General features: G+C 45.1%; 112 protein-coding genes (2 of these 112 cut by a window edge). 55 read left to right on the top strand and 57 right to left on the bottom strand.

The window, feature by feature from the left end; all coding sequences use genetic code 11:
• The 6 genes from OA79_RS07280 to OA79_RS07255 form a co-directional block, all read right to left on the bottom strand.
• On the bottom strand, window positions 1-1164 hold the 5' portion of the coding sequence (locus tag OA79_RS07280) for an aldehyde dehydrogenase (NADP(+)) (protein ID WP_063332565.1). It extends 417 nt beyond the left edge of the window; the window shows 1164 of its 1581 coding nt (coding positions 1-1164); it begins with the start codon at window positions 1162-1164; its stop codon lies beyond the left edge, outside the window.
• A 60-nt stretch (window positions 1165-1224) separates the two neighbouring features.
• Window positions 1225-2136, bottom strand: coding sequence for a 5-dehydro-4-deoxyglucarate dehydratase (locus OA79_RS07275; RefSeq protein ID WP_063332564.1), 912 nt, complete (start codon window positions 2134-2136; stop codon window positions 1225-1227).
• A 124-nt stretch (window positions 2137-2260) separates the two neighbouring features.
• A complete protein-coding gene (locus OA79_RS07270) occupies window positions 2261-3061 on the bottom strand; it encodes an NAD-dependent epimerase/dehydratase family protein (RefSeq protein WP_063332563.1) in 801 nt (266 codons plus the stop codon).
• A gap of 10 nt (window positions 3062-3071) precedes the next feature.
• Window positions 3072-4355 carry a TRAP transporter large permease gene (locus tag OA79_RS07265; RefSeq protein WP_063332562.1) on the bottom strand — a complete coding sequence of 428 codons (1284 nt, stop codon included), beginning with the start codon at window positions 4353-4355 and terminating at the stop codon, window positions 3072-3074.
• 1 nt (window position 4356) lies between these two features.
• A complete protein-coding gene (locus tag OA79_RS07260; protein WP_063332561.1) occupies window positions 4357-4929 on the bottom strand; it encodes a TRAP transporter small permease in 573 nt (190 codons plus the stop codon).
• A gap of 72 nt (window positions 4930-5001) precedes the next feature.
• Window positions 5002-6000, bottom strand: a complete 999-nt coding sequence (locus OA79_RS07255) for a TRAP transporter substrate-binding protein (RefSeq protein WP_063332560.1) — start codon at window positions 5998-6000, stop codon at window positions 5002-5004.
• 260 nt (window positions 6001-6260) lie between these two features.
• Here OA79_RS07255 and OA79_RS07250 point away from each other — a divergent pair, with 260 nt between their 5' ends.
• The 3 genes from OA79_RS07250 to OA79_RS07240 all read left to right on the top strand — a co-directional run bounded on the left by OA79_RS07250 (window position 6261) and on the right by OA79_RS07240 (window position 9074).
• A complete protein-coding gene (locus OA79_RS07250; RefSeq protein ID WP_063332559.1) occupies window positions 6261-6986 on the top strand; it encodes a FadR/GntR family transcriptional regulator in 726 nt (241 codons plus the stop codon).
• An 84-nt stretch (window positions 6987-7070) separates the two neighbouring features.
• Window positions 7071-8210 carry a mandelate racemase/muconate lactonizing enzyme family protein gene (locus tag OA79_RS07245; protein WP_063332558.1) on the top strand — a complete coding sequence of 380 codons (1140 nt, stop codon included), beginning with the start codon at window positions 7071-7073 and terminating at the stop codon, window positions 8208-8210.
• 12 nt (window positions 8211-8222) lie between these two features.
• Entirely contained in the window at window positions 8223-9074 is an 852-nt protein-coding gene (locus tag OA79_RS07240) for an amidohydrolase family protein (protein ID WP_063332557.1), read from the top strand.
• 10 nt (window positions 9075-9084) lie between these two features.
• On the opposite strand, the gene OA79_RS07235 is transcribed toward OA79_RS07240, so the two are convergent.
• From OA79_RS07235 to OA79_RS07215, 5 genes are all read right to left on the bottom strand, one after another.
• The gene (locus tag OA79_RS07235; protein WP_063332556.1) at window positions 9085-9849 is read right to left on the bottom strand and encodes a GGDEF domain-containing protein; all 765 of its coding nucleotides are present in this window, start codon (window positions 9847-9849) and stop codon (window positions 9085-9087) included.
• A 262-nt stretch (window positions 9850-10111) separates the two neighbouring features.
• Window positions 10112-11470, bottom strand: coding sequence for a sigma-54-dependent transcriptional regulator (locus tag OA79_RS07230; RefSeq protein WP_063332555.1), 1359 nt, complete (start codon window positions 11468-11470; stop codon window positions 10112-10114).
• Window positions 11460-13748 (bottom strand): ATP-binding protein, encoded by a 2289-nt coding sequence (locus OA79_RS07225; protein WP_063332554.1) that lies wholly within the window; start codon window positions 13746-13748, stop codon window positions 11460-11462. The genes OA79_RS07230 and OA79_RS07225 overlap by 11 nt, the downstream gene beginning before the upstream one ends.
• Before the next feature lie 25 nt (window positions 13749-13773).
• Entirely contained in the window at window positions 13774-14748 is a 975-nt protein-coding gene (gene epmA / locus OA79_RS07220; RefSeq protein ID WP_063332553.1) for an EF-P lysine aminoacylase EpmA, read from the bottom strand.
• 114 nt (window positions 14749-14862) lie between these two features.
• Entirely contained in the window at window positions 14863-15078 is a 216-nt protein-coding gene (locus OA79_RS07215; RefSeq protein ID WP_063332552.1) for a hypothetical protein, read from the bottom strand.
• A 132-nt stretch (window positions 15079-15210) separates the two neighbouring features.
• On the opposite strand from OA79_RS07215, the gene OA79_RS07210 reads away from it, so the two are divergent.
• Window positions 15211-16026, top strand: coding sequence for a LysR family transcriptional regulator (locus tag OA79_RS07210; RefSeq protein ID WP_063332551.1), 816 nt, complete (start codon window positions 15211-15213; stop codon window positions 16024-16026).
• A 15-nt stretch (window positions 16027-16041) separates the two neighbouring features.
• Here the strand turns inward: OA79_RS07210 and OA79_RS07205 are convergent, their stop codons facing one another.
• Together OA79_RS07205 and OA79_RS07200 are read right to left on the bottom strand one after the other, a co-directional pair.
• On the bottom strand, window positions 16042-16668 hold the full coding sequence (locus OA79_RS07205) for a LysE family translocator (protein WP_063332550.1): 627 nt from the start codon (window positions 16666-16668) through the stop codon (window positions 16042-16044).
• Window positions 16669-16726: 58 nt separating this feature from the next.
• Window positions 16727-17608, bottom strand: a complete 882-nt coding sequence (locus OA79_RS07200) for an EamA family transporter (protein ID WP_063332549.1) — start codon at window positions 17606-17608, stop codon at window positions 16727-16729.
• 155 nt (window positions 17609-17763) lie between these two features.
• Between OA79_RS07200 and OA79_RS07195 the strand changes: the two genes are divergently transcribed.
• From OA79_RS07195 to OA79_RS07180, 4 genes are all read left to right on the top strand, one after another.
• Window positions 17764-19179: an aminotransferase-like domain-containing protein gene (locus tag OA79_RS07195; RefSeq protein WP_063332548.1), complete on the top strand. Its 1416-nt coding sequence runs from the start codon at window positions 17764-17766 to the stop codon at window positions 19177-19179.
• A gap of 141 nt (window positions 19180-19320) precedes the next feature.
• On the top strand, window positions 19321-19755 hold the full coding sequence (locus tag OA79_RS07190) for a DoxX family protein (RefSeq protein ID WP_063332547.1): 435 nt from the start codon (window positions 19321-19323) through the stop codon (window positions 19753-19755).
• Window positions 19756-19913: 158 nt separating this feature from the next.
• Window positions 19914-20906, top strand: coding sequence for an NADP-dependent oxidoreductase (locus tag OA79_RS07185; RefSeq protein ID WP_063332546.1), 993 nt, complete (start codon window positions 19914-19916; stop codon window positions 20904-20906).
• Window positions 20907-21032: 126 nt separating this feature from the next.
• Window positions 21033-22637, top strand: coding sequence for a GMC family oxidoreductase (locus OA79_RS07180; protein WP_063332545.1), 1605 nt, complete (start codon window positions 21033-21035; stop codon window positions 22635-22637).
• A gap of 66 nt (window positions 22638-22703) precedes the next feature.
• On the opposite strand, the gene efp is transcribed toward OA79_RS07180, so the two are convergent.
• Window positions 22704-23279, bottom strand: coding sequence for an elongation factor P (gene efp, locus OA79_RS07175; RefSeq protein ID WP_063332544.1), 576 nt, complete (start codon window positions 23277-23279; stop codon window positions 22704-22706).
• Between the two features lie 194 nt (window positions 23280-23473).
• Here efp and epmB point away from each other — a divergent pair, with 194 nt between their 5' ends.
• Window positions 23474-24493 (top strand): EF-P beta-lysylation protein EpmB, encoded by a 1020-nt coding sequence (epmB, locus tag OA79_RS07170; RefSeq protein ID WP_063332610.1) that lies wholly within the window; start codon window positions 23474-23476, stop codon window positions 24491-24493.
• Here the strand turns inward: epmB and OA79_RS07165 are convergent.
• A complete protein-coding gene (locus OA79_RS07165) occupies window positions 24490-25773 on the bottom strand; it encodes a ribonuclease J (protein WP_231908825.1) in 1284 nt (427 codons plus the stop codon). The two genes, epmB and OA79_RS07165, sit on opposite strands and share 4 nt — an antisense overlap.
• Before the next feature lie 215 nt (window positions 25774-25988).
• Between OA79_RS07165 and OA79_RS07160 the strand changes: the two genes are divergently transcribed.
• The 3 genes from OA79_RS07160 (at window position 25989) to OA79_RS07150 (ending at window position 28553) form a co-directional block, all read left to right on the top strand.
• On the top strand, window positions 25989-26909 hold the full coding sequence (locus OA79_RS07160) for a hypothetical protein (RefSeq protein WP_156486227.1): 921 nt from the start codon (window positions 25989-25991) through the stop codon (window positions 26907-26909).
• Between the two features lie 41 nt (window positions 26910-26950).
• The gene (locus OA79_RS07155; protein ID WP_063332542.1) at window positions 26951-27427 is read left to right on the top strand and encodes a LabA-like NYN domain-containing protein; all 477 of its coding nucleotides are present in this window, start codon (window positions 26951-26953) and stop codon (window positions 27425-27427) included.
• A gap of 79 nt (window positions 27428-27506) precedes the next feature.
• On the top strand, window positions 27507-28553 hold the full coding sequence (locus OA79_RS07150; protein ID WP_063332541.1) for a GGDEF domain-containing protein: 1047 nt from the start codon (window positions 27507-27509) through the stop codon (window positions 28551-28553).
• A gap of 4 nt (window positions 28554-28557) precedes the next feature.
• Here OA79_RS07150 and OA79_RS07145 read toward each other — a convergent pair whose 3' ends face one another.
• On the bottom strand, window positions 28558-28782 hold the full coding sequence (locus OA79_RS07145; protein WP_063332540.1) for a VF530 family DNA-binding protein: 225 nt from the start codon (window positions 28780-28782) through the stop codon (window positions 28558-28560).
• Between the two features lie 397 nt (window positions 28783-29179).
• On the opposite strand from OA79_RS07145, the gene OA79_RS07140 reads away from it, so the two are divergent.
• Together OA79_RS07140 and OA79_RS07135 are read left to right on the top strand one after the other, a co-directional pair.
• The gene (locus OA79_RS07140) at window positions 29180-29467 is read left to right on the top strand and encodes an HlyU family transcriptional regulator (RefSeq protein ID WP_063332539.1); all 288 of its coding nucleotides are present in this window, start codon (window positions 29180-29182) and stop codon (window positions 29465-29467) included.
• Between the two features lie 42 nt (window positions 29468-29509).
• Window positions 29510-30523 carry an alpha/beta hydrolase gene (locus OA79_RS07135; protein WP_063332538.1) on the top strand — a complete coding sequence of 338 codons (1014 nt, stop codon included), beginning with the start codon at window positions 29510-29512 and terminating at the stop codon, window positions 30521-30523.
• A 16-nt stretch (window positions 30524-30539) separates the two neighbouring features.
• Here OA79_RS07135 and OA79_RS07130 read toward each other — a convergent pair whose 3' ends face one another.
• The 3 genes from OA79_RS07130 to OA79_RS07120 form a co-directional block, all read right to left on the bottom strand.
• Window positions 30540-31373 carry an SDR family oxidoreductase gene (locus OA79_RS07130; RefSeq protein WP_063332608.1) on the bottom strand — a complete coding sequence of 278 codons (834 nt, stop codon included), beginning with the start codon at window positions 31371-31373 and terminating at the stop codon, window positions 30540-30542.
• A gap of 150 nt (window positions 31374-31523) precedes the next feature.
• Window positions 31524-32357: an S-formylglutathione hydrolase gene (gene fghA / locus OA79_RS07125; RefSeq protein ID WP_063332537.1), complete on the bottom strand. Its 834-nt coding sequence runs from the start codon at window positions 32355-32357 to the stop codon at window positions 31524-31526.
• Between the two features lie 72 nt (window positions 32358-32429).
• Window positions 32430-33545, bottom strand: coding sequence for an S-(hydroxymethyl)glutathione dehydrogenase/class III alcohol dehydrogenase (locus tag OA79_RS07120; RefSeq protein WP_063332536.1), 1116 nt, complete (start codon window positions 33543-33545; stop codon window positions 32430-32432).
• A gap of 187 nt (window positions 33546-33732) precedes the next feature.
• Here OA79_RS07120 and OA79_RS07115 point away from each other — a divergent pair, with 187 nt between their 5' ends.
• Complete coding sequence (locus OA79_RS07115; RefSeq protein WP_063332535.1) at window positions 33733-34638, top strand: LysR family transcriptional regulator; 906 nt, start codon at window positions 33733-33735, stop codon at window positions 34636-34638.
• Between the two features lie 30 nt (window positions 34639-34668).
• Entirely contained in the window at window positions 34669-34932 is a 264-nt protein-coding gene (locus OA79_RS07110) for a DUF3820 family protein (protein WP_063332534.1), read from the top strand.
• Here OA79_RS07110 and OA79_RS07105 read toward each other — a convergent pair whose 3' ends face one another.
• Window positions 34933-35376, bottom strand: a complete 444-nt coding sequence (locus OA79_RS07105) for a GNAT family N-acetyltransferase (protein WP_063332607.1) — start codon at window positions 35374-35376, stop codon at window positions 34933-34935.
• 110 nt (window positions 35377-35486) lie between these two features.
• Between OA79_RS07105 and OA79_RS07100 the strand changes: the two genes are divergently transcribed.
• Window positions 35487-35942, top strand: a complete 456-nt coding sequence (locus tag OA79_RS07100) for a GNAT family N-acetyltransferase (RefSeq protein ID WP_063332533.1) — start codon at window positions 35487-35489, stop codon at window positions 35940-35942.
• Window positions 35943-36057: 115 nt separating this feature from the next.
• Here OA79_RS07100 and OA79_RS07095 read toward each other — a convergent pair whose 3' ends face one another.
• From OA79_RS07095 to OA79_RS07075, 5 genes are all read right to left on the bottom strand, one after another.
• Window positions 36058-37434, bottom strand: a complete 1377-nt coding sequence (locus tag OA79_RS07095) for a class II fumarate hydratase (protein ID WP_063332532.1) — start codon at window positions 37432-37434, stop codon at window positions 36058-36060.
• A gap of 20 nt (window positions 37435-37454) precedes the next feature.
• Window positions 37455-37811: a hypothetical protein gene (locus OA79_RS07090; RefSeq protein WP_063332531.1), complete on the bottom strand. Its 357-nt coding sequence runs from the start codon at window positions 37809-37811 to the stop codon at window positions 37455-37457.
• Window positions 37812-38003: 192 nt separating this feature from the next.
• Window positions 38004-38483: an FKBP-type peptidyl-prolyl cis-trans isomerase gene (locus tag OA79_RS07085; RefSeq protein ID WP_063332530.1), complete on the bottom strand. Its 480-nt coding sequence runs from the start codon at window positions 38481-38483 to the stop codon at window positions 38004-38006.
• A 64-nt stretch (window positions 38484-38547) separates the two neighbouring features.
• Complete coding sequence (locus OA79_RS07080; RefSeq protein WP_063332529.1) at window positions 38548-39138, bottom strand: DUF1439 domain-containing protein; 591 nt, start codon at window positions 39136-39138, stop codon at window positions 38548-38550.
• On the bottom strand, window positions 39135-40016 hold the full coding sequence (locus tag OA79_RS07075) for a mechanosensitive ion channel family protein (RefSeq protein ID WP_063332528.1): 882 nt from the start codon (window positions 40014-40016) through the stop codon (window positions 39135-39137). The genes OA79_RS07080 and OA79_RS07075 overlap by 4 nt, the downstream gene beginning before the upstream one ends.
• Before the next feature lie 124 nt (window positions 40017-40140).
• Between OA79_RS07075 and OA79_RS18600 the strand changes: the two genes are divergently transcribed.
• Window positions 40141-40557 (top strand): YebG family protein, encoded by a 417-nt coding sequence (locus tag OA79_RS18600; protein ID WP_063332527.1) that lies wholly within the window; start codon window positions 40141-40143, stop codon window positions 40555-40557.
• Window positions 40558-40928: 371 nt separating this feature from the next.
• Window positions 40929-41900, top strand: coding sequence for an aspartyl/asparaginyl beta-hydroxylase domain-containing protein (locus tag OA79_RS07065; protein ID WP_063332526.1), 972 nt, complete (start codon window positions 40929-40931; stop codon window positions 41898-41900).
• Window positions 41901-41922: 22 nt separating this feature from the next.
• Here OA79_RS07065 and OA79_RS07060 read toward each other — a convergent pair whose 3' ends face one another.
• The 5 genes from OA79_RS07060 to OA79_RS07040 form a co-directional block, all read right to left on the bottom strand.
• The gene (locus OA79_RS07060; protein WP_063332525.1) at window positions 41923-42819 is read right to left on the bottom strand and encodes a LysR substrate-binding domain-containing protein; all 897 of its coding nucleotides are present in this window, start codon (window positions 42817-42819) and stop codon (window positions 41923-41925) included.
• Window positions 42820-42901: 82 nt separating this feature from the next.
• Window positions 42902-43648 carry an amino acid ABC transporter ATP-binding protein gene (locus OA79_RS07055; protein WP_063332524.1) on the bottom strand — a complete coding sequence of 249 codons (747 nt, stop codon included), beginning with the start codon at window positions 43646-43648 and terminating at the stop codon, window positions 42902-42904.
• On the bottom strand, window positions 43641-44591 hold the full coding sequence (locus tag OA79_RS07050; protein WP_063332523.1) for an amino acid ABC transporter permease: 951 nt from the start codon (window positions 44589-44591) through the stop codon (window positions 43641-43643). Before OA79_RS07050 ends, OA79_RS07055 begins: the two co-directional genes overlap by 8 nt.
• Window positions 44592-44745: 154 nt before the next feature.
• Window positions 44746-45552: a transporter substrate-binding domain-containing protein gene (locus OA79_RS07045; RefSeq protein WP_063332522.1), complete on the bottom strand. Its 807-nt coding sequence runs from the start codon at window positions 45550-45552 to the stop codon at window positions 44746-44748.
• A 184-nt stretch (window positions 45553-45736) separates the two neighbouring features.
• Complete coding sequence (locus OA79_RS07040; RefSeq protein ID WP_063332521.1) at window positions 45737-46939, bottom strand: cystathionine gamma-synthase family protein; 1203 nt, start codon at window positions 46937-46939, stop codon at window positions 45737-45739.
• 284 nt (window positions 46940-47223) lie between these two features.
• Between OA79_RS07040 and OA79_RS07035 the strand changes: the two genes are divergently transcribed.
• From OA79_RS07035 to OA79_RS07005, 7 genes are all read left to right on the top strand, one after another.
• A complete protein-coding gene (locus tag OA79_RS07035; protein ID WP_063332520.1) occupies window positions 47224-49455 on the top strand; it encodes a TonB-dependent siderophore receptor in 2232 nt (743 codons plus the stop codon).
• Between the two features lie 136 nt (window positions 49456-49591).
• A complete protein-coding gene (locus tag OA79_RS07030; RefSeq protein WP_063332519.1) occupies window positions 49592-50602 on the top strand; it encodes a LacI family DNA-binding transcriptional regulator in 1011 nt (336 codons plus the stop codon).
• Window positions 50603-50707: 105 nt separating this feature from the next.
• Window positions 50708-51688, top strand: a complete 981-nt coding sequence (locus OA79_RS07025; protein ID WP_063332518.1) for a sugar kinase — start codon at window positions 50708-50710, stop codon at window positions 51686-51688.
• On the top strand, window positions 51663-52649 hold the full coding sequence (locus OA79_RS07020) for a 2-hydroxyacid dehydrogenase (protein ID WP_063332517.1): 987 nt from the start codon (window positions 51663-51665) through the stop codon (window positions 52647-52649). The genes OA79_RS07025 and OA79_RS07020 overlap by 26 nt, the downstream gene beginning before the upstream one ends.
• 157 nt (window positions 52650-52806) lie before the next feature.
• Window positions 52807-54399 carry a glutamate--cysteine ligase gene (gene gshA / locus OA79_RS07015; protein WP_082825406.1) on the top strand — a complete coding sequence of 531 codons (1593 nt, stop codon included), beginning with the start codon at window positions 52807-52809 and terminating at the stop codon, window positions 54397-54399.
• Window positions 54400-54836: 437 nt separating this feature from the next.
• Window positions 54837-56228 (top strand): bifunctional metallophosphatase/5'-nucleotidase, encoded by a 1392-nt coding sequence (locus tag OA79_RS07010; RefSeq protein ID WP_063332605.1) that lies wholly within the window; start codon window positions 54837-54839, stop codon window positions 56226-56228.
• 18 nt (window positions 56229-56246) lie between these two features.
• The gene (locus OA79_RS07005; protein ID WP_063332516.1) at window positions 56247-57869 is read left to right on the top strand and encodes a GGDEF domain-containing protein; all 1623 of its coding nucleotides are present in this window, start codon (window positions 56247-56249) and stop codon (window positions 57867-57869) included.
• Here the strand turns inward: OA79_RS07005 and OA79_RS07000 are convergent.
• Both OA79_RS07000 and ilvY read right to left on the bottom strand, forming a co-directional pair.
• Entirely contained in the window at window positions 57866-59065 is a 1200-nt protein-coding gene (locus OA79_RS07000; RefSeq protein ID WP_063332515.1) for a sugar transporter, read from the bottom strand. The genes OA79_RS07005 and OA79_RS07000 overlap by 4 nt on opposite strands.
• A 165-nt stretch (window positions 59066-59230) precedes the next feature.
• Entirely contained in the window at window positions 59231-60127 is an 897-nt protein-coding gene (ilvY, locus tag OA79_RS06995; protein ID WP_063332514.1) for an HTH-type transcriptional activator IlvY, read from the bottom strand.
• Between the two features lie 215 nt (window positions 60128-60342).
• Here ilvY and ilvC point away from each other — a divergent pair, with 215 nt between their 5' ends.
• Complete coding sequence (gene ilvC, locus OA79_RS06990) at window positions 60343-61815, top strand: ketol-acid reductoisomerase (protein WP_063332513.1); 1473 nt, start codon at window positions 60343-60345, stop codon at window positions 61813-61815.
• Window positions 61816-61936: 121 nt separating this feature from the next.
• Entirely contained in the window at window positions 61937-63376 is a 1440-nt protein-coding gene (gene modF, locus OA79_RS06985) for a molybdate ABC transporter ATP-binding protein ModF (RefSeq protein WP_063332512.1), read from the top strand.
• Window positions 63377-63441: 65 nt separating this feature from the next.
• On the opposite strand, the gene thiI is transcribed toward modF, so the two are convergent.
• Complete coding sequence (gene thiI / locus OA79_RS06980) at window positions 63442-64893, bottom strand: tRNA uracil 4-sulfurtransferase ThiI (RefSeq protein ID WP_063332511.1); 1452 nt, start codon at window positions 64891-64893, stop codon at window positions 63442-63444.
• Between the two features lie 332 nt (window positions 64894-65225).
• On the opposite strand from thiI, the gene glnA reads away from it, so the two are divergent.
• The 5 genes from glnA to OA79_RS06955 all read left to right on the top strand — a co-directional run bounded on the left by glnA (window position 65226) and on the right by OA79_RS06955 (window position 70558).
• Complete coding sequence (gene glnA, locus OA79_RS06975) at window positions 65226-66632, top strand: glutamate--ammonia ligase (protein WP_063332510.1); 1407 nt, start codon at window positions 65226-65228, stop codon at window positions 66630-66632.
• 206 nt (window positions 66633-66838) lie between these two features.
• A complete protein-coding gene (gene glnL / locus OA79_RS06970) occupies window positions 66839-67924 on the top strand; it encodes a nitrogen regulation protein NR(II) (protein ID WP_156486226.1) in 1086 nt (361 codons plus the stop codon).
• Entirely contained in the window at window positions 67921-69354 is a 1434-nt protein-coding gene (gene ntrC / locus OA79_RS06965; RefSeq protein ID WP_063332508.1) for a nitrogen regulation protein NR(I), read from the top strand. Before glnL ends, ntrC begins: the two co-directional genes overlap by 4 nt.
• A 145-nt stretch (window positions 69355-69499) precedes the next feature.
• Entirely contained in the window at window positions 69500-69880 is a 381-nt protein-coding gene (locus OA79_RS06960; RefSeq protein ID WP_063332507.1) for a DUF3461 family protein, read from the top strand.
• Window positions 69881-70000: 120 nt separating this feature from the next.
• Window positions 70001-70558 carry an L-threonylcarbamoyladenylate synthase gene (locus OA79_RS06955; protein ID WP_063332506.1) on the top strand — a complete coding sequence of 186 codons (558 nt, stop codon included), beginning with the start codon at window positions 70001-70003 and terminating at the stop codon, window positions 70556-70558.
• 107 nt (window positions 70559-70665) lie between these two features.
• Here the strand turns inward: OA79_RS06955 and OA79_RS06950 are convergent, their stop codons facing one another.
• The 12 genes from OA79_RS06950 to amaB form a co-directional block, all read right to left on the bottom strand.
• Window positions 70666-71379, bottom strand: a complete 714-nt coding sequence (locus tag OA79_RS06950) for an ABC transporter ATP-binding protein (RefSeq protein WP_063332505.1) — start codon at window positions 71377-71379, stop codon at window positions 70666-70668.
• Entirely contained in the window at window positions 71376-72257 is an 882-nt protein-coding gene (locus OA79_RS06945; RefSeq protein ID WP_063332504.1) for an ABC transporter ATP-binding protein, read from the bottom strand. Before OA79_RS06945 ends, OA79_RS06950 begins: the two co-directional genes overlap by 4 nt.
• The gene (gene livM, locus OA79_RS06940) at window positions 72254-73534 is read right to left on the bottom strand and encodes a high-affinity branched-chain amino acid ABC transporter permease LivM (protein ID WP_063332503.1); all 1281 of its coding nucleotides are present in this window, start codon (window positions 73532-73534) and stop codon (window positions 72254-72256) included. The genes OA79_RS06945 and livM overlap by 4 nt, the downstream gene beginning before the upstream one ends.
• The gene (locus OA79_RS06935) at window positions 73534-74445 is read right to left on the bottom strand and encodes an ABC transporter permease subunit (RefSeq protein ID WP_063332502.1); all 912 of its coding nucleotides are present in this window, start codon (window positions 74443-74445) and stop codon (window positions 73534-73536) included. Before OA79_RS06935 ends, livM begins: the two co-directional genes overlap by 1 nt.
• Before the next feature lie 82 nt (window positions 74446-74527).
• Window positions 74528-75643: a branched-chain amino acid ABC transporter substrate-binding protein gene (locus OA79_RS06930; protein WP_063332501.1), complete on the bottom strand. Its 1116-nt coding sequence runs from the start codon at window positions 75641-75643 to the stop codon at window positions 74528-74530.
• A 446-nt stretch (window positions 75644-76089) separates the two neighbouring features.
• Window positions 76090-77214 (bottom strand): divergent polysaccharide deacetylase family protein, encoded by a 1125-nt coding sequence (locus OA79_RS06925; protein ID WP_063332500.1) that lies wholly within the window; start codon window positions 77212-77214, stop codon window positions 76090-76092.
• Window positions 77215-77219: 5 nt separating this feature from the next.
• Entirely contained in the window at window positions 77220-78491 is a 1272-nt protein-coding gene (locus tag OA79_RS06920) for a S41 family peptidase (protein ID WP_063332499.1), read from the bottom strand.
• Between the two features lie 22 nt (window positions 78492-78513).
• Complete coding sequence (locus tag OA79_RS06915; RefSeq protein WP_231908828.1) at window positions 78514-79599, bottom strand: murein hydrolase activator EnvC family protein; 1086 nt, start codon at window positions 79597-79599, stop codon at window positions 78514-78516.
• Between the two features lie 58 nt (window positions 79600-79657).
• Window positions 79658-81187: a 2,3-bisphosphoglycerate-independent phosphoglycerate mutase gene (gene gpmI / locus OA79_RS06910; RefSeq protein ID WP_063332497.1), complete on the bottom strand. Its 1530-nt coding sequence runs from the start codon at window positions 81185-81187 to the stop codon at window positions 79658-79660.
• A gap of 91 nt (window positions 81188-81278) precedes the next feature.
• Window positions 81279-82187 (bottom strand): LysR substrate-binding domain-containing protein, encoded by a 909-nt coding sequence (locus OA79_RS06905; RefSeq protein WP_063332496.1) that lies wholly within the window; start codon window positions 82185-82187, stop codon window positions 81279-81281.
• 128 nt (window positions 82188-82315) lie between these two features.
• Window positions 82316-83587 carry an NAD(P)/FAD-dependent oxidoreductase gene (locus tag OA79_RS06900; RefSeq protein ID WP_063332495.1) on the bottom strand — a complete coding sequence of 424 codons (1272 nt, stop codon included), beginning with the start codon at window positions 83585-83587 and terminating at the stop codon, window positions 82316-82318.
• Window positions 83588-83616: 29 nt separating this feature from the next.
• The gene (amaB, locus tag OA79_RS06895; RefSeq protein WP_063332494.1) at window positions 83617-85161 is read right to left on the bottom strand and encodes an L-piperidine-6-carboxylate dehydrogenase; all 1545 of its coding nucleotides are present in this window, start codon (window positions 85159-85161) and stop codon (window positions 83617-83619) included.
• 162 nt (window positions 85162-85323) lie between these two features.
• Between amaB and OA79_RS06890 the strand changes: the two genes are divergently transcribed.
• The 8 genes from OA79_RS06890 to OA79_RS06855 all read left to right on the top strand — a co-directional run bounded on the left by OA79_RS06890 (window position 85324) and on the right by OA79_RS06855 (window position 92160).
• Complete coding sequence (locus tag OA79_RS06890; protein WP_063332493.1) at window positions 85324-86199, top strand: LysR family transcriptional regulator; 876 nt, start codon at window positions 85324-85326, stop codon at window positions 86197-86199.
• A 122-nt stretch (window positions 86200-86321) separates the two neighbouring features.
• A complete protein-coding gene (locus OA79_RS06885; protein WP_063332492.1) occupies window positions 86322-87125 on the top strand; it encodes a DUF1338 domain-containing protein in 804 nt (267 codons plus the stop codon).
• Window positions 87126-87300: 175 nt separating this feature from the next.
• Window positions 87301-87720 carry a rhodanese-like domain-containing protein gene (locus OA79_RS06880; RefSeq protein WP_231908824.1) on the top strand — a complete coding sequence of 140 codons (420 nt, stop codon included), beginning with the start codon at window positions 87301-87303 and terminating at the stop codon, window positions 87718-87720.
• Between the two features lie 9 nt (window positions 87721-87729).
• On the top strand, window positions 87730-87984 hold the full coding sequence (gene grxC, locus OA79_RS06875) for a glutaredoxin 3 (protein ID WP_063332491.1): 255 nt from the start codon (window positions 87730-87732) through the stop codon (window positions 87982-87984).
• Between the two features lie 70 nt (window positions 87985-88054).
• Window positions 88055-88528, top strand: coding sequence for a protein-export chaperone SecB (gene secB / locus OA79_RS06870; RefSeq protein WP_063332490.1), 474 nt, complete (start codon window positions 88055-88057; stop codon window positions 88526-88528).
• 246 nt (window positions 88529-88774) lie between these two features.
• Window positions 88775-90448, top strand: a complete 1674-nt coding sequence (locus tag OA79_RS06865; RefSeq protein ID WP_063332489.1) for a hypothetical protein — start codon at window positions 88775-88777, stop codon at window positions 90446-90448.
• A gap of 63 nt (window positions 90449-90511) precedes the next feature.
• The gene (locus tag OA79_RS06860) at window positions 90512-91141 is read left to right on the top strand and encodes a penicillin-binding protein activator LpoB (RefSeq protein ID WP_063332488.1); all 630 of its coding nucleotides are present in this window, start codon (window positions 90512-90514) and stop codon (window positions 91139-91141) included.
• The gene (locus OA79_RS06855; protein WP_063332487.1) at window positions 91141-92160 is read left to right on the top strand and encodes an LPP20 family lipoprotein; all 1020 of its coding nucleotides are present in this window, start codon (window positions 91141-91143) and stop codon (window positions 92158-92160) included. Before OA79_RS06860 ends, OA79_RS06855 begins: the two co-directional genes overlap by 1 nt.
• Window positions 92161-92251: 91 nt before the next feature.
• Here OA79_RS06855 and pobA read toward each other — a convergent pair whose 3' ends face one another.
• On the bottom strand, window positions 92252-93448 hold the full coding sequence (gene pobA / locus OA79_RS06850) for a 4-hydroxybenzoate 3-monooxygenase (protein WP_063332486.1): 1197 nt from the start codon (window positions 93446-93448) through the stop codon (window positions 92252-92254).
• 264 nt (window positions 93449-93712) lie between these two features.
• Here pobA and OA79_RS06845 point away from each other — a divergent pair, with 264 nt between their 5' ends.
• From OA79_RS06845 to OA79_RS06830, 4 genes are all read left to right on the top strand, one after another.
• Window positions 93713-94606, top strand: coding sequence for a helix-turn-helix domain-containing protein (locus tag OA79_RS06845; protein WP_063332485.1), 894 nt, complete (start codon window positions 93713-93715; stop codon window positions 94604-94606).
• Between the two features lie 107 nt (window positions 94607-94713).
• A complete protein-coding gene (locus OA79_RS06840; protein WP_063332484.1) occupies window positions 94714-94896 on the top strand; it encodes a hypothetical protein in 183 nt (60 codons plus the stop codon).
• A 217-nt stretch (window positions 94897-95113) separates the two neighbouring features.
• Entirely contained in the window at window positions 95114-96883 is a 1770-nt protein-coding gene (locus tag OA79_RS06835) for a GGDEF domain-containing protein (RefSeq protein ID WP_063332483.1), read from the top strand.
• Between the two features lie 88 nt (window positions 96884-96971).
• On the top strand, window positions 96972-97781 hold the full coding sequence (locus tag OA79_RS06830; RefSeq protein ID WP_063332482.1) for a UDP-2,3-diacylglucosamine diphosphatase: 810 nt from the start codon (window positions 96972-96974) through the stop codon (window positions 97779-97781).
• A gap of 46 nt (window positions 97782-97827) precedes the next feature.
• Here OA79_RS06830 and OA79_RS06825 read toward each other — a convergent pair whose 3' ends face one another.
• Both OA79_RS06825 and OA79_RS06820 read right to left on the bottom strand, forming a co-directional pair.
• Window positions 97828-98490 carry a 3'-5' exonuclease gene (locus OA79_RS06825; RefSeq protein ID WP_063332481.1) on the bottom strand — a complete coding sequence of 221 codons (663 nt, stop codon included), beginning with the start codon at window positions 98488-98490 and terminating at the stop codon, window positions 97828-97830.
• A complete protein-coding gene (locus OA79_RS06820) occupies window positions 98490-100355 on the bottom strand; it encodes a DUF294 nucleotidyltransferase-like domain-containing protein (protein WP_063332480.1) in 1866 nt (621 codons plus the stop codon). The genes OA79_RS06825 and OA79_RS06820 overlap by 1 nt, the downstream gene beginning before the upstream one ends.
• 284 nt (window positions 100356-100639) lie before the next feature.
• Between OA79_RS06820 and OA79_RS06815 the strand changes: the two genes are divergently transcribed.
• From OA79_RS06815 to fecE, 9 genes are all read left to right on the top strand, one after another.
• A complete protein-coding gene (locus OA79_RS06815) occupies window positions 100640-101656 on the top strand; it encodes a TRAP transporter substrate-binding protein (RefSeq protein WP_063332479.1) in 1017 nt (338 codons plus the stop codon).
• 82 nt (window positions 101657-101738) lie between these two features.
• Window positions 101739-102296, top strand: coding sequence for a TRAP transporter small permease subunit (locus tag OA79_RS06810; RefSeq protein ID WP_063332478.1), 558 nt, complete (start codon window positions 101739-101741; stop codon window positions 102294-102296).
• Window positions 102289-103605: a TRAP transporter large permease gene (locus OA79_RS06805; RefSeq protein ID WP_063332477.1), complete on the top strand. Its 1317-nt coding sequence runs from the start codon at window positions 102289-102291 to the stop codon at window positions 103603-103605. The genes OA79_RS06810 and OA79_RS06805 overlap by 8 nt, the downstream gene beginning before the upstream one ends.
• A 78-nt stretch (window positions 103606-103683) precedes the next feature.
• Window positions 103684-104187 carry a gluconokinase gene (locus OA79_RS06800; protein ID WP_063332476.1) on the top strand — a complete coding sequence of 168 codons (504 nt, stop codon included), beginning with the start codon at window positions 103684-103686 and terminating at the stop codon, window positions 104185-104187.
• Between the two features lie 78 nt (window positions 104188-104265).
• Window positions 104266-105261, top strand: a complete 996-nt coding sequence (gene gntR / locus OA79_RS06795; protein WP_063332603.1) for a gluconate operon transcriptional repressor GntR — start codon at window positions 104266-104268, stop codon at window positions 105259-105261.
• 118 nt (window positions 105262-105379) lie between these two features.
• On the top strand, window positions 105380-106267 hold the full coding sequence (locus tag OA79_RS06790; RefSeq protein WP_063332475.1) for a Fe(3+) dicitrate ABC transporter substrate-binding protein: 888 nt from the start codon (window positions 105380-105382) through the stop codon (window positions 106265-106267).
• Window positions 106268-107269: an iron chelate uptake ABC transporter family permease subunit gene (locus OA79_RS06785; RefSeq protein ID WP_063332474.1), complete on the top strand. Its 1002-nt coding sequence runs from the start codon at window positions 106268-106270 to the stop codon at window positions 107267-107269.
• The gene (gene fecD / locus OA79_RS06780; RefSeq protein WP_063332473.1) at window positions 107266-108228 is read left to right on the top strand and encodes a Fe(3+) dicitrate ABC transporter permease subunit FecD; all 963 of its coding nucleotides are present in this window, start codon (window positions 107266-107268) and stop codon (window positions 108226-108228) included. The genes OA79_RS06785 and fecD overlap by 4 nt, the downstream gene beginning before the upstream one ends.
• 3 nt (window positions 108229-108231) lie before the next feature.
• Window positions 108232-108999: a Fe(3+) dicitrate ABC transporter ATP-binding protein FecE gene (gene fecE / locus OA79_RS06775; RefSeq protein ID WP_063332472.1), complete on the top strand. Its 768-nt coding sequence runs from the start codon at window positions 108232-108234 to the stop codon at window positions 108997-108999.
• A gap of 6 nt (window positions 109000-109005) precedes the next feature.
• Here fecE and OA79_RS06770 read toward each other — a convergent pair whose 3' ends face one another.
• Window positions 109006-109581: a cysteine hydrolase family protein gene (locus OA79_RS06770; protein ID WP_063332471.1), complete on the bottom strand. Its 576-nt coding sequence runs from the start codon at window positions 109579-109581 to the stop codon at window positions 109006-109008.
• A 5-nt stretch (window positions 109582-109586) separates the two neighbouring features.
• Window positions 109587-109925: a hypothetical protein gene (locus tag OA79_RS06765; RefSeq protein ID WP_063332470.1), complete on the bottom strand. Its 339-nt coding sequence runs from the start codon at window positions 109923-109925 to the stop codon at window positions 109587-109589.
• 177 nt (window positions 109926-110102) lie between these two features.
• On the opposite strand from OA79_RS06765, the gene OA79_RS06760 reads away from it, so the two are divergent.
• Window positions 110103-110693: a LysE family translocator gene (locus tag OA79_RS06760; RefSeq protein ID WP_063332469.1), complete on the top strand. Its 591-nt coding sequence runs from the start codon at window positions 110103-110105 to the stop codon at window positions 110691-110693.
• A 21-nt stretch (window positions 110694-110714) separates the two neighbouring features.
• Here OA79_RS06760 and OA79_RS06755 read toward each other — a convergent pair whose 3' ends face one another.
• The 7 genes from OA79_RS06755 to OA79_RS06725 all read right to left on the bottom strand — a co-directional run.
• Complete coding sequence (locus tag OA79_RS06755; RefSeq protein WP_063332468.1) at window positions 110715-111539, bottom strand: AraC family transcriptional regulator; 825 nt, start codon at window positions 111537-111539, stop codon at window positions 110715-110717.
• A 24-nt stretch (window positions 111540-111563) separates the two neighbouring features.
• Window positions 111564-112412 carry a diaminopimelate epimerase gene (gene dapF, locus OA79_RS06750; RefSeq protein ID WP_063332467.1) on the bottom strand — a complete coding sequence of 283 codons (849 nt, stop codon included), beginning with the start codon at window positions 112410-112412 and terminating at the stop codon, window positions 111564-111566.
• Between the two features lie 21 nt (window positions 112413-112433).
• Window positions 112434-113084, bottom strand: coding sequence for a GDSL-type esterase/lipase family protein (locus OA79_RS06745; RefSeq protein ID WP_231908823.1), 651 nt, complete (start codon window positions 113082-113084; stop codon window positions 112434-112436).
• A 59-nt stretch (window positions 113085-113143) separates the two neighbouring features.
• On the bottom strand, window positions 113144-113674 hold the full coding sequence (gene dhiA, locus OA79_RS06740) for a type II toxin-antitoxin system antitoxin DhiA (protein ID WP_063332465.1): 531 nt from the start codon (window positions 113672-113674) through the stop codon (window positions 113144-113146).
• Window positions 113668-113937: a type II toxin-antitoxin system toxin DhiT gene (gene dhiT / locus OA79_RS06735; RefSeq protein WP_063332464.1), complete on the bottom strand. Its 270-nt coding sequence runs from the start codon at window positions 113935-113937 to the stop codon at window positions 113668-113670. Before dhiT ends, dhiA begins: the two co-directional genes overlap by 7 nt.
• A gap of 143 nt (window positions 113938-114080) precedes the next feature.
• A complete protein-coding gene (locus OA79_RS06730) occupies window positions 114081-114743 on the bottom strand; it encodes an anthranilate synthase component II (RefSeq protein WP_063332463.1) in 663 nt (220 codons plus the stop codon).
• Window positions 114740-115343, bottom strand: partial view of an anthranilate synthase component I family protein gene (locus OA79_RS06725; protein ID WP_063332462.1) — the 3' portion only. 800 nt of this gene lie beyond the right edge of the window; only the last 604 of its 1404 coding nucleotides appear in the window; the start codon falls outside the window, past its right edge; it ends in the stop codon at window positions 114740-114742. Before OA79_RS06725 ends, OA79_RS06730 begins: the two co-directional genes overlap by 4 nt.

The raw sequence follows: 115343 nt of genomic DNA, 5'->3' as shown, positions 1-115343 counted from the left end.
CTTATCCGCTAAAAAAGTCGCCGCTTGCGTAACAAAGACGTGTGCCCGACATTGATTTGGCAAATCCAAGCTGGCCGATTGTGCCAACAAACTCACGCCATCATGCTCCACCAAGCTGTTCACACCATCACAATAAGCTTGATAAATACCCGGACTAAGCATGGTTTGCGTCCCCAATGCTTGAGTCTCTTCCGCCACCTGCTGCAAAAAATCCTCACCATCAGGCCCATCCATCACCACCACCAAGCCTGGATTGGTACAAAATTGTCCAGCCCCCATGGCCAACGAAGCCACAAAACCCGACGCCACCGTTTTGGCTGAGTGAGCCAGTTTGTTTGGCATCATAAAAACAGGGTTAATACTGCTCATTTCCGCATAAACCGGAATCGGTTCAGGGCGATTCGCTGCAATATTCATCAAGGCTACGCCCCCTGAACGGGAACCAGTAAACCCCACTGCTTTAATGTGAGGATGCGCCACAAGCGCCCCACCAACATCTGCGCCCGCACCAAACAGCAAAGAAAACACACCGTCTGGCATTTGACACTTTTTCACCGCTTGCTGAATCGCACGACCAACCAACTCAGATGTCCCAGGGTGAGCTGAATGCGCCTTTACCACCACAGGACAACCGGCTGCCAAAGCAGAAGCTGTGTCACCGCCAGCCACAGAGAAGGCTAACGGAAAATTACTGGCCCCGAATACCGCCACCGGCCCCAATGGAATTTTTTGAAAACGTAGATCCGCTCGTGGCAGTGGCGCCCTATCAGGAAGCGCGGGGTCAATACGCGCATCGAGAAATTTCCCCATACGTACCACCGAAGCAAATAGGCGCAATTGCCCCATAGTCCGACCACGCTCACCTTCAATACGAGCTTGTGGCAGACCGGTTTCCGCCACCGCTCGCGTCACAAGCAGATCGCCCAACGCCAATATTTCGTCCGCAATGGTTTCCAAAAACACGGCTCGGCGTTCGTTATCCATCGCACGATACTCATCAAATGCTTGCCAAGCCAATGCCACCGCCTGATCAACATGCTGTTGGTCCCCTCCTAAAAACTCAGGTTGCAGAAGCTCATTGGTGGCTGGATTCAATGCTCGAATGGCTTTTTTGTGGCCTTGTACTGAGCGTTGTCCGATCAGCATATGTCCCGTAATCTGCATTATCTTCTCCACAAATTCAGTCATTTAAAACGCCCCAGACCCGACGGTCTGAAAGGGTGGTTATTTATTCGCTTCGATGAGCGCTTGCAGGCGAGCTTCTTGCTCTTGAGTCGGCATGGTCAGTGGTGCACGCACCCCACCCGCCGGACGGCCAATTAATTTAGCGCCAGATTTAATCAAGCTCACTGCGTAGCCTTTTTTCTCATCACGCAGACGACAAAAAGGAATAAAGAAGTCCCTCACAATGGCTTCTACTGTTGCTTTTTCACCCGCTCGTAGCGCTTTGTAGAAACGATTCGCCATGTCTGGCATAAAATTAAATACCGCAGAAGAATAAGTATTCACACCAATGGCCAAATACGCCTCAGCAAAAATTTCCGCCGTTGGCACACCGCCAATGTAGACCAAACGATCGCCCACCGTTTTGATGATGTCATTCAACGTCGCCACATTGCCCACACCGTCTTTTAAGGCAATCAAGTTAGGGTTCTGTGCCGCCAGTTGCTTCACATTTTCTGCACTCAAAATGCCATTAGCGCGATTGTAATAAATAAATTGAATGGCGCTGCTTTGCATGATTTGTGTTGCGTATTCCACCACACCGTCTTCTGGGCATTCGGTCAAAAACGGCGGCATCAATAAAATGCCATCACAGCCCGCTTCTTCTGCGACCTTAACAAAAGCTTGCGCCTCGACGACGCTCCGCCCAGCGCTGGCAATCACCGGCACTCGGCCAGCGACCGTTTCCACCGCAATGCGACAAATCTCTTGATACTCTTCCAGCCCAAGGGAGAAGAACTCCCCGGTTCCACCGGCAATAAATACCGACGACACACCGTGCTCAATAAACCACTCAATGCGCTGTTTGTAAGTGTCAGCTTGAAACTGTCCTTGCGCATCAAAATCCGTGATTGGGAATGACAGTAAACCGTCGCTTAAAGATGAACGAATTTGCTCAATTGAAAGTGCCATAAAAGGGTCCTCTTATTATTCAAATACCCAAATTTTGGGCAAACGAAACCCTTACCCATGTTGCAGGGCAAAAATTTCATTATTAGGAAATAAATTTAAAAAAGTGCGTTAGCTAACATTACGGTTAATCATCGTCTTCGAAGTGGCCTGCAGTGGCAAAGAACCCTCCTTGGAATAACAATGCGGGATGGTCACGATCCATTAACGGGTCTTGCGACAATACCTCGGTCTCAAAATGTGCCGACGAATCTTTCGGCTGCCACCCTAGGAAGTTGGACTTACGGTTATCCCACCAAGACCAAGGGTTATTAGATGCACCATACACCACGGTACAAGCTAAGCGATTAACACTGAACACTCGCTTCACTAAATCCGCCATGTCCTCTTCACTTAACCAGGTCGACAACATGCGTCGATCAATCGGCTTAGGCAAACAACTACCGATGCGCACCAGAGCCGATTCAATACCAAATTTTTCGAAGTAATAACGCGCCAATAACTCGCCAAAGCCTTTTGACACACCATACAAGCTGTCTGGACGCATAGGGCTGTCCGCATCCAATCGTGTTTCACGGGAATGAAAGCCGACTACGTGATTGGAGCTGGCAAAGAAAATACGCGTTACCTGATGCTGACGAGCCGCTTCATAAATGTGATAAGTCCCTTTCAAGTTGCCATTCAAAATGCTCTCAAATGTCCCCTCAATGGACTGTCCACCTAAGTGGATAATGCCATCACACCCCTTCACTAAGTTATTTACTGAATCAAAATCGGCCAGATCACAGGCTTGAAAAGACTCGTCCGGCTTTAAGTCGGTGATCTCGACCAAGTCAGACAACACCAACTCCTCCGCCCAACCAGCCAGAGTTCGACGCATGGCTTTGCCCAAAGTGCCCGCGGCACCTGTCAGTAATACTCGTTTCATCTCTTTCCCCTTAACCACTGATCCAATTAGGTAATGTCATAGAAATAGCCGGTACAAATGTCACCAAGATTAAAGCGGACAAGATGGCTAAATAAAATGGCCAAATGCTTTTCACGGCACGCTGAATCGGTACTTCACCGATGGCACAGCCGACAAATAAACACCCACCGACTGGCGGCGTACACAAACCTAAACCTAAGTTCATCATCAACATGATACCAAACTGGATAGGGTCCATGCCTAAGCTCACCGCCACAGGCAAAAAGATCGGCGTACAGATCAAAATCAGGGCCGCCATGTCCATAATCATGCCCAATAACAATAAGATCAAATTCATCATCAAAAAGATGATGATGGGGTTATCGGATATGGCCGTTAACCCTGCGGCTAAGACTTTCGGCACTTCATACAACGCCAGCATGTAACCAAAAGCAGATGCGCAGCCAACCAAAATCATCACCATACCTGTGGTACGAACCGAGCGGATAACCGCGACCCAGAAATCACGTAGAGTCAATGAACGGTAGACCAGAGCGGTAATCAATACAGCGTAAATCGCACCAATGGCACCGGATTCGGTCACAGTAAACACACCAGACAAAGCGCCACCCACCACAATAATGGCGGTAATTAGACCTGGGAATGACGCTAAGAACGCGATGAAAATGACTTTCAAACCGGCAAACGGTTCGGTTGGGTAGTTGTTACGAATCGCCATCCAACGAGCCACACACCCCAGTAAGACACACATCAAAATCCCCGGCACAATGCCAGCCATGAAAAGACTCGCAACAGACATACCACCGCCTGCGGCCACCACATACAAAATCATATTGTGGCTCGGCGGAATCATGATGCCAGCAATAGAGGATGTCACTGTCACATTGACCGCATACGCATCGTCATAACCTTTCTCTTTCATCACCGGTATCAACAGAGAGCCAAGCGCCGACACATCCGCCACGGCCGAACCTGAAATGCCACCAAACAACATGCTGGAAAAGACATTAACTTGCCCCAAACCACCACGCATCCAACCCACAGCCGAAGAAGCCAAGCGAATTAGTCGAGCGGCTATGCCGCCGTGCAGCATTAACTCACCCGCAAAAATGAAGAACGGAATCGCCAACAGTGAAAAAGTAGACGTGCCCGCAACGATACGCTGGAAGCCAATCATTAACGGCAGGCCTTCGTAGAAAAACGCTGAAATCGCTGCCATACCCAATGCAAACGCCACAGGTACACCGACAAAGGTCAGCAGAGCAAATAAGCCCAGTAAAATGGCTAAGCCCATATTATTGATCCCCCGCTACATCAGAAGAATGAGAATCTGCTGACACAAATTGTTTTGAACATAAACTGAATGTATTGATAATCACTCGATACCCAGCAAACAAGCACATCAACACACCGCTGGCGACCACTGGGAAGTAACGAATGCCATCCGGAATCCTCCAGTCAAAGATAGGGATACTTAATAATGGAATGCTTCTGAACCAAGCAAAGTCCACCAGTTCTTTGCCATACAGCGCCATGACATAACCAAAGACGGCAATACACACATCAATCAAGATATTAAAAACCTGACCAATACGCTCAGGCACGATCATGGAAAGCATATCAACACTTAAATGTGTGCGTTCATGAATGCCAACGGCCGCAGCCAAAAACGTAATATTAGTGACCAACAGCATGGCCATTTGCTCCACCCAAGTTGGCGTGTCGTTTAACACATAACGACCGAATACTAACCAACCAAATGAAGCCACCAACAAAACTAAAAACACTCCAGATAACGCGGTCACTAAAAAAGCAATACCATCCAGAATGGATTTAATTTTGGGTTGTATAGAAGAAGAGAAAGCCATAGTCACACTCTTTCAAGCAATGTCATCAAAAGGCTAATCTGCCAACAGCAGATTAGCCTGAACCGTTCTTTATTACTGGGTATTTTGAATTTGCTCAATAAATGGCTTCAAGGATGGATTGTCTTTCACCGCTTTCGCGTAAACCGGTTTCATCGCATCGCTAAAGGCTTTTTTATCTTTGATTTCATTAAATTTAACACCAGAAGCCAACACTTTTTTACGGCTTTCTTCATCACGTTGCGCCCACAATTTACGCTGCAAAGCCGAGCTATCACGAGCGGCCTTTTTGACAGCAACCTGATCTTTTGCAGACAATTCGTTCCACGCTTTCACGCTCACGCAAACACACTCTGGAATGATTAAGTGTTGAGTCAAAGAATAATAAGGCGCCACTTCATAATGGTTACTGGAATCATACGATGGCCAGTTGTTTTCAGCGCCATCAACCACGCCTGTTTTCAAGGATTGATACACTTCAGAGTAAGCCATTGGCGTGGCATTACCACCCAAAGCTTCTACCATGCCAACGTACAATTCGTTGTTCATGACACGGAACTTCTCACCTTTCACATCCGCTGGCGTCCGAATTGGCTTAGCGGTGTTGTAGAAAGAACGTGCACCACCATCATACCAAGCTAACGACATGATGCCTTTTTTCGCCATGGCATCACTTAGCTGATCACCGACTGGGCCGTCCATAACACGGTGCATGTGATTAAGGTCTTTAAAAATAAAAGGAAGGGAAACCACGTTGACTTCAGGCACAGCATCACCCATTGGCCCCAAGCTAAAACCAGCAAATTGAATGGCACCGACTTGCAGCATTTGAATGGCATCAGACTGACTGCCCAACACAGAACTATTGTAAACCCGACCACTTACTCGGCCATTAGTCGCGCTATCCGCTTCCTTGATGAAGGACTCTAAGGCTTCCGTCACAGGGTAACCGGTATTATGGATATTCCAGCCTTTCCATTCCGCATTTGCTGCGGAAGAAAGCACCACGGCCGAAGCAGCGGTCATCAAAGCGAGCGCTTTGCTAATTTTTTTTGCGGGAAAGTTTATTATCATTGTTATGTCTCCAGTTATTCTTGTCATTTTTCTGCTTGTTTGGATCGTCACTTTAAGTCTAAGACTTTGAGGTAACCACCCAACCTTTTTTATTTGTAGCATAAGATATCAGGAATAAACAATAATCATAGTATGAATTTTTCAAATTTAATTTAAACTTAACGACTTAATGAGTAAATTAAGCGCTATTCATATTATGTGATAACATATTCAAGCTCTTAAAAAGCAACATCTTTTTGTTTTAGAAAGGCCACTAAATCATGCCAGCAAGCAAAACCGTAAAAGCCAGTTTGCCGCAACAAACGGCAGAGAAAATTCGTCAGCGTATCGCCACCTTGGACATGAAACCCGGTGACAAACTGCCAACGGAACCCAATCTGATGAGCGAACTGTCCGTCAGTCGAACCGTGCTACGTGAAGCCATTGCCTGTTTGAAAGCAGAAGGGCTGGTCAAAGCCAAACAAGGCGCTGGTGTATTCGTTTCTGAACCAGAGCAAAAACTCAGTTCTTTGCTACGTAACAGCACACAGACGCTGACCGATACCATAGAGTCTTTAGAACTTAGGACCGCCGTTGAGATAGAGGCTGTAGCCCTTGCCGTTAGCCGCTGTTCCTTAGCTCAAGAAGCCGAAATCTATCGCTGTTACGATGCTTACGAGCGTAAAGTTCAAAAAGGTGAAAGTGCTGAACAGGAAGATTTTGAGTTCCATTTAGCCATCGCTAAGGCCACCAACAACCAACACTTTGTTGACTTTTTAGAGGTGCTTGGACAGCGCACTATCCCACGGGCACGACTAAGAGAAGAAGCAGGCTTACCACGCGATCCAGAAATCGATAAGTCGCTCAATCGCGAACACAAAGCCATTCTGGATGCCATTGAAGCGCGCGACGCTGAAGCCGCCAAAGAAGCGGTGCGCGTTCACCTCAACAATGGCTGTGAACGTTATCGTAAATTGATGCGCGACATACAGCGCTCAAAATCATAGTATGAATTTATAGATTTTTCGAAATGACTTGTGCTATGTTCTCCTTCACTAACAAGAATAAACCGATACACAGGGTCATTTGTCATGAAAATCACCGAAATACTTACTCATCACCTGAGCCATAAACTTGAACAACCATTCGAATCCGCTTCCATGCTGTTCACCTCTAGAGATCACCTACTGATCGAAATTCATTGTGATAATGGTTTAGTGGGTTGGGGAGAATGTTTAGGTAACCGCATCGTAAACGATGCGTTTATTCAGGCAATGAAGCCTCACCTTATTGGCGAACAGGCTCTAAACATCGAACCAATCTGGCTCAAGCTCTACAATATTTTCCGTGATCAAGGCCAACGCGGTGCCACCATTAACGCCATCAGTGGCATTGATATTGCCCTATGGGATCTCGCGGGAAAATATCATCAATGCCCAACCCACCAGCTACTAGGGGGCGCTTTTCGCCAAAAAATCCCAGTCTACGCCACAGGCGGCTTTCGCTCGGTGGGCCAAGATCGCCTAGAAAGCTTGTTAGAAGAAGTGTCAGGCTATAAACAAACAGGCTTCAAAGCAGTCAAAATCAAAATCGGTTTTGGCATTGAATTAGACATCGCCTCGATCCATGCCGTTCGACAGTGCTTGGGCGAAGATATCGAGCTGATGATCGATGCCAACCACGGTTATGATCACATTGATGCCGCACGTGTCGCTAACGCCGTTAAGGACTGCAACATCCTATGGTTCGAAGAACCCGTTGTACCCGAAGCATTGAGTAGCTATCACAAACTCAGAACCAGCCAACCCATCCCCCTTGCCGGTGGTGAAACCTGGCACACACGTTGGGGGGTTAACGAAGCACTCAAGCAAAACACGGTCGATATTTTACAACCCGACGTATGCGGTGTAGGCGGTTTAAGCGAAGCGAAAAAAATACTCACCTTATGCGACATTTATGGTGTGCGTTGCGTACCTCACGTTTGGGGCACCAGTATTGCATTGGCGGCAGGACTTCACTTTCACGCCATTATTCCACCGAATCCACCGTCTTATGGTTGTGCACCTGAATCGCCGCGATTTGAATACGATCAAACCCACAACCCTTTCCGGTCCAGTATCGTCACCCAACCTTTTGAACTTAACGATGGGCATTTAACTGTGCCTAAAGGTCATGGATTAGGGATTGAAATTCGTCCAGAGGAACTGGCTAAATATCGTCCCAAAGCATAAGGAATGGCAATCATGGCACGACAATTAAACGGACAAGCACCCAATATTGCCCTACCTAAAGGCAGCATTGACACGCACATACACGTATACGACGCCCAACACCCTAACTTACCAGGCGGGCCAAACATTCCTAACGATGCTGCGAGTCTTGAAGATTACCAGCAAGTGATGAAATGGTTGGGCATAGACAAGGTTGTGATTACCCAACCTAACGCCTATCAAACCGACAACCAGGTATTACTCAATGCCGTACAAAAAATGGAAGGTAAAGCTCGAGGGATTGTGGTGGTTACCCCTGAAACAACCGAAGCCGAATTGGAAAAATGGCATCAAATGGGCGCGCGTGGCGCACGTATTATGCAATTAACTCAAGGCGCGGTAAGGCTAAAAGACATGCTGTCGGTTAACGATAAAATCGCATCATTTGGCTGGAGCTGTATCGTGCAGTTTAATGGTCGAGAAATATTGGAACACGCCAGCTTATTGCATAGGATCAAAGGCAATTTCAGCTTGGATCATCATGGTAAGTTTTTACCTCCAGTCAAAACCAACAGCGCCGAATTCAAACAAGTGCTCAGCCTTTTGGACAAGGGCAATTGCTATTATAAAATGGCCGCCTGTTATGAGAGCTCCGCCAGTGGCGGACCTGACTACGCAGACGTAGCCGAGATGACCAAAGCGGTCATTCAACATACTCCTGAACGCGTTATCTGGGGCAGTAACTGGCCGCATGTCTCGGGCTCGCCTGAACAGGCACCAAACGACGCAAAACTACTGGACTTGATACAGAACTGGATACCTGACGAAAGCACAAGAAAAGCGATATTTGTCGACAACCCAGAACACTTATATTGGCGCGATTAAGACAAAGGATTTAATGATCGACGGCTTGGATTTTATAGCCGTCGCGCCCCGCTCTTTTCACGTCATATAAGGCTTTATCTGCGGTCTGAAATGCTTTCTCAAACACCTGTTCGCCCTGCCCTTGAAACGTTGCTACGCCAATACTGGCAGTGAAGTTCACTGTTTCCTGCTCGGTGACCAAGGCTGAGTTACGTACACGGTCCAAAATACTTTGAGCAAAACTTGCTACCTCCGCTTCAGTGGCATTGCACAGCAACACAGCAAATTCATCACCACCTAAACGAGCAACCACGTTTGGATCATGAAAAATACTTTGCAAGGTTTCCGCAAAACACACCAGAGCTTGATCACCGAAAAGGTGTCCGTGCTGGTCATTAATTTGTTTGAAACCATCCAAATCCAGCACAAAAAATGCGGACACTCCCGATTTTTTTAAACTGGCTTTCGATGACAAAGCCATCAAACTCTTTTTGTAGAAATAGCCACGATTATAAACAGAGGTGAGGCTATCGATTGAAGCAAGCTGTGTCATCTCACACTCCATAACATCGACACGCAACAACAATCCGACCAGGTACCAAGATAAAATAGGTGTCGTTAAACCTGCAATGAGGATGATCAACATCACATCGCGATGAAGGCTAGGGGCGAAATCGAATAGCTTTACAAAGGTAATATTTAACAGTATGGAGATAAGAATGGCAGAGACAGTTAGTGCCAGCACTAAACCAGTACGTCCTAATGAACGTAATAAATGTCGAATAATTGGCGTCACTGTGCCCCCAAGGCAAATAGATAGATAAAACCAGAAGAATCACAAACTGCATCTGTGTCTTCTACCTAAATCAGCACAATACTTCTTACCCAACAAACACAGTGATGTACACTCAGTTTAATCTGTTTTTATTATGCAATATCAAGCTAAACGATAGAACGCATGTATGATAAAAAATCGGCATGACTTTTTAAGTTACAAAAAACAGTTACATAAGTAAACAACCCCTTAATTATTTAACATTTCTTTGCTTAAATTGGGGTTATTGTTTGTACAGATCTTTATCCAAACCATACTTACGCATCTTGTCGTACAGGGTTTTCCTTGGCAAACCCAAAGCATCCATGGTGTCTTTGATTGAGCCTTTTTGACGTATCAACTCCTGCTCTAATAACGTTTTTTCAAAACGTTCCATTTGCTCAGGTAACGTCATCACCCCTGGGTTATTTTCATTGATGATGATTTGATCAAACTCGAAGGAACCAGCCTCCCCCATTAACACATAACGTTCAGCCAAGTTCCTTAGCTCACGCACATTTCCCGGCCAATCATAACTTAACAAGCTGTGCATACGCGCAGCAGACAAGGGTTCGGATTCTCGTTTATATTGTGCCGTCGCAACTAGACAAAAGTGCTGCCATAACAGTGAGATATCATCTTTACGCTCTCGCAAAGGAGGAATGTCTACTCGTACGACGTTGAGTCGGTAGTACAAATCCTCGCGGAAGCTATCACCTTCGCTGAGTTGCTTTAGATCCACTTTTGTCGCCGCTAGAATACGTAGGTCAAGATCGATGGCTTTATTAGACCCCAAACGCTCTAAGCGCCTTTCTTCTAACACTCGCAATAGACGAATTTGCATGGACATTGGCATGCTTTCGATCTCATCTAAGAAAAGCGTACCGCCGTTTGCATGCTCTAACTTACCAATACGCTGTGTTTTCGCGTCCGTAAATGCGCCTTTTTCATGACCAAATAACTCCGATTCCATAATGGAATCCGGCACCGCACCACAGTTAATCGCGACAAAAGGTTGACCACGACGAGAGCTGTGCTCATGAATGTACCTTGCCACCAGCTCTTTACCGGTTCCGGTTTCCCCTTGAATCAGAATGTCCGCACCAGTATCCGCCACATGCAAGAGTGCCTGACGTAAACGATGAATCCCAGGTGTGTTACCTATGATACGAGGACCTGGCGCATTCTGTGCTGCCAGTTCAAGGCGTAAATTGCGGTTCTCCAGGGTCAAACGGCGTTTTTCACTGGCACGCCTAACCACTTCCACAAAATCCTCGTTGGAAAAAGGTTTTTCAATAAAATCATACGCGCCGTCACGGATCGCGCTGACGGCCATGCTGATGTCGCCATGACCTGTAATCAAAATGAAAGGGATTTCGGCGTCAATTTTTTTGACGTCTTCAAACAAATCCAAGCCACTTTGTCCGGGCAGGTTAATATCACTGACAATTACCCCGGGCCAATCTATTGATAGCTTTTCTGTCACCCCTTGCGTGGCGCTGAACTCAGCGACAGCAAAGTCCTCTAACGCCAAAGTTTGAGAAATCGCCATGCGAACAGCTTGTTCATCGTCAATTAAAATTACCTGATTTTTATCCGTCATGCGGCTCTCTTTCACTGATTTTTTTGGATTGGAAACGTGACAATATCACCACAAACTCTGCGCCACCTTCTGGACGGTTGTGAGCTTTAATTTGCCCACCCATCACTTCAACAATTCGCTGACTGATCGACAAACCTAACCCCAGACCAACGCCTGAAGATTTAGAAGTAAAGAAAGGTTCAAACAAATGCTTTATCGCATCATCAGTCAGACCGTCACCCGAGTCTCGAACACAAATCGTCACGTCATGTTGATTGGCGATTTGTTCTATGCTCACTCTTTGTAAACGATCTACTGAGTTTTTCTTCGCTTCTTGAATAGCGTCCGCCGCATTGGCTAATAAATTGACCAAAACTTGTTCCAAAAACACCATGTCACCTTGCACAATAAAGCCTTTATCTTCAGGAGCTTGCAGCTCAATACCGACTTCTTTGTAACGCGGTGAAATAATCTTAATGGCACCAATGATGGCCGTTTGTACTGCAATAGGACCTTGCTGCACATCCCCTTTACGAGCAAACACCTTAAAACGAGAAATAATATCACTCATATGCTGACCAAGCTGATTGATCTGTTCAAGATTGCTATGAGCTTGTTGGTAATTTTGTCGATCGAGAAACTTTAAACCGTTGCCCGCAAAGGCTCTAATAGCGGTTAAAGGCTGATTTAATTCATGGTTTAATCCCGCACTTAATTGTCCAAGCACGGCCAATTTAGCGGTTTGAATCAACTCTCGCTGAGTGTCTTTATGGCCCGCCATTTCCTGACGCAGCAAAAGGTTGGCCTGTTCTAATTCAAAGGTTCGTTCACGGACGCGTTTTTCCAACTCGAGCTGCGCCTGCATAACTTCTTGCTCGTAGCGTTTGCGTTCCGTCATATCATGAAAGGTCACCAAATAACTGCGACGATTAGGCAATTTCATTTCACAAAGTGTCATCTCAACGGGAACCGAATCCACTGCATCCCATTGCAAATACCCTTCCAAGGTCACAACTTTGATGCCCAATTTATCATCGGCACGCCAAACACTAGCGAATTTTTGCTGATCATCGGCGTGAAATACATTCTGTAAGGGCTGCCCTATTAGAGTACTCAGTGGTTGTCCTACCAATTTCTCAATGGCCGGATTAAAAGATTCGATGCAATGTTTGTCATCCAAAGTAACCAAGCCTGCTTGCGTATTTTGAATCACCTCGCGAATGTAAGCTTGGTTGTGGCGCGTCATTTCATTAGCATTATATCGCTCTAACAGCATTCGACGTCGTAGCAAAGCCAAACCAGCCAACAAGCCGGTAATGGTTAAACCACCCGCAAATATGGCACGCCATAACGCAATTTCTTCATTGATTAATTTCAATGGCGACAAAATGGAAATGGTGAACCCCAATAGCTGAATGGGTCGACTCATTTTCAAGTAAGAGCGGCGTTCAAGTTCACCATTCAAGGGATTGGCTTCTAGCACATCCACTAAGGTGGCCCTTTCACTCAAAGGTTTCTGATAAGCAATAGGAAGTTTTTCAATGGGTCTGTCTTTGTAGCGCTGGGATTCAGCAATGCGCTTCAGCTCGCTGTATGACAAACCACGCAGAACTTGATAAAGCCAACTTGGTCTTGAGCTACTGAACACCACGCCATCCGGATCAAGCAATAAAAAGTCATAGTTTTGATTGGCAAAGCGCTTCTCAAACTGACTGATGTCCACTTTCACCACGGCCACACCGATGATCTCCTCTTCATCCACAACAGGATAAGAAAAATAATAGCCGCGTCGATTCGAGGTGGTTCCCAAGGCATAATAGCGCCCCGGTTTGCCTTGAATAGCTTGTTGAAAATAGGGTCTAAAAGCAAAGTTATTGCCAATAAAACTGGCGTCACTTTGGTAATTGGAAGCCGCGATGGTGAGACCATCTTTATTCAAGATATAACTGTCAGAGGCTTCAGTGATACGATTGATTTGCTCTAATTCGAGATTTAACTGAGAAATATCATGATAAAAACCATCTCGTAACGCTTTTTTAACACGGCCATTGGTCGCTAATAAGGTCGGCATATGTTGATATTTGGCAATGGCACTTTCAATCACATTGGCCAGCTGCGCCAACTGCTCCTCAGACGTCACTTGTAATTCTTCAATCTGACGATTTTTGAGCGCTTCTCCGCCTTTCCAGATGATGGCAATCAACAATAAGAATATTGCCAACAAAGACAGCACGATGATTTTTCTAGGGGCGACAGACAAAGCCGCAGCCTCACTCAACGTATCGGATAATTTGCTCACCAAAACCTCATTTCACTCAATTGTATTAAGCCCGCTCATGAGCAAACGCCAACACCTCGGCAATGTCCTTTTTGCCACAGATTAGCATGAGCAGACGATCAACACCTAACGCCACTCCAGCACAATCTGGCATCCCATGAGCTAACGCAGTAATCAAACGTTCATCAAATTGACGCTCAACCGATTCGGCTTTCTGTCTTTGTGCTTTATCCTGAACAAATCGAGCCGCCTGCTCTTGTGCGTCGGTCAGTTCATGGTAACCGTTTGCCAGCTCCATGCCTTGCCAATAAAGCTCAAAGCGAGCCGCCATCTGATTGCCATCCGTATTTGAATGCAACTTCGCCAAAGCCGCTTGAGACGTAGGATAACTGTGGATAAAGCACGGTTGCTGCTGAGCAATCTTAGGCTCGATCACGCTGGCAAAAATCAATTCCAATAACGTGTCTCGGTCCGTTTCCTGCAAACCGTATTCGGTTGCTTGATGCGCGCACGCTTGCAGGTCTTCGAGACTCACCTGCCAGGGATCTAGCCCGGTAAAGTCGATAAACGCTTGCTGGTAACTGAGGTAATCACATTGTAAGCTCGGCGCAATCAACGCCTGTAACAGGGCTTCTATTTCCGCCATCAATTGCCAATGATCCAAGCCAACGCGATACCATTCCAACATGGTAAATTCGATACTGTGACGACGCCCCATTTCCTCCGCCCTGAACACCTTTCCCAACTGATAAATAGAACCAGCGCCAGCGCACAGCAAACGCTTCATGGCGAACTCTGGTGAGGTTTGCAAATAATAGGTAAGGTCTTGCCCCATTGAGTGGGTGTTGGCCGTCAGCACTTCAATATGGGGATCAGAAATACTCGCTAAGGACAAACATGGCGTATCCACTTCCATCACGTCACGATCAGCAAAGAATTGTCGTATTTTGCCAAATAAATCCGCGCGCTGACGTAATACAGAAAGCTCGGCACTGGGTTGCCATAATGCGGCATCATACATAAGTAAAAGCTCTATAAAATAAAGCCCATCATAGCAAATTTTTGCTTATACATTCACTTTGGTTGTCGACATTTCACACTATTAAAAGAAGAACAGACAGGCACCTCCTAGCCTTTAACCAAGCCTTTTTTCTTCATCATTCGCCTTTTTAATAAGGCCAAAATAATGACAAAGACGACGCCAGTTCTCCATGACATCACCACCGCCATGCTCCTCATAAAAGGCTTGTTCTTTTTTTTGCTCAGGGGTCAGGGAAGGACAAGAAAAAGGCACATCACTTATTCCATTGTATTGATAAAGGTAATCGTCAGGCGTTTCAGGGTGACACATAAGACCTCCATAAAGTATTGAGCAAGCCTAGAAGCGCGCCTTCCACTTTGTTTCAAGAAAAGTAATTATTGACTTACCTAGGATAAGACGTAATCTCTTTTCAACAACAAAACACTTTGAAAAGGTCTTTTCATGTTTGAAAAGGATATAGACTGGAATGATCTCAAACTCTTCCTGGCCGTTGCTCGCCAAGGCGGACTGTCTTCTGCAGCCAAAGTCAGCCAACGAAGTCCAGCAACCTTAAGCAGAAGAATGTACGAACTTGAACGTAGCATGGCACGTGAGCTTTTCTATCGTCATGATAGAGGTTACGCGCTAACGCCCGATGGGCAGCATTTATTAAGCGAATTGACCCAAATAGAACATCTGATTCTGCAACAAACCGTCACCGTTGGAACGCCTCAACCATTGGTAAAAATATCCGCAGGCACTTGGACTACCTTAGCCTTGATCAAAAACTTAGACCATTTGGCCGGATCCCCCTCTGATCTTCGTCTACGATTTGTTTCTGAAGAGAAAAAACTCGCCATATCTCATCGTGAAGTGGTCATTGGCTTTCGCAATCAACGTCCCACGGAAGCGTCACTCGTTTGTCGAAAACTGAAGCGTATTGAGTTTGCTCCTTATGCCACTCAACAAGCACCTGATCGCTGGATCAAAGTCATCGCCAATACACCATCCGCGCAATGGCTAAATAACAACATTGACGATAACCCAGTGTGTGAAGTGAACAGTCCAAGAAACAGTCTGGATTTGGCACTGGCCAATAAAGGCATTGCTCTGTTGCCAACCTTTATTGGCGATGCTTATGCTTCTCTGCATAAGGTGGATGAAATCATAGATGAACTCAGTCATGATCAATGGTTGGTAACCCACCATGAAGATCGCTACCTGCCAGAGGTACGGCGTTTAATCCAACGTATTTCTCATACATTGGCTCAAACCTAGCGTCATTTTTAACCACTAAAGATTGATTTTATTGAGTAGCATTTTCACACCAGCCACACCAAAAAACAGTGTAAAAAGGCTATCAAAGACTCGACTCATTCTAAAATAGACACGTCGAAACCCTTCATGAGAAAACATCAAAGCATAACCAAGGAAGAGACACAGACTTTGCAAACCAATCAAGAAAATAATCGAAAGTAACCCATCCATTTCAACGTCACTTGGCACCCCCATGGAATACAAGGCACCAAAAAACAAGATGACTTTCGGATTGGTTAAATGGATCGCTAAGCCTCGTAAATAATCTACTTTAAGAGATTTAGTCGGTACTTGTTCTAATGTGATGGGCTTAGGCCGTACCACCGATTTGAAAGACTTAAACGCCAAGAAAAGTAAGTAGGCTGCACCAAGGTAACGCAAGGTTTCAAATAACCAGGCATTGGTGTACATCACGGCAGCCATACCAAAAGCGCCAGAAAAAGACCAAATAAACGATCCCGTCAGTACCCCCAACGCGGTTGCGACGCCATGAGATCGTCCTGAACTCATCGCCGTACTCGCTATGGCTAAGTTAGCAGGCCCAGGACTTGCCACCGCAACAAAGGCAGCCATTAAAATCAAACCGTAATGAATATCCTGCATTGTTTTCTTCCTTTGCTAACTTGGCGTTTTAGTATTTTCGCTAACCTCAACCTCAACCTCAAACTAGACTGCGCTTTAAACGCAACCCAGTCCATGACATTTGACTGATAAACAATCCTATAAGAATCAGTCCACCTGCCACTATCTGGCTGAGTGATATCACTTCATCATAAAACCAATACCCACCCAATATACCAAACACTGGCACCAATAGAGTCATGGGAGCCACACTGGAAATAGAGTACTTCACTATCATTTTATTCCACAGCCAATACCCCAATAAAGTAGTTGGATAAGCCTGAAATAACACTGAAAATAAGGCTGATTGGTTAAATTCGCTGAGTAAGGTCGTTATTACACCTGTGCCATTTAACAGCACAGACAGCAGCACTAGTGGTACTGGGGCAAACAACATCCCCCATACATTAAAGGCAAAAATTTCTCGTGTATTGGCCCATTTCACGATGACACCATTTAGGCTCCAACAAGTCGAGGCGAACAATACCAATACCAGCCCAGCCATAGTGATAGCACCACCATCCGCCTGCATTATGATGAATAGGCCAATCAAGGCCAGCCCCGCTCCCAATAACTTGTTGAGCGTCAGCCTCTCTTTCAATAAAAAATAGCCCACCAACAAGCTGCTCACCACACTCATATCAAGTAGCAAGGAGGCCATGCCCGCCGATAAGCCTAAACGAATCGATAAGGTGGTTAGACCCCAAACACCGACACCAAACGACAATCCATAAGCGATAAGATAACGCCACTGAACATTCGGACGTTTAATGAAAAGCACCAAAGGAAACACCGCAAAGGTAAAGCGCAATGCCGTCAGCATAAGAGGATCAATATTATTCACCCCTAATTTAATCACGCTGAAGTTCAATCCCCATAAGGCCATCAATACGAACAATAAACCAAAGTCTCTCAGTTTCATTCTCTTCTTCCTTTCTCATTACGAAGCGATACACGACATCGTTAGTATCACGACGAAAGACAAAAGAGTGCAGATTCAATTTTAAATAAAAATAAGAGTACAATTCTGCTACGCTGATGCAACTCACTTAACTCAATCAGGAAAAGGCTGGCCATATGTCTAAGTTTCAACGTTTGGCAGAACATTTTATCGAGCTAATGAATAGCCATAAACTGCCTGCTGGTGCGCGCCTCCCTGCCCTTAGAAAAGTCACAAAACAGCATCAAGTCAGCATGACAACGGCAACGCGCGCTTATCAATATCTTCAACAAACCGGTTGGATTTATGCGCGGCCGCAAGCCGGCTATTTTGTTGCTAGTCGTATCAAGAGTAGCGCTTTTCCTGCTCTTTCTAACCTATTAATGGAACAAAGAGACCCGAAGAAGTACGCCCCCAGTCGAGGCTACAATCCACATTCTGAATTTTTCAGTCCGCTTGGCACTTCTATGATCGCGCCACAACTGTTGCCCAACACAGGTTTGCAACGCAGTATCAAACGTGTCGCGCATCGCGCCAGCCAGCCGCTTTTTCAATACCCTGATATTCAAGGGGAAACCGTATTGAGAAACGCCTTAACCGAGCATTTACGCGGTTATGGTTTGGCCTTTTCTAGCCACGAGCTGGTGATCACCAATGGCTGTATCGACAGCGTCAAAAAAGCCATAGAAACGCTGACCCATGAAGGTGATACCATCGCGATCGGCTCTCCCTGTTTTAGCGGTTTATTGGATTTACTGACCACCTTATCAAGACAGGTGGTGGAAGTCCCCATTGGGCAAGCAGGAATAGATTTACCGCAATTTGAGCAGTTACTCAAACAAGGGACAGTCAAGGCTTCTTTGTTCAGCACCAACAACATCAACCCCAATGGCATCAGCTTTTCTGATCAGCAAAAACAAGGCTTAGCCGCACTGGCAGCAAAATACCAAATTCCCATGATAGAAGACGATGTCTATTTTGAATTAAGCCACCTTAAAGAAGTACCTTTGCCAGCAAAGTATTGGGATCAACAAGGCTATGTGATTTGGTGCGGGTCCTTTTCAAAAATTTTGGCCGAAGGCATGCGACTAGGCTGGTGTCAGCCTGGCCGCTATTTTACGGAATACATGCGCAAACACACACTCACCAGTTTTGGCGTGAATGGCTTAGTACAATCCTGCATGGCTGAATTTATCAATACTGGCGAATACCGTCGCCATGTTAACAACATTCGTTATCAAATGGGACAACACATTCACCAATATCAACAAACCTTAGCCAAAGCGTTGCCAGTAAACACTAAAATCAGCACGCCACAAGGCGGAATGGTGTTATGGATACAAGTTCCAGGGCTAAATGCAGTGCAATTGGAAACGGATGCTCAGCAACTCAACATAGACATTCGTAGTGGCGCTTGCTTTAGTACCCACGATTTTTATACGGATTGTTTTCGTATCAACTGTGGCTGGCCCCTAGAAGCGGAAGCGGACAAGCACAATACTCATCAGCAATTATTAAGCTTATGTGAGTTAATCAACAGCAAAGTGAGTTAAACAACGTTCCCCTCTATGAGGAAAGAGTCTTATTGTTGTTCAACTTTTTTGAACCGCTAAATCAAAATACTTCGTTACTTATTCTGTCATAAATTGTATATAGTATTTCTATCGTCCATAAAAAATTTCAAGGTAAAAACTATGCAAGCATTCATTCAAAACATTACTCGTACTTCTTCTGGCTGGGCGAGCACCATTCTGCGTATTCCAGTCGGTTTGATTCTAATGGCTCATGGCGCCCAAAAGCTGTTTGGCTCATTCGGCGGCTATGGTCTGGAAGGCACAGGTCAGTGGATGGCTTCAATCGGCCTTGAACCTGGCTACTTAATGGCATTGATGGCCGGCAGCGCAGAATTCTTTGGTGGTTTGGCTTTGGTCATTGGTTTGTTGGTTCGTCCAGCCGGTGTTGCCTTAGCATTTACTATGTTGATCGCCATCTTCTCTGTGCATTTCAGCAATGGCCTTTTCATGGCAAACAATGGTTATGAATACGCTCTAACGTTGTTAGTTGCCAGCTTATCTTTGGCTTTCAGTGGCGCAGGCTCTTTGTCTGTGGACAAACTGATTAGTAAGTAATCCATCTTCGTAAAAATAAGCGCTCCTAACTGAAAAGCTCTTGCCGATGGTAAGGGCTTTTTTATTCTCTCAACTGCACATTGACTCCATAAAAATTGACCATTAAGCCAATCTATTTCGACTACACTTGTCAGCACATTTAAAAAGGAAAATATTACATGTCTTATCGCTCAATTACGCTCGTGAAACGTCCCGAGCTGGAAATTACAGAAGATCTGTTTGACATAGTCACCCAAGAAATCCCTCAACCCTCAGAAGGGGAAGTGTTGGTGAAACTAACACATTTATCATTAGACCCTGCAATGCGTGGTTGGATGAGTGCCGATGAAAACAGCTACATTCCTCCAGTGAAATTAGGCGACACCATGCGTGCCAGCGGCATAGGTGAAGTCGTCGCCTCTGAGAACGATAAATTCCCCGTTGGCAGCCGAGTCATGGGCCTTATGGGATTGACGGAATACGCTCTAAGCAATGGTGACAATCTCAATCAAATCCCTAAAGAATTGCCTGCAGAAGCCATTTTATCTGTTATCGCTCTTCCTGGCATTACCGCTTATCACGGTGTGTTTGAAGTGTTAAAACCAGAAGCAGGTCAGACACTTATCGTCACCGCAGCGGCTGGCTCTGTCGGTTCATTAGTCGGTCAAATGGCGAAAAACAAAGGCCTGACCGTAATCGGTGTGGCAGGTTCTGATGAGAAGTGTCAATGGCTAACCAGTGAACTGGGCTTTGATCATGCCATCAACTATAAAAACGCAGATTTTGTTGAACAGTTACACAAGGCTACGCCTAATGGCATTGATCTGTTTTTCGAAAATACCGGTGGCACAGCGCAAGAGCCCATTTTTGACCGCATGAACCCACACGGCCGCATTGCCGTATGCGGACTGATTGCCGACTATCAAAAAGCCGAACCTGCACCTGGCCCAAGTTGGATTGGCATTATCAAGCGCCGCCTTACTATCCAAGGTTTCACTATGCCAGATCACTTCCACCGTATTCCAGAATACGGACAAGCATTAGGTGGAATGCTAACGAAAGGGGAATTGAAATATCGAGCTCATAGCTTAAAAGGCCTAGAAAATGCCACCAGCGGTATCAATATGTTGTTTGAAGGTAAAAACCAAGGCAAATTGATCGTAGAGCTGTAGTTTTTGCAATCACAAGCAAAGGGGAAACCAAAATGGTTTCCCCTTTTTTATTGGTTCTGTCATCAACAAACATAAGGTAACATCAATCCATTAGCGCGATACTAATAACGAAAATGAGTGCTTTATATGGATTACATCATTATTGGCGGCGGTGCAGCAGGTTGTTTGTTAGCTGAACGCTTGTCACAAAACCCGCAATGGCAAGTTACCCTTCTGGAAGCGGGCGGTTCAAATAACCACCCCTTAGTTACCATTCCTGCTGGCATTATTGGCTTGATGCGTAGCCGTCAATTCAATTGGGCATTACGCACCAAAGCCGAACCGAATTTAGCCAATCGACAATTATTCTGGCCCCGAGGAAAGGGGTTAGGAGGCAGCTCAGCAATCAATGCCATGTGTTACACCCGCGGCCAAGCGCAAGATTATGATGATTGGCAAAAACACGGGATAAAGGGATGGGATTACGCGAGCTTATTACCTCATTTTAAAGCCACTGAGCATTATCATAGAGGCGAAAATACCTGGCATGGAGGCGATGGCGAATTACAGGTACAAGCCCTTCGACACCAACACCCGCTCTCACAGGCTTTTGTGGATGCCTGCCAACAATATGGTCTTCCTTTAAATTCAGACTTTAACGGCGCAAAACAATTGGGGACAGGCTTTTATGATGTCATGCAAAACCGTGGTCAACGCTGCAGTGCGGCTCACGCTTTTCTCGACAAAGCCAAACACAGAAAAAATTTAACCATCCTCTCTCATGCTCAGGTAGAAAAGATTCAACTACACGATAAGACCGCCACAGGTGTCTTGTATCGCAAAGACGGTAAGTCTCATTTTCTCAAGGCCAATAAAGAAATTTTGCTGTCCGCTGGCGCCATACACAGCCCGCAGATTCTTATGTTATCCGGCATTGGTGCGAGTCATGAATTAACCCCTCACGGTATTAAAGTTGAACATGAGCTAGCAGGGGTAGGACAAAATTTGCAAGACCATTTAGACATTAGCTTGATCCACTTGGACAAAACCCGCTCCAGCATTTCCTTTCACCCAAGCTTCTTACCACAAGGCATCAAGGCCGTGATGCAATACACGAAGCGTCGCGGTTTATTGGCCTCAAATATGGCGGAAGCAGGTGCCTTTGTCGCCACGCAAAAAGACAATCCAAGACCCGATGTGCAGCTGCACTTTTTGCCTGCCGTTGAAGTCGATCACGGTCTTAACTTATGGCCAACCACACGATACTTTGGTTACACCCTAAGAGCATGCTTACTGCGCCCTGCCAGTCGTGGTCATATTGGTTTGCATTCCAACTCCCCTTTTGATGCGCCCAGAATTGAAGCTAACTATTTGGCCGCAGCAGAAGACATGCAAGGCATGCTAAGAGCATTCGATTGTGCCAATGAGATTTTACAGCAATCAAAACTACAAGATTTTTCCAAACAAGCTTGGCGACCAACCAAGAAAATTCTGACAGAAGCAGAAAAAATAGACTACATACGACAACACGCAGAAAGTATTTACCATCCTGTTGGCACCTGTAAAATGGGCACAGATGAGATGTCCGTAGTGGATGAAAATCTTCACGTAATTGGTATCAATAAACTCAGAGTCGTTGATGCTTCCATCATGCCAACATTGGTCAGCGGCAATACCACCGCCCCAACACTGGCAATTGCCAACAAAGTAGCCGAACACATTTTGTCAGGTAAGACAGCAGACACTGAATAAATCGCGGGCATAAAAAAGGGAAGCCGACGCTTCCCTTTCTCTTCGATCCTACTGTGCTAACAAGGCTTATTTGCCCGTCGCACGAGAAACGTATTCACCAGTACGAGTATCCACACGCAAGACTTCACCAATATTAATAAACAAAGGCACGCGAACCATAGCGCCCGTGGTCAGGAAAGCCGGTTTAGAGCCACCGTTCGCCGTATCACCTTTCACACCTGGATCCGTTTCCACCACTTCTAACTCGATAAAGTTAGGTGGCGTGACCGCCAGTGGCGCACCATTGTATAAAGTCACAACGTATTTCTCTTGTTCCTTCAACCAATGCTTTGTATCAGCAATGGCATTTTCATCCGCAGCATGTTGCTCAAAAGAGCCATCAATTGCCATGAAGTGCCAAAACTCACCGTCTGTGTAAAGGTATTCCATATCGGTATCCATTACATCAGCCGCTTCCAAGGTATCACCAGACTTAAAGGTACGTTCCCAAACACGACCGGTTTTAAGGTTACGTAACTTTAAACGGTTAAAAGCTTGGCCTTTACCGGGTTTTACGTGTTCGTTATCCAAAACTGCACATGGATCGCCATCAACCATTACTTTTGTGCCGCCGCGCATGTCACTGGTAGAAATATTAGCCATACATCCTCACCGTATATGTTTAGAGAAAAAGCTCTGACTGGCGTATCATGTCAGTCTAAGATCTCTGCAAACGTTTTTATGTCATTCATTATAAAATAGCGTTTGCAGAGATCTTTATGAGCCAAAGGCCTCATTGGCCGAAATTCGTTGGCGCAATCATAACCTAAATTAACTCAATTTTGCAGATATTTGACGTGATACCAATTCAAACTGAACAGACGCTAACTTGGCCCGAACACCTTACTCAGGCGATTACTTCCTTACCTGAGCTCATTGACCATCTGGGATTACCAAAAGACTTGATTCCTCAAGGCATGGCAGCGCACCAAAGTTTTCGTCTGTTAGCCCCTCGTCCCTATTTATCACGCATCGAATACGGCAACCCTGACGACCCCTTATTGAAGCAAATCCTTCCCAGTCCACGCGAAATGCAGAGGGTTTCCGGTTATACCGCGGATCCGTTAGACGAAGCGGAGCACACGCCACAAAAAGCCATTGTCCATAAGTACAAACGCCGTCTGCTGGTCATTACCACAGGCACCTGTGCGATAAACTGTCGCTACTGTTTTCGGCGCCATTTCCCTTATGGTGATAATCAATTAGCACAAGCCGAATGGCAAAGTGTGATCGACTATCTAGAAGCTCATCCAGAGGTCAATGAAGTCATTTTAAGTGGCGGTGACCCACTGATGATGAAGGATTCCTTATTAGCGGATAAGCTGCTCAAGTTAGAAGCCTTACCGCAAATCAAACGCTTACGCATTCATTCACGTCTTCCTGTGGTCATCCCGGCTCGCATTTGCGATGCCTTACTCACCAGTTTTGCCAAAAGCCGTTTAGACATCGTTATGGTGTGGCACATCAATCATGCTAATGAAGTCGATCAAGAAGTCATGGAAGCGGCTTTTAGACTCAAAAGCGCCGGTGTCACTTTATTAAATCAAGGTGTGCTACTTAAGGACATTAACGATACGGTGCAAGCGCAAGTGGATTTAAGCGAAGCGGTGTTCTCGGCCGGCATTTTGCCTTATTACCTGTTTACACTCGATCCCGTTGCGGGGGCGGCACACTTCGACATTTCCGTTGAAGCGGCGCAGCAACTGATGGGCAAGGTCGCCGCCGAATTACCAGGATATTTGGTCCCGAGACTCGCCAAAGAGATTCCCGGCAAAACTGCCAAAACGGTGTTTGCGCCCATCTTTGAATCCAACTAACGCAGTAAGGCAATGCGGCCGGTTTTTACGGCTTGGCGTATCACAGTAACATTCGGCGCAAGTTGATACAGGTCGCCATTTTTTCCAACCAGCTGCCTTGGTACATGACTGGCTTTGGCAACCTCGGCATTGGCGGCCAAGTGCGCCGCCTCCCCATGAACGGGTATGGCGATTTCCGGCTGAACCCAAGAGTACAGTTGTCGCAATTCATCCTGATAAGGGTGACCACTCACATGAATGGGTAAGTCTGTATCTTGCTGCTGTAAGGTGCGAATTTTTTGCCCTTTAAATTGACTAACCAAACGCATAATGTCGTTTTCATTGCCCGGAATCATCATGGCGGAAAACAGCACCAGATCACCGGCTTCCAGCGTCAAATCAAAACAATTATTCGCGGCAAGGCGATTCAAGGTTGCTCTTGGCTCACCTTGACTGCCGGTCGCCACCGCCAGCACTTCTTCTCGGGGTAAATAACCAATATGCGCGGCGTCGATTAAAGGCAAATCCTCAGGCCAATGACCTGTCGCACGGGCAATACTGACCATATTCAGCAAAGAACGACCAATTAACGCCAGGTAACGCCCCGTTTCTTGTGCCACTCGACCAAGCGACACCAAACGCGCCAGATTACTGCTAAAGCAGCCAACCACCACACGATTTTTTTCCTCTTTAATGGCCGCTAACAAGCCTTGGTAACAGTCGCTTTCAGAAAGGGAATGGCCCGCTTGCAGTGCATTGGTTGAATCGCACACCATGGCGAGCACATTTTGCTTCGCTAACGCACTAAAGCGACTGGCCACAAAGCCTTCTCCAACCACAGGTTGTTTGTCGATTTTCCAATCACCAGTATGAAACACTCGTCCGGCTGGCGTATCAATGGTCACTGAAAAAGCGTCAGGCATGGAGTGGGTTAAGGCCAACCAAGTGACCTGAAACGAACCAATCCGTTTGCTCTCACTGTCTTCCACAATAATAATGGGCACATCTTGCTCTAAGCCAGCTTGAGCCAATTTACGGCGCAATACTTCAGCGGTAAAACGGGTCGTGTACACAGGGCATTTGAAGCGCCGCCATAGATAAGGCACCGCCCCGACATGGTCTTCATGCGCATGGGTGATGACCATACCAGCTAGACGCTCTTTTTGTTCACTGATAAAGCTAGGATCCGCGCTAACCACTTCGGATGTCAGGGCATCTTGAGACAATAAAGGCTCATTAAAAGACACACCGCAATCCACCATCAACCATTGCCCGTCATGCCCATAAAGATTCATGTTCATACCGATTTCACCTGTGCCACCTAAGGGTAAAAACCATAAATCCTGTGACGACGGTACTAAATGACGGATATTAACCTCCTCAGTTAATCTAGAATGGTAAGCTTTGTCTTTCCTATACTACGTACTTTCCGATAAGATCACAGCCTGTCTAGCAACATATCTTGTTGGGATTATGTTGCCGCTAATTCACCTACGCACCACGATGGAAAATACGTTTGAATAATTTCATGCCCAAGATGGCAAAGACTGTCTCTTTTTTGATTCTCGCGGCCTGCGCCGTCATTTTTGCTCTGTATTTAATCCAAAAATTTGGCGCAGAATACGCCGAAGAAAAAATTCAACAACGCATTACCAACGCAGGGCTGCAAGCCCTTATCGAATATGACTCTGTGCACCTTGATCCATTTACACTCACACCGTCATTAGAAAATGTGCGCTTTGGTCCCAACTCTGCACCTTGGCTCAATTTCGCTCGCATTTCGTTCAACTCTTACTTATTCAAGCAACCCAATCTAGACGTGGATTTTTGGATAAAAGAGACACCGGTTAATCAGCTCTCACGAGAGACGGCGGCCTTATTCCGACAAGCGGGACTCAAACACGTCTTAGGCAAGGGTTCTTTTCAGTCTACTTTGGAGGGTGACACTCTAGAATCTCATCTGAATTTAGACATCAAAGACGCGGGTAAGCTAGATGTCATCAGCCACACACAAGTGTCAAAACAGGATCTCTCATTAGTGGATCTTCGTACTGACTTGTTAGCGTCCGTGGCATTAGGCCAGCCCGAAGCCATTTTATATCTCTATGGGGAACAGCTTAGTATTGAACAGCTTAGCATCACCTACCAAGATACGGGATTACTTCAACATCTTTCTGGTGATTGGACACAACACCCAAATGAGTGGCGAATCCTCAAGCTTAGCCAGTTAATGGATCAACTCAAACTTGCTCCACAAGCTAGTTCTAACGCTTTGGATCTAGCACGTACACTTGATCAATATTTATTAGAGCCAACGACTCTGTCACTGATATTTTCACCCAGTGACGCGATGAATTTAAAACAACTAACGTTAATCGCAGAGCAAAAAATGTTGGCACAACAGACCAAGCTAAAGGTCACCTTGCCAGCTAACTAACAGTGGCTTAAATTACCAATCGAGCCATACAGGAGCTTGCAATGCAAAACGTGACCATCTTAGTCGACGTCCAAAATATTTATTACACCACCCGCCACAGCTTTGGCCGTTCCTTTGACTACAATGCGTTTTGGCGACAAATAACGGCCGATAGACAGGTTGTCAAAGCCATCGCGTATGCCATTGATCGAGGGGATGAAAAACAACGCCAGTTCCAAAATATATTGCGTGCCATTGGCTTCGAGGTGAAATTAAAGCCCTTTATTCAACGCGCTGATGGTTCCGCTAAAGGGGATTGGGATGTGGGTATTACCATTGACGCTTTAGAGTACGGTCGTGATGCGGATGTATTAGTGTTGGCATCTGGTGATGGCGACTTTGATCTACTGGCCAAAACCTTGATCAATAAACATCAAACCAAAGTAGAAGTCTTTGGCGTTGAAGCCTTAACAGCACAATCATTGATTCAAGCTGCAACCCACTTCACACCGATAGATAACAATTTGTTACTTAAATAAGTAAAACTCATCTAGTCTTTTGAGAGAGAATATGGATCTTGAATTTGATCGTCCTTATTTTTCTTTGAGATGTAGATAAATGAGCCCTGTTACCAACTCCATATTTAACGCGACTCGTAATACGCTTCACAAATGGCTGAGCTTAAGTACAGGCATCATTATTCTGTTTTTCTGCCTGCTTAATAGCTTTATGTTAGAGCAAAGAATCTTAGGCGGATTTCAAGTGGTGCTCGCCGCGCTTAACTTTTATTTTTTCTGGGTGTCTTACCACAACCAAAGTAAAGCATGGCATCGACATGTCTTTATCATCACGCTTTGTTGTACTGCTATTCTGGCCTTTGCTTTTGCCGACTTAAGAGCAGGCTCCATCTACTGGCTTATTTTATTACCGGCTATTTTCTGTTTACTCGGTGGTGCAAAAGCGGGACTTTGCTACACCATTTTGGCGTCTTTCCCTGCCATCTTTATTATTTATTACCGATCAGATACTGACAGTTTTATTCAATACCGCTCCATTCTCAACTTTGTGCTGGCCTATTTCATGATCTACGGCGTTTGTTATCTCTATGAATTACAACAGACACAAAACAACCAGTTATTGGCTAAAATGGCGTTTGAGGATCCACTCACTGGTGCTAAAAATCGCCACGCTTTAAAACTCTTCTTCGATCACTTTAATCGCGAAACCCAAAACCTTTACATTGATACGGAATGGGCCACACGACTGCTCGTTGTTGACATTGATTTTTTCAAAACGGTGAATGACGAATGTGGTCATGAAGTGGGCGATCAAGTACTCATCGAATTATCTGAATTACTGCAGTTTTATGCTGATAAAGACAATGTGTATCGCATTGGAGGGGAGGAATTCCTCATTATTTTAAAAGATGCATCAGCCACCCAAGCCTATGATTTTGCTGAAAACATACGTGCACGCGTTGAACACAGCGTGTTTCGAGCCAGCCAACATCAAATCAAAATTACCGTCAGTATAGGCATCGCCAAATTACAACAAGGCCACTCGTTTAGAAAATTCCTCAAAGCGGCCGACAAAAACCTTTACTCAGCAAAACACAAAGGCCGTAATCTGGTACACCACAGCGATCTAGCGGATGAAATCAATTAATCCGCTAGTAGAACGTGTTGATATAAAGCGCTTCAACTTTTTCACGGGCCCAAGGCGTACGACGCAAAAACTTTAAACTCGATTTAACCGAAGGGTCTTTTTTAAAGCAGTTAATGTTCACCAAAAAAGACAATTCTTCCCATCCGAAGTGAGCCTGAAGATCGGTTACCATTTTCTCTAATGTCACCCCATGAAGAGGATTGTTGTTTTGTGTTTCTTTCAATTTCATCACCTTGTTTGAATTAAGGAAGGTACGAACAAGTCCACTGACTTCAGCGTGTGGATAACTCTCTTGTATTCGAGGCAAGTTTCGCCGTCCAATATGAACATATTGGCAAGAAGCTTAACAAAGAATAAAGAGAGCTTAGCTCACGCCCTTCGGGTCTTTTAGAGAAACGGCCTCTCTGTGTTAAGAGTGATTGAAAGGTATTAACATTCCTGCTCACTCTTGCCTTGATAGGCCATTTCTCTGATAAGACTGATGTTCAGAAGACTTATTCGCACCTTCCTTAACCAAGAGTATAACGGAATTTCACCTAAGATTGAGACACAACAGACAATCGGTATTTGACTAATGAGACAAATCCCCGAAGAATAACCACCATAACAATTAGGAGAAGAAACCAATGGGTATTTTATCTGGTCTAAAAGGGCTGTTTTCAGGTGGTGAAGCGGCGGCAGAGAAAACCGAAGACGCCATTGAATATAATGGCTACCAAATTATCCCTTCGCCAATGAAAGATGGCGGCCAATACCGCGTGGCGGCCACCATCACCTTAGGAGAAGGCGAAGAGCAAAAAAGACATAACTTCATTCGTTCAGACCTAATGCCAAACCGTGATGAATGCATTGAAATCACTGTTCGTAAAGCCAAACTGACCATCGATCAGTTAGGCAAAAACCTGTTCAACTAATACTATGTAACGAATACTCATCAACAAACAAGAGAAGCCTCCATGAGCGCACCATTAGGACAAGCTTGGCGTTTACTGAATCAAGGTGAAGACCAATTGGGCGCGGACTTCTATTATCGAACCTTTGCTTTCGCTGGCCCTAAAACACAAGTGCACACCACTTTGATTCATCACTTAGGGAATCAACAGGCCAGCAAAGCCATTTTGTATGTACACGGCTACACGGATTATTTTTACCAAACTGGCTTAGCGCAACACTTTGTTGATCAAGGTTACCGCTTTTACGCGGTAGATTTGCAAGGCTATGGACGCTCGATTCGCCCAACAACGCCACCAAACTGGTGTGACTCGGTAGAACAATACAGTCAAGATTTGGACATTGCTTTGGCGACCATGAAACAAGATGGTGTTGAACAAGTAATTATCTTGGCTCACTCAACGGGCGGCCTGGTGGTCTCCACCTATTTGGCACAGCCTTATGCTTTGCCGGAACGAGAAAGCCATTACCAAATGCCGTTCCCTGACGTGATCGGCTTAATGCTCAACAGCCCTTTTCTGGCGTTGCCATTTCCACCAGCGGTGCTAAATCGCATCAGTTGGCCGATCCGTATATTGGTATCAGCATTGCCTTTCTCTTATTTGCGCGCTAAAAAAATCACCACTTATGCCAAAAGCTTACATCGTCGTTTTGGTGGAGAATGGGATTATCGACTCGACTGGAAACCTGCCGAAGGCTTTGATCTATCCTTTCATTGGCTAAGGGAAATTATTCTGGCACAACGTAATTTAGCGCAACAAAGTCTCAGCATACCGACCTTATTCTGTCGTTCCAAAATCAGCACCATTGGCAAAGACAGCGTGGCCGAAACGCAACAAGGCGATGGCGTACTGGACGTAGACAGCATGAAACAAGCTGCTGAAAACAGCTTTACCAACCTCACTGAAGCGGTGATTGATAAAGGCTTCCATGATTTGTACCTGTCTCATGAAACGGCCAGAAAAGCATACTTACAGGCGATGGATGATTGGTTGGCGCAACTGACCGCCACAAAATAAGCAACAACAAGACAGATTAGCTGCCTTGGCGGCGCATCACCCAATCCAACAAGACAGTTGGCAAAACGCGCTTCATCAAAGCCGCAGCATAAGTCGGTGTTGTCACATAATAGCGTGCTTTCGGACGAGGCGATTCCAACGCATGAATCAGCTTATTTACTACCGCGCTGGCCGGCAGAGTTTGTGATGAGGTCGCGCCTTCTTTGCTCAAACGAGCAACGGCTTCTTGATAACCCTGTTGGTGACGACTGGCGGCGATATCAACATTGTCTTTTAACGCTTGCAACGCATTCGCACGAAAACGACTTTCTATTGGCCCTGGCTCAATCAAACTGACCTTCAATGGCGTGTCATGAAGCTCCATTCGCAAGGTATCCGTCAACCCTTCTAAAGCAAACTTACTGGCGTTATAAGCACCACGAAATGGCGCGGCAACCATGCCCAGTACTGAACTGTTTTGCACGATACGGCCATAACCCTGAGCCAGCATCAGCTTGACCACTCGAGTGGTCAAATCATGCGTACCAAATACATTCGCTTCAAATTGTGTTCGCAAGGCTGCGACAGGCAAATCTTCCACCGCGCCAGGTTGTCCATAAGCCCCATTATTGAATAAGGCAAACAAGTGTCCACCAGTCATTTCCAAAGTCGCAGCAAGGCCAGCCTCAATGGACTCGGGGTCGGTTAAATCTAACTGCACCACATGCTCAATACCCTGCGACTTTAATGCTTCCACATCCTTTTGTTGGCGGCAGCTGGCCACCACTAAAAAATTTCGCTGTTGCAGCATACGCGCCGCTTCCAATCCAATCCCACTGGAACAGCCCGTAATCAAAACAGAATATTGCATGCTATTCATGATGAATGATCGCCTTTAATCAAGATACAAATCAGCTAGCATGGTAACAAATGTCAGGGGAAAGTCACGGTGAGAAATAAGCGAAAAAATAAACAAAAAAAGCGAGACACTGCTCGCTTTTTTTTGCTTCAAGAACTCAGTCTAAAGCTCTAGCGCCTTAGCATGATGCTCTAGATGCTCATCGATGAAGCTGGCGATGAAAAAGTAGCTGTGATCATAACCTGGCTGACGACGAAGGGTCAGCGGATGACCAGCGGCGTCACATGCAGCTTCTAAAGCTTCAGGTTTCAGCTGTTCAACAAGAAAGTTGTCGGCTTCGCCTTGATCCACCAGCAACGGCAAGCGCTCTTTGGCGTTCGCGATCAATAAACTCGCATCCCATTCCTGCCAAGTGCTTTTATCTTCCCCTAAATACCCAGTAAAGGCTTTTTCACCCCACGGGCAATCCGTTGGATTTACAATCGGTGCAAACGCGGAGACCGATTGATAATGTCCTGGATTTTTCAATGCGCAAATCAAAGCTCCGTGACCGCCCATGGAATGACCGGAGATAGAACGTTTGTCCGTCACAGGAAAATTGGCTTCCACCAAATGCGGCAACTCTTGCACCACATAGTCATACATATGGTAGGTATTCGAATACGGTGCTACGGTTGCATTCAAATAAAACCCTGCCGCAGAGCCAAAATCATAGCTGTCGTGTTCACCGGGGTAATCCGTGCCACGGGGACTGGTATCTGGGCAAACAATGGCCAAACCCAACTCCGCCGCTTTGCGAAACGCACCGGCTTTTTGGGTGAAGTTTTCGTCGGAACAGGTTAAACCGGATAACCAATATAAAACAGGCACCGATTGGCTTTCTGCTTGAGGGGGCAGATAAATCGCAAAGGTCATTTCGCCTTTAACGGACAAACTCTCATGCTTGTAACGCTTTAGCCAACCGCCGAAGCTTTTGGTACTGGATATAAGTTCCATGATTCTCTCCTCTAAATGCGCACCACCAAGCTTAGGCAATGCGCATTAATAAAATCAGCGATAACGTCACACTTATTGATCGAACAGAATAACCGTACGAATGCTCTTACCTTCGTGCATTAGGTCAAACGCTTCATTGATCTGTTCCAGTGGCATAGTGTGTGTCACAAATGGATCAATTTCGATCTTGCCATTCATGTAATCTTCTACATAGCCTGGTAATTGACTGCGACCTTTTACACCACCAAACGCTGAACCTTTCCAGACTCGCCCCGTGACCAATTGGAATGGACGAGTAGAGATTTCTTGTCCAGCACCCGCCACACCAATGATAATAGATTCGCCCCAACCTTTATGGCAGCACTCAAGCGCAGAACGCATCACTTGCACATTACCGATACACTCAAACGAGTAATCCACACCGCCGTCTGTCATTTCCACGATGACTTCTTGGATAGACTTGTCGAAGTTTTTCGGATTAATACAATCAGTCGCACCAAATTGTTGCGCCATTTCGAACTTAGATTCGTTGATATCGATAGCAATAATGCGAGAAGCCCCCGCCATACGAGCACCTTGGATACAAGACAGACCAATGCCACCAAGACCAAAGATAGCCACGGTATCGCCTTTTTCCACTTTCGCTGTGTTGAGAACGGCACCGATACCTGTTGTGATACCACAACCCAATAGGCAGACTTTTTCTAGTGGCGCATCAACGTGGATTTTTGCCAAAGAAATTTCAGGAACCACGCTGTACTCAGAAAAAGTAGACGTCCCCATGTAATGGAAAATAGGCTCGCCATTGATGCTGAAACGGCTGGTGCCATCTGGCATTAGGCCTTTCCCTTGTGTTTCACGGACCGCTTGGCAAAGGTTGGTTTTGCCAGACTGACAGAATTTACATTCGCCACATTCTGCTGTGTACAGTGGGATAACGTGATCGCCTACTTTTAGCGTCGTTACACCTTCGCCAACCGCTTCGACAACACCCGCGCCTTCATGACCTAAGATCGCAGGAAAAATACCTTCAGGGTCTTCACCAGACAAAGTAAACGCATCCGTATGACAAACACCCGTTGCCACCATACGAACGAGTACTTCGCCTTTTTGCGGGTCCTGTACATCCACTTCTTCGATTTTTAACGGTTGGCCTGGTCCCCAAGCAACAGCGGCTTTACATTTCATTGCGTACTCCCAAAATTGGTTTGAATTCGACACTTTCTAAATCAAGTAAGAGGAGTGTAGTCGTAAATCATTGAGACGATAATGCTCCTATTGGCAAATTATTATTGTCATACAGCAACAATAATTTCAAAAGAGCATCAAGTAGTTATAATATAACACTCTATTTTGATCAATTTAGGGCAGCATAATGAAAAATTGGGAAGCAATGGAAGCCTTTGTGGAAGTCGTTCGACAAGGCAGCTTTTCGGCAGCCGCCATCAAACTAAGCGTCTCAGCTTCTCACGTCAGTCGTTTAGTGACCCAACTGGAAGCGGAGCTTGGTTGCACACTTTTGTTCCGGACAACTCGACGCATTCGCTTAAGTGAAGCAGGTGAGCTGTATTATCAACATTGTCGTGATCTACCAGCCGCCCTCAGCAGCGCTGAAGAAGTTATTTCCTCACTGAATCAAGCTCCCATAGGCGCCTTTAAAATGACCTGTGCGACCACCTTTGGTGAACGATACATCGCGCCCGTGATGAATGACTTTTTAACCACTCACCCTAAAATTGAACTGGATCTACACCTCACTAATCGTGCTGTGGATCTGCTCGAAGAAAATTACGACCTAGCCATTCGCATGGGTGCGATGAAAGATTCCAGCTTACTGTCTCGACGCCTTTGTGATCGTAAAGAGTACCTGTGCGCTTCTCGTGACTACATCGATCAATACGGCATGCCGCACACCTTGTCTGAGCTCAGTAAACATAAGTGTTTGATTGGCTCTAAAAGTCATTGGTTATTCCAACAAAACGGCCAACGCAAAGAAGTCAAAGTCAGCAGTCAATGGCGTAGCAATTCAGGATTAGCGCTATTGGATGCGGTCAAAAAAGGCTTAGGCATCGCCCAGTTGCCCGATTATTACGTTCAACAAGAATTCGACTCTGGTCGTCTTGTGCCATTATTAGCGCAATATCAGTACCCTTACAGCGGCGTTTGGCTGGTGTACCCAAAAGTCCACCACCCTTCTCCAAAACTAAAAGCCATTTGCGATTATTTGATTGACTGTTTTAAAGACAATGCGCCATTTAAACCACCGCAAGCCTATGATTAAATAAGCCGTCAAATTGTCTGAGAGTTTGCTATGTTTGCACAACAAGATCTAATTCAAGTCGCCCGTCAAACCATGCCCTTTGGTAAATATCAGGGGCGTACGCTGATTGATTTACCCGAAGCCTATCTGTTGTGGTTTGCCCATGAAGGCTGGCCTAGTGGCAATTTAGGAACTTGGTTACAGCTTTGTTTGGAGATCAAGATCAACGGCTTGGAAAAGCTAGTCGAACCATTGCGTTTGCCCGAACAAAGCAAGCCTAACGAGCCCAAAGTACGCATTCGCTTTGACGATTAATTAACTCGCTTCGCGAACAAAATATAACACATCATCTTTTGTTTCTTGGCAAGTAAAACCAGCCTTCTCGGCCACTTTAATAGACGCCATATTGTCGCTTTTAATTTGCGCAAAAAAAGGTCCTGTAAGGGAATTTAATATGGCCAGAACCATAGGATAAGCCAAGCCTTTGCCTCTCATGTCTGGCGCTATTGTCCAAGACAACAACCAACCATCTTGTTGACGATCCGCCCGACAACTGCCCACCGCACAACCCTCTAATTGAGCTATCCACAAACGACGGTCAGTGTTACCCAATGAAGCCTGTAACCAAGTTAGATGCGCCTCTTTAGTGACTTTCGAAGAAGACAAAGACGCTTGCCGAGTGGCTGTGTCATTGCGCCATTCAAGCAATAACTCAGTGTCTTCTATCGTGGCAAGCCGTAATTCAACTAACACAAACATCGTCCTTTTTTCAATCATTGCTTCTTTACCAAGATGGTAAAAAGGTACAGAATTTGCTTCGTTAACAACACCTTTTTACCCAAGGTTTTATTTTCATTGAGAGATTTAGTATGGATATTCGATTAGACGATTTAAACGGACCGGAAATCAAGGCGTTATTACAAGAACATTTAGACGACATGTATCAGACCTCACCAGCGGAAAGTGTTCACGCATTAGACTTATCAGAGTTAAAGCAAGCAAACATTCGTGTTTGGACAGTTTGGCAGGATAATCAATTAATGGGCTGTGGTGCATTAAAAGCACACAACCAAGAGGAAGGTGAAATAAAGTCCATGCGTACTTCCAATGCCGCTCGCAATAAAGGCGTCGCCTCCATTTTATTGCAACACATACTGAACTATGCCCAGCATCAAGGTCTCACCAAGATATGTTTAGAAACCGGCCCACAAGACTTTTTTGCGCCAGCAAGAGCTTTGTATAGAAAACATGGCTTTGAAGAGTGTGGACCATTTGCAGATTATCGGCTCGATCCTTACAGCACTTTCATGACCAAAACACTGTAACGCTCGCTGAGGTTAGACTGTGAAAAGAAAAAGCCAGCAAAACTTGCTGGCTTGATTTCATCAATAGTGAATGAAATGACAGGCAAGGGAAAACCTATCTGAGCTATTGATAAACTTACAGACCACCATGGGTCAATTTCGCAGGATCGAGTAAAGTGGTGAGCTCTTCTCGTGTTAGGTCCGTTTCTTCGTCTGCAACATCGATCACAGGTCGCCCTTCTTGGTAGGCTTTTTTAGCGATTTCTGCGGCTTTAGCATAGCCAATAATAGGGTTCAACGCCGTTACTAATATCGGATTACGGTGCAGAGCCTCGTTCAGCTTGTCTTCATTTACAGTTAGCGTAGCAATGGCATTATCCGCCAACAATTGACCACTGTTCGCCAGCAATTTAATGCTGCTCAACAAATTCTTCGCAATCACAGGCAACATGACATTCAACTCAAAATTGCCCGATTGTCCACCAATGGTAATGGCCGCATCGTTGCCTATGACCTGCGCAGCCACCATGGCAGCTGCTTCAGGAATCACTGGATTCACTTTACCCGGCATGATGGATGAGCCTGGCTGTAACGCTTGTAAGGTGATCTCTCCTAGGCCAGCCAGTGGACCAGAATTCATCCAGCGTAAATCATTGGCGATTTTCATATAGGTTACCGCCACCGCTTTCAGCTGACCTGACAAGGCCACGGCCGTGTCTTGCGAACCAATCAAGGCAAAAAAGTCTTTCCCCGGTGAAAAAGTTTGCTTAGTTAACTCAGATAAAGCACGAGCAATACGTTCTGCGAATTCAGGGTGAGCATTGATGCCAGTCCCCACCGCCGTTCCACCTTGCGCCAATTGACTGGTCTTACTCTTGATGTAAGTTAAGTTGTCAATGTTGTCTTGCAGCTGCGCCGCCCAAGCATTGAAGGTTTGATCCAAGCGCACAGGCATAGCATCCATCAGGTGTGTCCGACCTGTTTTTGTGTAACCCGCTAGACTTTTGCCTTTTTCAACAATGGTGTTTTTTAAATGCTCCAAGGCTGGCAAGAGGTGTCCCGCCAATTCCAAGGTTGCGCTCACATGAATCGCACTGGGGATAACATCGTTACTGCTTTGACCAAAGTTAACATGATCGTTGGGGTTGATGGTTTCACCATTATATTGGCTTGCCAAAGTTGCAATCACTTCATTGGCGTTCATGTTCGAACTGGTACCAGAACCCGTTTGATAAACATCAACCGGAAAATGCTGCATCAAATCATCCGCATCTAACAGTTCATTACAAGCGTTTTGGATTGCTTGCGCTTGTTTTGGTGTAATGCATTCTAGAGCTTCATTCGCTTGCGCTGCCGCGGCTTTAATTAAAATCAAAGAACGAATAAAAGCCTCTGGCATGGCTTCATTACTGATTGGAAAGTTGTTGATTGCTCGCTGAGTTTGGGCGCCATAAAGCGCTTTTTCTGGTACTTCCAGTTCGCCCATACTGTCTTTTTCAATGCGTGTTTTCATGCGGTATTAGATTCCTTTGTTTACGACTCAAAAGAAGAGATGAAGTAATGGCTCAACACCCTAAGATTATGCTCCATTTTGAAATAATTTCTCGCATCCTGATAGGTTACGATGAGGCGTTTGAGATGAGAAAGAGGCAAGTACACTTTATCCAAACAAGTTTGTCGCCAATGTGGCGCAATATTGGTATCACACACGGTATCCAACAACACATTAAACACTCTCTGATGCAATTCAGCCGCATCGGTAATGTTTAAACGCTCCGCATATTCTTCCGTTAAATTCAGATAGTGATACAACACCTCTGGCGAGTCGGCACATTGGCCTGCCTGAATGGTTTGTTCAAGTACAGAAAATGGCACCAAGTAACGACTCATAGCCCTACCCTCCAAACAATATAAATGATAACTATTATCAATAATGTTCGGTGAAGCTATTCCTGTCAAGAAATTGATAACGATTCTTATTATTTTTTAGTAATTAACTCTCGAGTTTTGATTGAGATCATCAAATAACAGGCAAAAAAAAGCCCCTGCGATGAAAACAGAGGCTATCTAAATTCGGATGTATCAGTGGTGATGACCACCAACGCCATGCGCATGACCGTGAGCAATTTCATCATTAGTCGCTTCACGTACATCAATCACTTGGATGTTAAAGGTTAAGTCTTTCCCTGAAAGTGGGTGGTTGATATCAACGGTAGCGTGTTTTAGCCCCATTTTTACAATCGTTACCTGACGCACTCCTTTGTCCGTTTGTACGGTTGCCACCATACCCGGTTTCCAACGCTTAGCGCCTTGCAAATGCTTCACTGGCATTTGTTGAGTGTGATTTTCTTTACGTTCACCATAGCCCTCTGCTGGCGTGACCGTGACTTCGAATTCTTCACCTGCGGCTTTTCCTACCATGGCTTTTTCTAAACCAGGGATAATGTTGCCATGACCGTGAAGATAAGCAACAGGGTCTTTGCCAGCGGAAGTTTCGATCAGTTCTTCACCACTGCGAAGTGTATAGTGAAACTGAACCACTTGGTTGTCTGCAATCGACATGGGTTATCCTTATTTCAATAGGTTACTGCGGTATGCATCACGCCATTATAAGGACTTCATTCCGCTAGAACATAGATAATTCAAGGGAATCATCTTTTATTTCAATGTCAGAAACCAACGAGGCAGCCAATTTCTCAAACGGTGAATGGTTCAGGGTGTAAATAGGATGCTGATCAAAATACTGACGCAACACTTGCTCCACTCTGTCCTGTAAAGACCCTAGGGCGGTGCGTATGATTTTTTCGTCAAAACTGGACCCCTTGATCGCCACTTGAGTCAACCTTGGAGCCACTAAAAACAGGTCTTGATCTTGAATACGAATGCCGGCTTCAAACTCGGGATTCACCTGCGTAGTTAATGAAAAATTTTGCCCAAACGCCGACACTTGCCCAGTTAAATCGCACATTAAAGCGATCGCAATCACACCGCCATCGCGCTCAAGAAAATCAATATCTGCGTGTTTAATGGCAAGATTTAACGCCAATGCTTGCCCCTCTGTGGCTAATTCAAAACGAGTGTCTTGAGCCGCTTCTATTTGCTTTGTCAGATCGTCGTTGATTTTACTTTCGCTAATCCGAAAGCTATTACAAGCCGTCAAGGTTAAGCAAAGTAGCGCCAACAAACTCAGATTAAGAGACTTTTTTATCAATATCATGATGCTTCCTGGTTCGCCTTCTGCATTAAAAACTCTTGGCGTTTATCAAACCAAAAACGCATAAAGTCTTCCGTTACTTTTTGTTCTATTTCCACCGCTTCATCGGTTGGACAAAACAAAGAAACCGTAAAGATATTAAACCCTTCTGGGGTAGTGGTAATGCGTACACGTGGCTCTGGACCTGAAATATTAATGTCCAAACGCTTTTCAATCAGGCTGTTGTAACGAATCGCGACTTCATGAAAGTGCTCACTGTATTCTCGAAGCTTACTCAATATATGTTCTTTGATTTCGAACAAATTTACCTCATCAGAATGCCTGGAAATAGAAAAACTGTGCGTGACATAACGCCGCATGTAATTCAAATTTTGGACCGTATGAACTAATAATACGCTATTTGGCACGACCGTTGTTCTACCAGTATAAGCATAACTGCCACCTTTTAAGTCCACTTCAAATAAGGTTGTAGACAACCAATCACTGTCCGTCACTTCCCCTTCGAAATTGGCTACTTTAATCCAATCACCTACTTGATATGGCCGTGTACTGGCTCGATAAAACGCCCCCACAATACAGGCAATAAACTCTTTCGTTGCAATCACCAAAGCCACCATAAAGGCCGCAATGGAAATGGCGATATTTTGTAATTCAGACGACCAAATCAGAATCAGACCAACAACAAACAAGAAATTAAAGGAGTTGTCCGCGGCATTGATTCGTTGACGCTTTTTATCATGATCAATGTGTTGGTTGAGACGAATTGCTCGTTTGGTATAACGTCGAATCAAATACACCAATAAGATTAATGCCAGAGTAAGCACCAGCTCTACATGGTCTGTGATGATGGATAAATCCCATTGAGAAAAATCGAAAGGCATAAAGAGTCACTTCTGTATAGAAGGCGATACTTTAACAATCATTCCTTGTGACAACAATAAAGTATAGACAAGACAAAAATTTATACTGTATATTTGTACAGTATAAATTTTTGTGAGGTGACTTATGTCCGTCATTATTAAATACGTCGTAGAACGCCATGGAATCGAAAAAATGACCTTTACTTCAAAAGCCGAGGCAGACGCTTACGACAAGCTTCTGGATACCGCTGACGCACTAATGCAGATCCTCAATGACAGTCAGCTCATTGAAAATGATCAACTGTGCGAATCACTGTCCATGTACTTAGCTGAACATAAAAACAGTGTCATCGATGCGCTCGGTCCCAAAAAGAAAACGGTCAATAAGAAGAAGCATGATCAAGCGTCACAAACAGAATTGGCACTCAACAAATCGCCGACAACACCAAGCACTGCACTCGAAGACTTGGTCATAGAAACAGATGAAGAACAGCTTTATCAGGAAGAAGGCGGCTCCGACCCATTTGAAGAAAACAACTTTGATGAAAGTCATGCGGCTTAGTTTAAGTCATGCGGCTTAGTTTAAGTCATGCGGCTTAGTTTAAGTCATGCGGCTTAGTTTAAGTCATGCGGCTTAGTTTAAGTCATGCGGCTGAGTTTATCTCATGTCGCTAAATTGATTCATGGGAGACTTAAAGACTCTTAAATCACCCTCATAACCAGAAGTTAAGCCGCATTCTTTGCGGCTTAACTTCTCACACCATGATGTTGTCTGTAAGCTTTACGGCCAAAGACATACAAAATATCACCTAACAATCATGCCTTTTTAAATATATTTGCAAAAAATACGACCAAAAACCGACCAATTTTTCACATTATTGTCAATTTAGTAAATAATAATGACAAAAATCGTTCATTCTTTAGGATAAAGATATGCAGTTTGCCGTCATTCTATTCTTCGCAGTGGTCTTCAGTTTATCTTCCATGTATTACATTTACACTTATCGTGGCAACATTCGCTACACGTGTTGGACGGAATATTTACGTAAAGGCTGGCCGATTTTTGCGCCCATGAATTGCCTGTTATATTTGTTTTCTAACAAGCAAGTGAAACAACCTATTATCGATACGCTGTCGTTTAAAGAACTGGACGAACTGCGTGATAACTGGGAAGTCATCCGAGATGAAGCCCTGGCTCTCCAGCAACAGGGGGATTTAGAAACGATCAACCAACCTGGTTCCGATGCTTATTATGACGTGGGATTTCGTACTTTCCATAAATATGGTTGGCGTAAATTTTATCTAAAGTGGTATGGCTACACGCACACATCCGCGCACAACATGTGCCCTAAAACCACAGAAATTCTCAGTCGAGTGAAAAACATCAATGGCGCCATGTTCGCTTACATGCCCGCCAACTCTGAGCTAACTCGTCACCTTGATCCTGTGGCTTGCTCTTTACGTTATCATTTAGGCTTACAAACACCTAATTCAGAAAACTGCTTTATTAATGTGGATGGCCAAGAATACGCTTGGCAAGATGGCAAAGATTTGTTGTTTGATGAAACCTATTTGCATTTCGTCAAAAACAATACTGAAGAAAGCCGTTTAATTCTGATGTGTGACTTTGATCGTCCAGTGAACTTTTTTGGTAAGGTAATCAATTCTTGCTACAAAATTTTGATGAAGGCTTCTCTTGTCCCCAATACGGCCGACGACAGAAGTGGCATAGCCAATAAAATGTTTAAAACCGTTACCCCCATGCTGCAACGCAGTAAGGAATTGAAAAAAACCAACCGAAAAGCTTATAAGCGCTTAAAGTACACCGTAAACACCTTGCTGTTGCTGATTATTTTTGGGGTAATTGCAGGCGTGATTGAATTTTTCAGTTGGCTGTTTTTCTAACGCAAGAAGGCTGATTTTATCATTAAACAGGCTTGCCTCTGTGAGCCTGTTCTAATAACCAGTCAAAAAACACTTGCGCAGCTGAAGGCAAGGTCACACTTGATTCTTTCACCAAATAAAAAGATTCACTGGCTTCTACTCTCTTCTCAAAAGGGGCAATCAACCGCCCTTGAGCAATGAGATCGGTCACCATAGATGACCTTGCTAACGCAACGCCCTGACCCAATTCCGCCATACGCAGCGTTGAGACTAAGGTATCAAACTGCATGCCTTTGGAAAAATCGACCTTATCTTCACCCATTATATTGAGCCAATAGCCCCAGCCTTCTTCATAGCCAAGAACATGCAGTAAAGTATGATGAGCCAAGTCCGCAATTGAATCTAAGCCAGTGCTCTGTAACAAATCAGGTGAGCAAACGGGCATCAAGCTATCCCATGTAAGACGCTGCGACAACAAACCCTGCCAGTCACCGTGCCCCCAACGGATTTCCATATCTTCTTCAGCATCCCATTCAGCTAACCAAATATGACTCGCGTAACGAATGTCTATATGAGGATACAAAGCCGTAAAATCAGCCAATTTAGGGGCTAACCAATAGCTAAAAAAAGACAAGCTACCACGAATTTTAACGATACTTTGATTATCTGGAGAGAAAATTTCGCTGGTGCCAACAGACAAACGGCTAATGGCATCTTGCACAACAGGGTAATAAGCTCGACCATCTTTGGTCAGGGTCAAGCCACGAGGCAAACGTTGGAAAAGCGCTGTGCCAAGATGACTTTCGAGCAAACGTATGTGCTGACTAACCGCGCCTTGAGTCAGACACAATTCAGTCGCAGCATGGGTAAAATTAAGGTGGCGTGCAGATGCTTCAAAGGTATGCAGCCAATTTAAGGGAGGGAGAGATTTTTGATTCATACTCGGTGCCTAGCAAGTCGCCTTGATCATAAAGAGCAAGGCGACTTTAACCTAAAGCACAGTAGACATAAAGTCTAAGCGCTTATAGCACTTGACCAAGGAAACGCTGTAAGCGTGGGTTATCCGATTCAAAGAAACGCTCTGGCGACTCTTCAAAGACCAACTCCCCATCTTCCATAAAGACGACGCGATCAGCCACTTCACGGGCAAAGCCCATTTCGTGAGTGACAACGACCATGGTCATACCGTCACTGGCAAGACTTTTCATGACATCCAACACTTCCCCAACCATTTCAGGGTCAAGGGCACTGGTTGGCTCATCAAACAACATAATTTTTGGCATCATCGCCAGTGCACGAGCAATGGCAACACGTTGCTGCTGACCACCAGACAAATGCGATGGGTAGTTATTCATACGCTCTGCCAAGCCGACACGTTTCAAAAGTTCACGGCCTTCATTATCCGCTTCTTTCTTAGACTTTTTCAGCACTTTGATCGGCGACAACATGACATTGCCTAAAGCGGTTTTATGCGGAAATAAGTTGAAAGATTGGAACACCATGCCCACTTCTTCACGGACTTTGTTGATGTTGGTTTTCTTGTCAGTCAAGCTCACATCATCAATCAGAATCGTGCCTTCAGAAATGGTTTCCAGTTGGTTCAATGTACGCAAAAAAGTCGATTTACCAGAACCACTTGGCCCAATAATAACCACCACTTCACCGCGCTTGATATCCAAAGACACTTGTTTCAACGCATGACAGCCATTTGGGTAAATTTTGTCGACATTTTCGGCGCGAATAATACGCTCGTCTACTTGCTTAGTCACTGGCTGACAACCTCTTCTCTAGATATTGAATTGCCCAAGATAGCGTACCCGTTAACACCAAGTACAACAGGGCCACCGTAAACCAAACTTCAAAAGGCGCAAAGGTAGAACTCACCACTTCACGACCCGCTTTGGTCAAATCGGTAATCGAAATAACAGACACCAAAGAGGAGTCTTTAATCAAGTTAATAAACTGACCAGCCATCGGTGGCAATGTACGCTTAAACGCCTGTGGCAAAATAACATTCACCATGGCTTGAACATAGTTCATCCCCAAACTGCGGGCGGCTTCCATTTGTCCTGGATGGATCGACTGAATACCTGAACGAACGATCTCAGCAATATAAGCGCCAGTAAAAACAGCTAATGCAGCGACGCCAGCGGTGAACCGGTCCAAACTTAATACCGTACCAATAAAGAAATAGAAGATGAAAATCTGGACCAGAAGCGGCGTACCACGAATCAACTCAATATAGGTAATGGCGAGATAACGTAGCACTGGATTATGAGAAATACGTGCCAGACCGGTAAACAAACCAATAACGACCGCAAAGATCAGCGACACCACAGACAATTTCAGTGTAATCCACAGCCCCCAGGTAATGGGCCCAATGGTCCAACCTGTTTGCTCAGCGACAGCGTCCCCTTCAAATACTAAATCACCATCATAGATCATGGCCTCATCAAAATCCTTAATGATCAAAGGATCAAGACCAATATCGGATTCAATCGTGATGGTATTGGTCGCATCGTCTACATAAGCCGTACCATCAAAAGGTGCCCGAATTTCAGTCGGCTCAGTACTCACAATGTACTGGGGAATACGCTCCCAACGCCAAGTGTAGTCAATGCTTTTACTGGAGGCATAAATACCAAAGCCCAGCCCAATTAGGATCAGCAAAAATAAGCCTTTCCATAAAAGCAGGTGTGATTTATTTTCCATCGATGAGAGGTTCCCCGTCGTGTTTCCAACTTAAATTAAGAATAGGCATCCAAACCTACTAAGACACTAGCAACCTTAACTAAGGTGAATCGCTAGCCGTTATGAAAACAAAAAGTGGCGCTGACAGCGCCACTTTTTATAACAGGTGCGGATTTTACTGGATGTTTTTCATCCATGCATCACTTACGAACCATTTGTTGTAAATTTTATCGTAAGTGCCATCACCTTTAATCTGAGTTAGGTAGTTGTTTAGGAAGTTCATGAAGTCTGGATCACCCTTACGAACGGCCATACCAAGAGGCTCGTATGTAAAAGGAGTATCTAGGTGAACAACCTTAGACGAGTTTTGAGCGGAGTAAACTGAGTTATATGGTAGGTCATAAACAAATGCATCGGCATTACCATTAATCACTTCCAAAGCACCTTCAGACTCTGTTTCAAACAGGTTCAGTTTCGCTTTACTTAGGTATTTCTTCGCCGCGTAATCTGCCGTTGTGCCCAACTTAGTCGCTACTGTGTATTGGCTATTATTCAAATCACGGTAGGACTTAACTTTACCTTCCAGTTTAGGATTCAACAGAATCGTTTGACCAACAATGATGTAGGGGTCAGTAAAGTTAACTTTTAAGTTACGCTCAGCTGTGATGGTCATACCAGAAATGATGATGTCACACTTAGCGGTTAACAACGCGGGAATGATACCGTCCCAAGCGGTGTTACGTAGGTCTACTTTTACACCCATCGCTTTCGCCATTGATTTTGCAATGTCTACGTCAAAGCCAACAATGTTGCCTTTTTTGTCACGCATATCAAAAGGAATGTAACCCGCTTCGAGACACACTTGCAGCTCGCCACGTGTTAGGATTTCATTCAAGGTGGATTTTTCCCAAAGGTTAATGTCTGAAGCAGACGCAACCGTTGCGCTGACCATAGCAGCAAAAGCAATCAATACTTTTTTCATTGTTTCATGTCCCCAATTTAAATTGTGAGTTAAGAAAGACGACTTACTCGAACCTTCCCAACATTTCTTATCATAGTGTTATAACTGGCCGCACATAATACATAAATTCATTTAAACAGTCCTTAGGAAATACAGAATTTCTACCCCGTTAAAATGAGCTTGCGTCCTAGTGCTTCAAGGCAGCTTACCTGCAAGAAGCATTCCGAACAAACTCAAACGCTTGTTTAAGATCAGAAATTAAATCGTCTGTATCTTCAATGCCCACAGAAATACGTATTAATCCCTCAGAAATCCCCAAAGCCTGACGTTCTTCTAACGTGTTTTCCACATGACTCGTGGTTCTTGCAGGGCCATAAATCGTTTCGACGGCCCCCAAGTTACCCGCACAATGCGCATACTGCAATTGAGGCAGTAAACGCGTCACTGTCGCCATACCACCGCAAAGCACAAAACTAACCATAGCACCAAAACCGTGCATCTGCTCACACGCAATTTGATGACCTTTGTGATTTGCTAATCCTGGGTAATTCACAGCCTCCACCATCGGCTCAGTCAGCAAATATTCAGCGATGGCTTGTGCACTTGCCTGTTGCTGACGAATTCGCAAAGCTAAGGTTTTGATACCACGAATAATCAAGTAAGCCGAAAAAGGATCTAACGAAGCACCATTAATTTCGCGATAATGTCTGACTTTCGCCATCAAGGCTTCTGAACCACAGACCAAACCACCCATGGCATCAGCATGACCGCTGAGAAATTTAGTGGCACTGTGAATCACAATATCTACCCCCAAAGCCAACGGGTTTTGATTCAACGGCGTAGCAAAGGTGTTATCTGCCATCACAATAGCACCCGCTTTTTTAGCCGCGGCGGTCAAACGTTTGATATCAACAATTTTAAGCGTTGGGTTGGTGGGGGTTTCCAAATAAAGTACATCGCAGCCTTTGGTAATTTCCGCTTCGATCTGTTCATGGCTATGGGTCTCGCACAACACCACATCCACTCCCACACGAGGTAAAAATTCTTCAAATACTTTATTGGTACCGCCATAGCTGTCTTTGGTGGACACCACACGGCTACCATTTTGTAAAAAGGTATAAAGCGCACTGCTAATGGCAGCCATCCCGGTACTAAAAGCCACAGCCGACTCTGCATTTTCCAAAGAACAGATTTTAGCCTCAAGGGTTTCTACCGTCGGATTGCTCATCCTACTATAAATAAAACCGGGGGCTTTACCTAACGCCACATCATACCAATGATCGATATCTTGATAGCCATAAGCCGCACTCGCGACGATAGGCGTTTGCGTCGCCCGATATGGATGTACTTCTTCTTCACCACCCCATACTGACTTAGTTGCAAGGCCTATTTCTTTCTTCTTTCTCACTCAAACCACCTACTCAATACTGTCACAATTGCATTACCAATAACGCCTACTATAAGTAAGTCATTCGATAAGTAGTAATCATCAAATTCGAGGTTAAGGTCCGATTTTATTAATGGATAAACCTTCTATTGGAATAACACCATTGCACTCTAGTGATGAATCGCCAATCTAAAAAATAAAATATGATAATGATTATCAAAACGGTTATTGTTTTTGAGAAGATCAAGGTTAAAATACCGACGAATGTAAACAATTCTCATAATCAAAAACCTAGGATATGGTAGATGAACTCATTATTCCGCTTAACCCCAATCTCACTGGCTGTCACACTCTCATTGTTTAGCATGATGGGGCATACCGAAGAGATCGGCACGATTGTGGTTGAAGGCGATACAGAAGAACAAAGCTCCACCAGCGACAATTTCTCTTATGTCAGCGATGTGGCACAAACCGCAACGAAATCGGATGAAGAGATAGTCAACATTCCTCGTTCCGTATCCGTTGTCACTCAAGAGCAAATGAACGATCGTGCCCCCATTAGCATTTCGGATGCGTTGCAATACACCCCCAGTATTCAGACTAATTTCTATGGTGAAGACAATAAGCAAGACTGGTTTGTGATTCGCGGATTTAAACAAGCCAATAATGGTTTATATCAGGATGGTACAAGACTGTATTCATCTGGCTTTTACAGCTGGCAAATTGATCCGTTCATGCTGGAGCGTATCGAAATCCTTCGCGGTCCGGCTTCGACGCTAAATGGGCAAACGCCACCTGGAGGAGTCATTAATGTTATCAGTAAACGAGCACAACTGGATGAAGACTTTGGTTCCGTTACTGGATCTATGGGCTCTTACGACCGTAAAGAAATTAATTTAGACGTAAACAAGGTTCTTAACGATAAGATGGCGTTCCGCATGGTGGCCTTAACTCGTGAAAACGGCACCAAGGTGGATGACGTAGATGCAAAACGTACCTTACTCGCGCCTTCTTTAGCCTGGCAAATCAGTGACAAAACAAACTTAACTCTTATGGCCAGCTATCAAAAAGACGATTCTGATCCATACCTACAATTTTTACCAATGGAAGGCACCCTGACTTCTAGTCCAAATGGCACCATTGATTACGATACGGCCCTGGGTAATCCTGATTGGGAAACCTTCCAACGGGAGCAAACCTCGGTAGGCTATGAGCTGGAACACATTTTTAACGACGATTTTAAGTTTCAGCAATCGGCTCGCTTTAGCCACATGGACATTAATTTACGTCAAATGTATTCTTTACAATATTCAGCAGATTCAGCCGAAGCCGCGGCTTTAGATCCAAGTGGAGATAGAGATGTTATTGTTCGTCAAGTATCAACATCCGATGGTTACTCAAATGCGTTTAACATTGACAACCGTTTGATTTTCAATTTCAACACAGGCTCAACAAAACATACTTTGTTGACAGGTGTTGATTTCCAAAGCCTGAATATTAACAATAAAGATTACGCTGCAGATCCTGTAGTTGCAGATGGCAATAGTTCTGTGACCATTCCATCAGTTGGAACTATCCCAAACCCTAACTTCAATGTCTATAACCCCTCTTACAGCAATAATGTTGTATTGCTAAACTCCAGCACATATGCAACGTTAACTGATGATGACTTGGAGACCACCAAGACCAAAAATCGCCAATTAGGTTTTTACCTACAAGATAAAGCCGATATAAGCGATAAGATAACCATCCTAGCAGGTATTCGTTATGACGATGTTAGTAATGAGTCTCATAATCTAGACACAAATACAAAGTCTGACCTAGACATTGAAGAATGGACCAGTAACTTAGGCGCTTCATACTCAATTCGCAACAATCTAGTATCTTATGTTAGTTATGCACAGTCTTTTAACCCTATCATTGCTTTTGATGAAAACAATGACCCGGCCAAACCAGAAAGCGCAGACAGCTATGAAATCGGACTAAAATTCAAACCACATAACTTTGATGGTCAATTTGGTATCGCAGCTTACCAAGTTACTAAAGAAAATCTATCAAGTGGCAGCAGCGGCACTTCAGATTTCAAACAAATTGGTGAGGTTCGTAACCGAGGTATTGAGTTTGAAGCGGTTGCCAACCTTAACCAAGCTTTCACTCTTGTCGGCACATTAAGCTACGTTGACTCTGAAATTACCAAAGATAATAACAGTGCTAAAATTGGTAAAACGCCATCACAAATCGCGAGCAATCTAGCTTCTTTGTGGGGTAATTACCGTTTTATGGATGGCATTTTAGACGGCCTCAAAGTTGGCGCCGGCGTACGCTATATTGGTGAAACTTACGGTGATGATACTGAAACGAACAAATTGCCTTCTTATGCCTTATTTGACGCTATGGCGAACTACCAATGGAACGATTACAAATTCCAGATCATGGTGAAAAACCTATTTGATAAGGAATATATAGCGACTTGTAACTATTTTTGCTATTACGGAGACAGCCGCAACATCATTGCGAGCGTCACTTACGACTGGTAACCCTTAAACCGAGAACACACTGCTTACCAAAGCAGTGTGTTCATTTCTTCGCATGCACATCACGCCAGAATCGTTGCCTAAAACACCCTGCATACATTAGAGTAAATAGCCTCATCCCCTGTTACCGAGAGTCACTTTGCAAAAGAAAAAAGGTTTCGCCACCATCTTCGATGTCGCCAAACACGCTAATGTTGGCAAAACCAGTGTGTCGCGATATTTAAACGGTGAGCAGCATAAATTATCAGAGCAAATGATTGATAAAATCACCCACGCCATCAAGGTGTTGGATTACCGCCCGAATCAGTCTGCTCGCATGTTAAAAGCAGGACAATCAAAGTTGATTGGCTTGCTATTAGCGGATGTGACCAATCCTTATTCCATTGATGTTTTACAAGGCATTGAAAGTGTCTGTCGTCAGCAAGGCTATATGCTGATGGTATGTAACACCGATAATCAGCAAGCTCTACAAGCACAATATTTAAGGCTATTAGAAGCGCACCGCGTTGATGGTTTAATCGTAAACACAGCCGGTATGACATCAGAGCAAGTCACCCACTTTCAAAAACTGAGTTGCCCATTGGTACTAGTAGACAGAATCAACACCTCTCTTCGTTATGACTCAGTAGGTCTGGACAATGATCAAGCCGTGACTCAAGCCTGCCAGCATTTGCTCAATAAATCCTATGATGCCCTATTGGTGATTACAGAATCATTGGAAGTGGAGCCAAGACAAGCACGAGTAGATGCCATAAAAAGCGTCTGTGAACAGCATACAAAACTCGATTACCAAGTGTTTGAAACAGACAAAATGTGTGTCGACTCGATTTCACAAAGCATCACTGCATTCATGGCGAAATTCCCTCAGCACAAAAAAGCCATCTTCACCACCAATGGCGTCGCCATGATGAGCACCGCCAAAGCATTAAAAGCGCTCAAGCTGAACGTTCGTCAAGACATCGGCTTGATCAGCATTGATGACCCAGAATGGGCACAGTTGTTTGAAGGCGGTATCACCGTTATGCGTCAACCCTCAAAAGTGATAGGTCAAACAGCGTGTGAACGCTTACTATGTCGCATTCAGGGCGATCAAGAAGCACCTCAACACTTAACACTTCCTGCTGAACTTATCGTTCGAGAATCGACCTAAAAGGTATGTCTTGAGAGTAAATCCATCTTACTAGGATTGCATATGGAACCGGTTCCATTTATAGTCATTTTTCCAATAATAACGATAATCTAAAAGAGGTTTACCATGTCGAATATTCCAAGTTTTGTCACCATTGGGGAAGCCATGGCCATGTTTGTAGCGGATTCACCAGGCGATTTATCACACGTTAATTCGTTCTCTCGCTCTCTCGCTGGCGCCGAAATCAATGTGGCAATCGGCATAGCTCGACTCGGTATTCCTTCGACCTATATTACCAAAGTGGGCAATGACAGCTTCGGTGATTTCATCAAGCATTCAATTCAGCACGAAAACATTCAAACCAAATACGTACTAGGCAGCGACACAAACGCCACGGGCTTCATGCTTAAATCCAACGTGACGGATGGCAGTGACCCAAAGGTGGAATATTATCGTCGCAACTCGGCGGCTTCGACCTTAAACACCGACGATATTGATAGCGAACTCTTTCATCCGCAACCTCACTTACATCTTACCGGCGTGTCTGTTGCCGTTTCCGAAACACTTCGCCGTGCGGCAAAGAAAACATTGAAACTGGCCAAAGCACAAGGCTGTCGAGTTTCTTTCGATACCAATTTGCGTCCAGCTTTGTGGCCAGATCAAGCGACCATGATTAAAGAGATCAATGATTTTGCCTTTGCTAGTGACATAGTGTTACCCGGTATTGAAGAAGGTGAGATCCTTGCGGGAAGCGATCAACCGGAGGCAATTGCCGACTTTTACTTGAGTCATGGCAGTCAAGCTGTGATAGTAAAACTTGGTAGTCAAGGCGCATACTATAAAACCAACAAAGGTGAATTTGGTACAGTGGCTGGGTTCCCTGTCGATACAGTAGTTGATACGGTAGGGGCTGGAGACAGTTTCGCAGTTGGTGTCATTTCCGCTTTATTGGACGGCCAAGATATTGCTCAAGCGGCACGCCGAGGAAATTTGCTAGGTTCTTTAACCGTACAGGTTCGCGGCGACAGTGAAGGCTTACCAACAAGAGACGTACTGAATCAATTAGAAAAGGTGGATAAACATGAAGCCCAAAGTACTGCTCTATAAACCCCTTCCTAATGACGAACGACAGCGTCTTGCAAGGCACTTTGAAGTCATGGCATTCGATGGTTTTCATGGTCATAATGAAGATGAATTCTTGGCCGCTTTACGAGAAGCAGAAGGCATCCTTGGCGGCTCAGGTATCAAACTATCAACAGAACAACTTGAACAGGCCGTCAATCTTAAAGTCGCTTCCACTATTTCCGTTGGCACAGATCAATATGATTTAAACTATCTTGCACGTCGTAACATCCCTGTGATGCACACCCCTGGCGTACTCAACGAAACCACCGCCGATACTCTGTTTGCTTTGATTATGTGTACTGCCAGACGCGCCGTTGAACTGTCTTGCATGGTAAAAGAAGGTCGCTGGAAACAGACGGTAGGCCCTGAACTCTACGGTACCGATGTACATGGTAAAACACTTGGTATTATTGGTATGGGACGTATTGGCCAAGCGTTAGCAAAGCGAGCCCACTTAGGCTTTGACATGAAAATCCAATACGCCAATCGTCGTCGTAACCCACAAGCCGAACAAACCTACCAAGCCAGTTATATGGACATTGACAACTTGCTTGCCAGCTCTGACTTTGTCTGCGTGATGACACCATTAACAGCAGAAACAGAAGGCATGATTGGTGCTAGAGAATTTGCTTTGATGAAAACCGACAGCATCTTTATCAATGGTTCAAGGGGCAAGGTGATCGATGAATCGGCTTTGATAAAAGCCCTACAAACAAAACAAATTCGCGCCGCGGGATTGGATGTTTTCCAACAAGAACCCTTATCCGCCGATTCTCCGTTATGCCAATTAGACAACGCCGTACTCTTTCCGCACATTGGCTCAGCCACAGTGGAAACGCGCCATAAAATGATTACTTGCGCCGTCAATAACCTTATTCAAGCCATGTCGGGAGATCTCTCACAAAATTGCGCCAATGGTCATTTATTGAAAAATATACGCTAGCGGCTTAATCAGTCATTCACTACTGGCTTTTCTGCGTTAGGAAGTGATTCAAGTCTGAAACTTTTGTGCACACTGTTAGGGATAACTTGCCGCATGCAAGCTAGGCCGAGTACAATCTGAAAAATTTATTTAGCCGTATTTGTAGAAGGAACACTTCTTGACCACCTTAACCAATGCACTACAAGCATTAGCGGAATTTTGCCAGCAGTCTGACGCCTCTACAGCCATCACATTCCATCGTGGCGTTGAACGAGAAGCCTTACGAGTTGACCGTTCAACTGGGCGGATTTCTCATAAGCCACACCCTAAAAGTCTTGGCTCAGCATTGACCCATAGCGCCATTACAACAGACTACTCTGAAGCACTGATGGAGTTCATTACGCAAGTGCACCCTAGTGTGGAAGGGGTTACTCAAGAACTGGAAGACATCCATAACCTCGTTAATCACGAATTAGACCAATTGAATGAGTCTCTCTGGCCTGCCAGTATGCCTTGTTTTTTAGAGAGCAATGAGGATGTACCAATCGCTTATTATGGTGAATCCAACACAGGCAAATTAAAACGAGTCTATCGAGAAGGTCTGTCTAATCGTTATGGTCGAATCATGCAATGCATTGCTGGCATGCATTACAACTTCTCCTTTGATGAGCGTTTTTGGTCTTTCCTTGAGACCTATAAAGGTCATACCAATCTGTCAGCAGCGGATAAACAAAAATTTCAATCTGAGAGTTACTTTGCTCTGATTCGTAATTTTCGACGCCACTCTTGGTTACTTTCACTCCTGTTTGGTGCCTCACCTGCCATTGATGAAAGCTTTTTAAAAGACAAGCCTGACGCCCTTAGCACATTACAAGAAAATACTTGGTTTGGCCCAAAAGCAACGTCTTTAAGAATGAGCGACTTAGGCTATCAAAATAAAGCTCAAGCAGATTTATACGTCTGCTACAACGAAGTAGACACATACATCAGCACCATTAAAAAAGCCTTACAAACCCCTTATCAGAAGTATCAAGACATCGGCATTAAGGTGGATGGCCAATACCGTCAACTTAATAGCAATTTACTACAAATAGAAAATGAATATTACAGCGATATTCGTCCAAAGCGCGTCACCCAGCCCGGTGAACACCCAAGCGCGGCACTGCAATCCAGAGGCGTTGAGTACATCGAAGTCCGTATCATGGACCTGGACCCCAGTTCCCCTATCGGCATGCAAACTTCTACGCTCTACTTTATTGACGTGTTTCTGCTGTATTGTATGTTGCGTGGCGATGAACACTTGGATGCACACGAATGCAATAAATTAAGAGAACTGCAGCAACAAATCGCGTCCCATGGACGAGATCTGGACATGGCATTCGACTTTGGTCACGGGGGAGTGAAACTTCGTGACAAAGCCAACACTGTGATCGAAGCCTTATTGCAAGTGGCACAATTCCTTTCCACTCAAACCAGTAACACGGCTTATCTAGATGCCGTCCAACAACAAGTCGACAAACTAAAAGACGAAGCAAAATTACCATCGGCACAAATGCTTAACCTATGCCAGAGCCACCAAGGTTATCAAAATGCCATGCTTGAATTGTCAAAACAACAACAAGCAGATTGGTTAACGCGCCCTCTTTCAGCCGAAATGACACGCGCGTTCGCCATCAAAGCAGACGCCTCTATTGAGGAACAAAAAGCCATTGAAGCCGCCGATTCCTTGGATTTTGATGACTTCCTAAAAGCGTACCTCACACCACAGTAATCCGGCTTGGAGCAGAATCAAACTCACTTAACAATGATGACTTGATTCTGCTCTGTCGTCCTTTAGCATAATCGCCTTCACCAGCGAACAATGCTATCCCTTGCTCACTCAAACTCATCGAAGATGAATGACAAGTCGTTCATTCACCTTTTACACCAGACAAATGCACAACGACATTGACGTCTCACTCAGGTTTGCTCGCCACAGAGCAACAGAGAAACTCCTCCTAAAAGCGCTTTAATATGCTATAACTTGAAAGGGAGACACTAAAAGACATCAAACTTGAACATGCCCTTAGTTAGAACAAATATTTTATGCTTATCATACAAACAGCTTGGCGACCTATAGCACACAGACTACTTGCACTATTCGCTTCTTTTTTAATCACACACAGTGCTTGGGCACACCCTTCGTTTACGCTTATATTCGATGCTGAAATGTCTGTCATCAATGATGAGAGGCAAGGCACTTATGCACAATTGGCAACCTTGGTTGAGCAACAAAGACAACGAAAAGACAATGTTTTTTTTATTTTTGGCGGGGAAAGCTTAGGGCCTAGTATGTTATCGTCAATGGATCGTGGTTCACATATTATCGATCTATTAAACAGCCTCAGTCCCAACGTGATGGGGGTCTCCAAACGCGAATTCAGCTATCAAGAAGATGAGCTGACATTACGCTCTTACGAAGCCTCGTTTCCTATTGTTTCTAGCAACTTGTATGACCCTCTAACCAATGGCAACCTTGAGGGTCTGAAAACCAACAGTATCCTCCAACAAAATGAGGTTAAACTTGGCTTTTTGTCTATTGTTGATCCTAGCATTGTCCAAAAATACCCTACTGATCGAGTCCAGATTTTGCCCCCTCAAGCCGCCGTGCAAAACACCGCAAAAACGTTAAGGCAGCAAGGCATAGACTTTATTATCTTGCACTACTCATCCTACTCGCCTCAGGTAGATGAATGGCTCGAACAAGGCATCATTGATTTGGCATTATTTGTTGATCAGAACTTCCAGCTGACACCATATTATAATCATCCACACCACCCAAATAATTTCGTCTTGAGTCGAACCGCTTACGCACTGATCTTGGACATAGCGCCGGCTGATACTAAGCACAGTGAATTCAACATTACCAAACAAGAGGTTGATCTGAGAACCTTAGCATCCAAGCCTGATGTATGGTCTCAGGAAATGGATTATGGGAGCCGATTGAACACCTTACTATCGAAAACCATCGGCACTACCAGCACCAACATTAACCTCACCAGACGCGACATAAGAACCACAGAAAATGCTTTTGCCAATTTTGTAGCTGATGTCTTAAAAGACTTCACTGAAGCGGACATCAGTCTGTTAAATAGTGGTACATTACGGGGAAATAAACGCTATCCAGCGGGCAGTCAGCTTTCTATCAAAGACATTCGCGGCATCATACCTTATCGAAATACCATGGTGTTAATCGAAGTCAAAGGGCAACAAATACTAGACGCCTTAGAACATGGTTTATCAGGCTTAGCCACAACCAGCGGACAATTTCTTCAGGTATCGGGAATACAAGTGATCTATAACAGTCGCCAACCGATTGGCAATAGATTAGTCTCAGCGTCATTCAAAGGTAGACCAATCGACCCTATGTTAACCTATAAGTTGGCAACTCTTGATTACCTTAAAAAGGGGGGCGATGGATTTGATATGTTTACTCAGAGCCAACATCTTGATTACAAAAAGCCATCCAGTTTAATCCTATCTGATCTCATACTAGAAAAGGTATACAATGAAAAAATCATTTCCCCCAAAATAGATGGCCGATTACAAGACATACACTAAAAGAAATAGGAGCGTCATTTGCATTGGCCATTTAAAATAACGTTAAACAAGCAATTCAGCCTACTTTTACTCGTGGTCATTGTGCTGTTTATTGCAGTTGGCTATGTGCTGCAAAAAAAGCTTGAAGAAACCCAAAGTATTCTGCACGAACTGTCTAATAACACGCTTCCCTCTATGGCCAATGCCAGCGAAACAGCCATTTTATCGACGGAACTGTTTTTAGCGATTGAGCAACTCACCCAAGCTAATAACCCAGCCGCTCGTCGCATTGCTCAGCAAGAAGTCCAGATCAAAATAAATGAAAGCGCAGATCAAGCGTATAAAGCGAGAAACAACCCCACAGAAGCCCTGCAGCTAAAAAGTCTTCAAGAAGAAGTCAGCCAACTAACACAATTTATTGATCGCAAACTCAACTTAGCTGAACAAATTGCGAACACGTTAGACCATTTAATTCACTTTCAGAGTAATGCCAACCAACATTTACTGCCCAGCCACTACAAAAGTGAGGCGCTTATTCTGTGGCAACTTAACGTTAGTAAAAGCATTGGTCTAGCCTATCAAAGTGCCCATTTGGAACGTCTTAATGAACTGTCTTTACTCGAGAAAAAGGCCAATACCTTATTAGAAACCTTGGACACCTACGCCAAGCAATCGCCACCAAAATTGCAATTATTTTTACAGCAATACAATGATCAATTACGCCTTACCCTAGTCTCAGAACAGGGCTTAATTAGTCTCCAAAAAAGTTACCTGAAAATTGCAGGTCGTACCCGCGGCCGAGAACATTTTATCCGCAAATTGGTCGAGGACTACACCAATGTAAATGATCAATTAGCCTTTAACGAAACTGCTAATGTAAAACAAGAAGTGTTGGATTTAACGAAAGATATCGAAAAACAAAAGAACTGGCTGATTACCGCGTTACTCATCTTTGCCACTATGATCGGCGCGATATTAATGCACTATCGAAGAGTCATTTCTCGACTCAAACGATTGACTAACAAGCTTGAAGACATGGCAACACCAAAGATTGGTCACAATGCTCAAGCTGATGAAATAGACGAGTTGTTCGAAGCATTTGAGCATTTCTCTACCACTATCAAAGATCAAACTCATCGCTTAGAAACGCTATCATTAACCGACAGCTTGACGAAAATTGCCAATCGCCGCGCTTTTGACCAAAAGCTGAAAATCGACCTAGCTACGAACCAGACAACACAAGATAGCCTGTCCATCTTGCTCATCGATATCGATTATTTTAAACAATATAACGATACCTATGGCCACCTTAAAGGCGATGTGGCGTTACAAAAAGTGGCCAGCGTCATACAAGAAACCCTAGGCAATCATGGTCTGGTTGCACGCTACGGTGGCGAAGAATTCGTTGCTATTTTACCGAGCCACGATATTGAAGCGGCTAAAGAAAGAGCACAACAAACCATACAAGCCATCGCCGCAGCCAACATTGAACATAAGAAAAGCCAAGTAGCTGACCATCTGAGTATTAGCCTTGGTCTGGTTACCCAGTCGCAAGGACAAACGGACAATTCAGACACACTAATGAAACAGGCGGATCAAGCCCTTTATCAATCCAAAGCACAAGGACGTAATCAGGCAACACATTACAATGAGTTAAACTAATGCGCTGCGGTTTGACGACGAATCGCTTTCAGTAATAAGACTAAAATCAGCAAAGACAAAGCGCCTAACACCGCCCCGGTGAAACCAACACTTGGTAACCCCATCAAAAAGATAGCCTGACCACCAATTAAAGCACCCGCGCCAATACCCAAATTTATGATGCCCGAATACAGTGACATAATGATGTCCGCCGCACTGCTATCAATTCTAAGCACCCTGATTTGCATGCTTAGTCCGATGATCATCATCGCTGCCCCCCAGCATAAAATAGCTAATATTAACCAAGTAGAATGCTGTACCGTAAAAAACAAACTCAACATACAAAAGGCAACGACAATACTGCTGATCACCAGCATGAGAGTGTTCGCTCGATCACCTAATTGACTAAATAGAATACTGCCAAAAATACCTGAAACACCAAAAAGTAAAAGAATCAGCGTCGTAAAATGCTCACTCACCAAACCTATCTGCTGAAGAAAAGGCTCAATGTAACTATATGCTGTGTAGTGTGCTGAAAAAATCACAAAGATAAATGCATACATTCCTAACAGAATGCGATTCTTTAAAATTTCAGGGACTTTGCTCAAAGAACCGGAAAACAAACTTGGCAACTTTGGCAGCATACTAAACAAAACCACAGCCACCACGATCGCAATCGCAGTAATCACGGCAAAGGTCATCCGCCATCCCAACAATTGCCCGATGATGCGTCCCACAGGCACACCTAGTACCATGGCCAAGCCGGTTCCGGTGGCTAACACACTGAGCGCAAAGGTTTCCTTCCCTGGTGGCGCAACACGAATCGCAATCGATGCGGTGATGGACCAAAAGATCGCATGCGCAAAAGCAATACCAATCCGACTGACCAGCAAAGCACTGTAGTTCCATGCAAATACGGTTAGCAAATGACTGACAATAAAGAGCACAAAGAGACTTAACAATAAGGTTTTACGCTCAAAGTTGCGTGTGAGCAGCATCATGGGCAAAGACATGACCGCAACGATCCAAGCGTAAATCGTCAGCATCCAACCCACTTGAGCAGGTGCGATGGCGAAACTATCGGCAATGTCTGACAATAGGCCCACGGGCACAAATTCCGTGGTATTAAAGATAAACGCACTGAAGCCCAGAATAAAGACACGTACATATTGGACACGGCGGGAAACCGTTTCCTCTAGAGGGGGAATCGTAGTCATATTAATGTATGAAAAAACCTATCGAGACGTAAGTGCAAATGAGGCGCTCATTGTCCATTTTTTCAGCAACAATGAAACCGATAAAATATGAATTTTTATGGCATTTTTTAATTCAATCCAGCCCACCATCAAGCCCTTCTTAATAAGTCGTTTTTTAAGCGCTATTTAAGAGGACTTTCGATCTGCCATTAATGACCAGAAAGCTTCCACCATCGGGTTTTTAAGATTTTTTTGTAGCGTAAACAAACCAATATCATAAGGCTCTAATTCTGGCTGAACTGGCCAGATTTTCACCCTATCTTGCAGAGGACTGTTGTCCAACACAATTTTCGGCACCACACCAATGCCGAACCCCAAACTGACCATGCTCACAATGGCCTCGTTCCCTGCGACTTGAGCATAAATTTTAGGGCTAATATTTTGCAGATAAAACCAATCATCAATGCGATTACGAGATACGCCCGCTTCGGACAAAATCATCGGCACGTTTGCCCATGCTTCTGCAGAATCTGGTGGGGTCATAGGGACACTTGGCAAATGCTGCTCATTTGGTGCAATAAACACCAAAGGAGAAAAGCTAATGCCTTTAAAGGCTAAACTACGAGGCATATTGTTAGGTCGAGCAGCGATGGTTAAATCTTCTTTGCCATCCAGAATACGAGCAATGGCCTCATCCGGATCGCCAGTATGAAGTTTAATCTCGATGCCTGGATGCACTTGACGAAAGCGATTCAGCAATTCAAACAAAAAGCTGTAACTGGCCGTTACCGAACAATAAATACTGATCTCTCCATGCAATTGATCGGAATTGTCTAATAGTTCATGGCGAATCAAGCGCCACTGACTGCTCGCCTCTCGGGCATACATCAAAAACTTTTTCCCTTCTTGCGTGAGCGTCACAGTGCGATTATCTCGCGCAAATAAAGCAACGCCCACCTCGTCCTCAAGCTGACGAATATTTCGAGATAAAGCAGATATACTGATATGACACTCTTCGCTGGCTCGTCCAAAATGCAGGCTTTCAGCCAACGCTAAAAAGTGTTTAATGGCTTTAATATTCAATCTAACTCACACATTCATAGATGATTAAACCACCATCATACCGTCACGTTGCAAAAAATGGGATACTGTATTGCAAATATATCAATTTACGAAAAGATATCGATCCATTAAAGTCACTGCCATCGGTTACTAATTTTTTCAGCTTGGTAACAAACATTTCATATCTGTGTGTCTTCATCACGGATACCAACACAACAATTTAGGAAAGGCTTATCATGGCTAACTATTTCAATACCTTGCCGCTACGCGAGCAATTAGAACAACTAGGCAAATGTCGTTTCATGGACAGCTCTGAGTTTGCTGACGGCGTCGATGCGCTTAAAGGCAAAAAAATGGTTGTTATTGGTTGTGGTGCTCAAGGTCTAAACCAAGGCTTGAACCTACGTGATTCAGGTTTAGACGTGTCTTACGCTTTGCGTCCAGAAGCGATTGCTCAAAAACGTCAGTCTTGGAAAAATGCCACTGAAAACGGTTTCGTTGTGGGCACTTACGAAGATTTGATCCCAACAGCAGATGTGGTTTTGAACCTTACTCCTGATAAACAACACACGCCTGTTGTGAAAGCGGTTATGCCTCTTATGAAGCAAGGCGCTTGCCTATCTTACTCTCACGGTTTCAACATCGTAGAAGAAGGCATGCAAATCCGTGAAGATCTAACGGTCATCATGGTTGCCCCTAAGTGCCCAGGTTCTGAAGTTCGCGCTGAATACGTTCGTGGTTTTGGTGTTCCAACACTGATCGCTGTTCACGAAGACAACGACCCTAAAGGTGAAGGTCTTGCCCTAGCAAAAGCTTACGCGGTTGGTACTGGCGGTCATAAAGCAGGCGTTCTTATGTCTTCTTTCATCGCGGAAGTAAAATCTGACCTTATGGGTGAGCAAACTATCCTTTGTGGTATGTTACAAACAGGTTCTATCCTTTGCTTCGACAAAATGGTTGAAGAAGGCATCGACGCAGGTTACGCCTCTAAATTGATCCAATTTGGTTGGGAAACGATTACAGAAGCCTTGAAATACGGCGGCGTGACCAACATGCTAGATCGTCTTTCTAACCCAGCTAAGATCAAAGCATTCGATCTTTCTGAAGAGCTTAAAGTGATCATGCGTCCTCTATACAACAAGCACCAAGACGACATCATCGACGGTACTTTCTCTCGCGTGATGATGGAAGACTGGGCGAACGATGACAAAAACCTTCTAGGGTGGCGTGCAGAAACGGCTGAAACCAACTTCGAAAAAACACCTGCTGGCGATGTTGAAATCTCTGAGCAAGAGTTCTTCGACAATGGCATCTTGATGGTGGCTATGGTGAAAGCGGGTGTTGAGCTTGCGTTTGAAACCATGACGGCTGCTGGCATCATTGCAGAGTCTGCTTACTACGAATCTCTACATGAAACACCACTTATCGCGAACACCATTGCTCGTAAGAAACTTTACGAAATGAACGCGACAATCTCTGATACGGCTGAATACGGTTGTTACCTATACAACCACGCTTGCCTACCGCTACTAGGCGACTTCATGAAAGACATCAAAACCGACGTTATCGGTAAAGGTCTTTCTGTAGAAGACAACGGCGTTGACAACGCACGCTTGATCGAAGTAAACGAAGCGCTTCGCAGCCACCCAGTGGAAGCAATTGGTTCTGTTCTTCGCGGCCATATGGCGGATATGAAGAAAATCGTTTAATACCACGATTATTGCGTTAATAGCTCGTAACTTCGTGCTTTAACCTCAAGAAGCCGAGATTGTTTGTATAAAATAATCTCGGCTTTTTTATTTTTCGCTTTCTTTGTATAGGTAAAATCCCATGGATAAGACAACTCGCTTAGGCTCTATTCAATTAGAAAAGGCAACCGTGAACTTTGATGATCGCTTCACGCTAAGCGAGATTGATTGGACCATTGAGCAAAATCAACATTGGGTGATTACTGGCACCAATGGCTCAGGTAAGTCTGCCCTTGCGGCTGTGCTTGCTGGTGTGGGTGACATTGAAAACGGCACGATCTCGAATCTACCAACCAAGGTTGGCTTGGTATCGTTTGAAGCCCAAGCGGAACTGATTGCCAAAGAATTGAAAAAAGACGATGCCGACATAATGGATGTCATCGCCATCGGCACACCGGTTGAAGAAATGATCTTCGACCATTGCCAAGACCCAGAACTGGCTAAAACCTTAGTGGATAAATTTGGTCTAACGCCCCTGCTCGACCGTGCATTCCGTAAACTGTCTACGGGCGAAACCCGCAAAGTTATGCTGATTCGCGCTTTGTCTAGCAAGCCCGATTTATTGATTTTAGACGAGCCATTCGACGGTTTAGACGTGGACACCCTTGCCATGTTGCAAGCACATTTAGCATCCATCATAGACACCACCCCCATGGTGTTGGTATTAAACCGCTTTGATGAAATGCCTGACTTCATTACTCATATTGCCTATGTTGATCATGGACGTTTGGCACTGACAGTAGACAAAAACGACGAAAATGCCTTCAACGAGCTTTACCAACTATTGCATTTGAAAACGACTGACCTAAGTGTGCCAGAGGCCGATCCCGCCAACACACTGCCAGCGCTCGACCCAAGCCAGCCGTTGGTCAAACTCAACCAAGCGACCATCAAATACGGCGAGACTGTGATTGTTGATAAACTGGATTGGACCATTGAAAAAGGACAACATTGGCAACTTAGTGGCCCGAACGGCAGCGGCAAAACGGGTGTGCTGTCTCTTATTACCGGTGATCATCCACAGTGTTATGTAAATGATATTTTCGTCTTCGGTTTTCAACGAGGTAACGGTGAAAGCATCTGGCAGATCAAGCAGTTTATCGGCTATGTTTCTACCGCTTTGCAATGGGAATACCGCGTCAGCACCAGTTGCCGTAACGTCATTATTTCTGGCTTTTACGACAGCATCGGCATGTACACCAAGTCGTCCGACAAGCAAAAGAAAATCGCCGACCAATGGCTTACTTTATTAGGCATGAATGATCGAGCAGATCAACCGTTTAACAAGCTGTCCTACGGCGACCAACGTTTGCTACTCATCGCTCGCGCCATGGTCAAACACCCGCCATTATTGATATTAGACGAACCCTGCCTGGGTTTGGACGACATGAACCGTCAACTGGTCCTGGCGTTAATTGAAAAAATCTGCCAAGGCTCAGAAACCACCGTACTGTACGTCAACCATCATACGGAAGACCGAATTAACGGCATAGAGAACTACTTGGGGTTGAAGAAGAACTAGGTTCACAGCTTCCAAAAACGAAAAAGCCAACTCAAGGAGTTGGCTTTTTCAATAATGGAAGCGATTTAAGGAAGATAAATGCCCACATTGCTGTAGCCTTTACCAAGCAGATAAGAGGCATGGATTCGGCTCATTACGCCTTTACCACAGTAGAATAAGTGAGTCGTATCCGCTGGCATGTCAGCCCATCCTGACTCTAATGCAAAGAAAGGAATGGCTTTAACAGGACGTCCACTGACTTTTAATGGCCTTCTTTCTGCCTCATCAGGATGACGAATGTCTATGATGACTTCATCACCAACTGGCATGCGTACCACAGGCACTTCACCTTGGTACTGTTTCTCCACATCGTCCATCACATTTTGAATCGACATCACTCTCGCATCTTCCACCGCCTTTTCTAGTACAGCAAAATCAAACTTGCCTTCTTCACGCTCAATACGATGCATTTTGGCTCGCGTGGTCGGCTTAACTGAAATCACACCGCAAAACTCTGGCATGCTAGCGGCAAACGGCGCAGTACCAATCTCGATTGCTTTATTTATGATTTCTTGCTTGTTAGACGTGATAAGAGGACGAATCACTAACTCATCTGTCACTTGATCGATGACTTTTAAATTAATGAGCGTTTGACTGGAAACCTGCGCAACACTTTCACCGGTTACCAAAGCTTTAGCACCAACCCCCGCCATGACTTCTGACGCCGCTCGTAGCATCATACGTTTCAACACCACACCCATTTCAGAGTTATCAACCTTGGTCAGAATCTCACCAACAACGGCTTCAAATGGAATGGTAATGAACTTAACATTTAACGAGGATCCGTATTTTTCCCAAATGTAATTCGAGACTTGTTTTACACCAATTTCATGGGCATCACCGCCAAGGTTGAAAAAGCAAAAATGCGTTTTAAGCCCGCGACTCATTGTCAGATAAGAACTCACGGTTGAATCAAAACCGCCAGAAATTAACGATAAAACAGAATCCTGCGACCCTAATGGGTAACCGCCTAGGCCTTCAACGCGTTGCTCAATCATCCAGACTCGATTATCACGAATATCAATTGGCACTAACACATCTGGATCTTTTAAGCGCACACCCAAGGCACCACTTTTGGCTTTTAGACACCCACCAATATAACGCTCAGCTTCAACAGAAGAAAAATCATGCTTACCAACACGTTTTACTCTCACGGCAAACACGGCGTCTTTTAGATCTGCCGCATAAGAAGATAACGCCTCATCGACAATGTTATCTAAAGTCGTTAGAGGAAACTCTCTGACAAACTGAAAATGAGCAATACCAGCGACACGAGAAAGCGCATCCGTAAAATCCTCACGCAACTCATCACGAGTAGACAATACTTCGATGAAGTCCCAGTTTCCTGCGACCACCACCTCCGAGTCATATTTCTTTAACACCAACTTGAGATTATGTCTCAACTGTTTGATGAATGCTTTTCTGACAGGACGACTTTTGATGGTAATTTCAGGGAAGAACTTAACGATAAATTTCATAGAGCTTGCGGGTAAAATACCAAGTGGTTAAAAAGAGAGCGCATTATAAAGAAAAGGACAGGGATACGAAAACTTTATATTTGCACCAAAAAGCAACACCGATCATTTTTATGGTCAATATTGGTGCATTATGATCATATCGCGCCCTTTAAGGGGTCACCATTCTGTGCACAAAAAATAAACTACACCTCTATCCATATGTTTTTTATAGTTTTTTTTATTCGCACAAACTTCTGGCACAGCTTGTGCTTTATATTGGGGAAATCGTGCTTTGCATTGAAGCACTATCAAACGAAAAGCTATTTTGCTTTAACAACGACTGGAGAATAACTATGTCAGACAAGACCCTTGCCTTGATTGCCGAGCATGACGCGAAGTGGGTTGACCTTCGTTTTACTGATTTTAAAGGTAAAGAACAGCACGTTTCGATTCCGGCTGTTACTGTTGATGAAGAGTTCTTTGAAAATGGCCAAATGTTTGATGGTTCTTCCATCGCTGGCTGGAAAGGCATTAACGAATCAGACATGATCATGATGCCACAAGATGATACTGCAATCATCGATCCTTTCACTGAAGAGCCTACGATTATTGTTCGTTGTAACATCATCGAGCCTTCTACTATGCAAGGTTATGACCGTGACCCACGTTCTGTTGCATTGCGTGCTGAAGAGTTCCTAAAATCAACAGGCCTTGGCGACACCGCTTTCTTCGGTCCTGAGCCAGAGTTCTTCGTATTTGATGACGTTCGCTGGAAAGCTGACATGTCTGGTTGTTCTGTCGAAATCAATGCAGAAGAAGCCGCTTGGGCGTCTAACTCTAAAATCGAAGGCGGTAACATGGGCCACCGCCCTACCGTTAAAGGCGGTTACTTCCCAGTACCACCAGTAGATTCTCATCACGACCTACGTGCTGCAATGTGTGGTGCGATGGAGACAATGGGACTAGAGATCGAAGTTCACCACCATGAAGTAGCAACCGCTGGTCAAAACGAAATCGGTGTTAAATTTAACACTATGGTTAAGAAAGCCGATGAAGTTCAGATTCTTAAGTACTGCACGCACAACGTCGCTCACGCTTACGGTAAAACAGCGACTTTCATGCCAAAACCAATCGTTGGCGATAACGGTTCTGGCATGCACGTTCACCAATCTTTCTGGAAAGATGGCGTAAACCAATTTGCTGGTGACCAATACGCAGGCTTGTCTGAAATGGCGCTGTACTACATCGGCGGTATCATCAAGCACGCGAAAGCATTGAACGCATTTACGAATGCTTCAACCAACTCTTACAAGCGTCTTGTTCCTGGTTTCGAAGCACCAGTTATGTTGGCTTACTCTGCACGTAACCGTTCTGCTTCTATCCGTATTCCATACGTTGCAAGCCCTAAAGGTAAGCGTATTGAAGCTCGTTTCCCTGATCCAACCGCTAACCCATACTTAGCTTTCGCTGCTATGTTGATGGCTGGCCTTGACGGTATCAAAAACAAAATCCACCCTGGCGATGCAGCTGACAAAGATCTTTACGACTTGCCAGCAGAAGAAGCTTTGGCTATTCCACAAGTTGCGGGTAGCCTAGAAGAAGCGCTTAAGTGCCTAGACGAAGACCGTGAGTTCTTAACTCAAGGTGGCGTATTCTCTGATGATATGATCGATGCTTACATTGACCTGAAAACAGAAGAAGCATTGCGCGTTTCTATGACAACTCACCCTGTAGAATTCGACCTTTACTACAGCGTTTAATTCGCCATAACTGCTGAATTTAAAAGCCCCGACACAGATCGGGGCTTTTTTTTGCACTAGAAAATTCCACCCTCTTTAAATGCACTATAATTGTGCAAACATCCCAGACATGAAAAATAAAAGACTTGATAAATAAGCGGTTTTGGATTGCCCAATGTTGGTTCGTTTTTTGCAGTTAGATTAAGGTCAGAAAAGAGGCGATGAGTGTGTACAGTTTATTAATAGATCATTTATCCACAGCCGTGGTTGAATTAAACAGTAAGTTAGGGATTGAGTACCTTAATCCAGCCGCCGAAATGCTATTAGCGGTCAGTCGTCGTCGCATCTATGGAAATGACTTAAGTGCCGCCTTTCGTGAAGGTGAAGAAAGTATTGAAGCCTTAATGTCAGCCATCGAATCCGGCCACCCTTTCACTAAACGCGAAGCCGAAATTGAATGCAGCAACGGTAAAAAATTATTTTGTGACTACACGGTCACCCCAGTAATGGGCTCTTCCAATTCTACCGAAAGCCTAATTATTGAACTTTACCCAAGAGACAGAATGAAGCGCATCTCGAAAGAAGATGAGATCATTGCCAATCACGAGACCAGTAAAGAATTAGTACGAGGCTTAGCTCACGAAATCAAAAACCCATTAGGTGGCATCCGCGGTGCGGCGCAATTGATCAGTCGAGCCTTCACAGATGAAGCCTTAAAAGATTACACCCAAGTCATTATCGAGGAATCAGACCGATTACGAGACTTGGTCGATCGCTTACTTGGACCACGCCAACTGCCCAAGAATAAAGAGCTCAATATTCACAAAGTCATTGAGCGCGTTAGACAATTGATTTCCGTTGAAACCGACAATCAAATTAAACTTATTCGAGACTATGATCCGAGCATTCCTGATCTAGTCGGCGATGAATCTCAGTTAATACAAGCCTTACTGAACATTACTCGAAATGCCATGCAAGCCTTAATGGCTGATGACAGCAATCACAACAAAACCATTCAAATCGTGACGCGCACCTTACGCCAATTCACTATCGGCTCAAAACGTCACCGTTTAGTCTGCAAAATCAGCATCATTGATAATGGCCCAGGCATTCCAGACAACATCTTAAACACCTTATTTTACCCCATGGTCAGTGGCCGCGCCGACGGCACAGGACTAGGTCTATCCATCGCCCAGTCAGTGATCCACCAACATCATGGCATTGTGGAATGCAACAGCGAACCACAACACACAGAATTCAACATATTAATACCCATTGAGACGACAGTCCAAGAGCAGGAGAAACACTTATGACAACTGAAGAAACCGTATGGATTGTTGATGATGACCGCTCCATTCGCTGGGTTTTAGAGAAAACACTAGAACAAGAAGGCATTCAATGTCGTCTGTTTGATTCTGCTGAAAACCTAGTACACATGATTGACAAAGAGCAGCCCAACGCCATCATCAGTGACATTCGTATGCCAGGAATGGACGGTTTAAAACTGCTTGAAAAACTGCAAAGTGACTACCCTTATTTGCCTGTCATCATTATGACGGCACACTCAGACTTGGAAAGTGCTGTAGCCTCTTACCAAGGCGGTGCCTTTGAATATTTACCGAAGCCGTTTGACGTAGAAGAAGCGGTTAGCTTAGTTAAACGCGCCATGCTCCACCATAAAAACGCCATGCCCAGCACAGAGGACATGGAAGAAGAAGTCGAACAACAAGTCGATAAAGAAATCATTGGTGAAGCCCCTGCGATGCAGGAAGTCTTTCGTGCTATTGGCCGTTTAGCGAATTCCAACATTACCGTACTGATTAACGGTGAATCCGGTACGGGTAAAGAATTGGTCGCCCAAGCTTTGCATACCCACAGCCCAAGAGCCGCCAACCCTTTTATCGCGTTAAATATGGCCGCCATCCCACATGATTTGATTGAATCAGAACTGTTTGGTCATGAAAAAGGGGCATTTACCGGAGCAAACACACAACGACGCGGTCGCTTTGAACAAGCCAATGGCGGCACATTATTTCTAGATGAGATCGGTGACATGCCGGCTGAAACGCAAACTCGCTTATTGCGTGTTCTAGCCGATGGCGAGTTTTATCGTGTCGGCGGCCATACGCCGGTTAAAGTGGATGTGCGTATCATTGCCGCCACACACCAAGACCTCGAAACCTTGGTACAGAAAGGCTCCTTCCGTGAGGATTTGTTCCACCGTTTAAATGTCATCCGCGTCCACTTGCCTAAACTGGCTGAGCGTCGTGAAGACATTCCAAAGTTAGCTCGTCACTTCCTAAGTCGCGCTGCCGAAGAACTGTCAGTTGAACCGAAACAGCTCACAAAAGAAACGGAAAACTATCTTACTCAGCTAGACTGGCCTGGCAATGTTCGCCAATTGGAAAACACTTGCCGCTGGTTGATTGTCATGGCATCGGGTCGTGAAGTTTTGGTCGAAGATTTACCGCCAGAACTGTTAACCGCAGTTCCGAATGAACAACCCTTCTCTTCTTGGGAAGAAGCGTTGAAAAATTGGGTAGACAACACCTTGGCCACAGGCCAAAAAGGCATCCTTGATCAAGCCGTACCAAAATTCGAACGCATTATGATCGAAACAGCACTTGCTCATACTGGTGGCCGCCGCCGTGACGCATCGTTGTTGCTTGGCTGGGGGCGCAATACCCTGACTCGTAAAATCAAAGAACTCAACATAGATCATGCAGAACAAGATGACGAGTAACTCACTCTAAACCAACAAACAAGGCCAGTTACGTCAGGGTGACTGGCCTCTTCTTATCTTCAAGCCAATTTAAACTTGCTTTTCCAGCCACAATCCCATACTAATTAAGGATAAGCTTTGTACACTAAAAATAGGGAAAACTTATATGTATCCAACACTTCAGTCAATGGGCGTCACCAGTATTCAAGACATTGAAAAATTCACTCTACGCTATGAAGCAGGCCATGACGTTTTAAAAATCTATTACCGTCGAGAAAAAGGCTCTTTGTTACCTAAGAGTAAAAAATTCAAGTTTGGTCGCTCAACAAAAACAGTATTAGCTGATGGTGGTCAACAAACCTACCGCCAGGTACAAGAGCCTTCTCTTATTGTCCTAAGAGCCATGGAAGAGCTAGAACAAATCGTTGGTAAACAGCACGAAAGCAAAGCCTCTAAAGATGATCTCATCAAAGAACTAGAACATCTTGAAAAAGTCGTTAACAGCAAAATTAACGAAATCAAAGAAAAAATTGATGCTATGTCATAAGGCTCCACTTGAGTCTTAACTGCCCATTGGCTGAGGCACTAAGCCCAGCCAATACTGGCTCATATCAGTCATTCTCGCTACAATTCACTTCCTTTCTCCAACGTTTGTTACTGGTCTATCATGAAACTCATAACCTCCACGACTGAACTTGCCAACATCCTTCAACAAGGTGGTGTGGTTGCTTATCCTACTGAAGCGGTTTGGGGGCTAGGATGCGATCCATTTAATCAAGCGGCAGTGCAGCGAATCTTAACGTTAAAATCTCGACCAGAAGCCAAGGGCTTAATTCTCATTGCTGGCGAACCTTCTCAGCTACAACCTTGGATGAATACCTTGTCAGAAGAGGCCACACAACGCTTAATCAGCACAACACAACGTCCAACCTCATGGGTAGTCCCAGACACTCAAATCACACCAAGTTGGGTACGCGGTGAGCACCAGAGCGTTGCAATCAGACTGACACAACACCAGCCAGTACAAAGGCTTTGCCATGCATTTGGTGGTGTCATGGTATCCACCTCCGCCAATCCAGCAGGACTTGAACCAGCCATGACATCAGCAGAGGTTAATCATTACTTTGGCGATCAGATCGATGCTATTTACCAAGCACCGCTAGGACAAGCCGACCAACCCTCTCAAGTTAAAGACATAATGACAGGTGAGTTATTTAGAGCGTGAGAAGACTGCTTGATAATTCTGTTGAAAACTCAAACAGTTATTCACATCCATAAAAAAACGACGCCTTGTGCATAACAAGACGTCGTTTTTATTGACACTTATTGAACTCAGTGACCGCCTAAATAAGCTTCTCTTACTTCAGGGTTCACTAACAACTCATCACCGGTTCCAGACATACGAATCTCACCATTCACCATCACATAACCACGATCAGCCAGCTTCAGAGCATGGTTAGCATTCTGCTCCACTAGGAAAATGGTCATGCCAGTACTGGCAACGTCTTTCAGAATCTCGAAGATTTGTTTCACAATAATGGGCGCCAAACCAAGGCTAGGCTCATCCAGCAGCAGCAGCTTTGGACGACTCATCAAGGCTCGGGCAATCGCTAACATTTGCTGCTCACCACCAGACATAGTAGAGGCGCGTTGATTACGACGCTCTTCCAAACGTGGAAATAAGTCAAACATCTTCCGCATGTCTTCTTCCGCATGGTCCATGCCAATAGGAATGGTACCCATGAGCAGATTTTCTTCCACCGTCATCCCAGGGAAGATTCGACGACCTTCTGGCGATTGTGCCAAACCATGCGAAGCCACATAGTGTGACGACTTTTTGGAGATGTCTTCGCCGCGATAAATAATCTCACCAGACGAAATCCTTGGCTGACCAAATATCGACATCAGCAAAGTCGATTTACCCGCCCCGTTCGCTCCAATTAGCGTAACGATTTCCCCTTCGTTTACTGACAAAGAAACTTTCTTCAGAGCTTGAATTGGACCGTAATGAACATCAACCTCTTTAAATTCCATCAAGCTGCTCATAACGTCACCTCTTCACCTTCTTCTGCTCCCAAGTAAGCCGCGATGACTTTTGGATTCGACTTAATATCCTCAGGACCACCTTTTGCAATCACTTCGCCATGATCCAGTACCACAATGTAATCTGAAATATTCATGACCATGCCCATGTCATGCTCAATCAACAATACCGTGGTATTGTGTTGGTCACGCAAAACACGAATCATCTTAGTTAAGGCTTCTGTCTCAGAAGGGTTAAGGCCCGCTGCAGGCTCATCCAAACAAACGATTTCTGGATTGGTACACATGGCACGCGCAATCTCCAAACGACGTTGCTGACCATAGGAAAGCTCTCCAGCCAAGCGATTGGCAAAATCTTTCAGGTCCACTACGCCAAGCCAATAAAAAGCGCGCTCCAGCGCCTCTTCTTCTGACTTTTTATAGGCTTTCGTATTTAAAATACCCGCGATCAAACTGCGATTGGCACGCATGTGTTGCGCCACCAACAGGTTCTCAACCACCGACATTTCTTTAAACAAACGTATGTTCTGGAAAGTACGCGACAAACCAGCACGATTGACCAAGTGCGAACCACCAAACATCTTGTATTTAAGACGCTTCGCAAAAGCGATAGGATTCACAAAGTCACTCGCTTGGAACGGTTCCCCCAAGACTTGAATCACACTGGTGGTTTTACCACAAGCCTCCAACATAATGTTGCCGCCAGTGGCTTTATAGAAACCAGTCAGACAGTTAAAGACCGTGGTTTTACCAGCACCATTTGGACCAATTAATGCTGACACCGAACCACGTTTAATTTCAAAATTCACGTCATTCAACGCTTTAATGCCGCCAAAATGCATGACCAGATTGTCTACTTTTAAGATACTGTCTTGGCTCATTTTACATTCCCCTCACGCTGCTCTACACCAGTACGAGTCATACGCACTAGACCACGAGGTTTCCAAATCATCATTAATACCATCAACATACCGAAAGCAAGCACACGATAGTCAGCAAACTCCCTCAATAATTCAGGCGCAACGGTTAGAACAAAGGCGGCAATCACCACACCCAAGGTCGACCCCATGCCACCTAATACCACAATGGCCAAAATCAATGCCGATTCAAAGAAAGTAAAGGAAGAAGGGTTAACAAAGCCCTGATAAGTGGCAAAGAATACCCCAGCCAAACCACCCGTTGACGCACCGATCATAAAAGCAGACAGTTTCACCAACACATGATTTAACCCCAATGAACGACATGCTATTTCATCTTCACGCAAGGCTTCCCAAGCACGACCAATGGGCATTTTGGTGAGGCGTTTTTTCACGTACAGAACCCCTAACACCACCAACAACAACACCAAATAAATAAAGATATATTTATAAGCAGAGCTGTAAGGGATACCAAAGAATTCATGGAAAGGCACATGACCTTCACTAGCGCGACGCTTAAACTCCATACCAAAAAAGGTTGGCAAAGGCGCGTTCATACCATTAGGGCCTTGCGTCAGTTCCGTCCAGTTGGTTAATACCAAACGAATGATTTCACCAAAGCCCAGAGTAACAATCGCCAAGTAGTCACCATGCATACGCAACACAGGAAAGCCGAGTATGGCCCCAAATATGGCCGCAATAATGGCGGCAATAGGCAGCATAGACCAAAAGCCTAGTCCTAGATGCTCATAGCCCAACGCCAATCCATAGGCACCAATGGCATAAAACCCCACAAAACCCAAATCCAATAGCCCAGCAAGACCAACCACTATGTTCAAGCCAAGACCCAATAAGACATAAATCAGTCCTAAAATCACCACGGTTAAAATATACTTCGAAGCAATAAAGGGCACGAGCAAAGCAATGACAATGGTCAGAGGAATAATCCAACGTAATTTGGATTTATGACCAGGCAGCAACACGTGCACACCTTCATCTTTTGAACTGTGTTTGTATAAGAAGGCAGCGCCTTTTGATGTTTGAAAAAAGACGGATGCCGCCAAACGCCCGGCCATCACTGTCAATACAATCCACATCAGACGTTCTGGTTCTGCATTAAAGTCATAACCATCCAACACAATACCGACAATGGGACCAAAGACGATGAGCGCCAGTAACCCTGCAATAACGGCATCTATTACACTTTTTTTGTAATTAATACTTACCACGGCTTGGCTCATTACACCTTCTCCACTTCAGGTTTACCCAACAGGCCACTTGGACGGAAGATCAAGATAATGACCAGCAAAGAGAAAGAGAAAACGTCTTTATAATCTGAGCTAATCAAGCCAGCAAACAAGGCTTCAGATAGGCCGAGAATGATGCCGCCTAACATAGCGCCAGGCAACGAACCAATGCCACCTAACACGGCAGCGGTAAAGGCTTTAATACCAATAATAAAACCTACATAGAAATCAAAACCACCATAATCAAGCGTGACCAATACCCCTGCTAAGGCGGCCATAGTGGCACCAATAACAAACACAGTGGAAATAATCTTATCGGTGTCGATGCCCAAAATAGACGCCATTTTCGGGTCTTGTTGAGTCGCACGACACATACGACCTAATTTGGTTTTCTGGATGATGTAGGTCAGTACGCCCATACCAATAAAGGAAGCACACAAAATAAACAGCTTCATATAGGTCAGCTGAACAAAGCCATCCCCCACATCAAAACGAATCGCACCAGACAATAATGTTGGTACCCCTTGCTGTTTTGCACCTTGACTGATTTGCACATAGTTCTGCAATATCAGCGACATACCGATGGCTGAAATTAAAATAGAAAGACGACTAGAACCTCGCAAAGGACGATAAGCCACTCGCTCGATCACCCAGCCATAAACGCCAGTCACAAAAATCGTAAAAATGAGTGTACCTAGGATAACAACAGGAAAAGACTCAATACCAAAAAAAGAAAGCAATGCTATCGCAATTGCCGTTACATAAGCGGACACCATGTACACATCGCCGTGGGCGAAGTTGATCATACCAATGATCCCATAAACCATGGTGTACCCAATCGCAATAAGCCCATACACGGAGCCAAGGGAAAGCCCGTTAACCAGTTGCTGGAGAATGATATCCATCAAAAACCTCTTGGGAACATAAACAGAAAGGCACATGGGCCAGCGATGTTCAGCCAGCCCATGATTTTTAGAGAGTAGTAAATTACATGTCAAGCATGCTGTATTCACCTTTGTCATCCCACTCGTACATCACGTAGTCAGACACTAGCAAGTCACCTTTTTCGTCATATGATTTTGTACCCATAACTGTGTCGACCTTATTAGCATGTAGCCAGTCAGACGCTTTCACAGGATCTAGGTTCGTTGCTTTAAGCGATTCTGCAACCACTTGCATCGCAGCATAGGAGTACATCACATAACCTTCAGGCTCAATTCCAGCATCTCGAAATTGTTTAACGACTTCAGTACCAGCGGCATAAGAGGTTGGATCCGCACCAAAGGTCATCAAGACACCATCGACATACTTAGGCGAACCTGCAACTGAGACAAATTCTTTAGATGTAATGCCATCACCTGACATAAATGTTGCAGTCAGACCTTGTTCACGCATTTGTCGAACAAGAGGACCAGCTTCAGAGTGCAAGCCACCGAAATATACTACGTCAGCATCAACTGAACGGATTTTCGTCACTAGGGCGTTAAAGTCTTTTTCACCACGAGTCAGACCTTCATACAGCACTTCTTTCACGCCATATGCATTCAAAGTCGATTTCATGGCATCGGCCAAACCTTTACCGTAGGTGTCTTTGTCATGAATAACCGCGACATTTTTTGCCCCTAGGGTATCCACAATATAACTCGCTGCAACATCGCCTTGTTGGTCATCACGACCACACACACGGAAAACATTTGGCAAGCCTCTGTCTGTCAACCCAGGAGCAGTTGATGCTGGTGTAACCATAAGAACGCCCGCTTCTTCGTAGATGTTAGATGCAGGAATAGAAGAAGAAGAACAGAAATGACCAACAACCGCCACAGCTTCGTCAGAATCCACCAAGCGGTTAGCAACTGAAACGGCTTGTTTAGGCTCACAAGCATCGTCTGCTTTTACCAATTTGATCATTTCACCATCGATGCCACCCGCATCGTTTATCGCTTTTGCGGCCGCGGAGGCCCCAGTCCATAGCTGAGCACCAAATGCTGCATAAGCCCCTGTATGAGGACCCGCAACGCCGATGACCACGTCCGCATGCGCCAGTGTTACTGAACCTGCGACAGCAAGAGATACCAATGTTTTTCTAATTACCGCATTTGACATAAGAAAAGCCTCTACTCGTTTTGTGTTTTATCGTTATTATCCAAAAGCAAGAAGCGTTCCAATCAATACCAGACCCTAATTTTTGTATTGATAAAGGAAACTGCCATGCAATTATTCAAGAAATGTGCACTAGAATAAAGCTACACATTAATGTTTGTTTAAAGTTTGGTCAATAGTGGTGCACTGTTATTTTCAACAAATGGAAAATAATTCACCACACAGAAACACAGGGCAAGATGAATCCACTGGAAAAATACAAATAAATGGAATTTATGACTGGCGACAAAAAGCCTTCGTGCCGTGTCATAACATAGCAAGAAGACGAATAAGGAAGACTGTTGGACACTGTATTTAAAAAATATCAATACAGCCTTTATAACTTAGTACAAAGCGCGTAGAAAAAATTGCAAAAAAATATGTTTTTTCTATCAAAAAAGTCTGGTGACTTATTTTTTCGCTGTACCAGAAGGCGTTGGTAATGCAAGTAACTCTGAAAGAGCCACTAAGTGCACCCCATCTTGCTGCAAATTAACCAACCTATGCTGCAAATAGGACATAGTTTCTGGATATGGATGACCAATGGCCAAAGCACTGCCATGGCGACGAGCCAGTTTTAATAAGCGAGAAAATTGTCGATCGATGGCTTTTTCCGTGCGAATATTATCCAAAAAAACATCTCGACGAACGGTTTTCAAGCCATATTCTTGTGCCGTTTTCTCAGCCACGCTATCTGGGCTGGTTAAACTGTCAATAAAAAACAAGGCACGTTCTTTTAACACTTCCATCACCCATTTCATGGATTCTGGTTTCGTCGTCAACAAACTGCCCATGTGATTATTCGCACCTTGAATACCAGGAAGACCTTCAAGGTCTTTAATCAGCACGGCTTTTAATTCTTGCTCTGACATCTTGGCGTAGAGTCCGCCAGGCCCAAGCTTTAGCTCTCTTTGATTTTCCATCGGTGCGTGCAACAACGTCGTACGCAATTGTGCTTGCGCTCGTGTCGCGGTTTGATGGGCGTAAGGCGTCTCAGGCAAAATAGCTAAAGCCACCTCGATAGGAAGAGCCAAAGACGCTTCCATACCGCGACGGTTGTATCCTAAATCATCGATTAGAATGGCAATCTTGGGTGGTTTAGGATGCTCATCCACAAACTTTTTTGTGGCCATCAAGTCTATCTTATCAAGCGACACCTTATCAGGTTCGGTCAGTGCAGGTGTCGACAACACATTTGGTACGGATTCAGGAGCGAGTAAAATAGGCGCAATGATCGGCTGCCAGGTGTGCTCTGAATCAATCATAGGGTACGTCTTTTCAAGGCTTTTGGACTCAGGCATGACAGATATAACGGGACCAAGCCATTCTGGTTTTTCCGGCATTGTTTGTTCTGGTAACGCTAAATACTCACTTAAATCGAAAACCGCTTCGGTTTTAGGAGGCTGCTCCAAAGTGACATAATTATCTGCCGCCCAAGCCGATGACATGAAAAGCGTATTACTAAAGAGACAAAATATAAGCAAAGACGCCAGTTTCGCACCGGCGTCCATTAAACATGTTTTCACAGAGTACATCACAATTATTGAATGAGTTTAGGGAGCGTCTTTAACAGAGTGACTGCTTGGAATAATTGAAAATCTGTTTTAGCCAGTTCACCAAGGCCTGTTTCCACATCCGCACTGGTTCGCTCCTCGCCCCCAGTACCATTACCAAGATGGCCTTTTAATTCAGCCTCTTTGACAAAAAATTGCCCTTCATCAAAACTTAAATTGGCTTGCGGGACCACTAAATCAGGCTGGATACCTTGCGCCTGAATAGAACGACCGTTTGGCGTGTAATACAATGCCGTGGTTAACTTAACGGCGTCGCCATTGGACAGAGGCACAACCGTCTGAACAGACCCTTTGCCGAAGGTTTCCGTCCCTAAAATTACCGCTCGATGATGATCTTGCAAAGCACCAGCAACAATCTCTGAGGCTGAAGCCGAACCTTCGTTGACCAACACGACCAAAGGCACTTTCTCAAGTAAAGTCGTGCGGCGGCTGGCCACAAACTGACTTTTAGACATTTCATGACGTCCATCGGTATAAACGATCATGCCAGAATTGATAAACGCATCCACGACAGCAACCGCACTTTGTAACACGCCGCCAGGATTATTGCGCAAATCCAATACGACACCTTGAATGTCTTTCTCTGCGTTTAATTCTTTGATGGCGTGATTAAACTCGTCAGCGGTATCACTTTGAAACTGACTGATACGGAAATACGCGATTTCGCCTTCCAGCCATTTATAAGAAACACTGGCATCTTCTACCAAACGTCGCGTCAATTCAAACTGTTGAATCTCGCCATTACGTTCAATGTCTAGACTGACCTCAGTGCCAACCTCCCCTCGCATCAAGGTAATGATATCCTGCATCCCTAAATCCGTAATCAACGTCTTATTAATACGCACGATCACATCACCTGGTATAATTCCGGCTTCAGATGCGGCGGAACCATCAATTGGTGTAACAACAGTAAGACCTTTGTCTTTCATCTCCACTTCAACACCAATGCCAGCATAATTGCCTGACGTCAGTTCATTAAATTCGACTAACTCCGTTTTCGTAAAATACTCAGAATGGGGATCCAGCCCTGCAGCCATGCCTTTTAACGCCTTATGAAGAATCTCTTCATCTGACATCACCTCAACGTAACCTTCGCGAATGGTTTCGAATGTTTCAACAAAGGATTGAATTTCCGCTGTGGGTAAAACAGAGTTTTGGTTCGCGTCAGCAGCAAAAGCAACCGGCGTAACACTCGCCAACAAACATACCGACATGCCATAACGCAGAAAATTAACCATACTCGTTCCTATAAACTGTTCTTTAACCTGACACCCAAGAGAGTGGGTTCAGCGGCGCCCCATTGTGTCGTATCGCAAAAAATAAGGCGCTATCAGGGCGACCACCTGTACTGCCAGCCATGGCTACAATATCATTAGCGCCAACCCATTCGCCAACTTCTTTTAGTAAACTTTGATTATAACCATACATAGACATGTAGCCGTCACCATGATCCAAAATCAGCAAAAAACCAAAACCACGCATCCAATCCGCAAACACCACTCGACCTTGTGAAATCGCTCGCACAGGTTCGCCCTCTTGAGCTTTTAGAGTGACACCACCCAAATCGATACCGCCACTCGAAGGCAGTTTTGCCATACGCTTTAATGGATTAACCAGCTGACCACGAAGCGAAGCAAAGGGAATTTCAGGGTCGGGGATCTGAATATCGGCTAACGCTTCTTCCAATTGCTGTAACAAAGCCTGTAGATTTTGCTGGTCTTGCTTCAACTGCTTAGCCCTTTGACCTCCTTTGGCGAGATCACTGTCCAGCTTAGCCAATAAGGTACGTCGCTGAGATTGCTGAGAAAGTAAGCTTTTGCGTTGTGCTTTCAGCTCCACTTCTTCTCGTGCTTGTTGAGCACGATGACTGCGAATGCTTTTTTCGACCAAATTGAGATCATTCACTTCGGTAATAAAACCATTAATCAATGACTGGCGAGCGTTCGAAAAGTAGCGGTTATACTGCACCAATCGCTGTGCATCTTCTGAGTTGTCACCGTTTAAAAAGAGTTTAATACTTTCTTCTTTACCTGAACGATAAACCGCCCTTAATTGGGCGGCTATTTGATCGTTCTGTTGCTGGATGCTTAATTGCAGAGACCGTTGTTGAATCCTCAACTCACTCAGCTGCTGTTCGCCTTTTTTTAGACTGTCTTGAATACTTTGGATCTTCTTCAATAGCTCTTGAATGTCTTTCTCTTTTCCTTCAAGTTGCTTTTCCACATCCGAACGTTCAGATTTGATTTCTTTCAGCCAGGTATTGAGCTTCTTCAAATCCTTTTGCAAGGCTTGAATCTGCTGCTTCGCTTCCTCTGGCGTCTGCGGTTCTCCTGCTGCCAAGCTCACGCTTGGTAGCAGAAAAAAGCACAATAGAAATGAACGTATAAACCCTATCATTATGGCCTCATGAACGCGTTAAAAGACTCACGCCGGTCATTTCGCTAGGAATCTCCATGCCCATCATATCCAACAAGGTTGGTGCTAGGTCACACAAAGAGCCAGAGTTAAGACCGACACCTTGAGCCGCTGAATACAACACTAGAGGCACTGGCCCATTAGTGTGTGACGTCAAAGGTTGGCTACCATCTTCACTTAGCATTTGCTCAACGTTACCATGATCCGCCGTAATCAAACATTGGCCGCCATTGATATCCAAAGCCGTCATGACGCGGCCAAGACACGCATCCACGGCTTCCACCGCTTTTACCGCGGCGTCAAAAATACCACTGTGTCCTACCATGTCGCCGTTCGCGAAATTACAAATGATGGTGTCATATTTGCCCGCTTCGATCACTTCCACCAGCTTATCAGTGACTTCTGGTGCACTCATTTCAGGCTGTAAGTCATAGGTTGCGACATTGGGAGATGGAATCAACTCACGCTCTTCACCATCGAACAACGCCTCCTCACCACCATTAAAGAAGAAAGTCACGTGTGCGTATTTTTCGGTTTCCGCAATACGTAATTGTTTCTTGCCTTGGTTCGCTAACACTTCACCAAAAGTGTTTTTCAACGACTCAGGTGGGAACGCCACATCCGCCGCAATATCAGACGCATATTCTGTAAAGGTCACGAAGGCAGAAAGATTGGGAACCACTTCACGCTCAAAACCATCGAAGCTTGGATCGGTAAAAGCACGCGTCAATTGACGAGCGCGATCTGGACGGAAATTAGCAAACACGATGGCATCGCCATCTTCGACCTTAACCGCGTCACCAATTACAGACGCTTTTACAAACTCATCATTTTCGTCTCGCTCATAGGCCGCTTGAACAGCTTGCTCAGCCGTTTCAGCTTGAAACTCACCTTTGCCCAATACGATGGCATCATACGCGGTTTGCACTCGCTCCCAACGATTGTCTCGGTCCATGGCGAAGTAACGTCCGGTCAAGGTGGCAATTTTACCCACACCCAATTCAACCAACTTACTCTCAAGCTCAGCGACAGGTGTTTGAGCTGAGCGAGGCGGCGTATCACGACCATCCGTAAAGCCGTGTACATAAATGGCTTTCGCGCCACGCTTCGCAGCTAACTCACACATGGCCATGATTTGCTCATGATGACTGTGCACACCACCATCCGATAACAAGCCTAAAATATGAACGGCTTTTCCGGCTGCGACGGCTTTATCTACTGCATTCACCAACGCAGCATTCTCAAAAAACGAACCGTCTTCAATGGCTTTACCAATGCGTGTGAAGTTTTGATAAACCACTCGACCCGCACCAAGGTTCATGTGACCCACTTCTGAGTTGCCCATCTGTCCGTCAGGTAAGCCCACCGCCAAACCAGAGGTTTTGATTAAAGTGTGAGGGTAGTTTGCCCAAAGCTTATCCCAGTTCGGTGTATTTGCGGCTTCAATCGCATTGGATTTAGAGGTTTCACTGTAGCCCCACCCATCAAGAATGAAAAGTGCTGTGGTTTTTTTGTTCATGGTAATCTATCCCGTAAATTGATCATGATTATTATTCGATACTATCACAGGCTTGTAATTTTGTTACAGACTGCCCTACCTATTCAGACCATTAATTTTGTTTATGATGCTCTAAGGTCGCTAAAAGCCAATCACGAAACACCACCACTTGTTCTAAATCAGCCTTATCAATAGGGTACGACAAAAGATACTCATGAGGCGTCGGCACAGGCCCACCAAACGGTGCAACTAAGTCACCATCGGCCAGACTTTTCTGCGCTAAAATACAGGGTAAAATGGCAATTCCCATGCTGTTCTTTGCCGCTTCTAATAGCATATGAAAATGGGCGAACGACGCCCCAGCAAACGAACCGCTTTCTAGACCTTGCGACACCATCCAATCAGGCCACGCATTGATTCTCGACGACAAATGTAAAAAAGGAAATTGGGTAACATCCGCCACTTGCCAAGCGGATTTATTGGCATCCACTCGCTCTAACAAAAGCGGAGAACATACCGCCAGCACATCTTCTCTCATTAACTGATGAGACACGGCTCGTGGCCAGTGGTCACCACCATAATGCAAGATCACATCCACGGCATCTGGATCAATTTTAGCCGCATCATCTAATGAGCGAACTTTGATTTGGAATTGTGGATGAAGATGTTGAAACTCAGCCAGCAATGGCATTAACCAATATGATGCTAAGGTAGGTAAAGCCGATAAGGTTAAAGTGGTTTTTTCGTCTTCACGATGCAACATTCGTAATGAGGCGTTTTCCATTCGATCCAGCAGAGGCACGACTTCTTTGTAGTAAGCGGCCCCCGTTCCCGTCAGCACCAGTCGCTTATTGAGACGGATAAAAAGGTCACGAGAAAGAAACTCTTCGAGATTACGGATTTGACGACTGACGGCACTTTGAGTCAGATGCAACTCTTCCGCGGCCTTGGTAAAGCTTAAATGTCTAACCGAGGCTTCGAAGCACTTCAAAGCCGTGGAGGATGGGATATAACGACGCATGCTAGGCGCTACTCATTAGCTATAAACATAAGTCAACCACTGTATCCTATAACGCGATAATTCCCAACCAGTAAACAGCAAATAACGCGTAAAATCGCACCATAAAGATGCATCTAAATCAGCATCCGCTAACGCAATGCATGAGCTTGCTGACCCAGATGATAAGTTTGCGCGCCTATCTCATAAAAAATTCGTTGTATTTCGCGAAATGGAATGTCTTTAAGTATGGTCGTTGGCACAGATAACCCTTCTCTCCGCCCTGTTATCCATTGCGCTAATTCCATCCCCATCACAGTACCAGGGCCAATACCGCGTCCACTGTAACCAGAAATGCTCAACAAACCTTCTGTCAGCTGCTGACAATGTGGTAAATGATCCGCACTGTAAGCAATGTTTCCTGTCCAGCTGTACTCCCAAGTCAATTCGCCAAGCGACGGAAAAAGCTCTTTTACTCTTTGTGATGCCCAATTTGACAACACCCGCCCTTCTGCTCCCATGCCGCCAAAAATCAGCCGCCCTTGCTGGTCTAAACGAAAAGAACTCATCACAGTGCAAGTGTCCCAAACCCCTTCTTTATTTGGCAACACCTGAGCTAGCTGAGAAGAGGTTAATGGCTGACTCGCTAATTGCGAGTAAGCAATGGGGACAAATTTACTCGACTGATTCGCCACACCATGTTGGCAGTAGGCATTCGTGGCTAAAATCACCTTACTGGCTGTAACTTCCCCATGCGGCGTTTTGACTAACCAGTTGCCCTGTGATGAGGTCAAACTGGTAACGGGCGAATACTCAAACAATTGCGCCCCTTCTTTTAAAGCCGCTTTGGCCAACCCACGCACATAAGACAAAGGCTGAATAGTTCCCGCTCTTGGATCAAACAAAGCCGAATTAAATTTATCCGAGCCAATGCGTGCTTGAGCTTGCTCCGCAGACAATAAACTGACAGGAGCACCACGTTGTTTCAATTGCGAAAAACGACGCTCTAATTGCGCCAATCCGGCGTGACCAACGCCCGCATGCAAGGTGCCATTACGAACCGCACCACATTCAATGTCATATTCTTCAATGAGTTGAAAAACGGCGTCCGGCGCCGCCGCAAGCGCGTCATACATTCGACGCCCTGCCTCCACACCAAGCTGCTTATCTAATACATCAGGCTCTAGCCAAACGCCGGCATTGACCAAGCCCACATTCCGTCCAGAGCCACCATAACCAAGCTCATCTGCTTCCAGCAATAAAACAGCCATCCCGTCTTTGGCCAAATGCAGTGCCGTCGACAGCCCAGTAAAACCGCCGCCCACAATCACCACATCAACCTGATGCGATCCTTTCAAAGCCGCCAACGAAGGCGCGTCAACCGCACTCGCTCGCCACAGAGACTGACAACCGGATTCCATCATCTACCCATCCTCACTAAGCCGGACCGAACTTACTCAAAGACAATCCCTTGCGCTAACGGCAAATCACCACCGTAATTCACCGTATTCGTCGTACGGCGCATGTAATTTCGCCAAGCATCAGAACCGGATTCACGCCCACCGCCAGTGTCTTTTTCGCCACCAAATGCGCCACCAATCTCAGCACCAGACGTGCCAATATTGACATTAGCGATACCACAGTCAGAACCCGCTGGAGACATAAAGAATTCCGCTTCGCGCATGCTCTCTGTGAAAACTGCCGACGACAAGCCCTGCGGCACTTCATTTTGAATCTCTATGGCATCCGCAAAATCGGAATAAGTTAAAATATATAAAATAGGCGCGAAGGTTTCTTCATGCACAATCGGCGCATCATGCGCAATGCGCACGATAGCCGGTTGCACATAATAACCACCCTGAGGGACGTCGTCGGTGACACGTTCACCACCACACACAAGCTCTCCGCCTTGCTGCTTCGCTGATTCTAAGGCGGCCTGCATTCGCTGATAACTTCCCCCATCAATCAAGGGGCCGACCAACGTTCCCTCGGTTAGTGGATTGCCAATCGGCAAAGAACGGTAGGATGTCTCTAAACGGGAAACCAAGCCGTCTACAATGTCGTCGTGACAAATCAAACGACGCAAGGTCGTACAGCGCTGCCCTGCTGTGCCTGCCGCCGAAAACACAATGGCGCGTAATGCCAATTCCAAATCCGCTGTGTCTGAGACAATCATCGCGTTATTACCACCTAACTCGAGCAATGAACGGCCTAAACGCGCCGCCACCGTTTGAGCAACCGCTCGCCCCATGGCCGTCGACCCTGTCGCCGACACCAGAGGAAACGTCTCGCTTGCGGCGATGGCTTCGCCAAGATCACGATCACCAATCATGACAGAAACAGAAGCTTTGGGTATGTCAGGCATATCCGCCAACACATTCTGCGCAATTTGATACATGGCCAAAGCACAAAGAGGGGCTTTTTCAGATGGCTTGAGTAAGATTGGATCACCACAAACAAGGCCTAACATGGCGTTCCAAGCCCACACGGCCATTGGGAAATTAAACGCCGTAATCACCGCCACAGGCCCGAGCGGCTGCCATTGCTCCATCATTCGATGGCCTGGACGTTCAGACACGATAGACAAACCATGCAGCATTCGTGACTGACCGACAGCAAAATCACAAACATCGATCCATTCCTGCACTTCACCCAATGCCTCAGGCATAATTTTGCCAGCTTCCAGCGAAATCACTTGTGCCAATTCATGCTTATACTTACGCGCTTCTTCACCAATGCGACGAACCAGTTCACCACGACGCGGCGCAGGAATGATACGCAAAGCTTTAAACGCCGCTCTCAATTCGGTACTAACCCCATCCAGTTGCTCTGGTGTGGCGTTCAAAAAGCTCGATAAAACGTTTCCATCAATAGGACTATGGGCAGAAAAAGCCGCGCCATGGCCTAATGACATCGTGTTCCCAGTCATCACGCTGTAATAAGTATCACCGTCTTTTAGCTTGTTGATGCCCAAGGTTTCTAAGCAAGTCTGTGACATGTTTCGCCTCTTTTGTAGGTTAATTCGAAAGATGTCTTCACCTTATCCCAGCCAAGATAGAAATGAGAAATATGCTTTTTCTGCTAGTGGTCTAGTTTTTTCCTATAGCAACACCCAAAACCTATAGGTATATTGAAGATTCAGCTTTTTCTTGAGGTTCTGATGGACATTCGATCTTTGCGCTATTTCATTGCCGTGTACGAAGAAGGCAGCTTAAGTGCCGCCGCCAAACGCTGTTTTGTGGCCCAGCCATCGATTTCAAACACCGTCAGCCAATTAGAAGAAGACCTCGGCACCAAGCTCTTCGTCAGGCACTCAAAAGGCGTATCAGCAACGGATAGCGGAACACAACTGTATCCTCATGCCTGTAAAATGGTGAATGACATGAGCAGTATGCGTCAGCTTTTTAGCCAGACACCAGCACCACTTACGCTGTCTATCTCTCTGGCACCGTTTTTATCCGGAGCACTGATAAGCCAAGTCATCAAAACCATGCTGGATGAAGTCTCTGGACTGACCTTAAAACTGGTCGACGAATCGGAAAGTGCCGATTTACGATTCACTTGTCATCGTTATACTACGGAAGAAGACGTGTTTTACCCTTTGTGGGAAGACGATTATGTCATCGCCATGCCACTCGACCACTGGTTATCTGACTTCCCTTCCCTGTCTATTAAACAAATCGACAAACAGCCTTTTATTTCTCGCACACCTTGTGACATCTTCGAGTCATGGCACTATCTCATGCAAAAACAAGAGCTTACGACCGATGTCAGGGCACAAGTAAAAACCGAAGAGTACGCTCTGGATCTGGTTGCCGCAGGATTGGGCATTTCACTGATCCCTGAGCATTCATCACGAGGTCGAAAAGACTTATGTCTCAGGCCGTTAAATGACGTCAAGTTGAAGCGTGTGGTTGGCTTAGCGCATCAAAAATCACGAAGCTTTCCGGCGCATTTGATCAACACCATATTGGCGGCGAAACAGCAGCTATTTGTACCGTCTAGAGCAAAAGAAAATGCGCTACGCTCAGAGTAAAACCGCGCACGCTGATTCAGGTCACACAACTTTTCTGCATCATCAAATGCTTTTTTAGCTTTTGTCGAAGCCGTTAATAATGCAGTAGAGTAATGTAAGGACAACTTATTTGGAGTAACGCCATGACCTATCAGGATTTTTTCGCTGCCTTATGGCAAAAATACACACAAGTCACCCCACAAGCGCAGAGCATTCAAACCCTCTTTAAAGGTTATGGCGAGCAAGTGATAAACGATCACGTGGCTTTTCGGACCTTCAACAATTCGCCCATCTCTCTGGAGAAACTTGAGCCACAATTAATCGCTCTTGGTTATCAGGCTTATGGGGCCTTTCGTTTTGAAAATAAACATTTAAAGGCCCGTTGTTACCGCCACACCGACGATTCACAAGCGCCTAAAATTTTTCTTTCAGAATTATTAATAGACGAGCTACCACAAGAATGCCAAGACATCCTGAGTCGATATGTGGCTCAAATACCCTCCGATGCGGTTCAAGACCCCAGTATTTTTTATGCTGGATTATTATGGTCTACTCCCACACAAGCGGACTACCTAACGTTAGCCAAACACAGTGAATACGCCGCTTGGTTAACCACCATGGGATTGCAGGCCAATCACTTTACGGTCAGCATTAATCACCTTTCCAAATTCGACAAGATTACGACGGTTAACCAAACGTTAATCGACCAAGGCTATGTACTTAACGACGTTGGCGGTTTAATAAAAGGCTCTCCAGAATCCTACTTAGAACAATCTTCAACCATGGCAGATAAAGTCGACTACTTGTTCGCCGATGGACAAAGCAGTCTGATCCCAAGCTGTTTCTATGAGTTTGCAGAGCGTCACGAAATGCCGGATGGCAATCTATTTGACAGTTTTATCGAGGGCAACGCGGATAAGATTTTCGATTCCACCAGTGCAAAGTAACCGGATAAGCACGCATTTTTATACACGTCGACTCTAAAATAGGCTCGAAATAGCTGAGTGTTTTTCGAGCCTATTCTGCAATCACCCAATTTGCGCCTTTCAAGACTCATGAGAGTATGTACCGATTCATCTTGCCGTGTATAATGCTCGCAGTTTAAACATGGGCTTTACTATTATGATGAATCAACTTATTGAATTTTCGATCAACCACTGGGAAATGGTCGCGGTTTTTTTCGCCATCCTGATTACCTTGATTTTTGTTGAACAAAAAGGCGGTGCTCAAGGCGTAACACCTGCGGCGGCCACCACTTTGATGAATAATGAAGAAGCCGTTGTTGTCGACATTCGTACCGAGAAAGAATTTAACGCTGGTCATATCACTGGCGCAATCAGCATTCCTGCGACGAAAATGAAAGACAACTTACACCGTCTTGAGAAACACAAAGATGCCCCCATTATCTTGGTGTGCAAGTCAGGAATTACGGCTGGCCCTAGCGCTAAAGACCTTAAGAAACAAGGTTATAGCAAGGTTTATAAGATGCAAGGCGGCATTGCTGAATGGCAATCGTCGAACCTGCCATTAGTGAAAGGTTAATGTGAAATTATGGCCACTGTGACTATCTATTCAAGTGATTACTGCCCTTTTTGTGTTCGAGCAAAACAACTTTTAAACACAAAAGACGTGGCGTTTAATGAAATCCGCGTCGACGGCGAGCGTGCTCTACGACAAGAGATGATGGAAAAAAGTGGCCGTCACACCGTTCCACAAATTTGGATTGGTGAACAACACATTGGCGGCTGCGATGATCTTTTCGCCCTTGAACGTGAACAAAAATTAGACACTTTGTTGTCTCAATAGAACACGCTCGAAAACACCAGCAACATAAAAACCAAATAACAACGTGAAATGATTTAAACAAGGAACAAGCATGGCTGATACAGCGGCAACTCAAGAAACACAAGAAGCGCAAACACCACAACTGTCTCTACAACGTGTCTTTTTGAAAGACATCTCTTTCGAATCACCTCGCGCACCGATGATTTTCCAAGAAGAGTGGAAACCTGAAGTTGGTCTGGAATTAAACACGAAAAGCCGCCAAGTTGGTGAAAATGTTTACGAAGTAGTACTCGAAATTACCGTAACAGTGAAAAACAACGGCGAAACTGGCTACCTAGTTCAAGTTCAACAAGGTGGTCTATTTGTGATTTCTGGATTGGATGAGCAACAGTTACACCATGCTCTTGGCGCTTTTTGCCCTGCTACTCTTTTCCCATACGCTCGTGAAAACATCGATGCAATGGTCGTAAAAGGCAGCTTCCCTGCCATCATGCTAGCGCCAATTAACTTTGATGCACTGTATGTAGAAAGCCTACAAAAGCAGCAAGGCGAAACGGCTCAGTAACAAACGCATTTGAACTTGAATCAAGTTTGTGTAAAAAAAGGAGGCCATGCGCCTCCTTTTTTTATAGCATAAGAAAACCTTTTACTTATAAGGTCTGATCAATATCTCAAATGGAAGCTGTGATGAGAAAGAAAAAGAAGCCTTGCCCATATTGTCTAAAAGCACGATGGCTATTATTGTATTTAGCTTGTTTCGCTCTGTTTGGACTCTTGGTGGTAAATCAGTTTTTGGCAAAAGGGATGTAGAGTGAACCAGCTGTTAACTTGCGTTGTCTGTTTGATCATTACCACCTTATTATCTGGCTGTGCGACCTACCGAGATGACATAGAAGTTGGATTATCACATGCCAAGCAAGGTGAATGGAAAGCCGCTGAGGACAACCTCACTGACGCCTTGGACAATTCACAAGACCAGTTACTTTACTATATGGAGATAGGCAGTTTAGCGCAAAATCAAGGTGACTTTGAGCGCAGCAATACGCTGCTTGAAAAAGCCGAAAGGCTGAGTGATACCTTCCTCGAAGAAAGCTTATCAAATCGCACTTGGGCACTGATCTCAAACCCACGACAAAGTAATTACCGTGGTTCGGGAGTAGAACGGGTTTACATTAGTTATTTAAAATCGCTTAACTATCTCGCCCTAGCCGAACAAGCAGAGACATTATCAAAACAGCGACAACTATTAGATTCTGCTTTAGTTGAAGCCCGCCGCATTGACATCAAGCTCAATGAAATCCGTGCTCAAACGCCAAGTTATGAACAACTCGATGCTAAACAAGATCAGGCTTTTTATGAAAAAGCCATCTCTTGGTTAAGTCGTTTTTACACAGGACGTTTAGATCGAGACAAATTTCTATATCGTGATGATGCTTGGGCACGATATATGGAAGGCCTGCAATACGAAATTAGCGGTGAATACGACGATGCTCGTATCAGCTATCAGAAAGCCGCTGAGTTGTATCAAAATGGCTATGCGGAACAATACAATCTACCCGCCGTCAGCGCAGAACGAGCTTGGTTAGATACCATCCGTATGATGAAAAAAACCGGCTTCGATGCAGCGGAAATAGCGCAAACGATCCAAGCCAAATTGTCTCCTGAAATGCAGGAAACACTGCAGACCTATCAACCAGACAGTGCTGAACTCGTGGTACTTGAGCACCAAGGTTTTGTGCCCGACAAAAGCGAAATGTCACTCATTCTATACGCTGAACCTTGGTCATACTCTCTAGTATTAGAGCCATTACATGGTGGCGGACGAATGGAAGACAACGATGCATTTCGTTGGTTTACCATGGTATATGCTGACATTAATCCGCTGAATATGATTGCCAATTATAAAGCTGGCGGGGCTTGGGGGGCTTTTTCAGGTGTGTTCACCAAACGCGTCATCCTTGGTTCAGGAATCTGGCAGCAACTGGAACAATCCAATATTGATACCTTGCTCACACAGCAAAACATTCGAGTTACCGTACCCTACTATCGTCGCTTTACACTCGATCAACATGACACTCACTTAACCGTCTCCAAGCAAATTGAAAAGACTGACAGTTTACGCATGACTTCCTTAGCCGACATCGCTTTTCAAGAGCAACTAGCGAATGCCCAAAGGGACATATACGAAAGCATGATTCGTGAGTTCATTCGCAGCTGGCTGGCATTTCGCATCACATCAGAAGTGCAAGACGAAGGCGCGGCTATGTTACTCAATTTTATTGGTCAAATATCGGTTTTAGCCACATCGGCCGCCGACACTCGAAACTGGTTAACACTACCAGCACAAGTTCGCCTAACCCGAACACCGCTAAGCGCCGGCAAATACCAACCGACTTATGAGACCAATGGCAAACACTTTTCGCTTGGCGAGACATCTTTAAAAGCCAACAAAATAAAAGTATGGAATCTACGCAACCCATATTAAATGGATTAAACTAACCAGAGCGGATTCACTAAGCTCTTATTAAGGTGATGTAAGGAAAAGACTATGAAAATTCAACCATTAACATCAGTGACACGGAACGCCTTCTCTTGTCGTACTGTATTTACCCTATTTATGGCATTGTTACTCACGGCCTGTTCAAGCGGCAGTGTTAAGCGTCTTGGGGATAACGAAGAAGTTGCTTTATCAGACCGTTGGAACGACACAGACTCTCGTCTTGTGGCCGAAGAAATGATGACAGACATGTTGACCTTCCCTTGGTTCCGAGATTTCAACTTCAACCAAAAAGGCAATCCTACGGTTATTGTTCAATCCATTCGTAATAAATCCTCTGAACACATTCCAGTAGACACCTTTATCAATGACATCAAACGCAGTCTCATTCGTTCAGGGAAAGTGGATTTTGTAGTCTCTGGGGCAGAACGTGACGATGTTCGCGGCGAACGAGAAGACCAAGAGCTTAATGCGGCATCAGGAACGGCGGCTGAGTTTGGTCTAGAGCAAGGAGCAGGCTTTGCCCTCTCTGGCACCATTAATTCCATTGTGGACTCAAACGGCGAACAACGTGTCAGCTTCTATCAAGTAGACCTTAAACTGATCGATATGACCACTAATCGCGAAGTATGGAATGGTCAAAAGAAAATCAAAAAATTGGCTGACAAAGGTTTCTTTTAATGACGCAACACTCAGTCATGCAATGCCTCTTTATGACTGGCTTAGCCGCCAGTCTTTCGGGGTGTTTCAGTAGTTTCAATCAATCGTCTAAAGATGCAGAAACGCTACCAAGCTGGGTCAGCTCGCCACCTCAAAGCCAAACACATCTTTATGGTGTTGGCAGTGCGCCTAAAATAGACAATCTTGCTTTAGCCTTTAGTCAGGCTGAACAAAATGGCAATGCGCAAATTGCTCAACAGCTGACGACTCAAGTCAGTCAAATCAATACGCAAAACACCCAAGTCTCGTCTAGCAACGGCAAAGAGCAGGTATCAAAAGTACAAACGGCTTACACACAAGTGGCCACCGCCCCCATTGAGTTAGAACAAGCCACGAATGAAGAGAGGTACGCTGGCAATCAATATGTGTACGCCTTGCAATCCATTGATCGCTCTCGCATTGTTAGCCGACTCAAAAGTGCCATTCACGATCTTGATTTGAGCATTATCAACAACGCAGAATCGCTCACCACACAACTCGGTGAAGACGCTGCGCCAGCGGATTGGCAAACCTATATGCGATTGATACCCGCTTTTGCACAACGCCAATCTTATGTCGAAGAATTACAACTCTATTCAACTGAGCGCACTTTAGCCGGTCGTGCCAGTGATGAGGTGATCAGCATTGAACAACAACTCAATCAAGCGCTGTTGAGCTACGGTGTTGACCCTTCAAAGACACAGCAAGCCAATGCCCTCGCTAGTGCTTTATCTGAGTTTGGTATGACGCCAAAAAGCCCAGCCTTGTTCCGTTTAGAGAGCAATACCAGCCAACACAGCGAACAGCAATCTGGACGTCATTATGTGTTTGAAGAAGGCAGCCTTGCCTTATTTGGTCCAAATAATGCTCGCTTGGCATCTTGGACAGTCAGTGCCCGAGGCATTGCTAAAGACTCACAAAGAGCCGCGGATGCCGCCACCACGAATTGGTCGAAACAAGCCATTAGTGCCATGTTCACTTGGCTAACACGTTTAGAATAAAACATTTTACTGGCATAAAAAAACGACTCACTTCGGGAGTCGTTTTTTGTTTTAAGAGCATGTTAAATGCCATCAGATGGCTTTCGACAAACTATTTGAGATCTTCGTAAGGCAAGCCAACATATTGCATGGCAATGACTCGACGACCTTCTTCTGTATCGGTATAGAAATTCAATTCCGAACTCATGAATCGCTCGTGAGTTTCCGCGTCTTTACTGCCTTCATCGCTAAAGTCATGCAACATATTGGTCATCCACCAAGAGAAACGCTCACCGTGCCAGACACGTCGCAGGCAAATTTCAGAGTATTGATTGACACACTCTTTATCCCCTTCTTGATACACTCGCGCCATGATTTTATTCAGAGTCGCCACATCGGATGCCGCTAGATTCAAACCTTTCGCACCGGTTGGAGGCACAATGTGCGCCGCGTCGCCGACAAGAAACAAATTACCGTACTGCATAGGCTCACATACAAAAGAACGCAAAGGAGCAATGCTTTTTTCAATGCTTGGGCCAGTCACCAATCTTTCAGCCACATCATCTGGCAAACGATTCTTAAGTTCCGTCCAAAAATCGTCATCGCTCCAATCTTCTACCTTGTCCGTGAGAGGTACTTGAATGTAGTAACGTGAGCGTGTTGCTGAACGCATGCTGGTCATGGCAAAACCACGATCGGTTTTACAGTAGATCAACTCATCATTCACTGGTGGAGTGTCAGATAGGATACCAAGCCAACCAAATGGATACACGCGCTCAAATTCTTTACGAGACGACTCTGGAATGGTTTGACGAGAAACCCCATGAAAGCCATCACAACCCGCAATGTAATCACACTCCAAACGATGCTCTTTGCCATTCTGCTCAAACGTAACGTATGGGGTTGCGGATTTCACATCATGTAATACCACATTACTGGATTCATAATAGGTTGTTAGACCTTTCTCGGCTCGAGCTTCCATCAAATCGCGAGTCACTTCCGTCTGACCATACACCATGACAGTATTGCCACCGGTGAGTTTTTCTAGCTCAATTTGCACACGCTTATTATTAAAGGCTAACTCAACCCCTTTATGAACCTGACCTTCCCGATCCATACGTTCACCAACACCAGCTTCTCGCAGCAAGTCGGTCATACCTTGTTCCAATACACCAGCACGAATACGGCCCAATATATACTCGCCAGAGACACGTTCAATAATAACGTTGTCGATACCTTGCTTGGCAAGAAGCTGTCCCAACAATAGTCCTGAAGGACCTGCCCCAATAATTGCCACTTGAGTTTTCATGCTCTCTCACCTTCATTTATTGTTTTTGTTCGGTGCTCGATGTTTAGTCTTTATACTAAATAACAGCACTATTTGATCTTCATCATAGAAGCCAAGCGCTCTCTTAGTTAGGTGAAAAGTGATCAAAAAATTGTACTTTTTGATCATAGAAGAATAGAGTAAAAATATACTTTTTACGTAAAAGCCTTATTTTTATTGGCTTTACGTCATATCTTAAGCAAGATAAAAGTCAAACCATATAAAATAAAAATGTAAAAATAGCTTATGAACAAAAATCAGATTCCGCACTTTGGTTTGTATGGAGAGTCCAGTTGGATCAATGATCCAGAGTTTTTCCATATTGAAGACATAGAAGACAGAAGCAGTAATCTAGGCTGGAAAATCAGCCCTCACCGACACGCACAGCTGTTCCAAATTTTGATCCTAAAATCAGGGCAAGCCAAGGTTCAACTAGACGATCAACAACAGAACTTACTTGGTGCTTGGGCCATCATTGTGCCTGCGGGCGTCGTCCACAGCTTTCACTTCGCCCCAGATACCGATGGACGAGTCATTAGCATCGCAGAACCATTACTAGAAGACGCTTACCAGGAAAAAGCCGCAAAATTCATCAAACCTTTGCTGAGCCAAGCCTGCCAAATTAATTTTAATGGCAACCGGAATCACTTTTCGGAGTTATGGCCATTGATTCAGCAACTGGAGAGTGAATCTTCATACATTCGTGAAGACCGCGCTTTGATGAGCGAGTATCTTATCAAGGCCATTTTGCTAATTTTACACCGTCAACAACAAAACAATGGCGTGGAAAGCGCGGCAGAAATTGCCGAAAGTAGCCGCATACAAAGACTAAAAGAATTAATCGAAAAGCATTTTCGAGAACACTGGAGCACACAAGATTACGCACAAGCTCTCAGTACTTCCACCAGCCGTTTAAACCGCTTAAGCAAAGCTTCATTTAATAAGAGTGTGCTGGCACTAGCGCATGAAAGGCTACTGATTGAGGCCAAGCGTAGCCTAATCTACACTGCTCGCTCAGTAGATGAAATCAGTTATGATTTAGGCTTCAAAGATCCTGGTTATTTTTCTCGTTTTTTTAAACGTGCCGCGGGTATGCCGCCTGGAAAATTTCGAGTGTTAAGCAATCAAACCTCTATTTGATGAATTTTTCTAACCTATTAGCTGAAAATTGATCGTTTGCTGAATAGTTGGTCAAATTTTATAATTCGTAGTGTCAAAACAAACTTCAATATTTCAGGAGAAACACTATGAAAAACGAATACAAATACGATGCTTTTGGTAACCTAGACGCTGACTTTTATGTTGAAAAAGCTTACGAACTTCGTCGTGCTTACTACGCACAAGCAATCAAAAAAGTAACGTCTCATGTCAAAGCTTTTTTCACTGGCCTAACCGTTGCTCGTCCTTTCAAGTCAGCGTCACAACACTAAGTTTTCTGTGTCGCTCGACTAACCTAATGTTCCCGATGATCGAAAGGCTAAAATAAAAAATCGATCCGGTAACAGGTTAGTACTTTTTTGTCCCCTATCTCACCTTTTTTATTCATCCTTATTATCGTCTTTATTTCCTCTTTGCCGTTCATTAAATTGTCATAAATGTGACATAAAATTCTCTATTAATTAATCACTAAGATGTATTAGAGAGAAAATGAGTCAAATAGACGAAGCTGCCTTATTGCAAAAAATACTCAAAAATGGGTTGATCACACCTTATTTTCAACCTATCTATGATTTGAGTAATGGTGAAATCTATGGTCACGAAGCTCTGTCTCGCGGCCCTAAAAATTCGGCACTATTTTCCCCTGATGCGCTCTTTAGCTTAGCGCTAAAAGAAGAGCAACTGCACCGGCTAGAATTATTGTGCCGCGAAAAAGCCATTAGCAAATTCTCTAAACTCAACCTTAAAGGTCGATTATTCTTAAATGTCAGTGCATCACTATTAGGCTCTCCAGAGCATCAATCAGGCATGACATTAGGCATTCTCAATGACTTAGGGTTAGATCAAAAAGACATCGTGATCGAGTTATCAGAACAACATCCATACGATCACAATGGGTTACCAAGAAGCAGTGTTGAGCACTACCGAAAAATGGGCTTCCAAGTGGCCATCGATGATTTAGGCGTTGGCTACTCAGGCTTGCAGCTGTGGTCTGAATTGCAACCTGACATCGTCAAAGTGGATAAGCATTTTATTCAAGGCATCGACAAAGATGAAATCAAACGCGAATTTGTGCGTTCAATCCTAACCATTGCACAACGTTTGAATTGCATTTTAATCGCCGAAGGCATCGAAAATCAGCAAGAGCTGGATCAATTAATTGAGATTGGCATCACATTAGGGCAAGGCTATTTCTTAGGTCGTCCAACTGAGACGCCAGCCTTTAGCACTCACCCTTATTTGGTAAAGCAAGCACAACGTCGCTCTCAGTTTCAAAATGATCACTCCGAAACAGTACAAATACTGTGTCGTCCTACCCCGAGTTTGCAGCAGAACAGCTTATTAGATGAAGCTTCGCTGCGTTTTAAAAAGCACCCGGATTTAATTGCCATTCCCGTGTTAGATCACAACGATCATCCTGTTGGTGTCATTCGTCGTCACCAGTTACACGAACTGTTTTCAACGCCTTATGGCCGTGCTTTGTATGAACACAAACCCGTGACTAACTTATTAAACGAGGATGTACTCATTGTAGAAAGCAATGTCAGTTTGGCCAGTGTTTCTACCATGGTAACCAACCAAGAAGCGGATACTCTTAACAACGAAATCATCGTGGTACGTGATGGCAAGTTCTTAGGAACAGGGCACTTAAAAGACCTTCTAAAGCGCATTACAGAGTTAAAAATTCAAAACGCAACTTACTCCAATCCATTAACATTACTGCCGGGCAACGTCCCAATTCATCGAGAGGTCAGCCGTCGCTTAGCCGCCCAAGATGACTTTTATGTCGCCTATTTTGATCTCAATGATTTCAAGCCATTTAATGATTTTTTTGGTTACTCAAGAGGCGATGCCGTCATCCAATTAGTTGGCTCTCTCATCAAAGAATTAGTCGCCCCAAATAATTTCATTGGCCACATTGGCGGCGATGACTTTGTGGTGATTTTTGGCGATCATGACTGGCAATTACAATGCCAACATATTCTTGACGCCTTCGCGAGTAAGGTAAGAGAGTTTTACACTCAGGAGACTTTAGCGGAAGGTGGCGTTTGGACGAAAAGTCGTCATGGTGACACTCGCTTTCATCCTATCCTAAGTCTTGCTATTGGCGTCGTACACCCAACTCATTGTCGTAACCATCACCAAGTGGCTGAACTGGCAGCCCAAGCCAAAAAACAAGCGAAGCAGACAGGCGGCAATCACATTCACTTACAACCTCGCTTGATCTCGGAAACCAAACAAACCGTTGGTGAATTGTGATCTAACTGTCATAAAGCACTCACAAGTCTGTCATATAGCCTCTTTAATCTGTTCTTTAACAGGGCAAAACCCTTTAAAGGAGGCGATTATGCAAACTCGATTTCGATCCGTGTTCATTTCCGATGTGCACTTAGGTACCAAAGCCTGTCAGGCGGTTCATTTATTGGACTTCCTACAAAGCATTGAAACCGACACCTTATACTTGGTGGGCGACATCATCGATTTACAGGCCATGCGCCATAAGGCCTATTTTATTGATGCTCATCATCAAGTGGTTGAACAGGTTTTGGCGATGGCAAAATCTGGAACTAAAGTGATTTACATCCCAGGGAATCACGACGCCTTCTTTCGTCAATTTGCCGGTCAAACCTTATCTGGCGTAGACATCCAACTGCATGCTCGTCACAACACAGCCGATGGTCGATGCTTTTATGTTAGCCATGGCGACGAGTTTGATCAGATGGTGAAAATTAGCCCTTTGATGTTGGCCATTGGTGACAAAGCTCATGGTTTAATGCTGTCGCTTAATCAATCCATTAACGGCATTCGACGCTTTCTCGGTCTGCCTTACTGGTCCCTTGCGGGCTACCTCAAAAGCCACATAGGCAAGGCCAAAGAGTTCATCGAACGTTTTGAAACCGCCGCGTTGAAGTCCGCCAAAAGTCACAAGGTGGATGGTTACATTTGCGGGCACATTCATTTCGCTTCGTTTCAAATGAAAGAAGGTATTTTGTATTGTAACGACGGTGATTGGGTCGAACATTGTACGGCACTCACCGAGTCCTCTTCCGGTGAACTGAGTCTGTTACATTGGTCAGAAAACCCTAAACACCTTGGCACAGAACCTAAGCCAGAAGAATGGGATTTAGCGCCAAACTATTCACGTAATACAGCTTAAAAAACTTAAACAAAGGCACCTTTGTTTTTTCCGTCTATCGCCTTGTTTAACGGGGCGATAGACGGCTTCGGCCTCCCGCCATCTGACTCAAATCATACAAGCGGCAGTTCTTCCCTTGGTAGGCAATTTGTGCCAATAGCAATTCCGCCGTCGCAAGCGCATCCGTTAAGGCATCATGCCCTTGATACTCTGGCAAGCGGTAGCGTTCTCGACAATGATTCAAACGAAAACCGCCTTCTTGAATCGGCTGCTGCGCTCGATCCGCTTTAACTTTTTCCAACATCAAGGTGTCGAGCCAGGTTAATCCATAAGACGGTAAAAGATGCTTCTGCCATGCGGCTTTCAGAAAGTTAATTTCCAACGGTGCATGGTGTACCACCAAAATGCGCCCACGCAGAAAATGCCGTAAATAACGTAATGCACTTTCTTGTTTTTTTCCGTATTGTTGAATATCCGCATCCGTAATCATATGAATACCGACATTTTCACCGACCTCAGCTGTGTCCAAGACCAGATGACGAGCACTGTCTAAATCAATTACTCCTTGCTTAATACAAACCCAGCCTAGACTCACAATATGGTCCCGCTTTGCATCCAGCCCAGACGTTTCAATGTCCAGCACCACATACTCCCAATCTGACCAAGATCGGAGCAAAGATTGCCGTTGTTGTTGCCAATGTTTAACCCGTGATAAAAGACGACACCACATTAGCTGTAACCTCGAAGAAACCTCTGTTGAGCAATGTCTTGTACATCGCTAATGATGCTAAAAGTTGTCTTCAAATGTTTTCGCTCTAAAGGGCTTAGTTTCTTCGGATCAAGGTAAGCACTCGCTGTCCCCGACATTTGCCAATGACGACTTTGCGCTTCAAGCCGTAAACCATTCAAATGATCCCATGCGTCCATCAGGTTACGAGCCGTATCCACGCTAATAAGCTGTTCGCGAATGGCCTGTTCTATTCGCTCTAGTGTCGACTCCCGATAAACCTTGCAAGACAACCCATATAAACGGCTTAAATCATTAATCAAAGCCAACCCCTGATGTTTCAAATCCAGCTGATGTTTGTGCTCACCGGAGGACTCCAATAGGAAGTGGCGAAAGAAACCCAGTGGCGGTTTTGTGGCAATTGCAGTACGAGTCAGTGTGGCAAGAAACATACTGTTTTGCGCCACCTCGACCTGCATGCCTTTAATCAATCGCTTTACGGGAGCGTCATCACCAAACACACAGCGAATATCAAAGAAAATACTGGCATGTAACAACGCACTGGGAGCGGCACTTTTAATCCACTGCGCAAATGCCTGCTGCCAACCTTGTTGTGTTTTACGCCACTGTGGGTTGCTGGCCATGATGTTGCCAGGGCAAAGACGAATACCACAGGACGCCAAACCTTTGCAGACAAATTCTGATAAATCCGCAAAATAAGCGGCTTCTGTCTCATCCGGTGCCCTCTCCAGCATCAACCCATTGTCTTGGTCACTGCCCAAAGATTGATCCTGCCGAGCCTGGGAACCAAACACCAAGAATTGAAAGTCCATGGGCGCCTTCCCTAATGCCATCACAGCTAACTCAATCAGACGCTTGGTCAGATTATCACTGACGGTGGCCAGCACTTTACCAATGTCAGCAGGCTTCATGTCGGTGACAATCAGATTGATGATCAAGGTTGGCCACTGCTGACAAATGCGAGCCAAGCTTTCCACAGACGTTTGTCGATGAATCTGGTTGATAAACAACAGAGGGCTCAATTCTTGATGTCGCAATAAGTCCGCCGCAGTCAGCATACCCACCACCTTTCCCGTCTCTTCAACAATAGGAAGGTGGTGTATGTTGCTTTCACTCATCAGGGTTTGCGCCTGCATGACCAAGGCGTCTGGTGACAGGGTGACTGGGGATTGCGTCATAATGTCAGCCACAACGGCTTGCGCTGAACCTCCTAAGGCTAAAATCCGTGACCTCAAATCACGGTCTGTGACAATGCCCAGCAAAGACTCCTCTTCAAGGATTAATATAGAGCTCACTCTGGCTTCCGTCATTCGCATGGCAATGGTTTGCACACGTTCACTGGGACTCGCTTGGACTAATTGACGGGTCATAATATGTGAAATTGAGGTCGATAATTGCAGCGCGGGGGAAGCCAACTCACTGTCCCGTCGACGTGACAATTTTCGCCGCCGGTGCAATTGAGTATGTTCAAAGAAAAGTCCAAATGCATCATTCTGCTTCAACATGTCTTGAAACCGGCTCCTGTTAAACCGATACACCAAGCTGTCTTCCATTGCGACCACTTTTAAACCATCAGGGTTCTGCGCCATCACACTCGACACACCAAAACATTCACCATCAGCAATTTGATCAACCAAACCATCCTTTGGCGTGCGAATTTCACAGGCACCACGGCGGATCAAATGCACAGTCGCCGCCTCCTCTTCCAATACCAGCGTCTGGCCTTGCCGCACATACAGCATGGCCACACCCGAGAGAAGCTGCTTGCGCTCTTGATCGCTCAAACTTGCAAAAGGTGGAGTGGACTCAATAAATTTATGCACTTCAGGAATGTCGATGGCGGCCATATTGATTTCTTCTTATTTGGTGTTAAACACATTGTGCGCCTTTCTGATACAGAGCTAAATCCAGTTTAGACCAATGTCTAACAAGATCTCCGTAGGTTTCTTATCTAAACAGAAAAAATATTTCCTTAAATATCAAGCATCTCAATACGATATGAATTTTTTATCCAAAATCGCCTTGACTAAAACAAAAAGTTACCGGTAACATTCAGTCGCTAGTTACCGGTAACATTTGTTATTGGTTAACTCTGAATTTCCTAAAAAAATAATCAATGGGAAACCATACTATGAAAAAGCTCAGCACCACTTTGTTAAGCGCCACTCTAGCTTGCGCTCTGTCCGCACCTAGCTTCGCCGCAGACTATACCTTCAAATTCCAATCTTCTGATCCCGCTGGTGATAAGAACTTTCAAGTTCAAAAAGAATGGGTAAACCGTGTCAAAGAAATGACCGGTGGCCGAGTTGAGATCGACCTTCTTCCTGTTGGCAGTATCTTCAAACATACTGAAACATTAGATGGCATCAAGATGGGCATTCTGGATGGGCAGATTACGGCGACCGAATTTTTCTCAGGCAAAGACCCAGCCTTTGGTTTAATTGGTAACACAGTAGGTGCTTGGTCAAATACTTCGCAACTACTGCAATACATTAACTACGGTGGTGGTTACGAGCTAATGAATGAATTGTACGCGCCATACGGCGTTAAATTCATTGGCGGTTCGACCACAGGTGTTGAATCGTTGGTTTCTCGTGTACCGTTAAATGGTGTTGAAGATCTAAAAGGTCTGAAACTGAGAGCGCCTGAAGGTTTGGTGCAACGCGTCTTTGCCGCTGCTGGTGCCGCTCCGGTTAACCTACCTGGCTCCGAAGTATTTACTGGTTTGAGTAAAGGCGTTATCGACGCGGCGGACTACACCGTTTTCTCAACGAACCAGAAAGCGGGTATGAACGACATTGCCGCTCACCCAGTACAACCTGGCTTCCACTCTCTACCATTAATCGATATTTCGATGAATAAGAAAAAGTGGGATAAATTACCAGCTGACTTACAAACTATCTTAACCGTTTCGGTTCGAGACTTTGCTCAGGATATGACAACCCAACTGCGCATTGCTGACCAAGCTGCGGTAAAAGCGGCTCAAGCAGATCCAAACATCACCATACATGATTGGTCTGCAGAAGAACGTAAGAAGTTTCGTGCCATTGCTCGAACTCAATGGGAAGAATTTGCCAAGAGTTCAAAAAATGCACAAAAAGTCTATGACTCTATTACGTCTTACCTAGAACAAAACGGTCTTCTATAAGCATTCGACTGTTTTAACTAGTTTGCTTGAAGCCAAACAGGCGTCTTCATGTTGACGCCTGTTTTTCTATTGGATCAAGATCATGAAAAATCAAACTCCCCCAGACTCACAAAATTCGTCAGAGCAACCTCGCAATGCCCTTGACCGCTTAATTTATAAGCTCGGTAATATGTTGAGTTTGCTCTTTATTTTTACTGTCGCGATTTCCTTTTACGAAGTCCTAATGCGCTATTTATTCAATGCGCCCACGATTTGGGTTCATGAAACCGCGTCCTTTCTCGGCGGCTGTTTGTTTGTTTATGGTGGTATTTATGCCTTGTCGACCAACAAACATGTCCGTGTGGTGCTGATTTACGATTTGGTTTCGGATCGTGTGCGTCGCTGGCTCAATGTTTTCCACCACATTATGGGCATTATTTTCTCCGGCCTACTCAGTTGGGCGGCTTATCAAATGGTACAAGATTCTTGGTTTACGCCGTTTGGCGAGGTTCGCCTTGAAACCTCTGGCTCGGCCTTTGATCCGTCTTTCCCTGCGTTGGTGAAAGGCATGATTTTTGTCACCCTGTGCATCATGTTTATTCAATTCATCTTACATCTGCTACAAGAATTAAACGGCCTAAGGAAACAAGACAATGTTTGATTTATCCGCTTTAGGCATTGGCTACGGCAGCCTGTTAATGCTTGGCTCTATGATTCTCTTACTATTAACAGGCATGCAGCTGGCATTTGTCACCGCATTGGTTGCTTTGGTTTTCGCGATTGGCTGGTTTGGTTTTGGCGCTCTACCACTGATTACTAGCCGTTTATATGGTTTTGTCGGCAGCTACGTCTTCCTCGCGGTGCCGATGTTTGTCCTCATGGCCGCCCTACTTGACAGGTCTGGTATCGCCCGCGACTTATTTGACGCCATGAAAGTATTTGGTTGTCGTTTACGCGGCGGCGTAGCCGTTCAAACCCTACTGGTTGCCATTGTCTTGGCTTCCATGTCTGGTGTCATTGGTGGCGAAACCGTATTACTGGGAATTTTAGCCTTACCGCAAATGCTACGCTTGGGCTATAACCGCAAGTTAGCGATCGGTACCACGTGTGCGGGTGGCGCCCTTGGAACCATGCTACCGCCTAGCATTGTGTTGATCATTTATGGCCTAACCGCCAGCGTTTCGATCGGAGATTTATTTAAAGCCGCCTTTCTACCAGCGTTAATTCTGGCCTTTTTTTACATGGCCTACGTACTCATCATTTGTCGCTTAAACCCAGAGTACGCGCCTCTGCCAAGTGAAGAAGAACTGGCAGCCGAACAAGATGTGAACTACTTCAAAGCTTTGCTCTTTCCGTTACTTACCGTGATGACGGTACTGGGCAGTATTTATTCTGGTATCGCCTCGGTGACCGAAGCCTCAGCATTAGGTGTGGTAGGAATCATGATCAGCGCGGCGATTCGCGGCGAACTGACCCTAGACATGTTAAAAGACAGCGCCAAAGCCACCATGAGTACCTGTGGCATGATCATCTGGATCGGCATTGGCGCCACCGCCTTAGTCGGCGTTTACAACCTCATGGGCGGCATTGATTTCGTTGAAGAGACCATTCTAACCTTGAGTGGTGGCAGCGTTATGGGCACCGTCTTGATCATGATGCTAGTACTCCTAGTGCTTGGTATGTTCTTAGACTGGGTCGGTGTCGCCTTACTGACCATGCCAATCTTTGTGCCCATCATCTCAAGCTTGGGTCTCAATCCAATTTGGTTCGGTGTGGTGTTCTGCCTGAATATGCAGGTTTCCTTCCTGTCTCCGCCTTTCGGACCGGCGGCTTTCTATTTGAAATCCGTGGCACCAAAAGACATCAGTTTAGGTGAAATTTTTAGCTCACTTTTACCCTTTATTGGATTGCAAATCACCGTTCTAGCGCTGGTCATTTTCTTCCCAGAATTGGCGCTATGGTGGCAATAATCACGACATCAAAAGTCTGACTAAGCTTATACGAAGACCTCGCCTTGCCAACTGGCAAGGCGATTAAGGAATAACAGAATGACGAAAAGAATTGTTGTATTAGGTGTTTCTGGATCCGGGAAATCCTTAATAGGTAAAGGCCTAGCGGATCAGTTAGGTTGCCCTTTTTTTGACGGTGATGATTTTCACAGCCCAGAAAATGTCGCCAAAATGAGTAAAGGCACGCCATTAACCGATGACGATCGAAAAGACTGGTTGGCAAGTTTAAACCAACTGCTGCATGACAACCCTACTGCCGTGATTGCTTGCTCCGGCTTAAAGCCTGAATATCGGACCATATTACGCCGAGGGCTTGATGACGTCGCCATGATTTATTTAAAAGGCGACATTGATACCATTTGGCAACGTCATCAAAAACGTCATGGCCATTACTTCAATGGCCGCGGCATGTTGGAAAGCCAGTTTGAGACATTGATTGAACCCACATCAGAAGAAGCCATTGTGATCGATATTTCACAGGAAGCAAAAGACGTCTTAACAGAAGCCATTAATGGACTCAAAGGTTATGCTCAAAAGGCATAATTTAAGTGAGTTTTCTTTCTTGCCATGATTTGCTTATGGTAATGTTACTCGTAACAAATCATGGATATGGCCATTAAGATGAAGAATAAACGCCCTACATTACAAGATGTTGCAGACTTAGTCGGTGTGACAAAGATGACGGTAAGCCGTTATTTGAGAACACCTGACTCTGTCTCAGCACCGTTGCAAGAAAAGATCTCAGCGGCGTTAGAAACCCTTGGCTATATTCCCAATCGTGCACCGGACATTTTATCCAAGTCAAAAAGCCACGCCATTGGTGTGTTGCTGCCCTCTTTAACCAACCAGGTTTTCTCTGAAGTTATAAGAGGCATCGAAAGCGTCTTAGAGCCTGCCGGTTATCAGACCATGCTGGCGCACTATGGCTATAGCAAAGAGGCCGAAGAGTCTCGTATTGCGACCTTGCTGTCCTACAGTGTGGATGGGCTAATCATTTCAGAAAGTTACCATACGGATCGCGTACGAAAAATGCTTGCCGTCGCTGGCATTCCTGTCATCGAGATCATGGATTCCGTATCGCCGCCTATTGAGCAAGCCATTGGCATCGACAACCAAGCGGCCGCTTATGCCATGACAGAATGCATGATAAAACGTGGTCGCCAGAAAATTGTTTATTTTGCTGCTCGCATGGACCAAAGGACCTTGCTCAAAATTCGTGGCTACGAAACCGCCATGACAGATCACGGGCTAACGCCTTTGTGCCTAAAAACTCACAACGCCTCTTCCTTTACCATGGGGGCCAACTTTCTAAAAGAAGCATTAGCCCAACAACCGGATACCGATGGTATTTTCTGCACCAACGATGACTTAGCCATTGGCGCGCTCTATGCCTGCCAAAAATCGGGCATTCGCATTCCTGAGGACGTTGCCATTGCAGGGTTTCATGGTCATGACATCTCGCGCGCCATGGTGCCGTTATTAGCCACGGTCATCACACCACGAGAAGACATGGGACGACTGGCCGCCGAACACTTATTATCAAGGCTCCAAGGCACCCCAATTACGCAAGCCGTCATCGAGCTTCCTTTCAAAATTGATATTGGCGAAAGCATTTAACGACCGTCCTCACTTTTTAGCGATGACGGTCTTTCACATAAATCCTTCATGCCTAGGCGACAAAAATTGATTGAGAAGTGTTATTATTAATATATTCTTTAACCAATTAGGCGAAATCATGAAACGTTGGCTTTCCGTCATCCTGTCTACGTACTTTATTCTCGTTTCCTTTACCGCGACGGCCGTGACTGTAGAGGATAGCAAAGGCCTCTTCACACTGGACTATCAACCCAAACGTATTGTCGTTTTGGAATTCTCTTTCGCGGATGCGCTCGCTGCGGTCGATGTCAGTCCTGTTGGCATTGCCGATGATAAAGAAGCCGATCGCGTTCTCAAAGAAGTGAGAGATGTGATTGGCAGCTGGACATCCGTTGGTACTCGCTCGCAGCCTAGCATGGAAGTCATCGCCTCTTTAAAACCAGATTTAATCATTGCCGATATTAGTCGACACGAAGCCGTGTATGCCGATCTGCAAAAAATTGCTCCGACCTTAATTCTGCCTTCTCGTCGCGAAACCTATGAAGACAGTTTAAAGGCCGCAGCCATCATAGGTAAGGTCATTGGCAAAGACCAAGCCATGCAAGCACGATTGCAGCAGCATCGAAAAACCATGGCACAATATGCTCAGCAGTTACCTCAAAAGATTGAAGTGCAATTCGGCGTAGCACGAGATGACGCCTTGTTTTTACACACCAAAGACTCTTATGCTGGCGGTGTCATTCATGCTTTGGGCTTAGCCAATGCGGAAACCGGTCGTGATGATACCGCGTATCGTCAAACGGGTTTGGAACAACTGGTGGCCATTAATCCGGAATACCTCATCATTGGCAATTACGTCACCCCAAGCATCATTGATAAGTGGCGCAATGAACCACTATTTTCAGTACTACAAGCCGCGCGTCAGAATCACATTTATCAAGTCAATCCGAATACTTGGTCCCGGTGCCGAGGCATTATGGCGGCCGAACGCATGAGCCAGGACTTAGTGGACATACTTGTACCCTAGATGAAATTCTCTTCTTTTACACTCACTGGCCAATGCCTAGCCTTGGCCAGTCTTATGCTGTTGATCAGTTGGCTTAGCTTGTTTACTTGGTCGAGCATTACTATTTCTCCTCTTGATGCGCTGCAAGCCTTGTATCAGTTTGATCAAGACAGCATTGCACAACACATAGTACGAGATTTGCGCTTGCCCAGAGTGCTGGTTGCCTTGTTGGTTGGTGCCTGTTTAGCCGCCGCTGGGGTCATTATGCAAGGGCTCACCCTTAACCCTCTGGCTTCCCCTTCCGTGTTAGGCGTTAATGCAGGAGCGGCTCTCGGCATGGCTTTAGTCTCTACGATCACACCTTGGTTTGGTTTACTCGGTACGACTGTGGCGGCCATGATAGGCGGCGGCTTGGCATGGAGCTTAGTCATGCTGCTCGGCAGTGGTTGGCGAACGGGAAACGAACAAGGTCGGCTGGTCCTTGCTGGCGTGGCGATCTCTGCACTGTGTGCCGCCTTAACCAAAGCGCTGGTGATTATTGAGGAAGATCAAGCTTCCGCTGTGATTACTTGGCTGGCCGGCAGCTTAACGGACGCCCGTTGGCAGACATTTGACGCTTTTTGGCCAGTGGCAGTTGTCGGACTATTGGGGGCAAGCCTATTGTCTCCCAGTCTGAACCTGCTGCAATTAGGTGATGATAACGCCCGAAATTTAGGTGTCTCCATCGGATGTGTGAAACTGATCGGAAGTTTTCTTGTTCTCCTGTTAGTCGGCGCTTCTCTTGGTGCCGTCGGTTCAATCAGTTTTGTCGGCTTGTTGGTGCCCCATATGGCCAAACTGCTCATTGGCCAAGATCATCGACGTTTCTTACCCATTGCAATCTTATTGGGCGCTAGCTTAGTCGCCCTTGCCGACACCTTAAGTCGCGCCATTATCTTTCCGATGGAGACGCCCGCTGGTGCCATCCTCGCCTTAATCGGCGCGCCTTTCTTCATTTATCTGGTGAGAAAGAAGACCTTATGAGACTCGTGTCCTGCTTTTTTATTCTTGGCTTCCTTACTCTGTTGCTCATCATCACCAATTTACTCTTCGGCGCCGTCTCTGTGCCATTAGACACGATTGTCGACGCTTTTTTGGACCACACAAATCCAAACCACTTCACCATTCATGAATACCGTTTCCCACGCATCATCATAGCGCTATTAGTTGGCGCTATGATGGCGCTGGCTGGCGCATTAGTGCAAGGGGTCATTCGCAACCCGTTAGCCTCACCAGACATTCTAGGGGTTAGTCATGGGGCCGGATTAGCCGCGGTCATATACATGACCTTTTTCCCCGATGCAGCCATTGAATGGCTACCTCTTGTCGCCCTATTAGGCAGTTTTTTAGCCGCTATTGTGCTATGGCGTTTGTGCGGTCAACATAGCACCACGGTCAAGTTAGCCATAACCGGTGTGGCTCTTGCCGCCCTTTATGCCAGCTGTGTGGATTTTCTTATGCTGGTCAAACCCTTAGAGATTAATAACGCTCTATTGTGGCTGACCGGTAGCTTATGGGGGCGTGGTTGGACGCAATTGAGTCTCCTCTTACCTTGGTTGGTATTAATACCTGCAGCACTTTGGCTCGCCAAACCACTTAATTTGATACACCTTGGTGATGAACACGCCACCAGCTTAGGAACTCACACTAACGCCGTTCGCTTAGCGGCGTTAGCCATTGCAGTGGGATTGACGGCGTCTTGCGTCGCCATTTGTGGCCCGATTGGCTTTTTAGGCTTGGTCGCACCACATTTAACTCGCAAACTGGTCGGCGGTCGCCATCAAGCCTTGCTCCCCGCTACCATGCTGGTTGGGGCAATTTTGCTGTTGCTTGCCGATCTGGTAGCCAGAACCATAGATCCGCCAATTGAACTCCCCGCTGGTATTATGACCGCCATTATTGGGGCACCGTATTTCTTGTGGTTACTCTTGAGGTCCAAATAGTTTATGTCACTTAGCACTCGACACTTATCGGTTGGCTATCACCAGAAAGCCATTGTGAAACACATTGACCTGGACCTACCTGAAGGCAAGATTATCGCCTTGCTAGGGCCAAATGGTTGCGGTAAATCGACTCTGTTAAAAGCCTTAGCGCGTTTATTAACCCCCATGCAAGGTGAGGTTCAATGGCAAGGCAAGGCTTTACATGAGATTCCGTCAAAACAATTGGCCAGACAACTTGCGTTGTTACCGCAAACTCAGCCAATCCCTGAAGGCATTAAAGTGAAAGACTTAGTCGCCTATGGCCGCAGCCCCTACACAGGATTCTGGGGAAGAACCAATCAAACGGATCAAGATATCATTCATCAGGTCATGCAAGAAACAGGGATATCAGAACTGGCAGAACAATTGGTAAGTGAATTGTCTGGTGGTCAACGTCAACGTGTTTGGCTGGCCATGACACTGGCGCAAGATACGCCTTATTTGTTACTGGATGAACCGACGACTTATATGGATCTCAATCACCAAGTTGAACTCATGCATCTGCTGCGACGCCTTAATCAACAAGGTAAAACCATCATTACCGTCTTGCACGACATTAACCAAGCGGCCCGTTACTGTGATCATTTAATTGTGATGAAAGAAGGGCAAATCATTCAACAAGGTTTGCCCTCCGACGTACTCACCCGAGAACTGTTAAAGTCCGTCTTCTCACTGGAGGCGCAAATTCATCAGGATCCTATCGCTAAAACGCCAATGTGCGTTGTGGAATAAGATCCGTTATTTGCGCATAGGCACTTTATCCTGTGGCAATAAAGCAAATGCTTCATCTTGGCTAATCACGGTGGCGTATTCCCCATGAAGGTTCGCCAGAGACATAGCATGCACATCGTCGGCACTGCGAACGAGACCAAAAAAGTCTTCCTTCTGAAAAGCAAAACAGGCGCTTTCCACTACGTATACGTTAAAGCCCAAATTGCCTGCTGAGCGTACCGTCGATTCCACCGAATTATTCGTACTGACGCCGACAATCACCAACGAGTCTATTTGCTGCTCTGCCAGCCAAGCGGCAAGGTCGGAATGAATAAAGGCGTCTGGCACACTTTTCTCCATCACTTTTTCACCGTCTAGCGGTTCGAATGCTTCTTGAAACAAGACGCCTTCTTGTTCTGGCCAAAATAAAGAGTCTGGTTCTGTCGATAAATGACGAATGTGAATAATCGGAGCATGTGCCGCACGCCAATGAGCCAATAATTCAGCCATATTATGCTCTGCATCTGGATTATTACGTTCCCCAGCTTGTGGCCAAGACATTCCTTGCTGCATATCGACAATCATTAAACCAACGCAATTCATACCCTTTACTCCTTCACACTCAACCCTTCCATCCGCTGACGTTCTAATTGCTCAAGACGCTGATGCTGCTTGTGTGATCGCCAACCTAACATCAATAAGGCCACCACTAACAGAAACACCAGATTGGATAAGAAATCGACTCTATCACGTACAGCCGTCACCTCATCACGCAGAGTATTCAACTCTTCCGACGAGGCTTTCGATAATTGCAAAATCGCATTGCTACGTTCCAGCTCAAATACCGTTTGATCGAGACTCGATGACGGCTCATTTATCAACTGCGATTGTGCCATGACAGTCTGCGACAGCATGATGATCACCAACAAAAACACCTGTTTTAACATAATCCATTCCTAACCATTTATCCGCTTGTTAGCACGTGGGCTCTATTTACCTAAAGCGCATTGAGCATACTCTGCTGATTTCGAGATGAAAACCATCAGGTCAATTTTGTTCAATACCCAAAAAGCCGACAGAGACATACTAGGGCATGTTTTCACTAACGTTTTAAGGATGTCATTATGACCTTATCTCTCATCATCTCCATGTCGTTATTTGCCTTAGCCGCCTCCCTTTCTCCTGGACCGGTGAACCTAGTATCTCTAAGTTGCAGTGCTCGCTATGGTTTGAAGGCTGGGCTTAATTTCGTCACCGGCGCCAGCCTTGGTTTTATTGTGCTGTTTTTGCTAGTCGGTTTTAGTTTGCATCAAATGCTCGACGTCTTACCGCAACTCACCAAAATTTTAAAATGGCTGGGAACCGGCTTTTTATTTTACCTAAGCTTCCAGTTATGGCGTGATCAAGGGGATTTGAGCACACATCAAAGTCAATCTGCGCCTCGCTTCATGACCGGTGCCATGATTCAGTGGGTCAACCCCAAAGCTTGGCTCGCTTCGGTATCAGGTATTGCGGTGTATGTTCCCAATGCGGACACCAACGACATCCTAGTATTCGCTGGGCTTTACTTACCTATATGCTGGCTTTCTTTGGGAGTTTGGGTCGCCATTGGTATGTTGCTCGGGCAGTACTTCCAAAGCCCAGCCAAAATGCGTTGGCTCAACCGTAGCCTTGCGATCTTATTGGCGGGCAGTAGTGTCTATATCTTGATTTAAGACTGTTGATTTAAGGCAGCTTCAAGAACGACGATACTGATCTGGCGTGGCGGCAACACGCTGTTTAAATACCCGTTGAAAATGGGCTTGATCATTAAAGCCAACATTGTGGGCAACGTCTACAATGCTCTGGCCTGTTTTCAGTGCTTTTTGTCCGAGTTGCACACGACGATTTAAGCGATAAGCGTGTGGTGTAAGATAGAAATGGCGTTTAAATGAACGCACCAAATAGCTCGTACTATAACCAAATTTGTGGCTAATTTCGGCGATGGGCGTATCCTCCAAGCAATGTTCGTTCAAATAATTGGCCACTTGATAAAGAGGGTTATAGGACAAGCTGCTTGACGTAACCGCTACGCTTTGATTAAGTCGATGAAATAACGAACACAGCCATTCAATCAATGATTGCTCTTTCTCTTGGTGGCTAAGATCATTGTTCATCAATTGACCACAAAGACAGACAAAATCCTCATATAAAACCTCATCTAGCAAAGTATCTAAGCGAGTATCTTGCCACTCAAGCTGATCTTTCAATTGATGATCAAATAACATGCTAGCCAGCCAGTCCTTATCTAGGTGCATCATGTAATATGCCCAAGGTGAATCTTGTAATGGATTACAAGCATGCACTTCCTCAGGGTTCATCATTACCAAATGCCCTTTTTGCACCGCATGCAGTCGATTCACACATAAGAATTCACTTCGACCAGACAAAATAGCGCCAATCGACCAAGTCTCATGGGTATGAGGCGCATAACTCACCAGACGCCCATCAAGGACTTGCCTAAGCTCCACAAAAGGCAAGCAATCATCTCGCCAGAAAATAGGATGGGTAGAAGGTTTCATGACGTATTCCTCATTTAAATCCACCTAATGAAAGACCTGAGCCAAACATTCCTCGTCAATGTCACCATGACACACTGACGTCACAGGACCGTTCATACTGATGCGAAAATCATCACTGATCTCTATGTCGATTTGACCGCCAGGCATCATGACTTCAACACGAGCATCACACAATCCCAACTTATACGCCACCGCCGCCGCAGCACAACTACTGCTGCCCGATGCTAAAGTATAGCCAGCGCCACGCTCCCAAATTTGGACCGCAATGCGATGACGATCAATTACCTGTACGAACTGCACATTAGTACGATTGAGGAAATTCGGATGATGTTCAATCAATGGACCAAACTCTTTTGCTTTGGTCTCTGTCGCTTCGTCTGTCAGAATCACACAATGCGGATTGCCTATGGTCACACCACTGTAAAAATGCTGCATGCCCATCACATTTAACTCTTCCAATAACACCTCACGAGGGTCACCCCAGATCGGAATGTCTTGGCTATGAAAGGACACCTGCCCCATTTCTACCGCAACTCGTTTTCCCTTTTCAAGCACCTGAGCCTTCACCACACCACCTAGGGTTTCAATGGTAAATTCTTGATCCTTCACCAGCCCCAAGTCCCACAATGCTCGACAGAAAATACGCAGACCATTGCCACTCTTTTCCGCTTCACTGCCATCTGGGTTAAAAATACGCAAACCAAAATTCGCCACATCCGATTCAAATGGTCCGATTAACACACCATCCGATGCGACGCCATAATGGCTATGACAGATATTTTTGATCTTCAACCCTGCTGGCTCATCTGGAAACGCCTCTGGCGACACCACTAAATAGACATTCCCCAACGCATGGTATTTTCGAAACTTCACTGATTACCTCTACAATTTGAATTAGGACATGAATCTTTCGATATAAGGTTCCATTGCCTGTGCCCAAACCTTGTACTGATGTGCATTAGGATGCAAAAAGTCATCCATCACATTACTGGTTAAGCCGCCATTTTGATCTAAAAAATAATGATTAAGGTCCACAAAGAAGACGTTTTGATCATCCGCATAGTCTTTAATAAGGTCATTCACTTGCTGATTCAATACTCTCAACTTTTGCGTCGGTCGCGCACTGCGAGGAAAAATGGCCAACAACAGCACTTTGGTATGAGGTAATTTTTCCGCCAGCAGGGTCAAAATCGCTCTAATACCTTGAGCGGTTTCCTGCGGCTTATCCATTCGATGTCCCGTGTTGTTTGTACCGATCAATAGCACGACCAACTTAGGGGAAAGGTCATCCACTTCACCATGCTGTAAACGCCACAACACATGCTCGGTTCTATCACCATTAAAACCCAAATTAAGCGCCTTTCTCGGCTGATAATAGGTTTCCCATATGGCTTTTCCTTCTTTCTCCCAAGCCTGCATAATGGAGTCTCCTAGAAACACCAGATCAACCCTATTCATAGCCGCCTTTTCCTGTAATTTAGCTTGGTGTCTTGGCAGCCACCATATCGCTTGTTGCGGCATTATTTGCAATGAGACAGGCGTCATAAACATCTTCCATCTATTGGTGTGTCTAGGTATTTTTCATTCATTCTCTTGAATCGCCCCTAATCCGAAACAATGGTCGAGTTTGACAGCGACTCCCCAACTCGCTCTTTAGCAATTTCAATCACCGCATGGGCAAGTTGTACCAAGGTGGCAAAGTTGGGCTTGGTTTCAGGCTTTAAAGACCGATAAGCACTGGTTCTACTTTTAATACCCGCTCTTGCTATAACGGCACGATGGCCAAATAACTCAACATAAGAGCGAATGGCAGCTTGCAAGATATCTGGACGACCTTCTTTCATAGAGTCCCATGACGCCTGTTTAATCACTTCTTCCATTTGCTCTACATCAAGCCGCATAGCAACCTGATAAGCTCCTTTTGTGATGCCCCGTAGTGTCGTGGCAGTCAGTTCATTCCCATTCCAGCTCAAGTCGCCATCTGAGGTTAAAGCAAAGCGTTTAAAATCTTTCAGGTTAGCAAATGGTGGTTTTGAAAAGTAATCAGACAAGTCTGCTTCGCCTTCAAATCCGTCACTAAAGGTTAATACTAAGATGTGATCTTTAGCCCAGTCGACATCAACAATTTTTAACATAAATCCTCCAATTTCCCCGGATTCTGACCCTTCACAGCTTTATTCCATATCTGCATAAATTGCTCTCTATGCATACTTATGTGAGCTTCAGCACGCTTACGCTGCTTATTAGGCAAATACCCCTCTAAGCATTCACTTGTTTCTATCGCAATAATCAATTCATAGTCACCATATTTCACGTGTAAATGCGGTAACTTGTGCTGTTGATTATCAAAAAAATATAAGCAAAACGACAATCCTAATAGCGCATCGACCTCAGGCATCCTTACCCCTCGATATTTATATGGATAAAACTACAGTATAGTCTCTCAAAAGAGACAAGGCTATTTTTTAGGCAAAAAAAAGCAGCACCCAACAATAAGTACTGCTTTTCTATTACTTCAAGAATCGAGTCTTTTCTAACTCATCAAACCTGAAACAGAAAGTTCTTAATCAAATCCTTACCGCCTTCAGTCGCAAAGGATTCGGGATGGAATTGTATACCTTGAATCGGATATTCTTTGTGGCGCACGCCCATGATCTCAAATTCGCCACCTTGGCGAATACCGTTAAGATTGGCAAACGCCTCAGCACTCAAACTGCCCACCGCAGCGGTCACTTCCAACACCTCTGGAAAGCTTTCTGCCTCGGCAATCAGCGAGTGATAACGCATGACTTCCAATTGGTCTGGAATATCATGAAAAATCCCTTCGCCATTGTGCTGAATTGGACTGGTTTTGCCATGCATAGGCAATGGCGCTTTGACCACCTTGCCACCAAACACATGACAAATTCCCTGCATGCCCAAGCATACGCCCATCAAAGGCGTGGTTTTGCCAAATTCTAAGATCACATCAGCACACACACCAAAATAGGCTTTATCGTCTGGTGAACCAGGCCCTGGTGAAATGATGATACGATCTGGGGCCGCTTGTCGAATATCCTCCAGCGTCACCTCATCGTTACGCTTTACAATCACTTCAAACTGCTCGATATGCCCCTGACTCTGCTCTGTTTGCAACACTTCACCAATGAATTGGTACAGGTTGTAAGTGAAGGAATCGTAATTGTCTATGATGTAAATTTTCATTCTTTCGCTCCTTCACTGAAACTGTCTAATACTCGCTTGGTTCCGGCAAACTTACGCTGAATTTCTTCGTATTCATCTTCGGCGTTTGAATCGTACACATTCCCGCCACAGGTTTGCACATAGGCTTTATTGCCATTGGCAAATACAGTACGAATCGGAATCGCAAACATACAATCACCGTTAAAAGAAAACTGACCAACCGCACCACCATAAGGGCCACGACCATCACCTTCCAAATCATCGATGATTTTCATCGCCTCAATTTTGGGTGCGCCAGTCAAGGTACCGGCAGGGAAGTTACTGGCTAAGGCCGAAAACATGTCATGCTCTTCCGCCATAATGCCAACGATCTCACTGGAAATATGCTGCACGTGACTGAAACGTTTGATGTCCATGAGAGAACGTACTTTTACCGTACCAAAGCGCGCCACACGGCCAATGTCATTACGATGCAGATCGACAATCATATTGTGTTCGGCAATTTCTTTCGGATCATTCAGCAAAGCTCGGGCCAACGCCGTGTCTTCTTTTTCATCCGCACCACGCTTCGCTGTGCCCGCTAATGGGAAGGTCTCCATTTCATCCTGACGCACTCGGAAC

Source organism: Marinomonas sp. TW1, assembly GCF_001625355.1.
In the GTDB taxonomy this organism is placed as follows: Bacteria; Pseudomonadota; Gammaproteobacteria; order Pseudomonadales; family Marinomonadaceae; genus Marinomonas.
The sequence above is the reverse complement of the archived record's forward strand: the minus strand, read 5'-3'. Positions and strand labels throughout refer to the sequence as shown.

Coding starts and splice junctions, on each gene's coding strand:
- OA79_RS07275 (WP_063332564.1), bottom strand. CDS start 2,136: ATGGCACTTTCAATTGAGCAAATTCGTTCATCTTTAAGCGACGGTTTA.
- OA79_RS07270 (WP_063332563.1), bottom strand. CDS start 3,061: ATGAAACGAGTATTACTGACAGGTGCCGCGGGCACTTTGGGCAAAGCC.
- OA79_RS07265 (WP_063332562.1), bottom strand. CDS start 4,355: ATGGGCTTAGCCATTTTACTGGGCTTATTTGCTCTGCTGACCTTTGTC.
- OA79_RS07260 (WP_063332561.1), bottom strand. CDS start 4,929: ATGGCTTTCTCTTCTTCTATACAACCCAAAATTAAATCCATTCTGGAT.
- OA79_RS07255 (WP_063332560.1), bottom strand. CDS start 6,000: ATGATAATAAACTTTCCCGCAAAAAAAATTAGCAAAGCGCTCGCTTTG.
- OA79_RS07250 (WP_063332559.1), top strand. CDS start 6,261: ATGCCAGCAAGCAAAACCGTAAAAGCCAGTTTGCCGCAACAAACGGCA.
- OA79_RS07245 (WP_063332558.1), top strand. CDS start 7,071: ATGAAAATCACCGAAATACTTACTCATCACCTGAGCCATAAACTTGAA.
- OA79_RS07240 (WP_063332557.1), top strand. CDS start 8,223: ATGGCACGACAATTAAACGGACAAGCACCCAATATTGCCCTACCTAAA.
- OA79_RS07230 (WP_063332555.1), bottom strand. CDS start 11,470: ATGACGGATAAAAATCAGGTAATTTTAATTGACGATGAACAAGCTGTT.
- epmA (WP_063332553.1), bottom strand. CDS start 14,748: ATGTATGATGCCGCATTATGGCAACCCAGTGCCGAGCTTTCTGTATTA.
- OA79_RS07215 (WP_063332552.1), bottom strand. CDS start 15,078: ATGTGTCACCCTGAAACGCCTGACGATTACCTTTATCAATACAATGGA.
- OA79_RS07210 (WP_063332551.1), top strand. CDS start 15,211: ATGTTTGAAAAGGATATAGACTGGAATGATCTCAAACTCTTCCTGGCC.
- OA79_RS07205 (WP_063332550.1), bottom strand. CDS start 16,668: ATGCAGGATATTCATTACGGTTTGATTTTAATGGCTGCCTTTGTTGCG.
- OA79_RS07200 (WP_063332549.1), bottom strand. CDS start 17,608: ATGAAACTGAGAGACTTTGGTTTATTGTTCGTATTGATGGCCTTATGG.
- OA79_RS07195 (WP_063332548.1), top strand. CDS start 17,764: ATGTCTAAGTTTCAACGTTTGGCAGAACATTTTATCGAGCTAATGAAT.
- OA79_RS07190 (WP_063332547.1), top strand. CDS start 19,321: ATGCAAGCATTCATTCAAAACATTACTCGTACTTCTTCTGGCTGGGCG.
- OA79_RS07185 (WP_063332546.1), top strand. CDS start 19,914: ATGTCTTATCGCTCAATTACGCTCGTGAAACGTCCCGAGCTGGAAATT.
- OA79_RS07180 (WP_063332545.1), top strand. CDS start 21,033: ATGGATTACATCATTATTGGCGGCGGTGCAGCAGGTTGTTTGTTAGCT.
- efp (WP_063332544.1), bottom strand. CDS start 23,279: ATGGCTAATATTTCTACCAGTGACATGCGCGGCGGCACAAAAGTAATG.
- OA79_RS07165 (WP_231908825.1), bottom strand. CDS start 25,773: ATGAACATGAATCTTTATGGGCATGACGGGCAATGGTTGATGGTGGAT.
- OA79_RS07155 (WP_063332542.1), top strand. CDS start 26,951: ATGCAAAACGTGACCATCTTAGTCGACGTCCAAAATATTTATTACACC.
- OA79_RS07150 (WP_063332541.1), top strand. CDS start 27,507: ATGAGCCCTGTTACCAACTCCATATTTAACGCGACTCGTAATACGCTT.
- OA79_RS07145 (WP_063332540.1), bottom strand. CDS start 28,782: ATGAAATTGAAAGAAACACAAAACAACAATCCTCTTCATGGGGTGACA.
- OA79_RS07140 (WP_063332539.1), top strand. CDS start 29,180: ATGGGTATTTTATCTGGTCTAAAAGGGCTGTTTTCAGGTGGTGAAGCG.
- OA79_RS07135 (WP_063332538.1), top strand. CDS start 29,510: ATGAGCGCACCATTAGGACAAGCTTGGCGTTTACTGAATCAAGGTGAA.
- OA79_RS07130 (WP_063332608.1), bottom strand. CDS start 31,373: ATGCAATATTCTGTTTTGATTACGGGCTGTTCCAGTGGGATTGGATTG.
- fghA (WP_063332537.1), bottom strand. CDS start 32,357: ATGGAACTTATATCCAGTACCAAAAGCTTCGGCGGTTGGCTAAAGCGT.
- OA79_RS07120 (WP_063332536.1), bottom strand. CDS start 33,545: ATGAAATGTAAAGCCGCTGTTGCTTGGGGACCAGGCCAACCGTTAAAA.
- OA79_RS07115 (WP_063332535.1), top strand. CDS start 33,733: ATGAAAAATTGGGAAGCAATGGAAGCCTTTGTGGAAGTCGTTCGACAA.
- OA79_RS07110 (WP_063332534.1), top strand. CDS start 34,669: ATGTTTGCACAACAAGATCTAATTCAAGTCGCCCGTCAAACCATGCCC.
- OA79_RS07105 (WP_063332607.1), bottom strand. CDS start 35,376: ATGTTTGTGTTAGTTGAATTACGGCTTGCCACGATAGAAGACACTGAG.
- OA79_RS07100 (WP_063332533.1), top strand. CDS start 35,487: ATGGATATTCGATTAGACGATTTAAACGGACCGGAAATCAAGGCGTTA.
- OA79_RS07095 (WP_063332532.1), bottom strand. CDS start 37,434: ATGAAAACACGCATTGAAAAAGACAGTATGGGCGAACTGGAAGTACCA.
- OA79_RS07090 (WP_063332531.1), bottom strand. CDS start 37,811: ATGAGTCGTTACTTGGTGCCATTTTCTGTACTTGAACAAACCATTCAG.
- OA79_RS07085 (WP_063332530.1), bottom strand. CDS start 38,483: ATGTCGATTGCAGACAACCAAGTGGTTCAGTTTCACTATACACTTCGC.
- OA79_RS07080 (WP_063332529.1), bottom strand. CDS start 39,138: ATGATATTGATAAAAAAGTCTCTTAATCTGAGTTTGTTGGCGCTACTT.
- OA79_RS07075 (WP_063332528.1), bottom strand. CDS start 40,016: ATGCCTTTCGATTTTTCTCAATGGGATTTATCCATCATCACAGACCAT.
- OA79_RS18600 (WP_063332527.1), top strand. CDS start 40,141: ATGTCCGTCATTATTAAATACGTCGTAGAACGCCATGGAATCGAAAAA.
- OA79_RS07065 (WP_063332526.1), top strand. CDS start 40,929: ATGCAGTTTGCCGTCATTCTATTCTTCGCAGTGGTCTTCAGTTTATCT.
- OA79_RS07060 (WP_063332525.1), bottom strand. CDS start 42,819: ATGAATCAAAAATCTCTCCCTCCCTTAAATTGGCTGCATACCTTTGAA.
- OA79_RS07050 (WP_063332523.1), bottom strand. CDS start 44,591: ATGGAAAATAAATCACACCTGCTTTTATGGAAAGGCTTATTTTTGCTG.
- OA79_RS07045 (WP_063332522.1), bottom strand. CDS start 45,552: ATGAAAAAAGTATTGATTGCTTTTGCTGCTATGGTCAGCGCAACGGTT.
- OA79_RS07035 (WP_063332520.1), top strand. CDS start 47,224: ATGAACTCATTATTCCGCTTAACCCCAATCTCACTGGCTGTCACACTC.
- OA79_RS07025 (WP_063332518.1), top strand. CDS start 50,708: ATGTCGAATATTCCAAGTTTTGTCACCATTGGGGAAGCCATGGCCATG.
- OA79_RS07020 (WP_063332517.1), top strand. CDS start 51,663: ATGAAGCCCAAAGTACTGCTCTATAAACCCCTTCCTAATGACGAACGA.
- OA79_RS07010 (WP_063332605.1), top strand. CDS start 54,837: ATGTCTGTCATCAATGATGAGAGGCAAGGCACTTATGCACAATTGGCA.
- OA79_RS07000 (WP_063332515.1), bottom strand. CDS start 59,065: ATGACTACGATTCCCCCTCTAGAGGAAACGGTTTCCCGCCGTGTCCAA.
- ilvC (WP_063332513.1), top strand. CDS start 60,343: ATGGCTAACTATTTCAATACCTTGCCGCTACGCGAGCAATTAGAACAA.
- modF (WP_063332512.1), top strand. CDS start 61,937: ATGGATAAGACAACTCGCTTAGGCTCTATTCAATTAGAAAAGGCAACC.
- thiI (WP_063332511.1), bottom strand. CDS start 64,893: ATGAAATTTATCGTTAAGTTCTTCCCTGAAATTACCATCAAAAGTCGT.
- glnA (WP_063332510.1), top strand. CDS start 65,226: ATGTCAGACAAGACCCTTGCCTTGATTGCCGAGCATGACGCGAAGTGG.
- ntrC (WP_063332508.1), top strand. CDS start 67,921: ATGACAACTGAAGAAACCGTATGGATTGTTGATGATGACCGCTCCATT.
- OA79_RS06960 (WP_063332507.1), top strand. CDS start 69,500: ATGTATCCAACACTTCAGTCAATGGGCGTCACCAGTATTCAAGACATT.
- OA79_RS06955 (WP_063332506.1), top strand. CDS start 70,001: ATGAAACTCATAACCTCCACGACTGAACTTGCCAACATCCTTCAACAA.
- OA79_RS06950 (WP_063332505.1), bottom strand. CDS start 71,379: ATGAGCAGCTTGATGGAATTTAAAGAGGTTGATGTTCATTACGGTCCA.
- OA79_RS06945 (WP_063332504.1), bottom strand. CDS start 72,257: ATGAGCCAAGACAGTATCTTAAAAGTAGACAATCTGGTCATGCATTTT.
- livM (WP_063332503.1), bottom strand. CDS start 73,534: ATGAGCCAAGCCGTGGTAAGTATTAATTACAAAAAAAGTGTAATAGAT.
- OA79_RS06935 (WP_063332502.1), bottom strand. CDS start 74,445: ATGGATATCATTCTCCAGCAACTGGTTAACGGGCTTTCCCTTGGCTCC.
- OA79_RS06930 (WP_063332501.1), bottom strand. CDS start 75,643: ATGTCAAATGCGGTAATTAGAAAAACATTGGTATCTCTTGCTGTCGCA.
- OA79_RS06925 (WP_063332500.1), bottom strand. CDS start 77,214: ATGTACTCTGTGAAAACATGTTTAATGGACGCCGGTGCGAAACTGGCG.
- OA79_RS06920 (WP_063332499.1), bottom strand. CDS start 78,491: ATGGTTAATTTTCTGCGTTATGGCATGTCGGTATGTTTGTTGGCGAGT.
- gpmI (WP_063332497.1), bottom strand. CDS start 81,187: ATGAACAAAAAAACCACAGCACTTTTCATTCTTGATGGGTGGGGCTAC.
- OA79_RS06905 (WP_063332496.1), bottom strand. CDS start 82,187: ATGCGTCGTTATATCCCATCCTCCACGGCTTTGAAGTGCTTCGAAGCC.
- OA79_RS06900 (WP_063332495.1), bottom strand. CDS start 83,587: ATGATGGAATCCGGTTGTCAGTCTCTGTGGCGAGCGAGTGCGGTTGAC.
- amaB (WP_063332494.1), bottom strand. CDS start 85,161: ATGTCACAGACTTGCTTAGAAACCTTGGGCATCAACAAGCTAAAAGAC.
- OA79_RS06890 (WP_063332493.1), top strand. CDS start 85,324: ATGGACATTCGATCTTTGCGCTATTTCATTGCCGTGTACGAAGAAGGC.
- OA79_RS06885 (WP_063332492.1), top strand. CDS start 86,322: ATGACCTATCAGGATTTTTTCGCTGCCTTATGGCAAAAATACACACAA.
- OA79_RS06880 (WP_231908824.1), top strand. CDS start 87,301: ATGATGAATCAACTTATTGAATTTTCGATCAACCACTGGGAAATGGTC.
- grxC (WP_063332491.1), top strand. CDS start 87,730: ATGGCCACTGTGACTATCTATTCAAGTGATTACTGCCCTTTTTGTGTT.
- secB (WP_063332490.1), top strand. CDS start 88,055: ATGGCTGATACAGCGGCAACTCAAGAAACACAAGAAGCGCAAACACCA.
- OA79_RS06860 (WP_063332488.1), top strand. CDS start 90,512: ATGAAAATTCAACCATTAACATCAGTGACACGGAACGCCTTCTCTTGT.
- OA79_RS06855 (WP_063332487.1), top strand. CDS start 91,141: ATGACGCAACACTCAGTCATGCAATGCCTCTTTATGACTGGCTTAGCC.
- pobA (WP_063332486.1), bottom strand. CDS start 93,448: ATGAAAACTCAAGTGGCAATTATTGGGGCAGGTCCTTCAGGACTATTG.
- OA79_RS06845 (WP_063332485.1), top strand. CDS start 93,713: ATGAACAAAAATCAGATTCCGCACTTTGGTTTGTATGGAGAGTCCAGT.
- OA79_RS06840 (WP_063332484.1), top strand. CDS start 94,714: ATGAAAAACGAATACAAATACGATGCTTTTGGTAACCTAGACGCTGAC.
- OA79_RS06835 (WP_063332483.1), top strand. CDS start 95,114: ATGAGTCAAATAGACGAAGCTGCCTTATTGCAAAAAATACTCAAAAAT.
- OA79_RS06830 (WP_063332482.1), top strand. CDS start 96,972: ATGCAAACTCGATTTCGATCCGTGTTCATTTCCGATGTGCACTTAGGT.
- OA79_RS06825 (WP_063332481.1), bottom strand. CDS start 98,490: ATGTGGTGTCGTCTTTTATCACGGGTTAAACATTGGCAACAACAACGG.
- OA79_RS06820 (WP_063332480.1), bottom strand. CDS start 100,355: ATGGCCGCCATCGACATTCCTGAAGTGCATAAATTTATTGAGTCCACT.
- OA79_RS06815 (WP_063332479.1), top strand. CDS start 100,640: ATGAAAAAGCTCAGCACCACTTTGTTAAGCGCCACTCTAGCTTGCGCT.
- OA79_RS06810 (WP_063332478.1), top strand. CDS start 101,739: ATGAAAAATCAAACTCCCCCAGACTCACAAAATTCGTCAGAGCAACCT.
- OA79_RS06805 (WP_063332477.1), top strand. CDS start 102,289: ATGTTTGATTTATCCGCTTTAGGCATTGGCTACGGCAGCCTGTTAATG.
- OA79_RS06800 (WP_063332476.1), top strand. CDS start 103,684: ATGACGAAAAGAATTGTTGTATTAGGTGTTTCTGGATCCGGGAAATCC.
- gntR (WP_063332603.1), top strand. CDS start 104,266: ATGAAGAATAAACGCCCTACATTACAAGATGTTGCAGACTTAGTCGGT.
- OA79_RS06790 (WP_063332475.1), top strand. CDS start 105,380: ATGAAACGTTGGCTTTCCGTCATCCTGTCTACGTACTTTATTCTCGTT.
- OA79_RS06785 (WP_063332474.1), top strand. CDS start 106,268: ATGAAATTCTCTTCTTTTACACTCACTGGCCAATGCCTAGCCTTGGCC.
- fecD (WP_063332473.1), top strand. CDS start 107,266: ATGAGACTCGTGTCCTGCTTTTTTATTCTTGGCTTCCTTACTCTGTTG.
- fecE (WP_063332472.1), top strand. CDS start 108,232: ATGTCACTTAGCACTCGACACTTATCGGTTGGCTATCACCAGAAAGCC.
- OA79_RS06770 (WP_063332471.1), bottom strand. CDS start 109,581: ATGAATTGCGTTGGTTTAATGATTGTCGATATGCAGCAAGGAATGTCT.
- OA79_RS06765 (WP_063332470.1), bottom strand. CDS start 109,925: ATGTTAAAACAGGTGTTTTTGTTGGTGATCATCATGCTGTCGCAGACT.
- OA79_RS06760 (WP_063332469.1), top strand. CDS start 110,103: ATGACCTTATCTCTCATCATCTCCATGTCGTTATTTGCCTTAGCCGCC.
- OA79_RS06755 (WP_063332468.1), bottom strand. CDS start 111,539: ATGAAACCTTCTACCCATCCTATTTTCTGGCGAGATGATTGCTTGCCT.
- OA79_RS06745 (WP_231908823.1), bottom strand. CDS start 113,084: ATGACGCCTGTCTCATTGCAAATAATGCCGCAACAAGCGATATGGTGG.
- dhiA (WP_063332465.1), bottom strand. CDS start 113,674: ATGTTAAAAATTGTTGATGTCGACTGGGCTAAAGATCACATCTTAGTA.
- dhiT (WP_063332464.1), bottom strand. CDS start 113,937: ATGCCTGAGGTCGATGCGCTATTAGGATTGTCGTTTTGCTTATATTTT.
- OA79_RS06730 (WP_063332463.1), bottom strand. CDS start 114,743: ATGAAAATTTACATCATAGACAATTACGATTCCTTCACTTACAACCTG.